At 50.7% G+C, this 115,343-nt stretch carries 113 protein-coding genes (1 of these 113 cut by a window edge); 33 read left to right on the plus strand and 80 right to left on the minus strand.

Annotated elements, in window-relative coordinates; genetic code table 11:
• On the minus strand, nt 1-164 hold the start of the coding sequence (locus MKX63_RS31590) for a hypothetical protein (protein WP_341022803.1). The gene continues 475 nt to the left of window position 1, outside the view; only the first 164 of its 639 coding nucleotides appear in the window; the start codon lies at nt 162-164; its stop codon lies off the left edge, out of view.
• A 26-nt stretch (nt 165-190) separates the two neighbouring features.
• On the minus strand, nt 191-1,477 hold the full coding sequence (locus MKX63_RS31595) for an alpha/beta hydrolase family protein (protein ID WP_341022804.1): 1,287 nt from the start codon (nt 1,475-1,477) through the stop codon (nt 191-193).
• A 146-nt stretch (nt 1,478-1,623) separates the two neighbouring features.
• Between MKX63_RS31595 and MKX63_RS31600 the strand changes: the two genes are divergently transcribed.
• Nucleotides 1,624-2,223 (plus strand): TetR/AcrR family transcriptional regulator, encoded by a 600-nt coding sequence (locus tag MKX63_RS31600; protein ID WP_341022807.1) that lies wholly within the window; start codon nt 1,624-1,626, stop codon nt 2,221-2,223.
• Between the two features lie 140 nt (nt 2,224-2,363).
• Here MKX63_RS31600 and MKX63_RS32635 read toward each other — a convergent pair whose 3' ends face one another.
• Nucleotides 2,364-2,633 (minus strand): DUF4275 family protein, encoded by a 270-nt coding sequence (locus MKX63_RS32635; RefSeq protein ID WP_445321780.1) that lies wholly within the window; start codon nt 2,631-2,633, stop codon nt 2,364-2,366.
• A gap of 49 nt (nt 2,634-2,682) precedes the next feature.
• Here MKX63_RS32635 and MKX63_RS31605 point away from each other — a divergent pair, with 49 nt between their 5' ends.
• A complete protein-coding gene (locus MKX63_RS31605; RefSeq protein WP_341022808.1) occupies nt 2,683-3,243 on the plus strand; it encodes a helix-turn-helix domain-containing protein in 561 nt (186 codons plus the stop codon).
• Nucleotides 3,244-3,285: 42 nt separating this feature from the next.
• On the opposite strand, the gene MKX63_RS31610 is transcribed toward MKX63_RS31605, so the two are convergent.
• Genes MKX63_RS31610 through MKX63_RS31620 form a run of 3 tightly spaced genes read right to left on the minus strand, consistent with a single transcriptional unit; the run spans nt 3,286 to nt 6,022 of the window.
• On the minus strand, nt 3,286-3,978 hold the full coding sequence (locus MKX63_RS31610) for a metallophosphoesterase family protein (protein ID WP_341022810.1): 693 nt from the start codon (nt 3,976-3,978) through the stop codon (nt 3,286-3,288).
• A 14-nt stretch (nt 3,979-3,992) separates the two neighbouring features.
• Entirely contained in the window at nt 3,993-4,526 is a 534-nt protein-coding gene (locus tag MKX63_RS31615) for a hypothetical protein (RefSeq protein WP_341022812.1), read from the minus strand.
• A gap of 14 nt (nt 4,527-4,540) precedes the next feature.
• The gene (locus tag MKX63_RS31620) at nt 4,541-6,022 is read right to left on the minus strand and encodes a serine hydrolase domain-containing protein (protein ID WP_341022815.1); all 1,482 of its coding nucleotides are present in this window, start codon (nt 6,020-6,022) and stop codon (nt 4,541-4,543) included.
• A 336-nt stretch (nt 6,023-6,358) separates the two neighbouring features.
• On the opposite strand from MKX63_RS31620, the gene MKX63_RS31625 reads away from it, so the two are divergent.
• The 3 genes from MKX63_RS31625 to MKX63_RS31635 all read left to right on the plus strand — a co-directional run bounded on the left by MKX63_RS31625 (nt 6,359) and on the right by MKX63_RS31635 (nt 9,019).
• A complete protein-coding gene (locus MKX63_RS31625; protein WP_341022819.1) occupies nt 6,359-8,209 on the plus strand; it encodes a M28 family metallopeptidase in 1,851 nt (616 codons plus the stop codon).
• Nucleotides 8,210-8,315: 106 nt separating this feature from the next.
• Complete coding sequence (locus MKX63_RS31630) at nt 8,316-8,636, plus strand: MazG-like family protein (protein ID WP_341022821.1); 321 nt, start codon at nt 8,316-8,318, stop codon at nt 8,634-8,636.
• Nucleotides 8,637-8,668: 32 nt separating this feature from the next.
• Entirely contained in the window at nt 8,669-9,019 is a 351-nt protein-coding gene (locus tag MKX63_RS31635; RefSeq protein ID WP_341022824.1) for a VOC family protein, read from the plus strand.
• Here MKX63_RS31635 and MKX63_RS31640 read toward each other — a convergent pair.
• The 3 genes from MKX63_RS31640 to MKX63_RS31650 form a co-directional block, all read right to left on the minus strand.
• On the minus strand, nt 8,994-9,401 hold the full coding sequence (locus tag MKX63_RS31640; RefSeq protein ID WP_341022826.1) for a VOC family protein: 408 nt from the start codon (nt 9,399-9,401) through the stop codon (nt 8,994-8,996). The genes MKX63_RS31635 and MKX63_RS31640 overlap by 26 nt on opposite strands.
• Nucleotides 9,402-9,487: 86 nt before the next feature.
• Nucleotides 9,488-14,047 (minus strand): hypothetical protein, encoded by a 4,560-nt coding sequence (locus MKX63_RS31645; protein ID WP_341022828.1) that lies wholly within the window; start codon nt 14,045-14,047, stop codon nt 9,488-9,490.
• Between the two features lie 201 nt (nt 14,048-14,248).
• Nucleotides 14,249-14,530, minus strand: a complete 282-nt coding sequence (locus MKX63_RS31650) for a DUF6809 family protein (RefSeq protein WP_341022830.1) — start codon at nt 14,528-14,530, stop codon at nt 14,249-14,251.
• 112 nt (nt 14,531-14,642) lie between these two features.
• On the opposite strand from MKX63_RS31650, the gene MKX63_RS31655 reads away from it, so the two are divergent.
• Nucleotides 14,643-14,867: a helix-turn-helix domain-containing protein gene (locus MKX63_RS31655; RefSeq protein WP_076083328.1), complete on the plus strand. Its 225-nt coding sequence runs from the start codon at nt 14,643-14,645 to the stop codon at nt 14,865-14,867.
• 150 nt (nt 14,868-15,017) lie between these two features.
• Entirely contained in the window at nt 15,018-15,242 is a 225-nt protein-coding gene (locus tag MKX63_RS31660) for a helix-turn-helix domain-containing protein (protein ID WP_341022832.1), read from the plus strand.
• Between the two features lie 265 nt (nt 15,243-15,507).
• Here the strand turns inward: MKX63_RS31660 and MKX63_RS31665 are convergent, their stop codons facing one another.
• Nucleotides 15,508-16,794 (minus strand): amidohydrolase, encoded by a 1,287-nt coding sequence (locus tag MKX63_RS31665; protein WP_341022834.1) that lies wholly within the window; start codon nt 16,792-16,794, stop codon nt 15,508-15,510.
• Nucleotides 16,795-16,872: 78 nt separating this feature from the next.
• On the opposite strand from MKX63_RS31665, the gene MKX63_RS31670 reads away from it, so the two are divergent.
• From MKX63_RS31670 to MKX63_RS31685, 4 genes are all read left to right on the plus strand, one after another.
• Complete coding sequence (locus tag MKX63_RS31670) at nt 16,873-17,868, plus strand: MerR family transcriptional regulator (RefSeq protein WP_341022836.1); 996 nt, start codon at nt 16,873-16,875, stop codon at nt 17,866-17,868.
• 197 nt (nt 17,869-18,065) lie between these two features.
• The gene (locus tag MKX63_RS31675; RefSeq protein ID WP_341022838.1) at nt 18,066-18,923 is read left to right on the plus strand and encodes an inositol monophosphatase family protein; all 858 of its coding nucleotides are present in this window, start codon (nt 18,066-18,068) and stop codon (nt 18,921-18,923) included.
• A 305-nt stretch (nt 18,924-19,228) separates the two neighbouring features.
• A complete protein-coding gene (locus MKX63_RS31680) occupies nt 19,229-19,582 on the plus strand; it encodes a hypothetical protein (protein WP_341022841.1) in 354 nt (117 codons plus the stop codon).
• A gap of 26 nt (nt 19,583-19,608) precedes the next feature.
• Nucleotides 19,609-20,208 carry an SMI1/KNR4 family protein gene (locus MKX63_RS31685; protein WP_341023385.1) on the plus strand — a complete coding sequence of 200 codons (600 nt, stop codon included), beginning with the start codon at nt 19,609-19,611 and terminating at the stop codon, nt 20,206-20,208.
• A gap of 11 nt (nt 20,209-20,219) precedes the next feature.
• On the opposite strand, the gene MKX63_RS31690 is transcribed toward MKX63_RS31685, so the two are convergent.
• Together MKX63_RS31690 and MKX63_RS31695 are read right to left on the minus strand one after the other, a co-directional pair.
• Nucleotides 20,220-21,542 carry a sensor histidine kinase gene (locus MKX63_RS31690; protein WP_341022843.1) on the minus strand — a complete coding sequence of 441 codons (1,323 nt, stop codon included), beginning with the start codon at nt 21,540-21,542 and terminating at the stop codon, nt 20,220-20,222.
• 2 nt (nt 21,543-21,544) lie between these two features.
• Nucleotides 21,545-22,258 (minus strand): response regulator transcription factor, encoded by a 714-nt coding sequence (locus tag MKX63_RS31695; RefSeq protein WP_341022845.1) that lies wholly within the window; start codon nt 22,256-22,258, stop codon nt 21,545-21,547.
• A gap of 292 nt (nt 22,259-22,550) precedes the next feature.
• Here MKX63_RS31695 and MKX63_RS31700 point away from each other — a divergent pair, with 292 nt between their 5' ends.
• Nucleotides 22,551-23,360, plus strand: a complete 810-nt coding sequence (locus MKX63_RS31700; RefSeq protein ID WP_341022848.1) for a serine protease — start codon at nt 22,551-22,553, stop codon at nt 23,358-23,360.
• A gap of 187 nt (nt 23,361-23,547) precedes the next feature.
• Here MKX63_RS31700 and MKX63_RS31705 read toward each other — a convergent pair whose 3' ends face one another.
• From MKX63_RS31705 to MKX63_RS31715, 3 genes are all read right to left on the minus strand, one after another.
• Nucleotides 23,548-23,955: a hypothetical protein gene (locus MKX63_RS31705; RefSeq protein ID WP_341022849.1), complete on the minus strand. Its 408-nt coding sequence runs from the start codon at nt 23,953-23,955 to the stop codon at nt 23,548-23,550.
• Nucleotides 23,956-24,048: 93 nt separating this feature from the next.
• Complete coding sequence (locus tag MKX63_RS31710) at nt 24,049-24,345, minus strand: hypothetical protein (protein ID WP_341022851.1); 297 nt, start codon at nt 24,343-24,345, stop codon at nt 24,049-24,051.
• Nucleotides 24,342-24,920, minus strand: a complete 579-nt coding sequence (locus tag MKX63_RS31715; protein WP_341022853.1) for a TetR/AcrR family transcriptional regulator — start codon at nt 24,918-24,920, stop codon at nt 24,342-24,344. The genes MKX63_RS31710 and MKX63_RS31715 overlap by 4 nt, the downstream gene beginning before the upstream one ends.
• 169 nt (nt 24,921-25,089) lie before the next feature.
• Here MKX63_RS31715 and MKX63_RS31720 point away from each other — a divergent pair, with 169 nt between their 5' ends.
• Nucleotides 25,090-26,076 (plus strand): NADP-dependent oxidoreductase, encoded by a 987-nt coding sequence (locus tag MKX63_RS31720; RefSeq protein WP_341022854.1) that lies wholly within the window; start codon nt 25,090-25,092, stop codon nt 26,074-26,076.
• A gap of 522 nt (nt 26,077-26,598) precedes the next feature.
• Here MKX63_RS31720 and MKX63_RS31725 read toward each other — a convergent pair.
• The 10 genes from MKX63_RS31725 to MKX63_RS31770 all read right to left on the minus strand — a co-directional run bounded on the left by MKX63_RS31725 (nt 26,599) and on the right by MKX63_RS31770 (nt 36,416).
• Complete coding sequence (locus MKX63_RS31725) at nt 26,599-27,078, minus strand: DUF6756 family protein (RefSeq protein WP_341022855.1); 480 nt, start codon at nt 27,076-27,078, stop codon at nt 26,599-26,601.
• Nucleotide 27,079: 1 nt separating this feature from the next.
• Nucleotides 27,080-27,301: a hypothetical protein gene (locus tag MKX63_RS31730; protein WP_341022857.1), complete on the minus strand. Its 222-nt coding sequence runs from the start codon at nt 27,299-27,301 to the stop codon at nt 27,080-27,082.
• Nucleotides 27,302-27,425: 124 nt separating this feature from the next.
• Nucleotides 27,426-28,043: a CPBP family intramembrane glutamic endopeptidase gene (locus tag MKX63_RS31735; protein WP_341022859.1), complete on the minus strand. Its 618-nt coding sequence runs from the start codon at nt 28,041-28,043 to the stop codon at nt 27,426-27,428.
• Between the two features lie 320 nt (nt 28,044-28,363).
• Nucleotides 28,364-29,590 carry a glycoside hydrolase family 5 protein gene (locus tag MKX63_RS31740; protein ID WP_341022862.1) on the minus strand — a complete coding sequence of 409 codons (1,227 nt, stop codon included), beginning with the start codon at nt 29,588-29,590 and terminating at the stop codon, nt 28,364-28,366.
• 163 nt (nt 29,591-29,753) lie between these two features.
• Entirely contained in the window at nt 29,754-32,333 is a 2,580-nt protein-coding gene (locus tag MKX63_RS31745) for a glycosyl hydrolase (protein WP_341022864.1), read from the minus strand.
• A 268-nt stretch (nt 32,334-32,601) separates the two neighbouring features.
• Nucleotides 32,602-34,008 carry a transposase gene (locus MKX63_RS31750; RefSeq protein ID WP_341014692.1) on the minus strand — a complete coding sequence of 469 codons (1,407 nt, stop codon included), beginning with the start codon at nt 34,006-34,008 and terminating at the stop codon, nt 32,602-32,604.
• A gap of 385 nt (nt 34,009-34,393) precedes the next feature.
• Nucleotides 34,394-34,948 carry a hypothetical protein gene (locus MKX63_RS31755; protein WP_341022866.1) on the minus strand — a complete coding sequence of 185 codons (555 nt, stop codon included), beginning with the start codon at nt 34,946-34,948 and terminating at the stop codon, nt 34,394-34,396.
• Nucleotides 34,949-35,065: 117 nt separating this feature from the next.
• Entirely contained in the window at nt 35,066-35,824 is a 759-nt protein-coding gene (locus tag MKX63_RS31760) for a M56 family metallopeptidase (protein ID WP_341023386.1), read from the minus strand.
• Nucleotides 35,730-36,089 (minus strand): radical SAM protein, encoded by a 360-nt coding sequence (locus tag MKX63_RS31765; RefSeq protein ID WP_341022868.1) that lies wholly within the window; start codon nt 36,087-36,089, stop codon nt 35,730-35,732. The genes MKX63_RS31760 and MKX63_RS31765 overlap by 95 nt, the downstream gene beginning before the upstream one ends.
• Before the next feature lie 186 nt (nt 36,090-36,275).
• On the minus strand, nt 36,276-36,416 hold the full coding sequence (locus tag MKX63_RS31770) for a hypothetical protein (protein WP_341022870.1): 141 nt from the start codon (nt 36,414-36,416) through the stop codon (nt 36,276-36,278).
• 243 nt (nt 36,417-36,659) lie between these two features.
• On the opposite strand from MKX63_RS31770, the gene MKX63_RS31775 reads away from it, so the two are divergent.
• Genes MKX63_RS31775 through MKX63_RS31785 form a run of 3 tightly spaced genes read left to right on the plus strand, consistent with a single transcriptional unit; the run spans nt 36,660 to nt 38,115 of the window.
• Complete coding sequence (locus tag MKX63_RS31775; RefSeq protein ID WP_341022872.1) at nt 36,660-37,166, plus strand: LytR/AlgR family response regulator transcription factor; 507 nt, start codon at nt 36,660-36,662, stop codon at nt 37,164-37,166.
• Between the two features lie 41 nt (nt 37,167-37,207).
• The gene (locus MKX63_RS31780; RefSeq protein WP_341022874.1) at nt 37,208-37,414 is read left to right on the plus strand and encodes a LytTR family DNA-binding domain-containing protein; all 207 of its coding nucleotides are present in this window, start codon (nt 37,208-37,210) and stop codon (nt 37,412-37,414) included.
• Nucleotides 37,414-38,115, plus strand: a complete 702-nt coding sequence (locus MKX63_RS31785) for a sensor histidine kinase (RefSeq protein ID WP_341022877.1) — start codon at nt 37,414-37,416, stop codon at nt 38,113-38,115. The genes MKX63_RS31780 and MKX63_RS31785 overlap by 1 nt, the downstream gene beginning before the upstream one ends.
• Before the next feature lie 46 nt (nt 38,116-38,161).
• Here the strand turns inward: MKX63_RS31785 and MKX63_RS31790 are convergent, their stop codons facing one another.
• Entirely contained in the window at nt 38,162-39,346 is a 1,185-nt protein-coding gene (locus MKX63_RS31790) for an MFS transporter (RefSeq protein ID WP_341022880.1), read from the minus strand.
• Nucleotides 39,347-39,454: 108 nt separating this feature from the next.
• Here MKX63_RS31790 and MKX63_RS31795 point away from each other — a divergent pair, with 108 nt between their 5' ends.
• Nucleotides 39,455-40,378 (plus strand): LysR family transcriptional regulator, encoded by a 924-nt coding sequence (locus MKX63_RS31795; protein WP_341022882.1) that lies wholly within the window; start codon nt 39,455-39,457, stop codon nt 40,376-40,378.
• Here MKX63_RS31795 and MKX63_RS31800 read toward each other — a convergent pair.
• Nucleotides 40,348-40,842, minus strand: a complete 495-nt coding sequence (locus tag MKX63_RS31800; RefSeq protein ID WP_341022884.1) for a copper amine oxidase N-terminal domain-containing protein — start codon at nt 40,840-40,842, stop codon at nt 40,348-40,350. The genes MKX63_RS31795 and MKX63_RS31800 overlap by 31 nt on opposite strands.
• Before the next feature lie 200 nt (nt 40,843-41,042).
• On the opposite strand from MKX63_RS31800, the gene MKX63_RS31805 reads away from it, so the two are divergent.
• A complete protein-coding gene (locus MKX63_RS31805) occupies nt 41,043-42,026 on the plus strand; it encodes a helix-turn-helix transcriptional regulator (RefSeq protein WP_341022886.1) in 984 nt (327 codons plus the stop codon).
• An 89-nt stretch (nt 42,027-42,115) separates the two neighbouring features.
• Here the strand turns inward: MKX63_RS31805 and MKX63_RS31810 are convergent, their stop codons facing one another.
• The 26 genes from MKX63_RS31810 to MKX63_RS31935 form a co-directional block, all read right to left on the minus strand.
• Nucleotides 42,116-47,902: a tail fiber domain-containing protein gene (locus MKX63_RS31810; RefSeq protein WP_341022889.1), complete on the minus strand. Its 5,787-nt coding sequence runs from the start codon at nt 47,900-47,902 to the stop codon at nt 42,116-42,118.
• Nucleotides 47,903-47,940: 38 nt separating this feature from the next.
• Nucleotides 47,941-48,123: a hypothetical protein gene (locus MKX63_RS31815; RefSeq protein ID WP_036701070.1), complete on the minus strand. Its 183-nt coding sequence runs from the start codon at nt 48,121-48,123 to the stop codon at nt 47,941-47,943.
• Between the two features lie 19 nt (nt 48,124-48,142).
• Nucleotides 48,143-50,983 (minus strand): tail fiber domain-containing protein, encoded by a 2,841-nt coding sequence (locus MKX63_RS31820; RefSeq protein WP_341022893.1) that lies wholly within the window; start codon nt 50,981-50,983, stop codon nt 48,143-48,145.
• A gap of 28 nt (nt 50,984-51,011) precedes the next feature.
• Complete coding sequence (locus MKX63_RS31825; RefSeq protein ID WP_341022895.1) at nt 51,012-51,761, minus strand: phage tail protein; 750 nt, start codon at nt 51,759-51,761, stop codon at nt 51,012-51,014.
• Nucleotides 51,758-52,630 (minus strand): hypothetical protein, encoded by an 873-nt coding sequence (locus MKX63_RS31830; RefSeq protein WP_341022897.1) that lies wholly within the window; start codon nt 52,628-52,630, stop codon nt 51,758-51,760. Before MKX63_RS31830 ends, MKX63_RS31825 begins: the two co-directional genes overlap by 4 nt.
• A 22-nt stretch (nt 52,631-52,652) precedes the next feature.
• Nucleotides 52,653-56,294: a putative baseplate assembly protein gene (locus tag MKX63_RS31835; protein WP_341022899.1), complete on the minus strand. Its 3,642-nt coding sequence runs from the start codon at nt 56,292-56,294 to the stop codon at nt 52,653-52,655.
• A gap of 11 nt (nt 56,295-56,305) precedes the next feature.
• Nucleotides 56,306-56,701 (minus strand): GPW/gp25 family protein, encoded by a 396-nt coding sequence (locus MKX63_RS31840; RefSeq protein ID WP_341022900.1) that lies wholly within the window; start codon nt 56,699-56,701, stop codon nt 56,306-56,308.
• Between the two features lie 3 nt (nt 56,702-56,704).
• Nucleotides 56,705-57,100, minus strand: coding sequence for a PAAR domain-containing protein (locus MKX63_RS31845; protein ID WP_341022901.1), 396 nt, complete (start codon nt 57,098-57,100; stop codon nt 56,705-56,707).
• A gap of 15 nt (nt 57,101-57,115) precedes the next feature.
• Nucleotides 57,116-57,835 carry a phage baseplate assembly protein V gene (locus MKX63_RS31850; RefSeq protein WP_341022902.1) on the minus strand — a complete coding sequence of 240 codons (720 nt, stop codon included), beginning with the start codon at nt 57,833-57,835 and terminating at the stop codon, nt 57,116-57,118.
• Nucleotides 57,832-58,875: a phage late control D family protein gene (locus MKX63_RS31855; protein WP_341022904.1), complete on the minus strand. Its 1,044-nt coding sequence runs from the start codon at nt 58,873-58,875 to the stop codon at nt 57,832-57,834. Before MKX63_RS31855 ends, MKX63_RS31850 begins: the two co-directional genes overlap by 4 nt.
• A 12-nt stretch (nt 58,876-58,887) precedes the next feature.
• Nucleotides 58,888-59,499, minus strand: coding sequence for a CIS tube protein (locus MKX63_RS31860; protein WP_341022905.1), 612 nt, complete (start codon nt 59,497-59,499; stop codon nt 58,888-58,890).
• The gene (locus MKX63_RS31865) at nt 59,499-61,049 is read right to left on the minus strand and encodes a hypothetical protein (RefSeq protein ID WP_341022908.1); all 1,551 of its coding nucleotides are present in this window, start codon (nt 61,047-61,049) and stop codon (nt 59,499-59,501) included. Before MKX63_RS31865 ends, MKX63_RS31860 begins: the two co-directional genes overlap by 1 nt.
• Entirely contained in the window at nt 61,049-61,525 is a 477-nt protein-coding gene (locus MKX63_RS31870) for a phage tail protein (protein WP_036701048.1), read from the minus strand. The genes MKX63_RS31865 and MKX63_RS31870 overlap by 1 nt, the downstream gene beginning before the upstream one ends.
• Nucleotides 61,526-61,536: 11 nt before the next feature.
• Nucleotides 61,537-61,722, minus strand: coding sequence for a DUF6760 family protein (locus MKX63_RS31875; protein WP_076083189.1), 186 nt, complete (start codon nt 61,720-61,722; stop codon nt 61,537-61,539).
• Nucleotides 61,719-62,087: a hypothetical protein gene (locus MKX63_RS31880; RefSeq protein WP_036701224.1), complete on the minus strand. Its 369-nt coding sequence runs from the start codon at nt 62,085-62,087 to the stop codon at nt 61,719-61,721. Before MKX63_RS31880 ends, MKX63_RS31875 begins: the two co-directional genes overlap by 4 nt.
• A 146-nt stretch (nt 62,088-62,233) precedes the next feature.
• Nucleotides 62,234-62,677 (minus strand): phage tail protein, encoded by a 444-nt coding sequence (locus MKX63_RS31885; RefSeq protein WP_019910188.1) that lies wholly within the window; start codon nt 62,675-62,677, stop codon nt 62,234-62,236.
• A gap of 23 nt (nt 62,678-62,700) precedes the next feature.
• Entirely contained in the window at nt 62,701-64,239 is a 1,539-nt protein-coding gene (locus MKX63_RS31890; RefSeq protein ID WP_341022909.1) for a phage tail sheath family protein, read from the minus strand.
• Nucleotides 64,240-64,455: 216 nt separating this feature from the next.
• Nucleotides 64,456-65,028 (minus strand): DUF4255 domain-containing protein, encoded by a 573-nt coding sequence (locus tag MKX63_RS31895; protein ID WP_341022911.1) that lies wholly within the window; start codon nt 65,026-65,028, stop codon nt 64,456-64,458.
• A 2-nt stretch (nt 65,029-65,030) separates the two neighbouring features.
• Nucleotides 65,031-67,370, minus strand: a complete 2,340-nt coding sequence (locus MKX63_RS31900) for an ATP-binding protein (RefSeq protein ID WP_341022913.1) — start codon at nt 67,368-67,370, stop codon at nt 65,031-65,033.
• 175 nt (nt 67,371-67,545) lie between these two features.
• Nucleotides 67,546-68,106 (minus strand): Imm47 family immunity protein, encoded by a 561-nt coding sequence (gene imm47 / locus MKX63_RS31905; RefSeq protein ID WP_341022915.1) that lies wholly within the window; start codon nt 68,104-68,106, stop codon nt 67,546-67,548.
• Between the two features lie 191 nt (nt 68,107-68,297).
• Nucleotides 68,298-68,753, minus strand: coding sequence for a DUF600 domain-containing protein (locus tag MKX63_RS31910; RefSeq protein WP_341022917.1), 456 nt, complete (start codon nt 68,751-68,753; stop codon nt 68,298-68,300).
• A gap of 11 nt (nt 68,754-68,764) precedes the next feature.
• The gene (locus MKX63_RS31915; RefSeq protein WP_341022920.1) at nt 68,765-72,805 is read right to left on the minus strand and encodes a DNA/RNA non-specific endonuclease; all 4,041 of its coding nucleotides are present in this window, start codon (nt 72,803-72,805) and stop codon (nt 68,765-68,767) included.
• Nucleotides 72,806-72,964: 159 nt separating this feature from the next.
• Nucleotides 72,965-73,762, minus strand: coding sequence for a DUF1906 domain-containing protein (locus MKX63_RS31920; protein WP_341022922.1), 798 nt, complete (start codon nt 73,760-73,762; stop codon nt 72,965-72,967).
• 25 nt (nt 73,763-73,787) lie between these two features.
• Nucleotides 73,788-74,054 carry a hypothetical protein gene (locus tag MKX63_RS31925; RefSeq protein WP_036700963.1) on the minus strand — a complete coding sequence of 89 codons (267 nt, stop codon included), beginning with the start codon at nt 74,052-74,054 and terminating at the stop codon, nt 73,788-73,790.
• A 110-nt stretch (nt 74,055-74,164) separates the two neighbouring features.
• A complete protein-coding gene (locus MKX63_RS31930; protein ID WP_341022926.1) occupies nt 74,165-81,205 on the minus strand; it encodes an HYR domain-containing protein in 7,041 nt (2,346 codons plus the stop codon).
• 91 nt (nt 81,206-81,296) lie between these two features.
• Complete coding sequence (locus MKX63_RS31935) at nt 81,297-81,701, minus strand: hypothetical protein (RefSeq protein ID WP_341022929.1); 405 nt, start codon at nt 81,699-81,701, stop codon at nt 81,297-81,299.
• 258 nt (nt 81,702-81,959) lie between these two features.
• Between MKX63_RS31935 and MKX63_RS31940 the strand changes: the two genes are divergently transcribed.
• The 4 genes from MKX63_RS31940 (at nt 81,960) to cysC (ending at nt 83,945) form a co-directional block, all read left to right on the plus strand.
• A complete protein-coding gene (locus tag MKX63_RS31940; RefSeq protein WP_341022931.1) occupies nt 81,960-82,319 on the plus strand; it encodes an RNA polymerase sigma factor in 360 nt (119 codons plus the stop codon).
• Nucleotides 82,320-82,348: 29 nt separating this feature from the next.
• A complete protein-coding gene (locus MKX63_RS31945) occupies nt 82,349-82,477 on the plus strand; it encodes a hypothetical protein (protein WP_235192101.1) in 129 nt (42 codons plus the stop codon).
• A gap of 141 nt (nt 82,478-82,618) precedes the next feature.
• On the plus strand, nt 82,619-83,383 hold the full coding sequence (locus tag MKX63_RS31950) for a sulfotransferase domain-containing protein (RefSeq protein ID WP_341022933.1): 765 nt from the start codon (nt 82,619-82,621) through the stop codon (nt 83,381-83,383).
• A 34-nt stretch (nt 83,384-83,417) separates the two neighbouring features.
• Entirely contained in the window at nt 83,418-83,945 is a 528-nt protein-coding gene (gene cysC, locus MKX63_RS31955; protein WP_341022935.1) for an adenylyl-sulfate kinase, read from the plus strand.
• Nucleotides 83,946-84,016: 71 nt separating this feature from the next.
• On the opposite strand, the gene MKX63_RS31960 is transcribed toward cysC, so the two are convergent.
• Both MKX63_RS31960 and MKX63_RS31965 read right to left on the minus strand, forming a co-directional pair.
• Entirely contained in the window at nt 84,017-84,337 is a 321-nt protein-coding gene (locus tag MKX63_RS31960; protein WP_341022936.1) for a hypothetical protein, read from the minus strand.
• A 760-nt stretch (nt 84,338-85,097) separates the two neighbouring features.
• Nucleotides 85,098-86,012 (minus strand): hypothetical protein, encoded by a 915-nt coding sequence (locus MKX63_RS31965; RefSeq protein WP_341022937.1) that lies wholly within the window; start codon nt 86,010-86,012, stop codon nt 85,098-85,100.
• Nucleotides 86,013-86,150: 138 nt separating this feature from the next.
• Between MKX63_RS31965 and MKX63_RS31970 the strand changes: the two genes are divergently transcribed.
• Nucleotides 86,151-86,684, plus strand: a complete 534-nt coding sequence (locus MKX63_RS31970; RefSeq protein ID WP_341022940.1) for a GNAT family N-acetyltransferase — start codon at nt 86,151-86,153, stop codon at nt 86,682-86,684.
• Nucleotide 86,685: 1 nt separating this feature from the next.
• Here the strand turns inward: MKX63_RS31970 and MKX63_RS31975 are convergent, their stop codons facing one another.
• On the minus strand, nt 86,686-88,275 hold the full coding sequence (locus MKX63_RS31975; RefSeq protein ID WP_341022942.1) for a PucR family transcriptional regulator: 1,590 nt from the start codon (nt 88,273-88,275) through the stop codon (nt 86,686-86,688).
• A 132-nt stretch (nt 88,276-88,407) separates the two neighbouring features.
• On the opposite strand from MKX63_RS31975, the gene MKX63_RS31980 reads away from it, so the two are divergent.
• Together MKX63_RS31980 and MKX63_RS31985 are read left to right on the plus strand one after the other, a co-directional pair.
• Nucleotides 88,408-89,193 carry an acetoacetate decarboxylase family protein gene (locus MKX63_RS31980; protein ID WP_341022944.1) on the plus strand — a complete coding sequence of 262 codons (786 nt, stop codon included), beginning with the start codon at nt 88,408-88,410 and terminating at the stop codon, nt 89,191-89,193.
• A 13-nt stretch (nt 89,194-89,206) separates the two neighbouring features.
• Nucleotides 89,207-89,971 (plus strand): SDR family NAD(P)-dependent oxidoreductase, encoded by a 765-nt coding sequence (locus tag MKX63_RS31985; protein ID WP_341022946.1) that lies wholly within the window; start codon nt 89,207-89,209, stop codon nt 89,969-89,971.
• 466 nt (nt 89,972-90,437) lie between these two features.
• Here the strand turns inward: MKX63_RS31985 and MKX63_RS31990 are convergent, their stop codons facing one another.
• The 6 genes from MKX63_RS31990 to MKX63_RS32015 all read right to left on the minus strand — a co-directional run bounded on the left by MKX63_RS31990 (nt 90,438) and on the right by MKX63_RS32015 (nt 93,650).
• Nucleotides 90,438-90,854 carry a type II toxin-antitoxin system HicA family toxin gene (locus tag MKX63_RS31990; RefSeq protein ID WP_341022949.1) on the minus strand — a complete coding sequence of 139 codons (417 nt, stop codon included), beginning with the start codon at nt 90,852-90,854 and terminating at the stop codon, nt 90,438-90,440.
• Between the two features lie 28 nt (nt 90,855-90,882).
• Nucleotides 90,883-91,497 (minus strand): class I SAM-dependent methyltransferase, encoded by a 615-nt coding sequence (locus MKX63_RS31995; RefSeq protein WP_341022951.1) that lies wholly within the window; start codon nt 91,495-91,497, stop codon nt 90,883-90,885.
• 21 nt (nt 91,498-91,518) lie between these two features.
• On the minus strand, nt 91,519-92,130 hold the full coding sequence (locus MKX63_RS32000; RefSeq protein WP_445321779.1) for a pyridoxamine 5'-phosphate oxidase family protein: 612 nt from the start codon (nt 92,128-92,130) through the stop codon (nt 91,519-91,521).
• Nucleotides 92,131-92,193: 63 nt separating this feature from the next.
• Nucleotides 92,194-92,586, minus strand: a complete 393-nt coding sequence (locus MKX63_RS32005) for a VOC family protein (protein ID WP_341022956.1) — start codon at nt 92,584-92,586, stop codon at nt 92,194-92,196.
• A gap of 37 nt (nt 92,587-92,623) precedes the next feature.
• The gene (locus tag MKX63_RS32010; RefSeq protein ID WP_341022960.1) at nt 92,624-93,088 is read right to left on the minus strand and encodes a hypothetical protein; all 465 of its coding nucleotides are present in this window, start codon (nt 93,086-93,088) and stop codon (nt 92,624-92,626) included.
• Between the two features lie 382 nt (nt 93,089-93,470).
• On the minus strand, nt 93,471-93,650 hold the full coding sequence (locus MKX63_RS32015) for a hypothetical protein (RefSeq protein ID WP_341022961.1): 180 nt from the start codon (nt 93,648-93,650) through the stop codon (nt 93,471-93,473).
• A gap of 113 nt (nt 93,651-93,763) precedes the next feature.
• Here MKX63_RS32015 and MKX63_RS32020 point away from each other — a divergent pair, with 113 nt between their 5' ends.
• Nucleotides 93,764-94,135, plus strand: coding sequence for an iron chaperone (locus MKX63_RS32020; protein ID WP_341022962.1), 372 nt, complete (start codon nt 93,764-93,766; stop codon nt 94,133-94,135).
• A gap of 89 nt (nt 94,136-94,224) precedes the next feature.
• Here MKX63_RS32020 and MKX63_RS32025 read toward each other — a convergent pair whose 3' ends face one another.
• From MKX63_RS32025 to MKX63_RS32045, 5 genes are all read right to left on the minus strand, one after another.
• Nucleotides 94,225-94,722 (minus strand): YcxB family protein, encoded by a 498-nt coding sequence (locus tag MKX63_RS32025; protein ID WP_341022964.1) that lies wholly within the window; start codon nt 94,720-94,722, stop codon nt 94,225-94,227.
• 32 nt (nt 94,723-94,754) lie between these two features.
• The gene (locus tag MKX63_RS32030) at nt 94,755-95,678 is read right to left on the minus strand and encodes a DUF7638 domain-containing protein (protein WP_341022967.1); all 924 of its coding nucleotides are present in this window, start codon (nt 95,676-95,678) and stop codon (nt 94,755-94,757) included.
• An 18-nt stretch (nt 95,679-95,696) separates the two neighbouring features.
• Complete coding sequence (locus MKX63_RS32035; RefSeq protein WP_341023387.1) at nt 95,697-96,875, minus strand: PTS transporter subunit EIIC; 1,179 nt, start codon at nt 96,873-96,875, stop codon at nt 95,697-95,699.
• Nucleotides 96,876-96,938: 63 nt separating this feature from the next.
• On the minus strand, nt 96,939-98,495 hold the full coding sequence (locus MKX63_RS32040) for an ABC-F family ATP-binding cassette domain-containing protein (protein WP_341022968.1): 1,557 nt from the start codon (nt 98,493-98,495) through the stop codon (nt 96,939-96,941).
• 195 nt (nt 98,496-98,690) lie between these two features.
• A complete protein-coding gene (locus tag MKX63_RS32045; RefSeq protein ID WP_341022969.1) occupies nt 98,691-98,879 on the minus strand; it encodes a hypothetical protein in 189 nt (62 codons plus the stop codon).
• Nucleotides 98,880-99,081: 202 nt separating this feature from the next.
• Here MKX63_RS32045 and MKX63_RS32050 point away from each other — a divergent pair, with 202 nt between their 5' ends.
• The 3 genes from MKX63_RS32050 (at nt 99,082) to MKX63_RS32060 (ending at nt 101,590) form a co-directional block, all read left to right on the plus strand.
• Nucleotides 99,082-100,275 (plus strand): transposase, encoded by a 1,194-nt coding sequence (locus MKX63_RS32050; RefSeq protein ID WP_341014490.1) that lies wholly within the window; start codon nt 99,082-99,084, stop codon nt 100,273-100,275.
• Between the two features lie 185 nt (nt 100,276-100,460).
• On the plus strand, nt 100,461-100,979 hold the full coding sequence (locus MKX63_RS32055) for a hypothetical protein (RefSeq protein WP_341022971.1): 519 nt from the start codon (nt 100,461-100,463) through the stop codon (nt 100,977-100,979).
• 80 nt (nt 100,980-101,059) lie between these two features.
• On the plus strand, nt 101,060-101,590 hold the full coding sequence (locus MKX63_RS32060; protein WP_341022972.1) for a GNAT family N-acetyltransferase: 531 nt from the start codon (nt 101,060-101,062) through the stop codon (nt 101,588-101,590).
• 597 nt (nt 101,591-102,187) lie between these two features.
• On the opposite strand, the gene MKX63_RS32065 is transcribed toward MKX63_RS32060, so the two are convergent.
• From MKX63_RS32065 to MKX63_RS32085, 5 genes are all read right to left on the minus strand, one after another.
• A complete protein-coding gene (locus MKX63_RS32065) occupies nt 102,188-103,000 on the minus strand; it encodes an ABC transporter permease (RefSeq protein ID WP_341022974.1) in 813 nt (270 codons plus the stop codon).
• Complete coding sequence (locus MKX63_RS32070) at nt 102,997-104,019, minus strand: ATP-binding cassette domain-containing protein (RefSeq protein ID WP_341022977.1); 1,023 nt, start codon at nt 104,017-104,019, stop codon at nt 102,997-102,999. The genes MKX63_RS32065 and MKX63_RS32070 overlap by 4 nt, the downstream gene beginning before the upstream one ends.
• A 181-nt stretch (nt 104,020-104,200) precedes the next feature.
• Nucleotides 104,201-104,752 (minus strand): hypothetical protein, encoded by a 552-nt coding sequence (locus tag MKX63_RS32075; RefSeq protein ID WP_341022979.1) that lies wholly within the window; start codon nt 104,750-104,752, stop codon nt 104,201-104,203.
• Between the two features lies 1 nt (nt 104,753).
• Entirely contained in the window at nt 104,754-105,668 is a 915-nt protein-coding gene (locus MKX63_RS32080) for a phosphotransferase (protein ID WP_341022982.1), read from the minus strand.
• Between the two features lie 259 nt (nt 105,669-105,927).
• Nucleotides 105,928-106,809 (minus strand): AraC family transcriptional regulator, encoded by an 882-nt coding sequence (locus MKX63_RS32085; RefSeq protein WP_341022984.1) that lies wholly within the window; start codon nt 106,807-106,809, stop codon nt 105,928-105,930.
• Between the two features lie 191 nt (nt 106,810-107,000).
• On the opposite strand from MKX63_RS32085, the gene MKX63_RS32090 reads away from it, so the two are divergent.
• Nucleotides 107,001-107,534 (plus strand): CDP-alcohol phosphatidyltransferase family protein, encoded by a 534-nt coding sequence (locus MKX63_RS32090; RefSeq protein ID WP_341022986.1) that lies wholly within the window; start codon nt 107,001-107,003, stop codon nt 107,532-107,534.
• Nucleotides 107,535-107,539: 5 nt separating this feature from the next.
• Here MKX63_RS32090 and MKX63_RS32095 read toward each other — a convergent pair whose 3' ends face one another.
• Genes MKX63_RS32095 through MKX63_RS32115 form a run of 5 tightly spaced genes read right to left on the minus strand, consistent with a single transcriptional unit; the run spans nt 107,540 to nt 110,381 of the window.
• Entirely contained in the window at nt 107,540-108,286 is a 747-nt protein-coding gene (locus MKX63_RS32095) for an N-acetylmuramoyl-L-alanine amidase family protein (RefSeq protein WP_341022987.1), read from the minus strand.
• Nucleotides 108,283-108,651 (minus strand): DMT family transporter, encoded by a 369-nt coding sequence (locus MKX63_RS32100; RefSeq protein ID WP_341022988.1) that lies wholly within the window; start codon nt 108,649-108,651, stop codon nt 108,283-108,285. The genes MKX63_RS32095 and MKX63_RS32100 overlap by 4 nt, the downstream gene beginning before the upstream one ends.
• Before the next feature lie 2 nt (nt 108,652-108,653).
• On the minus strand, nt 108,654-108,977 hold the full coding sequence (locus MKX63_RS32105) for a DMT family transporter (RefSeq protein ID WP_341022990.1): 324 nt from the start codon (nt 108,975-108,977) through the stop codon (nt 108,654-108,656).
• Nucleotides 108,978-108,993: 16 nt separating this feature from the next.
• Entirely contained in the window at nt 108,994-110,130 is a 1,137-nt protein-coding gene (locus MKX63_RS32110; RefSeq protein ID WP_341022991.1) for an SGNH/GDSL hydrolase family protein, read from the minus strand.
• Complete coding sequence (locus tag MKX63_RS32115) at nt 110,127-110,381, minus strand: hypothetical protein (protein WP_341022993.1); 255 nt, start codon at nt 110,379-110,381, stop codon at nt 110,127-110,129. Before MKX63_RS32115 ends, MKX63_RS32110 begins: the two co-directional genes overlap by 4 nt.
• 179 nt (nt 110,382-110,560) lie before the next feature.
• On the opposite strand from MKX63_RS32115, the gene MKX63_RS32120 reads away from it, so the two are divergent.
• Entirely contained in the window at nt 110,561-112,441 is a 1,881-nt protein-coding gene (locus tag MKX63_RS32120) for an LTA synthase family protein (RefSeq protein WP_341022994.1), read from the plus strand.
• Between the two features lie 61 nt (nt 112,442-112,502).
• Here the strand turns inward: MKX63_RS32120 and MKX63_RS32125 are convergent, their stop codons facing one another.
• Nucleotides 112,503-112,748 (minus strand): hypothetical protein, encoded by a 246-nt coding sequence (locus tag MKX63_RS32125; RefSeq protein ID WP_341022995.1) that lies wholly within the window; start codon nt 112,746-112,748, stop codon nt 112,503-112,505.
• Nucleotides 112,720-113,112, minus strand: coding sequence for an alpha/beta fold hydrolase (locus MKX63_RS32130; protein WP_341022996.1), 393 nt, complete (start codon nt 113,110-113,112; stop codon nt 112,720-112,722). Before MKX63_RS32130 ends, MKX63_RS32125 begins: the two co-directional genes overlap by 29 nt.
• 55 nt (nt 113,113-113,167) lie before the next feature.
• Here MKX63_RS32130 and MKX63_RS32135 point away from each other — a divergent pair, with 55 nt between their 5' ends.
• Nucleotides 113,168-113,809 carry an SDR family NAD(P)-dependent oxidoreductase gene (locus tag MKX63_RS32135; protein WP_341022997.1) on the plus strand — a complete coding sequence of 214 codons (642 nt, stop codon included), beginning with the start codon at nt 113,168-113,170 and terminating at the stop codon, nt 113,807-113,809.
• Nucleotides 113,810-113,978: 169 nt separating this feature from the next.
• Nucleotides 113,979-114,776: a lipase family protein gene (locus MKX63_RS32140; RefSeq protein WP_341022998.1), complete on the plus strand. Its 798-nt coding sequence runs from the start codon at nt 113,979-113,981 to the stop codon at nt 114,774-114,776.
• Nucleotides 114,777-114,901: 125 nt separating this feature from the next.
• On the opposite strand, the gene MKX63_RS32145 is transcribed toward MKX63_RS32140, so the two are convergent.
• A complete protein-coding gene (locus tag MKX63_RS32145; protein WP_341022999.1) occupies nt 114,902-115,177 on the minus strand; it encodes an extracellular solute-binding protein in 276 nt (91 codons plus the stop codon).
• Nucleotides 115,178-115,343 lie beyond the last annotated feature (166 nt).

Here is a 115,343-nt window from a genome sequence, read left to right on the forward strand (position 1 = left end):
ATGATCGTAGGCCCGGTAAAAATCCCGGCGTAGATTCCCCAGAACTCCATAGTAAGCATAGTGAAAATAAAGGTTAAAGCAGGTCCGGGATTCCCGAGCTGATCTTTTTTATCTGCAATCCTGATTTCTTTAATTGGATGATCCTGAATGTCTATTTGCTGCATATTCGCCCCTCTTCTCAAGCTGGAATTTACTGTCCTGCATATCCTAAGACTTCATCAAGCCAGTCCATTTCAAGCTGGTTCTTGAGCAGCAGATTATTCTCCGTGCAATGCTGTTCCCCGCCTTCATAAGCCATGGTCAGATTGAATCTGTTCTTAGGGTTCTTCAGCATGGCAAAATGCTTCCGTTCCTCCTCAAGCTGTTCAGGACCAAATTCCCCTTCGCCGATCATGTTCAATACAGGGCAGGTGATTTGCTCTTCCAGGCCCAACAAGGAGCCTTGCCCCAAGTAATCCATCCACTCCGCAATCGTCGTATTCTTATGCCCGCATCTTGCCCGGAAATCGCCTTCCAGGACGAATTGCGCCGTCGTATTGGCCGGATCAATCTGGGATTCCATGTCACGGGGGTAGGGTTTACTCGCATCGAACCCTAGAATCTGCAGGATTTCAGGCTGCATGGACCAAATTACAGGACTGGCAATACAAGCAGCAATCCGCCTCTCGAAGCATGCTGCTCTCATGACGTAGTACCCGCCAAAGCTATGTCCAATTAGGGCAATCCGGTCTGGGTCCACTTCCGGACGGGTTAACGCATAGTCAACCACATAACCAACCGGGACTTCTGCGTCCATGCGGATGAAGAGGTCTGGATTTTCCCATATCGCCGCTTTCTGGCCCGGAACCTCAAAGATCAGAAGATTGTAACCGCGGCGGACCGCTCCAGCACACTGGAAATAGATCTCTTCCAAATAGTTCTCACCGCCGCCCATCCCCAGCAGCGTTGGTCTCTTCTCACCGGAGGCGCCTCCAGCGATGAAATAGCCTTTCATCACCCTGCCGTTCTCATAGGGGATATCCACCGGCTCCATAATCGGATCGGACAGCTTGCCAGCTTCTTTCCACAGGGCACGTGTCCGCATACACGATTCTCTAGTAAGAGGGTCTGAATCACTTGTGTACATTCCCACGCAACCCCAATATACGGCCGCACGCATGAAGGCTTCACGCGCACTCACTTTGTGCCCCTTCTTGAGGCAGTCCCAGCCTTTGGCCTCCATCCGCTCAGCTACCGGCTGCCACGCTGGTGCATAGGTTGAGAAATCGCCGTCCACGATGTGTGAAGCAGCTTCGAAGCATTCCCCGGTAGATACACCGCCATAAGCTTCCTTCGCCAAAGTACGGGTGAAATGAAAATCCATATGCGACACGAACTTGTTGACCATGCCGACGGAGTGGCGAAAAATCGACTCGTTTTCGGCCACTGCCTGGCCTGCGAGCTTTCCTTCCGATTGTTTTCTTTCTTGATTAGTCATGTCTTTCTCTCCTTTTCATTCATCTTTATATTTAAGGTACTTTAGTACCTTATTTGTTTATAGTATACTTGATTCGGACAAAATGCAAATAAGTTTGTGGTAAGATAAGATGGTGTAATGATGTGCATCTAAAGGGAGGTTGTAAGATGACTGAAAGCGGGAGCGGAAGCCGGCGCCGGGGTGCTGCCCTTGAACATGCAATTTTAGATGAGGCCTGGCGGTTGCTGAATCAAATGGGATATAGCAAGCTGACCATGGACGACGTAGCCCAGGCCGCAAAAACCAATAAAAATGCAATTTATCGCCGCTGGCCCCAAAAATGCTACCTGATTCAGGCTGTTATAGGACGACAGGCACCAGCATTAGAAGGGAGTATTAGCGATCAGGGTTCATTAAAGGAGGATTTAAGGGCACTATTTAGGGTTCTAGATCCCATCTTTGAAATCATCAAACCTGATGATCTGCGGGGTGTGATTTCGGATATGTTTTCGTATACGACCTATTTTAATTTATTCAACTTCGTGAATCAGGACAATGATATCCGTACATCCTTGGAAGCTATTATTACGAGGGCTAATCAGCGCGGGGAAATATCACTTACCGTAGATAGGATTTCTGAAAAGGCTCTAAATTTACCGTTTCTGCTTATGATCAATGAAATTATACTGTATGGAAGGCTTAATGAAGCTGGCAGCGAGGATATTATTGATAATATTTTGCTGCCTATCTATGAGGTAGATAAATAGTCTTTCTATGTTGTTCCTTGTATTGTAGAATATAAAAATCAACCCATAGGGAACTGAACTTGATGGAATACAATATGACAAGATAATTATTAAAGTCTTCAGCCACAATGTTCTTTGCATTCTCTATAGTTAATGCATAATCAGAATGTTGGTAAAATACAAATACACCGATTCTTCGATTCGTTGTTAAGTGCATTATTGGCATGGTCCTTCTCGAATGCCTCCACTATTTTGTAGCTGAACAGATGCCATAAAAAGTCATGCAAATATATTTTCCTTTTCGCTTCGCTGCTTATTCTCTCAGCAAACTCCTTCTCCCACACGCCTCTAAGGTACGTCCCCCATTTACCAACCTCAGTATATTGAATGTTTCGTTTATGTAGTATTTCTGTAAGCTTTGTCTTTGTCATAGAGTATCATCATCTCTTTCATAATTTTCTGGAAAGGAGCAGTGTATGTATGAACGAACTCAATCTTAACGATGAAACCATCCTGACATTATCCGAAGCGGCACAGAAGTGGGATTTAAGCGCTTCAAGCGTACGACGCAAAATCAAGGACTTCCCGGAGGGCACCGCCCGAAAGTTTGGAACGCAGTGGGTCGTCCTTGAGGCTGGGATGTTAGAGGTATTTGGCCCCATTATGATTGAAGAGGAAACAGATAAGAATAAATTAAGATATGTTTACAGGGCTGTTAAGCGTATGGCTGATGAAGCAGGGCTTTCAGTGGAACGCACCTTCTCTTCCCATGCAGTCTTGGTGGGCGGGCTATTGCTTGTCTGGCTGGATAATATGCACTGGAAAGAGCTTAAGGTAGGCGCTTCTGATTACCAAAGCCGCGACTACGGCGGCAAAGAATCATTACGAGCTAAAATGTTAGATTTAAAAAGAGAGATTGATCAGCACCACGAAAACGTTAAACACGGGCGGCCTGTATTGGATAAATTCAATGTGAGCGATAAAGTTATTAATTATATGATCGATCATAGCATCAAAGTCAGAAAGTCACGGGCCACATAGAAACGTGTTATAAGAATTCATCTCTATCGTTATCTTCTTCCTCTACACAATCCTTACCCTCTCCTCATATAGTAGCATCTGCTCATCCGGCAGCTCTGCATTATGATGATAATGCCCAAAGTACCATTTTCCATAATCCAGTCTGAGCTTAATTTCGTTGAAATACGTATGCATGGGATCTGCTTCCACATTCGTACGATAACGCTCTTTGATCCACTGAAGCGCATCATAGGAGCAGGTGTGGGTCAATACATAGTCAACCTTCCACTGGTTCTTGTCCAGATTGCGGATGCCTTCCTGGTACTCCTCCGGGCTTGGCATTTCGCGTTCCCACCAGGACACGCCAGCCTTCCTATACTCCTTGTCATGTGAAGCCGCTCCGCCAAAGGCAAAAAAGCTCTTCCCTTCGATCTCAAAAACTTGCCCGCGCATTAGATGAATGATACTGGGAGTAATGTGATGTACTTGACCCCCATTCCATTCGGAGACCGGATAGGCTTCGAGCAGATCAAAGTTCTCATGATTCCCGTCAATGAACAGGGTGGTCCATGGTTTCTCAGTCAGCCATTTTAGCCAAAAGCGATCCTCCGCATCATCTGCCCACAACAAGCCAAAGTCCCCAACGATAATAACGTAATCCTGCTTCGTCAGCGCCCTGCCCTCAGGGAAGTTCTTAGAGTTGAACCGGCTGGCCACACTGATGGAGCCGTGAATGTCGCCAGTGATGTAGATCATGGGATCTCCTCCGTTCAGAGAGCGTTTGATTGGACCGCAAAAGCATATTTCTTCTCCTGCTTCTCCCATGTTGCATTGATGATAAACCCTCTAAATTCCTTTTTATCTTGTTCATAGTGAGAGCTTAAGTAAGAAGCGATGTGCGTATCTAAATTGAAGCTATACACACCTTTCTTAGTTACATAGGGAACATCGGTGATTTCTTTGGATGTATATAAATAATCTCCATTCGCATCAAGTAATCCATCGCTTATAGAAAGTGTGTCTGGCGGATTCGCTCCAAAATCAATTGAAATCTCTTTGCCATTTTTCAAATATGGAATGTCTGAAGGATTCTCTTTCTCGAATGCAAAGGAAAACGGTGACGCTGCCTGATCGGATAAAGATGCTTTTTGATCACTGTTTAGAGTCGCATATTTAATATTCTCTTTTCCGCCAAGAATGGTAACGCTATTCTTAGGACTACTATCACAGCCGGTAAATGCTACAAGTAAGGAACCTAAAAGCATACTCGATATTATTTTTTTACAGCGATTAATAAGGATCATCCCCTTTGTTATAGTCACCGCCAACGTCTGCCTGCCAGAATCATGGACAATACGCAGCTAAGCGAAGCCAGCCCCATCCACAGCAATACGGAATAGGACATCCATACACTAATCATAGTATAATTATAATTTACCAAAAAAGGCCAGCCCAGTACAAATAGTAGCAACAGTGCTCTGATAAGCAGCGTAATACATACCTTCATTTTTTGACGGCGAATTCCCTTCTCCTCCAGGGGGTATGTGCTTCTCCCTCCCGCCAGCCGGATGAGCTTAAACGCAATCCCGATCACAGTGAACACAACTAACAACGAAGCTACTCCGTCCATTAGGATATAGGTGTCGTCATACTTGAAGGTCTTCATCGGCTGCCCTTGCATCTGGTCAAAGATATTCTGGGCAATGAGCGTGGGTGCGGTAGAGTTCAGATTTGCCAGTACGAATACCCCCTCCTTCCGCTGCAGATCGATGATTACCTGGGAGGAATAATTCGGGTTGCTTCCGCTATGACGGATTACCCGCGTCTCCCGGTCGTGGCTCCAGCCGAAGGCATAGAATAGATTCTCACTTTCATGCCCCGCTGTACGGAGGTCAGGCTCATGCGATTGCTTAATGGCCTTCTGCAGATCATCCGGGATCTTGCTGTTTCCCAGTTGGGCATTGACCCAGTGCTGCAAATCGTTCAGACTCGTCACCAGATACCCTGCGGCTATATTTCCGTAGTATCTGGGAGCATCGTAAGCCCTGCTTTTGCCAAAAAACACCCGATACCCCTGTGTAAGCTGCTCCGGCTTCCGTTCCCGCCCTGTAGAGAAATAGCTGTCGTTCATCCCCAGCGGCTTCAGGATGTACTCCGTCACATAATTCTGATAGCTCATCCCTGTAACTTGTTCAATAACCGCTGCCAGAATATCGTAATTCACTGTTGCGTACTGATAGGCACTTCCCGGCTGGGTATCCAGCGTTAGGCTGGACATCTTATGTATGGTCGCTGTAAGCTGCTCCTTCCCTGAACCTTCAGGGATCAGGCGAATGCTCCACGATGGTATTCCGCTAGTATGTGCAAGTAGCTGGTTAATTGAGATCTTGGCCTTCTCCCCTTTATAGGTTGGAGCAAACTCTGGCAGATAATGCGAGACATCATCGGTAAAAGCCAAGTCCCCTTGATCCTGTAGCATAATCACAGCCAGCGCTGTAAATGCCTTGGTCGTTGAGCCTAGTTCAAAAAGCGACTCCGCTGTAACTGGCCTTCGCTTCTCCTTATCGGCATAGCCGTAGGTTTGGAAATCGGTCTTACCACCTCTGGCGGACAAGATCGCTACACCTGGGGTCGCTGTCTTGTCCATGATGCTCTGCACCATGCCGGACTCACTGTCAATCTTCCCTGCGGCCAAAAGAGTTCCAAGCTCATGCCAGCATGCAGCCGCAGCAATGACTACAATCAGCAGCATCGCAATGCCTTTTAGCAGTATTTCTGTTCTCCGCGTTGTTCTCTTCATGGTTATGCTCCTTCAAGTTGGGTCATCTGGTTCATTATGTGCTTATCTAGTAAGACGCCTTGCAGCAGCCGTTCCCTGCGCAATGGGTGATTCCAACGAGACCGTTATTCTCCCCGACTTTGGTCCAGGCAAATTTGTTCAACTTGACCTTGCAGTATAGTTCAACCCTTATAGTGAAATATAGTTAATGGTACACCAAGTGGAAACGGCTTCGCCGTCCTTTTAAGGACGGCATCGTTTCAGCGAGAAATATAAGGATAAGTTATTGTGTGGAACATATAGATTCTTATATTTTTAAAAAACGGGCAAATATGCTTCGAACGAAAGAGGTAAATGATGAGAAATAAATTATATGGAGAACTGTCGGGGATTCTATTCCTGATTCTGGCGCTTGGTGCTTCTGTATTCTTCGGGAAAGAAATGTTATTCGCTGTACTGGCAATAATCGTGCTATTGGCACAATTAGGTATCCATACTTTTCTCCTCAAGAAAAGAACTAAACTGTTTTGGGTCTATGCAGCTGCACTGGCAGCGGAGATTTTACTATTAGTAACTAATGAGTTTTGGATATTTGCACTTGGTATTTTAATGCTACTAGTAGCAGGGGTATGGAATGTGTTTTTTGCTGGTGAAGTGCGTAAGAGCGGGAAGGTCTTTCTAGTGGTTCGGAGAGTGTTCTACGGTATTGTCGCTTTAATTACCAGTGTGATTTGGATCGTTAACCTATATGTTCAGCCTATTACGGGGTCCGTTACTCTGCCTGCTGAATTGACTGCTGAAATTAACCGTGACCAGCTTGATCCTCCAACCACCATGCTCGAAAATATCAGAAAAATGAATTCTTTTGGCAGCCGTACAACGGGTTCTGATGGTCACAATCAGTTCATTACATGGCTACAGCAGCAGGTGACGGATATGGGGCTTACTGTGTACCGTGATAAGTATACGTTTGACCGTTGGGAAGAGAAGCGCAGCTCTGTGACCATCGATAACGAGGATATTCATGTATCCTCTGCGTTTCCTTACTCTGGCGAGACAGATAGCAATGGAGTTACCGGAGAGTTCGTCTACACCAAACCTGGTGAGTATGAGGAAGCCAAGGATAAAATAGCCGTCGTTGAAATCAAGAACTTTAAGAAATTCCCTATGGCACTTGTGATGAATATCCGCGAAAAACTTGGGGCGCCGGGCGGTATTCCTTCGGATGAAGGCGATCTGGTCCTTACCACAGCTTTGAAGCATGCTAAATTGGATGAAGCTAAGGAACAGGGCGCCAAAGCAGTCATTATCGTCTGGGATGGCGTTTCAGATGACAAGGCTGAAAAGCAATACCTCCCCTTCACTGAGCATTACTTCGGAATTCCGGCAGTCTGGGTCAATAAAACTGAAGGACCCAAGGTGATCAATGCAGCTAAGGCCCATAAGGCGGGCACAGTGATTTTAGAGGCAGAAAAACAGGAACATGCGCCAACCGAATCTTTTTATGTAACAATTGAAGGAAAGAATAAAAAGGAATCGGTCATTGTAAATACGCATACCGACGGTGTGAATGTGGTAGAGGAAAACGGTGCGATTGGCATGCTCTCTATGATTCGTTACCTGCAGCAGCAGGAGCAACCCGAACGGACTCTGATCTTCCCCTTTGTAACAGGCCACTTCAGATTGCCCGAATTCAAAGGTACCTCGCAGGCAACCTCAACCTGGCTGCAGGCTCATCCTGAGCTGTGGGATGGTAAAGATGGACACCTGAAGGCTGTGGCTGGACTCACTGTGGAGCATCTGGGCGGCTTGGAATGGAAAGACAATGCTTCCAGACAATATGGACCGACTGGAGCAATAAGCACAGAATTCACCTACGCAGGAAATGAGATCATGGAAGCCATTTGGATGAAAGCTGTTGAAGATAGAAAGAACACCCGGACCGTTATGCTGCGCGGACATAATAACTTCCAATTCGGTGAGAGTCAGCCCCTGTTCAATGCCGGGATTCCAATGATTGGACTGATCCCCATCCCAGACTATCTCCTGGTAGATAGCGCAGACAGAGAAATGGATAAATTCGATGTGAACCTGATGCACGAACAAGTCGGGTCTTTATTAAGAGCATTACAGCTTATGGATGGTATAGAGACTACAGAGCTGGGGATGGCGGACCGGTATTCGTTTTTCTTGGGGCGGACGAAGTAGTTGAAGGATAACAGCTAACACCGATGCCAAAGAACAATGAGCGTAATTATGGTATTATTATATTCGAGTTTTTGAGTCGATCAATCTTCTTATACCGGAGGGAAACATGGATATCACTGAATTTCAACAATGGGTTAAGGAATATTACAAGAATCGGAACTGGTCGGACTTAGATATTTTTGTTCGTATTGGATTTCTTGCTGAAGAAACTGGGGAAGTCGCCCGCGCAATTCGTGCATTAGAGATTGGCAGGGATCGTCCAGACGAGGTTGCAGGCACATTTCAAGAGAATAAAGCTGAATTAACAGAAGAACTTGGAGATGTTCTAGGAAATCTCATTGTCATCGCGAATAAATATGATATATCGCTTGAAAATATCCTGATAGCGCATAAACACAAGCTTCAGGCACGCTATTCAGAAAATTAAAACAAACGCAAAAAAAGGAAGAAGGTATAGGTATGAAGCTTTGTGGAGTCTGCATCCTCACTGACAATGCGCCGCGCCTGGCTGAATTTTATGAAATTGTGCTCAAGGAGTCTCCGGTTGTGGAAGGAACGCATTACGGATTCGACAGCGCCCAGCTTGCGGTCTACAATCCGGGCCAAGTGAACGTGGTCAATGACAAAAATATGTCTCTAATGTTCTACGTCCATGATATCTTGGTTGAATATGACCGCTTAAAGCAAGCCATCCCCGGGATCGACATTACTTCTCCACCTGAGCGCAGACCGTGGGGTGCCTATTCTTTCTGGTTCCTTGATCCTGACGGGAATACGGTGAGCTTCATTGAGAAGAAGGATCTACAGTGATATACCAGTACACACCAAACTTATCGACAACTTCAGCACAGCAGGAGCTCCAGGGAAGGGCGCCTAACGGAACTAACACCGTGCCGCCCTTCGCTAGCATTTCGTATGCCTCCTTCACTTCTTCTTCACGCTCAAAGTTAATCCCATAACTCATAGTTGGGCGTGATCTCTCTAGTGATGATGAGAGCATCATATTAACCAAGCTATCATTGCGCGATTCGCTGACAGCAAATATTTCTTCCCCATCTCTAAGTAAAGACGCATGCATAAATGTGCCATCCGGGAACTTCTCATGGTAACCCAAGGTAAGTCCGAAGGCTTCTGAATAAAACGCTACAGCCTGAGTGGTATTCTTGATGTATAAGGTTGCTCCTAGTTTCATCGTATGGACCTCCTTTCAAATTAAGCTTTCCTTATCTCAAAGATTTGGCCGCAAATTAAGTGTAAGATAATAAGGTCCGACTTCCTCTATCTTTCCATCATCTCTCTACTCAACTGTCGAATCGGCCCTATCTGCTTCTCAAACATCATATCCCAAATATCCAGGCATTCACGCGAGATCATTTTTAAATTTGGATTGTTAGATCCAGATGTTTCATCATATAATCCAATAATTAGTTTGGATAATTCATCTTGCACACCCCATAAACCTTGAAGATTATCGGTTTGATTATTTATTAAATGTCGACTCATTGATAGGACAACGTCCTTATACTCGATAACTGATTTTGATTCCTCCTCCAAATATTGTACAAAAGCATACATTAAATTTCTGTTAAAATTTGAGTTCGTTATCTCAATTAAGAATTCCCTATCTCTACTTAAATCTATCAAATTATCATAAAACAACCTTGAGATAGGGATTTCCAGGTCTAAATCGCTTTTTTTAAATCTACGAATAATATCTTTAGCTAGTTGATTATAGCTTTCCTTATTAAAATAGATAGTAACCATATCTAATACATTTTCAGCTTGCACCTTGCTCATAACTTCAACATTTGTCATTTCATTTTCAAATTCATTCTTAAGGATAAACATTTCAGCCAAGCAGTGCGCACCCATCTCTATTAATTCTTGATCATCAGAGGTATAGCACTGGTTTATAAGTTGTAATACTTCTTGACGATATTTGGGATATAGTAAAAATAACATATCTTTTGTACCACGAAAGCCTGCAAAGCGATAATCTTGTTTGTATAAACTAATAATTCTTTCAGATGCCCAATTTTTATCTACATTAAAAGAAGGCCATAATGCAAAGAAGCTTGCAAGCCTTACTGCTGGATTTTGATCCGATACCATTTGATCAAGCGTGACTTTTAATTCTTCAAAAAAACCATAATTCCTCCAAATTAATCGAGCAATTGATTGAGCTGCTCTCCCTCTTACACAATTTAATGCGTTACTTTGTAACATGTTGAACGTATGCATTCCCTTGTCTTCATTATTAGTCACATCAGGTTTTCCCATTATTGGATTATTATGATTAATTGCAATATCTTTGATAATATCAAGGATTTCATGGGACCATGCAATATTATCTCTCTTCTCAATAATCGTGCATAAGGAGCTTGCCCTACTATAATTGTCATTATCATATAGATACTTCAATATCATTTCTTCTAATAATTCTTGAGGAATATTATTCAAGTAACTGCTATGTGCAACACCATTATAAAGTGAGTCAATATATGCGTCAGAAACCTCTTCACGAATAGATAACAATAACTTGATCATCCTTGTAGGGTTTTCAGTTACAGCATCATTAAAACTACTTGAAAATGTTGAAAGAGAGTTTTCGATAAAACCTCCTGGAACCTCTGTCCAACGTTTTCTCTGTTTGTCATTTAGCTTTTTATTTGTTAATAAAGTTCTCCACGTTCTATTATTTAAATTCTTACCTTCTATAGGGGAATTTACCGAACCAACATGTCCATTTGAATATTTGTAAATTGAGGATTCATTAAGGGATTTTCGTTTCAAAATCAAGAGTAATTCCTTGGCTTTATTACTTAAACGATTACTTGGGAGAGCTTCTAAAATATCTCTCTGAAAATCCCCCCAAAAACTCCAGTAAGCTTTATAATCTTTATTTCCTTTATTGTATTCAATTCTTCTACGATACATATCTTTTGCTCGTGGAGAAATGTAGCTTATTACCTTATTTTCTAGCATCCCAAAAACCTCTTGTTTGCATGTTTCAGAATGTCTGATTAATATCCTTTTGGCTAATAATAACTCATCACCATTACCACTTGTTTTTTCAAAAACGTTATTATCAAAATCAATACTTAAGTATTCAATAATAAAATCACTATACGTATGTGGGAAATTACAAATTCCATCTAATATCAATTCATTAAAGATTGCTTTGCCTTTCCCCATATATTCATCATAGCGATTTAAAAATAAGTCCGGATCATTAGCAATTATTGCTGAATTAGCTTTTTTAATAATTCCAATACTTGCTCTCTCTAAGCTTCTTCTATAATTACTTCTAGCAGACCAATCACTATAATTTAGCATCCCATCGTCTGACGTAGGAATATACGGCAATAATATGTTGATTACATCCATTCCATTTTTTATAAATATTTCAGAATCTTCTTCTAGGAATTCATCCACATATCTATATATACTTTGACTCTGTCGCTTGAGTTGATTATTCAATAAAAATGCTAAAACTCTTATTGTTCTCATTTCACATTTTTTCAGCATTGCCTTAATGTCCATATGCGTATCAGCCAGTTGAGGATATTTGTTATAAAACTCCATACGAAGTTCAAACATCTCATCTGAATCATAATTTATATTGTGTGAAAAGCATCGAAAAAACTCCATATCATCTTCTTCTGATTTAAATAAATGTTCTACTATAAATTCAACATCTTTGACTTCATAATTTGGAGAGAGATTGATTACAAGCTTTAATGCAATATTCTTTTTTTCAGGATCACTAAACCATTTATCTAAATACCCATGATCTCTAAGTAGTCTAATATATTGTGGTTTAGTGTAAACGACATTATTTATTATATGCTTACTGTATAAGTCACTTTCACAATTTTCTAATATATAAGTTTGAATATTTTCGTCTATAGTGTCTAACTGATTTAATATTTCAAAAAAGACAAATTTAAGACTATATCTAACCTGATCAGAAGATAACATTGTTTGACCTGCTTTAAGAAAATCTTCACTACACTGTTCGTTAAGATTCTGCAGTAGCATCTGCACCTGATATCTTTTTCCAGGGGTCTGCTGTTCTTTACCTCCAATAGCCCCTAATATATCTTCAGTTTCATAATACTCAGTTAACATCTTTTCAACCAAGAAATAGTCTAATATGGACTGGTGAGCAAATGAAATCTTATTGTCTTGTATTACCAGAAAACCGTTAGAAGATAAATGATCCAAAACTGATATATTATCATGTAGAAGCATTCGAGGAATTGAAATTCGTCCGATTTTATTAAAATGACTTACTAACCTTTCTTTTGTTATGTTTACCTCTGTTTCACTAATACCTAGTTGATTGCAATTTCTTTTTAGTTGTAGCCACCAAGCAGTTATTAAATGATTCGCTGTTGAAAACTCATTGTAAATATTCCCTTTGTCTAATTTACTCCAAATAAAAATATTGCTTGGTATTTTAAGTATTTGTTTCAATTTGTTTGTTAACCCACTGTACTCTGTGCCAATAATATTTTGAACTGTTTCCTCATTTAATTCATTAATTCTAATCTTTTTCCACTGAATTTTATTCTTATTATCGCTGTTCAAAAACAATGATTTGATATTATTATCGTTTTCCAAGTCGTATGTTCTGCAAACAAAAACAATAGATATTTTATTACTTCTTTCAAGGTTTAATTGCTCTACTTGATTAATTATCTGATTACATACCAACAGGGCATCTCTTGAATGCGCTTGAGTCCAACGTAGAGCATCCAATTGGTCTAGAATGACCACTGACCTTTCTGTTTTGGAAACACTATGAATACAATGAGCAATAGAGGCCGGTAACCCTAAATTTTCTCCCCATTTTTCGGCATTGTTACTTGGAATGCGTTTGTCTAACTTTATAGCTAGATATGGTATTGTATTCTCTAAGCAGTAATTAATGATATCTTCAGTGCAACCACTTTTTCCATAACCGGCTTTTCCATGTATTAATATTGAATTTCCAAAATCTATTTGTTCTCTACATTTTTCGAATTCCTGTCTATTTATTAACTCTCCTTTAAATGGAGTAAAAGATGACCTATACTCCCTATTTAGTTCTTTAATTCTAGGAATAATTCGAGTATCCTTTGCAAGTTCTTTTAGTATTATTCCTCTTTCTTCAAAAAATTTATGTAATACAGATGAATTGATCTCTTTACCATACATAGTCCCTTCAACCATCCAAGACACTAAAGTATCGTATATCTCTTCTTCATTTCCAATGAACAACAAACTTATTTTTGATATCATTATTTCCTTTAATTGAGTGTCTGGAAATTGTCGATAATGTATTCTCCGTAAATATGCTATACATTTCTTAAGATCGGAATCAAGATTAGGATTTATCCCCATTGCTTTACAGAAATTTTCGAAAAAATTATTAACCTCTTTACTCGCATCAGGAATACGACTGTGATAAAAGTCTTTTGGTGAACTACTAGTACTCTTTGCCCTAGTTATTAAGTCCTCTAATAAAGTAAAAGCTAAGGGAGAGACTAGGGATACCGAAATTGTTGCATCTCTTTCTAATTGAAGTTTCCAATTTGCAAAGATTCCTTTGGCATTTGCAGTGCCAAACTCCCAATATTCTTTACTTCCACTTCTTCCTTTACACTGTTGGCCTTCTCTACTCCCATTCTTGTAACCAACCCATATATCAATGCCTTGCTCATCGTCACCGAGGGCTTCTAGAATTAAATAATCAATCTTTTCATCTAACACCTGAAGTATTTGGTACACTGCATATCTATATTCATACCTGTTACCAAGTTTATCTCCCCTGCCCCCGGTTGGATACGGCATACATTAGCCCCCAATCAATTAATTCAATAAATTACCATAAAGCTATTCTATCATTTGATGTATATATTTTAAAGAACGTTTGTTTGTACTTAAAAGATTAATTTAATGTGCTTATCTCAAATAACCCCGTTGGGTTTCTGCACAAAAAAACCGAAGCTTAACTTCGCTCCGGTTTACTTACTTATCATTACATGACTAGTATTATTCAACTCCCTTCTCCCCACCAAACACCTCAATCATCATTAACGCACCTATTTTATAACCTTGGATAAAAGATAAAGCTGACTGTAAAGAATTTGAGTCACTTTGTAAATCATATAGTTGCTCCACTTGTTTAAATTCTTCTTCGGGTAGTCTTTCTTTGAGCACCTGCAATAAATCAATAATGTTCTGATCAATCTTCTGTACCTCAGGATTACATGTATTGTTCAATTCATTCGGGCGCAATTTGCCGTAATAAAAATCCTCCAAAATAATGATCATCAGACCTCCTTCTGTGGACTTTCCCCCTAACATGAATTAATTTTATGCGAAAACCGCATAAAATATAATATGCAATTTTCGCATAAAGTACACTTAGCTTGGGTGATGAGCATTGTATTTAAAGATCCGTGACTTACGCGAAGATAAAGATCTAACACAGCAACAAATGGCTGAGTTATTACATATTACACAAACCACCTATTCTCGCTATGAGAATGGGAATTTGGACCTTCCTAGCGCTGTTCTGATTAAGCTAGCTAATTTCCATAATGTTAGTGTTGACTATATTCTAGGACAGACCACCACCCCTACGCGTTATCCTCCTGCATATGATTAAACTGGAACAGAAGCGAACTCATATGAATAGCCTCTCCCTACCAACACGTTCATACTCTAAAACTCAGTCATGCATAATTTTTATGCGAAAATCGCATAAATAACAATATGCAACTTACGCATAACGTAAACTTGGCTTGGGTGATGAGCAATGTACGAAAGAATCCGCGGCTTACGCGAAGACAAAGATCTGACACAACAACAAATGGCTGAACTTTTAAAAATTACACAAGCCACTTATTCCCGATACGAGAATGGGAATTTGGATGTTCCTAGCGCCGTATTGATTACGCTGGCTACTTTCCATAATGTTAGCATCGATTATATCTTGGGGCAGACTGATAGCCCTAAGCGTTATCCTACAAAAAAAGAATAATCTGCAATCTAAACAAGTTCATGCTAAGAAGCACATGAACTTGTTTTTATTTTTAGGGAATAGACCTTCATGAAAAGAAGCTATTACCTATACAAATTGAACTTTTTCAAATAAAAAGACAGTGAGAAGTGATGGAGTGAAATTTTGAAACTGTCGGAGCGGTTAACAGAGAAATCTGGGGACAACAGCGGCCTGAAGCCCAAATATTCTCTGTAGTTACAGTCTATCCAGAAACATAAAAATCATTATTCATTCTGTATAGTAATTAAATGCCTTCAACGATACGCTTAGAGCGCAGCGACACTTGCTCCAATAACTCGTCTTCATCAATAGTGAGCAGTTGACGGCCTTGCATCAACACTTTTCCGTTAACGATGGTGGTGTCCACGTCCGCTCCGTTAGCGCTGTATGCGAGCAGTGAATGGATGTTGTGTATAGGCTGCAAGTGCGGTTTTCTCATATCAAGCAAGATGATATCTGCCTTCTTCCCGATTTCAAGCGTGCCCACCTCATGGGCGATGCGCAGCAACTCTGCACTTCCGGCCGTCGCCATGCGAAGAGCATCCAGAGCAGGAAGCTTCGTAGGGTCGCCGTAATCCAACTTTTGCAGCCATGTTGCCGCCCGGATCTCCTCGAACATATCTAACGTGGTGGCGCTACCCGCCCCATCTGTGCCTAAGCCTATCGTAATCCCTTGGTCAGCCATATCCTTGATCGGCGCTATGCCGCAGCCAAGCTTGAGATTGCTCACTGGATTATGGGACACTCCGCCCCGCATACTCTTCAGATAACCGATATCACGGCGATTTAGATGCACGCTATGTGCGAGGAGCACATGCGCTTTTTCAAATAGACCGAGGTGATATAAATATTCGGTTGGGGTCTGATTATACTTTTCCCGAATCTGAAAGACTTCTTCTTTCGTTTCGGCCAAATGAGTATGTAACGGTATGTCCTCCTGCTCCGCCCAATCGATAATCTCTCTAAAGGGCTGCGGAGGAACAGTGTAAGGGGAATGCGGACCTAGCATGGTCGTAATTCTGCCTTCCGCTGCACCGCTCCAGTGACGAACGAGATCAAGCGCCTCCGACATTCGCCGCCCTCCGTCATTTTCGAGAAAGGTGAGCCCCCGTGTTAAAGAAGCCCTCATACCGACCTCTTCTACCGCTGCCGCGATTTCATTCATGTGGATGTACATGTCGGCGAAGGTAGTCGTACCCGATTTAATCATCTCCGCCATCGCGAGCTTCGCTCCCCAATAGATATCCTCTGGCGTCATTCGCGCTTCAGCAGGGAGCATTTTCTGGTTCAACCAATCCATAAGCTTCAAATCGTCGGAAAATCCCCGCAACAAGCTCATAGGTGTGTGTTGGTGAGCGTTGATTAGCCCAGGCATTGCTGCCATCCCCCCGCCATGAATGACCACATCTGCCCCGGTGGATATGATGGACTGAATGTCCGCTATGCGGTCCCCGTCGATGAGAATATCTCCGATATAGGGCTCCTCGTTCCCCATGCTTAAGATGGTCGCGCCTTTGATTAACGTCTTCATCGTGACAGCCTCCTTTTCTAGGGTTTATACTAAACCTTGACGTTGAGTGAGGGTCAAGAACATAAAGGGGTCTGTCTCATGAAAATAAAAGAAGTCGCTGATATGCTGAAAATATCGCAGCGCGCGATTCGGTTTTACGAAGAAAAAGGGCTCATAGCTCCTTCCAAACAAGCTGACAATCAGTACCGGAGGTTTGACGAAGAAGACATTTGGCGCTTGCAGACGATCATTGCACTCCGGGAATTAGGAATGCCAGTTAGTGATATTAGGACTGCACTATTGGATATTGAAGCCAAAGGAAACAGCCAATTACGATATTTGTTGGAACTCCAGCGATCCGTCATGTTCACCAAATGGGTCGAAATGCAGCAGATTATCGAGACAACAGACCAAATGATTGAAACCCTCAAGCAGGACCATACCCTTCCGCTTGACGACATTTACATACTGGCGGAGGGTTCGAGAAGACTGAGAGAACAACGGACATGGAAGGATAAGTGGGGGTATGACCGTTTGGCCGGCGTTCACGATCAGTTGGTTCAAGAGGACACACGGAAATATGGGGACTATGATGAGGCGCTGCGGATCGTCGTGAAGTGGGTCTCGCCCATCCTTGGGGAAAGGGGTTTGGATATTGGAACAGGTACGGGAAATTTAGCCGGCCGACTGATCCATGAAGGCGTGGTGATGGCTGGGGTGGATCAGTCCAACGAAATGCTAAAGGAGTGCCAGCGTAAATTTCCTGAGATGGAGACCAAGCTTGGCAATTTCCTGGCATTGCCGTACCTTGACGGGAAGTTTGATTTTATTGTTTCGAGCTTTGCCCTGCACCATCTGACGAGCGACCAAATGCTGCTCTCTATTCAGGAGATGCGCAGGGTATTAAAACCTCACGGAAGGATCTGCGTCGCGGATTTGATGATTGACGGGGAAGGAAGCACACCACATGAAGGTGATGAGGATTCTATTCTACTCCCCAAGCTCATTGATTTATTAGAGGAAAGCGGATGCATCACGAAACACGTTAAAGTAAATCGATTGTTGCATGTTGTTTTAGCAGTACCTATTCGGTAAAAAACCTCCCCCCTGCGGCAAGGTTCACCGTATTGTATGTGTACCAAACGAAGCCAGCGTTCAACTAGCCGGAAACGGGTGATTATCTCCCCCCTCCTCCTGCGTGACCATCTGATCCCGAAATGCTAGTTCCAAACAGTAAAAAACGAAATTAAAACCTTAAGATGGGATGTAATATCGAGTCACGAATATGATCTATGTCTGAAAAAAAATTACGCACTGCAAGGAGGAATGGGAACGAAATGAAGTTCGACCTTCGAGAATTAGCGTTGTTTGCAGAACAGACCGTAACCAAAGCAGGTGACAGAATTTCCGATTTGCGTAACCGTGAAAAAATTGAAGTGAATTACAAGGATGCAGGTGAGCTCGTAACATCGGCTGATTTGCTATCGGAAAGAATTATTCAAGAAGCCATACAGGTTACATTTCAAGGTCATCGAATCCTTTCGGAGGAAGATGGAGTACATAGCTGGGATAAGTTCAATTTTGATGGTCCGGTTTGGGTGATTGACCCTTTAGATGGAACCGTTAATTTTGCCCGGAACCTGCCGCATTACGGAATTTCGTTAGCTTTTGCCCTTGATGGCGTAGTACTGGCAGGAGCCGTGTATGCCCCAGATTTGAATAGTACCTATATAGGAATTAAAGGAGAAGGCTCCTATTGCAATGGTGAGCTTTTAAGAATTCGTGAATGCACTTCACTACTAGATGCTGTCATTGGTACAGGTTTCCCGCATGATCCAGCCCAAGTACAGCCAGCAATCGAAAGAGTAAACCGGCTCAGAAGCAACTGTCGTGACATTAGGCGTTTTGCCGCTCCAACAATAGACATATGTTATGTGGCTTCCGGAAGGTTAGATGCTCATACAGAAAGTCTCTCACCGTGGGACGTAGCCGCTGCTGGTTTGATTGCACGGGAGGCGGGAGCATTGACTTGCCATGTACAAGCGGTGCCAGATAACATCCCTGTAGAACTTTATGGTGAAGAGGTTGTATTCACGACACCTGGAATCTGCGAGGATCTCTTGACGTTATTGCGGATGGAATCGGAATAACAGAATTGTGTGTTCTTCAGGGGCGTTTGGCTTAGCGTAACGGACTGAGGTACTCTTATTTGGGAAGAAAGTCGCCAATTGGGCGAGTAACGGACTCTACAGGCCTTATCCTTTGCACTTCAGCTCCGAAACGTCTCGCAGAAAGACGATAAGGTCGCCTGAGTCCGTTAAGCTGCAAAAAGTGGTGTTTTCGCGGAGATAAGGTCTCTCCGGTCCGTTAGGTATTGGGTTGATAGGGTAATATGGCATAATAAAGAGGACATAAGTTCTTGAGTGATTATTTTTTTATAATGGAGGAATGTAGCATGGGAATTTCTGTTTATTACACTTGTACGAGAAATCATAACCTTACGGGCAGTGAGAAGCAAGAGATTACGGCCATTATTGATAAATACAATGTGGATTTTGAGATGAAGGATATTGGAGAAACATTTCATGTGTATGACTATGACCAGGATGAACCAACAGTAATCTTTGCAGGTGCAACAAAACTGCCCCTATCAGACAATTTTGAAGATACATTCCATGCGCTGTTTTATTGGTTGACCTGTTTGACGGATATTAGAAGAAGGATTTCTAATGGAGATTGGCATGTGCATCTAGATGATACGGATGTTATTTGGAATGAGGGCACGGGTTGGCACATGCCCGGCGATTAGTATTCTAAGGTGTAATCTATTTGGAGGTGAGTAAGATTTCTCAAATCGATGAATTACATACAAAACTAGAGGATTTATTAGCTGAAAAAGTTGTGGATGAAGACATTGAGTACTTTGAAGATTACAAGAAGATAACTGGAGTAACGGATAAACAGATTGACGACTTCGAAAGAGATTTTAGCATTTTATTACCAACAGATTTTAAGGCGTTGTATGCACTTAAGGATGGCAGCGGTTATCCGCTTAATCTTTTGTATACTTCATATGGAGATAGTGTTATTCCATTCACCTTGCTTTCCTTTGATGATATTAGAGACACTAAGAAATTTTTCTGCGATCGTGATAATTTAATGAGCGAATATTACAGCGATGAGGAAATTAGTAAGCTCGATTCACGTATTAAGCCCTATTTATTTAACAAGCGTTGGTTTCCTTTTGCACAGGTTGTAGGTGGGGCAATGTATTTAATGTTAGACTTGGACCCAACAGAACATGGTACTGTTGGGCAAGTTATCTTTTATGTGCATGACCCTGATTTTGTATATTTTATAGCTCCAACATTTTCAGATCTTTTACAGGATACTATTCAAAATCTTGAAGATGATTGGTATGAAGAGTGCCGATGAAAATAATGCTGTTACCCAACCTTCTTCCTAAAACTAAACCGCGCCCCGCCCAGCTCTGAGCGGGAATAGGTCAGCTCCCCGTTCAGCCGAGCCGCAATCTGGCGGCAGATGGCCAGGCCAAGGCCTGTTACTCCGTTCGCTCCAGTGTAGAAACGTTCGAAGACCGCTTCCCGCTCCTCCTCCGCCAGCCCCGGGCCGTTATCTTCAATATGGATAGCCCACGCTGCTCCAGGAGCTTCCGGGTCCACCCGGATAACCACCTGATCTATGGTATGCCTAACCGCATTCTGCAATAGATTGACCAGGACACGGAATAGCTGCTCGCCGGGAATCGTAACTTGCAGGCTCTCCCCTTCCACGGTGAGCTTCAGTTCCCTCCGGTTGGCCTCCGGCATGAGCAGCATAGCGGCTTCTTCAGCCATGGTCCGCAGGTCAACGGTGGCGGCGGGCCAATGCTCGTCAACGGCTTCCAGCCGGGAGAGCTGGAGCAGCTTGTCTACCATGTCAATCAAACGTTGCGATTGGTTGGTAATGACCTCAAGCCCCTCCTCCTGCGTGACCACCTGATCCTGAATAGCGAACACGAAGCCGTGGATGGACATCAGGGGGGTTTTGAGCTCATGGGAGATATTCTGCAGGAATTCAATCTGGCTCTGCTGATGCCGTTGGATGCGCCCCGACATGGACTGGAAGGTGGTCATCAGCTCCCCAATCTCGGTCCGGTCCCCCTGCGGAAAAGGATTGCCCAGCGCATAGGAAGGCTCATATCGTCCAACGGCTTCCTTCAGCCGGTTCAGCGGCCGTACCACCCGCGAGACAGCGAATAACCCAATGGCAAGAATCACTATAAAGCTGGCTCCGATGGACAGCAAGGTGGTTCGCATGAGTGAGCCGTACAGGGCTCTAAGCGAGGACAGCGGCGAATAGATGAAGATTTCATCGGACAGCCCTCTCAGCTTTTCTTGCGCATATAATACCTTCCTGCCGTGCAGGAGGGCAATTCCATTTTTCCCCGTAGGCGTATAGTGGAGTTGCTTCCCTTCCTCCTTCTCATCGCTGGCATCAACGATCCTCTGATTATCATCCAGAATCATATAATCTGCATTCATCATCAGTCCCTTGACGACATACTTGAACTGCGTGCTGCTCAGATTGTTGAGGTCGCCATCGCTGAGCAGCTTCTGTGCCTTCCCTACCTGTCCATGTAGCTCAGCCTTCACCTGGTTCATCAGGATGTCGTCGATCAGACGCACGAACAGCATCACCGTAATTGCTACAGTGATGAGCATGGCAATGCAGAGCGAGAGCAGCATTTTACCGCGAATGGTCCGCATAACTACACCTTCCGCAAGGATGCCCGGTATCCGAAGCCCCACACCGTATCAATTAGCAGCGTGGATTGGTGCTCGGCGAGCTTTTTGCGGATTCTTTTGACCACATCATCTACGACCCGGACATCCCCGAAAAAGTCATATTCCCACACCTGCTGAATCAGATGCTCACGCCCGAAGGGCCGTTCCAGATGGGAGGCCAGAAAGAGTAACAGGTCGAACTCCCGTGAGGTTAGGCTTACTTCCTCTGTATTCACCATCACTTTCCGGTAATCCGCATCAATCTCCACATTCCCGGTCTTGCAGACTTGCTTCGCTGCCACCACTGACGGGGTCTCCTCCGCAGCAGCATTGCCCGCTCTGGCCAGACGCAGCATAGACTTCACCCGGCCCACCAGCTCACGCGGATTGAACGGCTTGCTCAGGAAGTCACTACAGCCCAGCTCCAGCCCTTGAATCCGGTCACTCTCCTCGCCCCGCGCAGAGATCATAATAATAGGAAGCTCGGTGAAGGTGCGCAGTTCGGTGAGCAGTGCCAGTCCGTCAATCCCGGGCATCATAATATCGAGAATCAGGCAATCCGGGTGCTCTGTGCGGACATGCTCGACCAGCGTGCGGCCATTCGAGAATGAAGTTACGTCATACCCCTCCTTGCGCAAATATTCAGAGAGCAGCTGTAAAATGAAAAGATCGTCGTCTACGACTACTATTTTGGCCATCATGTATACCCCTTTACCGTCCTAATCTAGCTCTATCATACAGGGTTATATAGGCAGATAAAAGAAAGGACCCGTCTTAAGCCCCGCCTTCCCCTTCTTCGAAAAGAGATGTGAAACTCTGTTCTTACATATCCGCAGACTGACCGTCACAACATGTCTCACTCCTCAATAGTATAAAACTAAAGGGGGAGTGATTATGACTCGCAGGGTTAGCAGATTCCTCTCATGCCTACTGGCTGTTGCGGTTCTAACATTGGGCATCCCTATCGCCACAGCTTCTGCCATCAGCAAAGTGTCTATTACATCTGTGACGGCCACCAAATCCGGTATCTCGGTCCGGCCTTACACCAGCAACCCCGCATTATCCAAAGCAGAGCAAGCCAAAGCCTATCGTGATTATAAGAATCTGACACGTGTCGTTATGATAGACAAGTATGTACTGTCCGGTCAAGGGACCAAGACAAAGATTGGCATTGGTGCTGGCTTCATGCTACCAGGAGGATACATTGTCACTAACAATCACGTGGCCCCCGCCAGCTATAATGGGAAGAAATTACGATTCCAAATTACCTTTTATGCGCAAAAATCGGACGGGTATCTGCTTGGCACATTAGTGGCAACAGATCTTATGGAAGACCTCTCGCTGCTGAAGATTGACGCTAACAAAATCCCGAATGCCTATCAGGACAGCTATTTCAAGGAGTTCAATCTTGTGCCAACGGCCAACGAAAAAGTGACGGTCATCGGGCATCCTACCAAGCCAACAGGAAATTCAGACACTGTGACTACCAAGAGATACCCCTGGACACCGCTCTACGGAACATTCACCGCCGATGATGTGGCCGTTATCCGCAAATCGAAAAATGCATCAACACCCGATGTGTACACGCACTCCATGGAATTCAAAGTACAGACCTGGCCTGGAAATAGCGGCAGTGCTGTCATAGATTCGAGCGATAAAATAGTCGGCGTAATCTCCTCAACGATCCTTGGTGAACCCCGATCCTTTGCCACCAGTTCGAAGCTTATCTTACAGTTCATAGAGAACAACCATTTGTCAGAAGCTATTTTTGGACACGCCGAGGACGGAGATCAGAGTTAGTTAGGTGAATCAAGTGGAAACGGCTTTGCCGTCCTTTTAAGGACGGTATCGTTTCAGCGAGAAATAGAAGGATACTTTATCGTGTGCAACATATAAAGTCTTATATTTAGATCAAAAGCGGGACTCTTCACGAGCCCCGCCTTCTGTGGTTATAAGTATGCTGCTGCGGAAGACTGCAATGACTGCATTATTTCTTCTTTGGTGTCACAGGTTTGGCTGCCGTTTTTTGTTTGGCATGTGGGGCTGCTGACTTTACTGTTGCTTTGTGTTTGGCGGCTCTGACTGTTTTTGCAGCAGCTTTGTGTTTAATGGTTACAGCTGTCTTAACTGCTGCTTTGTGCTTGGCTGGAGTTATAGCCTTGACCGGACTCTTAGTAGCTGCTGTACTCTTCACAGAGGTTACTGCTTTGGCAGGAGTAGATGCTTTTACAGGAGTTACCTTGGCTGGGGTAGCAGCTTTCACCGCTGGTGCAGTCACCTTCACTTCTTTCACTGGCTTTACTACAGGCGCCGTTGCTGCGAATGCGCTCGTGGAGCCGCCCACTACACTTACTACTGCTAATACTGCGATTACTCTTCTTGTCCATTTGATCAAATCAATCACCTCTTCTTTGAAAGTATCTTCATCTTAGCAGGCGATTGCGGGAATTCTGTGGCACAAGTATGAGTAAAGTATATGAAAATAGTGTTATAAAATGTGAACGGTGGCAACGTCCTTGCCTGCCCACAAGTTGAAGCTGTAACCCGGTACCCACAAATGCCACGGTGCAGCGTCCACAATAAAAGCCACATCCGCATACGTATCCCAGGTATCCTCCAATTGACTTGTAATCCTGACCAATACGGTCCAGGTATCCCCATGCATGAACCCGTCTATGATCTCCCCATAGTTAACAACGATATCGCGTATCCATTCATTTCTTGAAAATTTGCCGGGGTCTCGATGCCAGGTTATTAGAGCTTGTGCGTGTCTAATAGCGTTCATGGGGTTACCAGCCCCAGACCATTCATTACATAGGGACTAGCAATATCTACAAGCACTCCGGTCCGATTCTTATCATCGGCATTTAACCAATAATGCGCAGCGCCATAGATGGCTGAACCGGTCATGGCCGCCATGATTTTGATATGATGAATGTCCACTCCAGGGTAGGTATTGCCTTTCAAAAAAATGCTTTCTATGGTTTGCTGCAGCAGTTTCTTGATTTTGTCATCGACCAGCTTAGCCATTGGATTGGAATCTATTCTGCAGATCCGATAAAAATCCGTGATATATTGGTGTGTCATGATGATTAACTGGTCACAAATATCGTTCGTAAATTCCTCTGCATCCGCCACTTGCTCAGGAATCCTCTCATGAAAAGCCTGTTCTGTGACTTCGTCCAGCAAAGCATATTTATCTTCGAAATGGGCATAAAAGGTGGCCCGGTTAATGGTTGCTTCCTGAGCAATATCTTTGATGGTGATTGCATCAAAGCCTTTTCTTTGCAGCAAATCTCTGAACGCTGTTCGAATTAACTGTCGTGTGCGCAATACCCTCGGATCTTCCTGATTTACCATCCCTATATCTCCTTATTAAACATCAATATTCATAATGTGTTGCCTATGCAACTTTCCTCTAACTCTGCCGATTGAACTCTCAAGCACGCAATATTATTATTTTATCAAACAGGTGTTGCTTAAACAATCTGTGAATCATACTTATGTTCAATTTATGAGGAGGATCATTATGAAAGCTATTGCTTTGACAAGCTTTGGAATTCCCGAAACGCTGGAAGAACTGGAAGTACCCGTCCCCGCAATCACCGGCACACAGGTTCTCGTCGAAATGCGCGCCTCATCCATCAATCCCGCAGATGCTCTGTTTCGCAGCGGTGCAATTCTTGAGGGTCCGGTGGCCGATAAATTTGCGGATCAATTTCAATTGCCGCTTATTCTTGGTAATGAAGTAGCTGGTATTGTTAAAGAGGTTGGCGTGAAAGTCCGGCATTTCAAGCCGGGGGATCGTGTCATGGGAATGATTCCGCGAGGTTCCTACATGGACTATGTTGCCGTGGAGGAAGATCTCCTGGCCGTTATTCCTGAGAGTGTCTCCTTCGAAGAGGCAGGCGCCGCGCCTGCCGTCGCCCTGCCAGCCTGGCAAGCGCTGTTTGAGCATGGCCAGCTTCAACCGGGACAACGTATTCTTATTCAAGCTGGCGCTGGAGGAGTCGGACATGCAGCAGTCCAGTTGGCCAAGCAACATGGAGCATATGTTATCGCAACTGCCAGGGACTATAATCACGATTTCGTCAAAGGACTCGGTGCTGACGAGGTAATCGATTATACGAAAACCGACTTCACCACCCAAATCACAGAGCCTGTTGATTTCGTGTTGGATTCCGCTATGGACCCCGCCACTTTCGGTACCGGGTTACCGGGAGACATCGGAACGAAGAACTACTCGGTCATCAAGGATGGCGGAACCTATATTTCAGTGGTGGCATTCGCGCTCAATGAATACCCGAAGGTTCGCGGAATTAACGCCTATTTCTTCCAGGCAAGAGCTAACCGTACTGATTTTGAATCCATTCTCCGCCAGATGCAAGAGAGAAAATTGAATATTCATATCCATGAGGCTTATCCCTTCACTGCCCAAGGCCTGCTCCAGGCGTATCGCAAAAGTGAAGAGCCAACCAAACGGGGGAAAATCATCATAACGAAAAATCTTGGATAAATGCCATGCCTGGCGGGATGGGAATTTGTAATCTGCATGAAGAAGGGGCTGTCCCAGAAGCCATGAAGCGGCTGCTTGGGATAGCTCTTTATGCTGGAGTAGATTCGGTGTGAGCACTTGGGGGAAGGGGGACGCTCGATTCAGGCATCAGGCCTGCGTGTGTGCAAATGTATGCTGTTTTCCGTATACATTTGGCCCCACGCGCCTTCAGCGAGCCCATTCTATGCTGTTTTCCGTATACATTTGGCCCCACTCACCTTCAGCGAGCCCATTGTATGCTGTTTTCCACATACATTTAGCCCGCGCGCCTTCAGCGAGTCCATTGTATGCTGTTTTCCACATACATTTAGCCCGCGCGCCTTCAGCGAGCCCATTGTATGCTGTTTTCCACATACATTTAGCCCACGCGCCTTCAGCGAGCCCATTGTATGCTGTTTTCCACATACATTTAGCCCACGCGCCTTCAGCGAGCCCATTGTATGCTATTTTTGGCATACATAATTCCCGCAATAAAAGGGGCTATCACTTTTGGGACAGCCCTTCATATCTCCTCCATCGGTCAATAATCGGCTGGCCGCTCAAGTGGAGTATGTCATGGTGGTCTTCGCAGAGGAGCCATTGAAGTTTTTTGGAGATTAAGTAGTATTCATTGAGGTGGCATAACTCAGGGATCACTTGAAGAATTGCCGCCGTCTTCCCCTCATACAGCCACAGCTTATCATAACAGTCCTCCGCAATGAACCAGATGGATTCATCTTGGATGATGTCTCTTAGTTTGGCATATTCTTTGTCTGTGAAGCTCGCACTATGCCGGGGTTCCTGGAACCGGTTCCAGCCCCAGTGTAATCCCTGTGTATAGTGGGTCTTCACCAAAAACCGTTCCTCGATTTCACGCAGTATACGCATCCACTGATCTTTGCGAACTTCATGTAGCCCGCTCCGGTCCAGCTTCAGCGACTTGATTAATTCTTCGATCTCTGCGCGAACAGATAGGGAATCCATTCTACTCCCCCACCTTGTTCTCTACGAATTTCAACCGTTGTGAATAGTAGTCCTCTGCAACCTTATTCTCCAGCAGCCCAAACGTCGTATGATCCATACATACAGGCATAGAAAATCGTAAGACCGGCATAGTTTGGCGGGATGGAGTATCCTCATGAGCAATCACAAATTCTACTCCTTCCAGATTCAGATCAGAAGGTTCGGGAGCCTCATAATTACTCAAGACCTGCTCCCCCCGAAGGTGTAACTTGTTGCCTTCCGCCGTCCAATGAAAGGTCTCAATCGACATCGAGTCCCAGGCCCATACATACAGTCCAACGACCAAACTCCTATCAGTTTATTATCCATTACCCCTTCTCCCCTCTCATAGAAATCACCTTATATTTGAACAACAGCGTAATCCCCAGATTCATCAGAAAATGCACAAGCAGCGGGACCAGCAGATTATGCGTCTGCACATACACCCACCCGAAGACCAGACTCGGGATGGTGATGTTCAACAGCATTAGCGGCTTAGTATAATACTGGACATGCGTTCCCACAAACAGCACGGTGGTGAATGCAATAGCGGTCCAGGGGCCGGGAAGGTAGAGGTTCAGTACATTTTGAATAATTCCCCGGAACAGCAGTTCTTCAAATAATGCCGCAGCTAACGTGAAGGCAAGGATTGCCGCAAGCGAATACTTTTGATAGCTCTTGTTCGTCTCGTCAATATAGCTGGCAGGCGTAAGCAGGGTCAGGATGATCCCGAACAACAGCAGACTGATTGTAGGAAGGACAGAGTACATTGCCAGCTGCAGCGGATTCTCAAAGGATAAGAGGTCCTCCAGCGTCAAGACATCGTAGATAACAAGGGCAAAAAGAACGGCTGCACTGATCAGGGCGAAAGCGAAAAAGACTAGTATAGCGTCTTTGGGATTGAATGGTTTTGGGCCAGGTGGAGGCGTTTGGGCTGAATGGTTCATAACTTTCCTCTCTTCCCCTCTTCTTGAATAACTATGTAAGTTACAATCTTCAAAGGCTAAAATAACATAACAGACATTATTACCACAAGAATGAGCCTGTTACGCGCCGCGCAGAGGGTAAGATCCTCAAGACTTATCTGCTTTAGCACAAAATCATCCTAATGGATGATGAGATTACCTTCGAGTGAACACAATGTATGCTGTCTTTCATATACATTCAGGCCGTGTGCCTGCCAAGCACAAGCAAGCTCCCGTGAACACCACAGGAGCTTGCTTCATTTTACAGACAGATTGTGATCCGCCGCTTCACGCTAAATTGCTTATTGCATCCCCTGCATAATGGCATTGATAATGCCTTGCTGGGTGACGGTGTTGTTGTAGCGGTTGAACAGGGCGAAGCCATGCTGGCCGGTATAGCCATTGTCCCAATAGACAGGTACGGCCTTGTACTTCTTGGCGGTTGCGGTTACGGCTTTGGCATAGGCGGCGCGGTAGTTGTTATTGCTTGAGTCATAGGACGTTTTGTCAATCGAACCGAATTCTCCGATCACCACCGGATAGCCTTGGGTTGTGAATTTATTGTACATAGATTGGAGCTGCGAGTTCAGATAGTCCTCCTGTCCCCAGGTAGATTTCATGGCAGGGTTCGTCGCTGACGCACCCCACTGCGTAATATTCCCCGATTCCTCGCCGGCAAAATCCCAAGGGGAGTAGTAGTGGGCGGAGATCATGATTCTTTTTTCCGCGCTGGGTATGGCAGATGATCTGTAATTGTCAGTTGGAAGTACGAACCCGTAATTGCCGGCTGTATAGTCGATATTCGTATTCCAACCCGGAATCAGCAGCCATCTGGCGCTATTGTTGCCATCTGTCTGTCTGACCGTATCTACGAAGATCTGATTGTAGGCATTCAGGTTAGCGTAATACGCCGGATTCGGATTGCTGTAGCTGCCGTCAAACACCTCGTTCATCGACTCCAAAATCAGCCGCTCGCCATAATTCGCGAACTTATTCGCGATCTGCTGCCATACCTTCTGGTACTTCTGCTTAATGGCCGTCTGGTTGCCGCTGTTCACGAGGAGCCAGCTGCCCTGAACGGAATTGAAGCCGTCCCCGTGAATATTAATGACGACATACAGGCCTTCATTGTAGGCGTAATCCACGACTGCTTTCACACGGTCCAGCCATGCCGAGTTAATTGTATAATTAGGAGCGCTGCCGATATAATTCAGATAAGAGACTGGGATGCGGATCGTTTTGAAGCCTGCTGCTTTGACCTTTTGGATCAGCTGCGGCGTAATGGTTGGGTTATTCCAGGCCGTCTCACTGGGTATTCCGTTCACCGAAGCTTCGAGCGAGTTGCCCAGATTCCATCCGGCCCCCATCTCGCTGACGATCTGTGAAGCCTGAAGTGATCTGAAGTCCGAGGTCAGCGCAGCTGACGCCTCTGCCGCAGAGGCACGGGAACCCGTGCTGCCGAGCAAGGTGGATGCTAGTAGTACTAGTGCTACGCTGTAGGCTCCGTACTTTTTGATTTTGGCTAACATATTTGAACCTCCGTTCTTATAGTAATTGCGTCACACGAAAACGGTTACAAGCTTATTTATGAACGGCGAAATTGCTTGGATTGCATTCTTATTATCAGGCAAGACAGAAGCATCGCTATAGAAATTCCGAACATCAAAATGTATCCATTATAAAACAGAGTGCCTAAGGCTCAATCCCCCACACCAGCTGCCCGTTCACATATCCGGTAACCTGCTCATGATCCGCGAACTGGGTGCCGGCGGCATTAAAGGAATAGTCGTTGGCCTGATTGTAATTGGACCAGTTGACCTTAGCGAATCGGGTCTGGATCTCGGCGCTCTGGCCGGGGTTCAGGGTGCCCGCAGCACTGGTGAAGCCAATCTCCAGCGCATAATCGGCACCGGCCGCCGGGGTGTCCAGCTTCACGAAGGTCCCGGTGACATTCGCATTTCCGATGCTGGCCCAGTCGGTCCAGAAGCTCTGCTGCTGCTCGCCGTCAATCGTGTAGTAATACCGGAGCTTCACATCGCTGAGCTGGACAGGTGCATTCCCGGTGTTGATCACTTTGAATTTAGGTGCGATTCCATTGGTCGAAGCACCGGTGCTGCCATTGTAGGATTGAATGGTCAAGTCACCTGAAGGCAGCGGAACACTGCTATCCTCTACATTCACATTAAGTACAACCTCAGATCCGCCGCTGAAATGAAAGGTAATCGTATTCTGTCCCAGCGGCAGTGTGGAGAGGTATGCTTTTCTCAAGACCACTGCAGTGTCTGTTGCCGTAAAATCCTGGCCGGATACAAGTGTGTAGCTTCCGCTCTTCAGGCTTGTCAGCTGATGCCCCTGTAAGGTAAGCGCTACGGAAATATCCTGCGCAAGATTCGCCGCCCGGTCAAATACCGCATGGTCTGGTGAGATGGCAGCGCCTGGCGTTGTATCGGTGACTTTTACTTTTAACACGGGGTCTTGGCCCTGATTGAAATCCAGGATGATCGAATGCTCACCAACCGGCAAAGTTGCCAAGAACGCCTTAGTGAGCAGCAGTGTGTTCCCGTTTATGGTATAGTCCTGGTTCTCGGTCAACACGTTGGTACCCGAACGAAGGGCCGTTAACGTGTTGCCGTTCAGATTCATAGTCACGGTCTGATCGGTCTGATGCGCCGGAGCTTTGTCGAATTCGACCATGGATGGTGTAATGGTTGCGCCCGGATGAGGGTTATTCCCCTTCAGATCAGGCAGCTCGTCCAGCGTAATGACATAATCACTCTGATACAGAGTGGTCAGTGTAGCCGGATAATTGAACGCCGTGCTCATCAGATGCTCTCCGTACCATGGCAGAGAGTAGAGCCAGCCCGCTTTTTCATCGGTCAGATTCTGCACACTGGGAACGGTGTCGTTCTCGGTCATGGCTACCATCTTCTTACCGCCAGTCAGATCCACCAGCTGATAAAAGGTCGAGCTAATCGCGTCCTCATTCGGCACGCCGGACAAGCCGTCATAACGGTTGTAGATGGTGTTGTATTTATCGTAGCCGACAATATCCACCTGATCATCCCCTGGATACCAGGCCGGAGAAGTGCTGTACACATAGCTGTTATAGGTCCAGATCAGGTTATGCAGGCCGTAGGTCTCTGTAAGCTCTGTATAGAGCTGGTCCCAGAGCTGCTTGTACACCTCTGCCCCTGCTGAAGCCCACCAGAACCACGCCCCTTCTCCATTCAGCCCGCCGTTGCCTTCTGCCTCATGGTAAGGACGGAAGATCACGGGCACATTGTTGTCCTGCAGAATCTGTAATTGTTCCGCCAGATCCTGGATAGCGAGCTGCAGATACTGGTACTCTTTGGTCCCTGGAATCACAGCATTAGCGGTATTGAAATTGGTCTCGGTTGGTTTATAGGTCGCCTGCTTCCAATCCACAAATTCCCCTAGCTGATAGGCGGTGAAGTCACGGGGAACGGTAAGGTGCCAGCTATTAGTCGCAATCCCGCCCTTATTATTCACCCAGTCGATCATGCGGGCCGTAGTGCCGTCCTCCCAGCCATACAGCGGATTGTAATTCATGAGGTCAAACCCGCGGACTGCCGGATATTTCCCGGTCAGATTGTGAATCCAGTCGAATTCCAGCTCGGAGTTGCCGTCATTCCCTCCACCGTAAATCTCCTGCTGGCCCGAGAGCATATGCTTACCGTACACCTCCGTCAAATAATTCATCAGGAGCTGGGTTTCGGGCGTAGCCTGAGCGTCAGAGAGAACGGGCTGTACAATCAGGGGGTCCAGGTTCGCATGATCCACCGTGAAGGTGTCGAAATAAGCGAAGCCCCAGCCTGCTTTTACCTGAATGGTATTGCTGCCTTGAGTCAGCTTGTGATAGCCGAAGTTGAAATCCTTCCATGTAGTGGTGTAGGGCAGCATATACGAACCCTTCGCAGCACCGTTAACGATTAGCGCCTGCTGTCTGCCATCCGGGCTCAGCTCCTGCATATAACGGGTCGAGATCGTATACATGCCGGTTGCCGGGACAGTTACAGTGTAGGTTAGCGTACCGGAGTTCTGCATCCAGACAAAACCGCTTCCCGAATAGCCGGGCTTCGGCGTTCCGTAAATCTGGGTCGTCACTTGCAAGTCCGGGGTGAGCTGGGCATCCTCGCTTTCGATGGTAATCAGTGCGGGGTTAGCGCGGGCGACAGGCGGCGCAGTAAGTCCTCCAAGAAGCAGCGTACACGCCAGCAGCATTGTTCCTGTTCTTTTGAGCCATTTCTTCATTTTCCTCTTTCCTCCCCATGAACAAAATGGTAAAACCTTGGTTAACCTATCAGATCATGGTTGCGCTTTCATAGCAAAGATAGCATGTATTCCATAATTTGTAAATACAAATTAGCAAGTATGCCCAGTGGTATGAAATGCAGGAGGGAGAGAATGTGCAGTTCATCACGCGCGAAGGGAATCTAGTGGAAAAAGGAGTCAATTTCATAATTCAGTTTACTGAAAAGCAAGATTGGTCCAAAATCTAAGGTCATATTTTTTAAAAAAATCAGGCCACTTGCTGGGAGTCTCTCAACTGCTGATTCAATTTGTCTAATGCAAACTTACTCAAATTGTACGCGAGCGTACTGAGCTGGAAATCGACACTTGCCCGGACACCCCGGTGACGTGTGCGTTTCATCCCGAAATACTCTTTGAGATAGGCAAACACACGCTCCACGGCCGTCCGCTTGTTGTACAGGGTGGTAAAACTTTCGCTACCTCTGGCGGGATAAGTGTGCAACCGCAAATCCGTTTGCATGCGAATTTTAAACACTTTTTGGCAATCGGAACCGGAAAGCTCACAGCCTTTGCATTCGCTAGGCCGGGTGTACTTCAGGGTCTCATACTTGGCATCAAAACTGTCGTAACGGTACGTATGTCCTTGAGCGCACACCGGCGTGTAATCCAGATTCATTCCTGCAGGCGGGTCTTTATGGTGAATCAGGGAAATCGCAGGATAGGCGCCGAGCGTATGAATCAACTGGTAGATTGCCGCGCAGTCGTAGCCTTTGTCGCCCAAGATATGCTTGACCTTTAGCATCGGAAACTTTAGGAGCAGGCCTTTGAGAAGGACGACCGCCATACGCTGGTCATTCGGATTGGCCGAACTAAAGAGCCCACTGAGGATATACTGGCTGTCCGTGTCGACTAGCAGATTCGCCTTGAACCCGTAATAGCTGGTCATTCGGCCCTTCGTATTTTTCTTATCACAACGCGCAGCATGCCGGGGCAACTCGGTCAGCAGTTCATCGTACGTGTACGGCAACATCGCTTCAATGGTTTTCTGGAACGGTCCGAGACTTTGTTCATAGGCTTCCATTTCCTCGCGCCGACGTTCCTTTTCGGCCTGGGATGGACGACCTGGCTTGCTGTACCTGGGTTTCTTCAGCGGCGCGTTCACCGCCTTCGGCTCAGGCTCTTGATGTTCGAGCTGAAGTTGTTCGGCCCCCGGAGCTTCGCCTTTCTTTTGCTCCCGGCGAGCCGCACGACGCTTGGAGGCTGATTCGCTAAATTGGCAATCCCATGCCTCAACCATCGAGGAATCCACAGCCAGATGGGTGCCGCTCACAAAACCTTCTTCTAGGGCAGAGGTGACTAGGCGATCCTGAAGTTGTTCCAGCATTCCCGTTTGCGCTAGGGCATGAATCAAACGAGAATAGGAGGCCTGACTGGGAATATTGTCCGAGCCCGTAAACCGGCACTGGACTCGAAATTCGTGGCTATGATTCAATCGCCGGACCAAGGCAGAGACAAACTCGATGTTCTCCATTTTGGCAATCAGCAGCGAGTAGATCATGGCAGGTACGTTTAGTTTTTCAGGCCGTCCACGGTGGCTCTTTTTCCGCAGTGCGAACAGAACTGGAGCTAAATGTAAGTGTTCAAAGATTTGGCTATATTTATCTTCCGGAGCCATCTGGAGCAATTCCTCAAAGGAAAACAGTTCTTCTTGTCGAATAGAATAGATAGGGATTACCTCTTTTCTTCTCGGGTGTTGGTTTCGTCACCTATAACTTCGAGAATTTGGGGAGGTACTCCTTTTTCTATGCTCAAAAAAACCAGGTATAGCAAGGGTTTTGAATTATGAAATTGTCTCAAAAGTACAATTAATTCGAGCGCTAACGGGGGAGTTGCGGGTAGCAGTTGGATAAACAACACTTCTTCATTTGTGCAAATCCAGCCGATTTCATAGAATCGGCTGAAAGAAGTGACTTTTTTCTAAATATTGCTTGAAAGGAGTATGATTCGGCGGGAATAAGTGCCTTTTATCCAAGCTTAGTTTCCTTGTTGATTGGCAATGCTCAAGGTGCAAAAACCTCCGGGTTGTCGCTCGTCCAAGCACCGATGCAGCCGATCAGGCAGGCTGTGCAGCTTCTCAGCACCCGCCCGCTCAGGCTGTCCTCATACTCTAAGACGATATTGATGCCCTGCCCCCGCCAAGCGAGAATCCGGCCGGAGAAGCCGGGCCACTCACATTCCTCATCCATCGCGGGCTGGCCGTATGCCGCCATCGCCTGTACCGGAGAGGAGCTCATTGCAAGGCTCCCGGGAAGCAGCCCGGGATAAGGAGTCTTGACCCGGTCATCCGCTCCGGGTGCGAGGAATTGAACAGCACCGATAATCCATTCTTGCGGGTCTGGATGCCGGAGTCCGGTCAGATTCTCCAGCTTGGGTCCGCGGTACAGATCAATGCGTAGTGATGATTTCGCTGTCCAGACGATTTCGTCGTTGAAATAGCTTTTTGGCGTGGGCAGTCTCCGGACACCGTAAGGTTTCAGCAGGGCCTGGATACGCTTGGGATCATATGGCTGGCCCAGCATTTCCACCAGTTGCTCGGAGGGTTCATTCGTGGTCATGCCTTTCCTCTCCCCTTCACTTGTTCTTCTGTAATCCGCTCTTATTATAGCAAAAGCGCACTCCCAGATGAAGCTTAAGGAAGCGCGCTCACTTGCAGGTGCCATCCTAACGAAAGCTTAGTTGGCGTTGCTGAATTTCAGGCCCTCCTTGCCCAGTTCAAAGCCATACGCCTTGGCCAAAGCCTGAAGCTCACTGTCTTCCAGCAGCTTAATCTCCTTAACAGCGTTGTCCTTGTCTCTGATGACCCGGAAATCAGCTGAGCCGTTCCCGTCATAGTAGAATTTGTTGAACTTGCCTTCATGCTGAAGGTCAGGGTCCATGAACAGGCGGATATGCTTGCCGTTGTACAGGAAGCGATCCTGGGCCTTGTCATACGTCAGTCCATAGGTCATGTAATCCTTCAGCGCATCATAGTGAAAATCGGTTACTGCCGCTCCATCCTCCGAGGAAGCTGCCGCTGCGGCAGAATCAAGCCCGCTGTTGTCGTCGCTCTCCTGTGCATTCATTTCCGCAGAATTCACTGTATTGCCACTGCTTACCGCATCGCTGGACTGCTCCGCGAACGCGGACACCGCTCCTGCGATCAGAATGAGTGAAATGGCCGCCGTCAACACCGTCAATTTTTGCAATTTCATGATCGACACGATCCTTTCCTTTGTCGCATTTTTACTGAAGCCTGTATACAGGGGTGTGAACCCCCTCTGTTGCTCCGCCACCTCCAAGAGACATAACGCATAATCCGCCTTGTGCTCTGCACCCAGCTTACGGATGACTCTGGCATCACAGACCATCTCCAGCTCCCGGTTCAGATAGAAGACCATCAGCCAGACCAGCGGATTGAACCAGTGCAGGCATAGAGCTACGGACGCAGCCAGCTTCCATACTGTATCGAAATACCGGATATGCAATTACCAGCACCATGCCGAACTGCTTCTTCTGCAGCGCCTCCATGAAATCCCAGAATTCAGGATGCGATGTCGGCTCTCCCCCGGAGATGGTAATGCTTGTATCAGGATGATCCGGCAGATCATTAATGATGCTCATGAAGGTAGGCATATCAATCTGTCCCTGCAGAACGCCGGATTCGTTATAGCAATGCAGGCAGCGCAGGTTGCAGCTCAGGTGATTTCCAGATAACAACCGCCTAATCTAAAGCTCTTGGGGGGATAACAATTCCACACTAGCACCTCATTTCCTTATTTTCACAAAACCTCTCTGCTCCAGCTCTTCAAAAGCGCCAATACAGTCCGCAATAATATCATTTAACTCAATCTGGTCCTTCTCCAGACACTGGTCATGGAGCATACCGGCAACCTCGGATATCGTTCATCCATTACCGTGCTCCCACAAATACTTGGCGGTCTGATTCAAGAAGAACATCTCATGATTACGGTCCATCACCAGTGATTCCTCACCTAAATCCTCATGGATAACATCGACTTTGGACAATAATGTACTTGCGTCCATTCACTCACATCCTTACGGGAAATAAAAGATTGTTGTTGCTGGATAGCCACGGCATAACGTGATTTGTTTCACATATGAATCTATCAATGATCTCTTGCATCTCTCGAATTCAATATAACGCATCCTTTCACTTTATGGAATATTATGTATGATAATGGTATAATAAGGAATTCAATCGCATTCCACGGTTCATTTTACTGTCCATCTATGAGGAATGAGGCCACATTAAAAGGAGAGATAGACTTGTTTCATATAGGCGTGTGCGATGATGATGCCAACGTTCTGAGCAAGGTGAAGCAGTATTTCAAGCTGCTGTCACTGTCGACTAACTATTCATTTGATGTCCACTGCTTCTCTTCCGGCGAACAGCTGCTGCAGGATTACAAAGCCATGCAGGGAGAATACACCTATCACCTGTTGATTCTGGATGTCGAAATGACCGGAATCAGCGGAATTGAGACCGCTCAGGCTATCCGGTCTTTGCCTGACCGCGATGTGCAGATTATCTTTTTGAGCAGCTACCCTGAATATATTATGGACAGCTTTGACGTTCAGACCTTCCAATACCTGCTCAAGCCGGTTCCTTATGAATTATTCCAAGAAAAAATACTCAAGCTGTGCAGCTATATTCATTCCAGCCCGAACCGCTTCTTCACCATTAAGGTAGAGGACGACGATCAGGTGGTGCTGCGATGGTCCGATATTATTGCCATTATCAAAATCAAGCATCCCTCGCACAAAACAAGCTGAAGCTCATCACTGTCTCCCCGGAATACCTCATTAATGGCACCTTGCAGAGCTATTCGGACAAGCTGGGCAATCCGTTCCTGCTGATTCACCGTTCCATTATTGTGAACTTGGAGCATGTCCGCAGGTTCAACGCGAACTCCGTGGTCATGTCCAATAATGAAGAATATCCTATTGGTCGCTCCCAGTCGAAGTCCTTCAAGGATGTCTATGCCGGATATGTACTGGAAGAAATTCAAGGGAGAGGATAATGATGGTCTTATGGTTCAGGAGGAGGAACGAGGCTGCGAGGCTGGCTGAGGTGAATGGCCGTCTGCATAGACAGCTTGAAGCCCAGGAGCTCAGCTATCAGGATACCTTACATTCCTTCATGGACATCAAGCGAATTATTCATGATATGAATAAGCAATTGGTATACATACGCACCTGTATTGAAGCAGGCCATGCGGCAGAGGGCGCTAATCATATTAATGGGATTCTGCACCAGATCGAGGCTTCCTGTAACACTATCACTACCGGCAACCTGGCGGTGGATGCCTTGGTCAGCCATGCGCTTAACCTCGCTTCTGACCTGAATATTGTCATGCAGCATAAGGTACAGCTCACCGGTGCACCTGTTAACATTGAACGCTATGATCTGTGCATAGTACTTGGCAACCTTCTGGATAATGCCATAGATGCAGCGAGACAAGTCCGGCCGGCTGAGAACAGGTCTATTCAGCTTCATATCCATTCGAACAACAATGCCCTCTTTATCTATATCGGCAACTCCATGGCCGCTCCCGCCAGCACAGCAGCGCCATGCCGCCGGGACCATCCGGAATTGCACGGAATCGGCTTAAGTACTATTCAGCAGGTTACGGGCAAATACGGCGGGCATCTGAGAACGACGGTCAAGCCCGGAAAGTACGAAACGGTTGTTGTTCTGCCTTATACAAAGACCGGCAGCTAAATACAGGTTGCCGTGCCAGCACATATGGATCAGGAAATCCACACCGTTAATTTAACTGTTCCTTATTGCGTTGCCCTTCGCCGGAGCTTCTGCCTATCATCAGCTGCACCGCGATCATGAGCACAGTGACTACAGCTAGGCCGGTTAAGGCAAGCTGGAATGAGCCCGAGGCATCCAGGATGCGGCCCACTGCGAGGGGACCCAAGGCTCCGAGAATATAGCCGCCGCCCTGGCTCAGTGAGGACCAGGCGCTGGCCTCTTCCGCCCGCTGCGTCATGAGCAGCGGCAGCATGAGCGCCAGCGGGAACAAGCCTCCGGCACCGATCCCGAGCAGGACTGCGCTCAGGATTGGAGAGCCTGATCCGAGGAGCAGCAGCAGTCCGCTTAGCTCGAACAGACTGCACAGCACCAGCCATAAGGTGCGCCGCCGGAATCTGGCCGTAAGGATTGGCACCAGAATACTTACCGGAATCTGAATCAGGGTGAAGAGTGTGAGCAGGTTACCCGCATCATGACGGCTGTAGCCCATAGACATAGCTATCGGGGCCAGCCAGGCCGTCAGGGAATAAAAGACACTGGCCATCAGGCCGAAGAACACAGTCAGCAGCCAGGCCCGCTTGCTGTTCAAAGGCAGCTTGGCGTGCACACTCTTAGCCTCCGGCTGCAGCGGCCTCGCTGCAATTCTCCACCAGGCCGGGAGAGCTGCCAGAGAGAGTACCGCCCATACAGCCAGAGACAGCTGCCAGGAACCGTCCAACCAGGTGAACAAGGGGACAGACAGCCCTGCTGCCAGGGATGCTCCCACCACTAATGCGGCAGAATATACACTAACCATCGCCGAGCGTCCGGGAAAATAACGCTTGATGAAGCCTGACAGCAGCGGACCGGCGATTCCGATTCCCACACCTGCTGCAAGCGCGGTCAGAATGAGGCCAAAGGCCGAGGATAAAACGCCCCGCGCGGCAGTTGCCGCCCCGATGAGCACCATCGATGCAAAGATTGTACGCTCCATCCCGAAGCGGCGGCTGATGCTCACTGCAACCGGGGCGAACAGGCCCATACACAGAACAGGCAGCGTAGTCAGCAGACTCGCTTGGAGGCTGCTCATTGCCAGGTCCCCCTGAATATTGCTGAGCAGCGGTGAGACCGACGTAATGACGGGACGCATATTTAATGAGGCAGCCAGTAGGGCGATGAATAATAACAGGAAAGGCAACGATATCAACTCCAAGTAGTATAATTTGTGTCATTCTTGTACAACCCGAGTATAAATGCGCATCTATTATTGTTCAATACTATTATTTCTATTATTATAATAGTATGTAACTATGATCTTCCTATGAACGGAGTGATTCATTTGGAAACCCGCCATTTACATTATTTTCTGGCTGTGTGTCAAGAACTGCATTTCACACGGGCCGCCGAGAAGCTGGGAATCAGCCAGCCCACGTTAAGCCAGCAGATCAAGGTGCTGGAAGGTGAGCTGGGGCTCCCCCTCTTTGACCGGATCGGCAAAAGAATTGCCCTTACCGAGGCCGGTGCACTCCTGAAGGACTACGCAGTCCAGATGGTGCAGAATGAACAAAGTGCCAAGGCGGCCATGGATGAGCTGCGTCTGGACAACCGCGGCACCATCCGGCTCGGGCTGCTGCCTTCCGACCTTGATTACCAGTTAACACCGCTGCTGGTTAAGTTCCACGAGGATTATCCCAATATACGGCTTCAGGTCTTCGCCTCGACGGTCATTCAGCAAGAGGTGCTGGATAACAAGCTGGACATCGGGATCTGTCTCCAGGGGCCTCGCGATGAACTGTTAACCAGAATTGATCTCGGCTGGGAGCCGTATCATCTGATTGTCCGCGGGGATCATCCTTACGCTGCCAAGAATCATATCGAGCTATCTGAGCTTCAGCACATCCAGCTTGTAATGTACCCGCGGAATTTTATTGGCAGAGAGCTGGTCGAGAACACCTGCCGGGAAGCCGGCTTCGCGCTGGAACCGATCATGGAGACCGGATCAGCCACCTCGCTGATCCAGCTGGTCCAGGCCGGAATCGGCGGCACCGTCCAGCCGGGAAGTCTCATGGACGCCATGAAGAACAGCGGACTGTGCTCCATTCCCATCCTGGATTCGCCGCCCGTCCGCAAGCTCAGCTTAATCTACCGGGCAGACCGTTATATCAGCAAGGCAACCCATACTTTTATCGGCTATCTGAAGGAGTTCTGGATGGATCATTTGGACAACCCGGCAAGTTCAGGATAGCTGATGTATGCTTCACGGTGGACGGCATCCCACTCCAGTGACCCGCCAATCGCATCATTCACGAAGCGCAGAGGAATATAGAGCTGCATATTCACCTGCTGGAAGGCAGCGGAATAGGTGATCGGCTTCCCGTTCACAGAGGCGTTAGTGCTGCCGATCTTCATACTGCCCTGCGTGAGCGGATTCTGAATGGTGAGCATTCTGGAATGCTCGTCATATGTAATGGCCGCCCCTCGCACATACAGCTTATCCAGCGAGAGCATGACTGTATTGTTGATGAGCGTAGCGCCCCCTGCGGATGAAGTAATCTGCTCATTGTTCAGATAGACCTGAATCGCGGGTGCCCCGGCTGTGGCGGACCGGGTTGTAGCGGAGGCAGCAACAGCCGGGGCAGGAGAATGAGTCACGCTCGTGACAAGAACACTAAGTCCGATGATCTGCATGAGCTTTTTGAATGTAATCATAACGTACTCCCTTCATTTCTCAGAAAATACCATATTTCCTATAATAGCATATTACAGATGGAACAGCTGAATACTAAATGGTAGACTAAGCAGAAACGGCTTTGCTGTCCTTGTAGGGACGGCACCGATTTAGCGGTAAATATAAGGGAAATACGCGACTCAACCGTTAACGAATTGAGAACTTAGGAGAGAATAACCCGATGGCCAAATGGGATAATATGCTCGCAATGCTGTGGATGCTGAGGTCCGGCAAGAAGCTTACTGCCGCTCAGATCGCAGACCAGCTGGAGATCAGCGTCCGCACGGTGTACCGGTATATCGATGCCTTATGTGTCAGCGGGGTGCCGGTGGTTGCCGAATCAGGACATGACGGCGGGGTACATATTCTGGAGAGCTTCAGTGAGACGCCCCTGTTCTTCAGCTCTTTGGAGCTGAGAGCGCTGCTCGATGCCTATAAATTCGCGCAAAGCGCTGGCTATCCCTTCGCCCTGGAGCTGGAAAACGCACTCAAAAAGGTAGAGAATGGACTGCACGATGAACAGCGCCAAGACCTGTCGCTGCATACAGGCAGTCTCGATGTGATCGCTCCGTCCCGCCCCCCGTCTGTCGTCCCATTGCTGCGGGAGCTGGAGCAGGCTGTGAAGGCGGGCCAGACGGTCCGCCTCACCTACCGGAAAGTGAATGCTGCACAGAACGAGGAGCGCACAGTCGATCCGTATGGTCTGGCATACGACCGTTCGGAATGGTATATGGTTGGGTTCTGTCACCGTTCAGAGGCTATGCGGACCTATCGTGTGGACCGCATTGTCAAGCTTGCGTTAACGGAAGCCAGCTTCCCTAAGCCGGAGCCCTTCTCGGTATCTGATTATTTCCGCAGCCAGCTGGAGCCGGAGCCCGAAGAAAATGTCCCTCTGCTCGTGATCCGTATCGAAGGAGAGCCGGATGCGCTGAACAAGCTATGCGGCAACTGGCATCTGCGGCACTACCTGACGGAGCGGACGGACCGGGAGGCGAGGTTCCTGCTGGATGCTCCCTCTATGAATAAATACCTTCCCCAATATCTGCTCAGCTTCGGCACTTCCATACGTATTCATGAGCCTCTGGAGCTGAAGGAGCAGATTCAGGAATTGGCCTGTGCGATTAGCAGACATTACAGAAACGATGGGGAATGCAGCAAGAAATGACTAGGGTATTCTGCCAAACGAAGCAGCTCCTGCGGCATATTTGCTGCAGGAGCTGCTTTTTCACCTTATGTGCTGAGAAGTTGTTGCCATTAAGCGCCGGCCAAGGCTGTGACCTGAACCTTGAGCTCATTTACCTGCTTGCGCATGTCTTGAGCTTCCTTCTGCTGCTTCTGAACTACTGTGGTCAGAACGCCGATAATGTCCATCAGTACTACAGACTTGTGATCCGCGGTAGAGAAAATCTGCGGCACATCCTCGGCGATGAAGCCGATATTCTGCTGCTTGCCGTTCTCCGTCTTGTAGTTAAAGGTCACCGGCTTCAGCTTGTTCAGCAGCTCCAGTGCCTTCTTCACCGGCAGGCTGGCAATGTTCTCCTTGTAGGTCCGGGAGGAGGTCTGTGCGAAGTTCGTTGCCCGCAGGTTGCCGTTCACATCCAGCTTGTAGTTATCTGCGGGCGCTTTGCCAATCCCGATATTACTGCTGGAATCCAGCGTTAATGCGCCCGCCACCTGGACCAGTTCATCATAGACGGAATCCTGGCAGACCAGCTTCTGCATACTTCCCTCAATGCCCGCCTGCCAGGCATTTGCCGTAGTATCCCAGAGAATCTGTGCCTTCTTATCCTTGCCCCGGTCCAGCTCGATCCCCCGGGTAACCGTCAGGCTGCCGCTGATCTTGGCATCCTTCACACTCAGCGTATCACTGAGCTTCAGCTCCTTCGCTGACAATGTGCCTGTGAAGGCGGCGTCCCTCGCGGTGAACGTTCCTGTAATTTCGGTATCCGCTGCCTGTAGTAATGTATCGATCACTGTGTTCTTCGCGGTTAAGGACCCGTTCACAACAGCGTCAGTAACGGTTAATTTCCCGGATACAGCCGCATTACCGTTCACATCCAGCTTGGCGGCTGGCGCGGCGGTGCCGATGCCGATGTTGCCGGAAGCCACCTTCAGCACAGCGTTCAGATCTGTAAGCTCCTTATGCGTATGACCGCTGTACGAGAGCTGCTTCAGACTTCCTGCAAGCCCCAGCTGCCATTCAGCCATCGCTTCGTTCCATACAATCTGTGCCTTGGCACCTGTACCCCTACCCACATCAATCCCCCGGCTGAGCGTAAGGCTGCCCGTAACTTCAGCATCCTTCGTGCGGAGCATTCCGCTACATTCGGCATCCGCAGACGTTAATTTGCCGCTGACTGCCGCGTCTGTAACGGTCATACGGCCGGATACCGCCGCATTGCCGTTCACCTCAAGCTTGGCTGTTGGCGCGGCGGTGCCGATGCCGACATTCCCGGAGGCGATCTTCAGCACCCCGGTCAGCTCCGACAGCTCCTGGTGTGTATGACCGCTGTAGGATAGCTGCTTCATGCTTCCTTCAATACCCGCCGTCCAGACCTTCTGGGCATCATCCCAGAGCAGCTGTGCCTTCTGATCCGTTCCTCTGTCCACTGCAATTCCCTTACTGACCGTAAGATCGCCGGTGATGGCGGCATCCTGAGCTGTGAAACCTCCGTTGACAGTGACCTCCTTAAGTGCAGCCAAGCCGCTGATTGTTGCACTTGCTGCCGCCAAGCCGCCGCTTAATGAAGCCTCTGTAACCGTCAATGATCCGCTGACTACGGCATTCCCTTTGACCTCCAGCTTAGCGGCCCGGGCATCCGTACCAATCCCGACATTGCCTTCGTCAACAGTGATCGCCTCCGCCAGAGCAGCATACTCGGGGTGGATATGTCCCTTGAACTCTATGGTCTTCAGGGTATCTGAGACTCCGGCCAGCCATTCATCGGCAGTCTCATCCCACAGCAGCTGGGCTGGAAGAGCGGCGCCGCCGCGGAATACCTCCAGACCGGCATTTTGGACAATGTGATCACTCTTAGGATCATACTTGTTCACTCTTATAATATTGTCCTCAACCTCAAGCTGAGCCGCATTGATCGTCACGACGTCCCCATTCACCGTCAGATTGCCGTTCACAGTCAGATCCTTGGCAATGGAGACGCTATCTGCACTAAGCTCTCCACGGATGACTGTGTTGCCTTGAACATCAAGCTTGGAGGTAGGGTCCGGGCTTAAGGTTCCAATGCCGACCTCTCCGTTCTTGGTAACACTGAACAAGCTGTCTCCGCCAGTTCCTCTAACATCCAGCAGGGCCAGCGGAGCTGTGGTTCCGATGCCGATATACCCCTTTGCATCCGAACATAAGGTAACCGCATTGCCTAGCGGATTGAACAGCTGATGCTGGCCGCCCTTCCCGGTACCGAACTCCGCGAACTTCTCCCCATCGCCATAGAACCAGGAATTCAGCTCATTATTCCAGTAGATCCGGGCATTCGGCAGAAGAATTCCGTCTTTATTCAGTCCGCGCGGAGCTTCGAACCCTCCGGCAGTCACATTCCCGGATATCACCGCATGATTGCTAATCACGGCACCCGCTGCATTAATCCCTTTGTTAAAAGAAGCTGCGCCTTCGAATACAGCATCACTATGAGCGGTCAGCTTACCTGAGAAGGATGCCGCGCCAGAGACCTCTGTCTCCGTCCGGAAAACCGCCTTGCCTGCCACATCCAGGACTTCGGTAGGATTATCCGTGCCCACTCCCATCTTGCCGCTGCGCGTCAGGCTGAGAACCGTTCTGCCGGCAGTACCCAGCTTCCAGCGGTCCTTAGCCCACTTGATCTGCGCATTGGTCTCGGTGCCTTGCAGCACCTCAATGCCGTCTCCGACCGTCACTGTTCCTGCAATTGCCGCGCTGGCGGCAGTAACGGGTCCTGTAATCGCAGCGCCCGCAGCCTTCACTGCACCGGACGCCTGGATATTGCCGGATGAATCGACTACGACCGCTGCACTATCCGCAGGTGTTGCCAGCTGCCACTGGTCCTTGACCTCATCCCAGGCGAGCTTGACCGGCTTCTGATCCGGGCCGCGATAGATCTCAAGCCCGCCGCCTGCAAGCGACTTGACTGTTCCACCGTCCTTGTTCAGGGTAATCCAGGGACTGCCGATATCCAGCTCATCTGTGGCAATTGTTGCCGATGTCCCCCGGATCTCCAGCTCTCCGGCTACCGTCAGATTGCTGCCCACCGTCAAGTCATGGTGAATATCCACATTCCCTTCGGCGCTGGCGCTGAGAGCCAGGATGTCACTCTTCGGATTGTACAGCTGGCTATGAAGATGCAGAGCATCCGCACTCGCCATCTGTGTCAGCTTGTCCCAGGAGCTGCCGCTGGCGACATTCTCCAGGGAATTTCCGATACCCACCTTCCACTTCCGCTCGCTTTCGTTCCAGAACATCCGGGCAGGCGGCTGCGATTCTCCCCGGTACACCTCGATGCCGCTCTCGGCGGCTGGCGGGGTATCCCCTGCGAATTTATTGATCTCAATGACGTTATTGGTAACGACCAGATCTTCACGGTTAAGCGTGGTCGTGGTGCCTTTGACGATCAGGTTGCCGTCTACCTTAACCAGTCCTTGAACCGCCAGACCTCCGCTGACCTCCGCCCCGTTATTGACGGTCAGGGAGCCCTGTACCTCAGCATCATTGATCATTTCAAAATCACCGTCTGCAGTAACCTGCACAGCCGTGTTGCCTGTGCTATCGCTGAGGGAGTTGTGCCGGTGCAAGCCGTCGGCATCCGAGCTGACCCCTCCGGTCAATGCGTCCCAATTACTTCCGTAGGCAATATTGGACAGTTCATCGCCAAGTCCCAGCTTCCATCTGCCATCCGTTTCGTCCCAGAGCAGCTTGGCGCTCGGGTTCAGCTTGCCCCGGTAGACCTCAATGCTGCTCTGCTTCAGGGAGGAACTGTTCCCCTCGAATTTATTGAGCTCAATCCGGTTGCTGACCACCACCAGATCTTCCTTTTTGACGAAGGTAGTGGTGCCCTTGACCGTCAGATTGCCTTCGATCGTGGCAGATCCTCCGACACTCAGGTCGGACTTCAGCGTTGTACTGCCCTTGGCCAGCAGCGTACCGCCGAGCTCCACATTCCCGGATGCGGACAGCCGCCCCTGGGCGTCTGCCGACAGAACCGTTCCGCCGGACGGTGTACTCAGTGTGCTGTGCTTGTGGGAAGCATCCGCCACAGCTCCGCTGGTCAGCGTGTCCCATTTGTTCCCGTAGGGAATGTCGGACATGCTGCCTTCAAGCCCGATTCTCCACTTGCGGTCCGCTTCATTCCACTCCATGCGTGCTGCCGGAAGCTGGCTGCCCCGGTAGACATCCAGCCCTCCCTTGTTGTCCAGAGCTGTGTGGTCTTCCGCCTTATTGACCGTAAGGAAGCTGTCTGCCACCTCCTGCTCAACCTTCCGGATGACCACCTCTTCTTCCCGGACGATCAGCTTATTCACGGTCAGAGTCTCGCCGACCATCAGCTCATGGGGGATATTCACATTGCCGTCCGCACCGATCTCCAGCGCAAGCAGGCTCTTGTCTTCATTATGGAACTGCCTGTGGGTATGCAGAGCATCTGCATTCCGGTTGCCGCCGGTTAGCTCCTCCCACTGCTTCCCGTCAGGAATATTGGTCATATCCCCGTTCACGGTGCCAGTCTGCCAGGATTTCGCAGCTTCATTCCAGGCTATCTTGGCATTGGGCAGCGTAGCTCCCCGGAAGACCTCCAGGCCGCCCTTCTGGGATACCAGTGTCCCGGATACGCTCATTCCCCGGTCAACCAGGACCGTCCCCTCGTTGTCCGTGCGAAGTGACGGCTTGCCATCCGCAGCCATCAGCTGGCTATGGCTATGCAGACTATCCGCATTCGCACCGTGGTGCAGCTGCTCCCAGTCTGCTCCATAAGCCACCTTGAACAATCCGCTGGCATCGTCACCCGCCTGCACTTCGGTTCCAATCATCCAGCTCTTATTCTTCTCATCCCATTGCAGCTTGGCGCTGGAATGATCCTTGCGCAGGATCTCGATCCCCATCCGGTCATCTTCAGCCGCATTCTGATTCAAGGTGACCTTGCTTCCGCCGATGATAACCTGGGGAACATCCAGCATCGCCATCCCCCCGCTGACTTCAATCCCTTGCTTCGCGGAGAAAGGCCCCTCCATGGTTGACGCGCCGGAGACCTCCAGATCGCCGGACTCATTCACCTTGAACACTGCTGCGCTGCCCGAGGTTACAGATAATGCGCCGTCTATATCCACTGATCCATAAGTGCTGATGGCCCCGGCCTTAATGTCGCCAGTGAACTCTGTCAGCACAGCGTGAACATTAAGCCGGCTCCCCTCCTCGCCGTCCAGGTCCTTCGAGTTGCTGAGGAAGGGCGTTTCGGGCTTCTTCTCTTTGCCGATAATGATCTGATCTGCCTTAAGCACCGTCCCGCCAGCGGCCCTGGTCACTAGCTGAGACCCGTCCACATCTGTCTCATAGATCCCGCCGATCGTTAAAGTGCCGTCCTGGGAATGCTTCAGAGTCACACGGGCCAGCAGGATATTCTGGTGTACATCTGCGGGCTTCCGGGAGCTTACTTCTATTTTGGCCTGCTCCAGCACATGGATGGGATTGTCTCCTCCCTTGAGCACTTCGGTGTCAGTTAGCTGCTCCTCATAGCTGATGGAAATATAGATCTGATCCGAAGTGCTGTACCCCGAGAGGTTAATCACCCGACGCGGGTGAGCGTCGCTGACCATAATTTCCTGGCTGATCTCCTCATTGTGCTCCGGTTCGGTGACACGGTTGAGAGCAAAGCCCGGAGCAACCTCAACGGTTATTCCGTCCCGCATGGTGACCTTAAGCCCATCCACGACTCCCCAATCATGGAAATGACGGTTATGCAGCTGCCGCACACGCTTATGATAATTCTGATCCAGTGTCAGATCCTCTTCCTTCAGCAGCAGCCCGTTGAAATAATTCATGCGTTTCATATCCTTTGGCACAATCCCACTCCTCCCGGCTCTTCATAGTTACAGCTTACTTAGGCCTGAACGGACTCCTCTTCTGCGGCAGCCAGCTCCTCCAGCACCTGAATGGCCCCGCTGATGCGTGTCAGGGTATATCCCAGATTGGTACGCTTCTCGTCCAGCTCCTGGATCATCTGCCGCCCGGATTCCAGCTCTGCCTTCAGTTCATTCATACGTGCTTCCAATTGTTCTTTCATAAGTTTATCCTCCTAAGGTTTAGGCACCCTGCAGGGTGTCGATTTGTTTTTGCATTCTTGTGATTGCTTTCTGCTGATCCTTCATGACGCTGGTCAGAACCGCAATGATATCCATCCCGCTGATTGCCCGCTGCTCCGGATCGGCCAGAACAGCCGGTACTTCCTCCGCAATGAAGCCGAGGGTCTTTGGCTTGGTACCTCCTTTGTATTTAAAAGAGACCGGATTTAGCCCGTCCAGCAGCTGCTTCGCTTCCTTGACCGGAATATCCGCAATATTGTCCTTCAGCTCGCGCGAGGACCACCAGTACATGCTGCCGTTGGCATAGACCCCGCCGCTGGCATGAAGATAGATGCGGTCGCCGGCATCATTAGAGACTCCGATGTCCAGCACGCAGTTCTCTCCGCTGGTCGGATAGTACTTGATCCAGGCCGAGTCGCCGCTGCCGCCGCCGGGATCGGACGGGAAGATAATCCCGTTGTTGCCGCTGCCCGCGCTCGGGATCAGGGCATTTCTCACTTCCAGGCTGCTGTGGACAGAAGCATAGGACCAGTCGTTGCCGTAATTGAGCACCAAATGGCTGCCATTGTCGACAAGTGCCCGGCCAGGAGCCCCCCGGCGTCCGGGATAACCGATGCAGAAATCAGCGCAGCGTACTGTGGCTGCGAAATCCTCAGCCACATCCAGCTTTTTGAATTTGCCGGTGAAGTTGAATACCTCAGTCTTGATGCTGCCTTTGATCTCAAGGTCACCGCCAATATAGGCGCCCCCCTTCAACTGCAGAGAGCCATTCACATCCAGATTGTCCCAGATGGAGACTCTGCGGACTCCCGATATCCCGTTACCCGCGATCATCAATGAATTGTAGTTCGTGGTATCGTTACTGATCTCGGCATTCTTCTTCGATTGGCCCGTGAAGCCTGTCCATCCTGAGGTGAAGCGGACCGGATTCTGCCCGCTCAGGATACGCATTTCGCCTGCCACATCCAGCTTGTCCGCAGGCTCCAGTGTGCCGACGCCCACATTGCCGGATGCTATCAGAGAAATATGGTCACTCCTGTCATTGGAGGTACCGATCTCCAGTGTGCAATCCTCGCCTGCACGGGGATAGTACTTGATCCAAGCCTGATCATACCCGCCTCCGCCCGGATTGGCCGGGAATATAATGCCGCTGTGCTCCCCGTTCCCCGCACTTGGTATAATCTCCTGGGAGGCCTGCATTGTCCCGTTCACATACAGAAATCCGTTCACATCCAGCCGGTCCCAGATGGCGACCTTTCGCTTCTGCCCGGCAGAGTTATTGCCGACAATCATCAGTGCCTTGTAGTCTGTAGTATCATTGCTGATCTCCGCACCGTTCGTCTGTTTGTCGGGAAAGCCCGTCCAGGCGGAGGTGAAGCGGAGCGGGTTCCGGCCGCTGAGCAGGCGTACGCTGCCCTCGACATCCAGCGAATCCTCCAGCAGCTTCTGCGGGCCGATGCCGACATAGCCATTCTTGCTCCAGGAGAGCGCCTGCTTATCTGTATGGGAGCCGTCAGCGTTAACCGTCCGGGTACCGAGTGCCCCGCCGCTGCCGCCGAATAATACCGGACCCTCTATCTCTGCCGCAGCAAAGGGCTTACCGGCTCCGAACCAGCCGAGGCCATGCGAATGGTCAACCGTGTCCGGGTTCGTGCCTTTCAGCAGCAGGATTCTCTCATCCTGAAGGGCAAGATCGGCATCACTGTACAGCTTGCCCGCCCCGGTGAAGCCGAAGCTTAGGCCTGATGGCGAAGACAGCTTGCTGTGCCGGTGCAGCAGATCAGCGAATTCAGACTTGATCAGGCTGTCCCACTCATTGCCGTAGGCGATTGCCTTAAGATCTTCACCGATCCCCGCCTTAAAGCGTTTCTCCTTCTCCACCCAGACAATCCGGGCGTCTTGCTTGCCCCCGTCACCCCGGTATACCTCCAGACCGCCATCTCGTGCACCTGGGAATACATACTTCGGATCGTCTGTGTTGGGGCTGTTCACCTCTACGAAGCTGTTCATAATCCGCATCTCGCTCTGGGCCTTGTCCTTGCTTTTCAGAATCAGCTCGCCCTCAATTGTCAGTGCTCCGGCAACACTCATCCCCCCGGTGAAGCGGGTCTCGGGAGCTTTGATCTCCAGCACTTTACCGGCCTGCAGTGCAGACATGGACGGCATCGCTGCCAGAACGGCTTCACTCAGCCCCGCGCTGTCCATACTGTCTTCACTCTGAACCGGGATCACCAGCTTCTCCGTGACCAGCTTCTTGCCGGCGGCACCGGCATAGGTTCTTAAGGGCGTCCGGGCCGCATCGCTGTCGTAATCGTATATACATGTACTGTCGATAGTAATACCCGCCCCATCGGTACGGGGAACCACCCGGGCCAGAAGGATTGTATCCGTCCCCTCAGGCTTGGTGGTCCCATGACTGATTTTTCCCCGCTCCCACATATGGATCTGATTCCCTTGACCACGCTCAATGCTGTAGTCGGCCTTCACCTCCTCATAGCTCACCCAGATGTAGATATTCTCATTGGCGTTATACTCGGAGAGATTGACCGGATTATCCGGATGCCCCTCATAGATCAGGATTTCCTGGCTGATGCTCTCATACTTGTCACCGTTCTTGACCAGCACCAGATTCAGGGCCAGCCCCTCCGCAATGTTCACCTTCATGGATTCGCCCGGCTTCGCAGAGGGCAGTACCTTGAGCCCGCAGACAATTCCCCAGGTATGCAGATAGCGGTTATGCAGCCGCTGCAGGCGCAGGTGAAACTCCTGATCGAGCATGTAATCCTCAGCATTCAGGAAGAGCCCGTCAAAGTAGCGCATTCTTCTTAATTCTTTTCCCATGATTCGCTTGCCTCCCGGTCTATAATCTCTATTGCTCTGTCATACCCCCGACTAAGGTCTCCATCCCCACATGCCCATAGACCCCCAGACGCATAGAAGGGACTTCAATATTCAAGCTGGAGTTGGTGTAAAAGGGCCGCTCCTTCCGGATTACCTCCTGCAGATTCCGCACCTTCTGCTGCAGCAGGCTCCGGCTGTACGCCGGGAGGATGATATGGACGGTGAAGTAGCTCGGCTCGGCCGCCCCGACCATCGTATTGACGCCTATACGCCGGGCATTACCGAGACAGACAGGCTCCTCGTAGCTATAGATACGGATGGCCGCCTCTTCACCGGCGTGAACCTGCAAATATTCAGCCAGACCGCCCAGGGTTCCGCGTTTCTTATAGAGCTGGACGATGCTGCTGATCAGCTTGCGGTTAACGGTGCTGCGGGTGTCCGCAAGCGGAAGAATCTGCGCAGGTGCAAGCGTGCGCTCCAGATTATCCTGCTCGCCGTCATACTCTACGCCTTCGGCCAACTGGAGACCCACCCAGCCTGCAAGCCAGGGCAGAAACTGTGAGGGAGCCGTCTGCGGATCGAAATATTGATGCAATCCGTCCAGCAAAGCCTCCATGCCCACAGATTCCGCGCCTGCCGTCCCCGTATTGCCGGAGAGCATGGCTTCGAAGGCCTTCAGGAACCGTCCCAGAAAAAACTGTTCATCCGGCTCCCCCGATTTCTGCTGGAACACCCGGGGGAGATACTCGACATAACTGTACCCGTCTGTCTTGCTCATGCTTCCACCTCAATCTTCAGGTCCTTCAGCTTAAATAACTGGAACGGCAGCAGGTCAGGCGAGTCCAGAGTCACGCTGGTGACATGATCAATGCCGGCGATTCCCTCTACCAGATGATACAGATCCGAGGCGTACAGCTTCCTCCCCGGAAGCCAGCCCTGTCCGTGCTCTCCCCCGTTAACCGGGTCCAGGAACCGTACAATGCTGTCATGCACGATGCTCCCGATGCTCTGATTCCCGGCGGCAACCGTCATCTCAATCACAACATCCCGGTAATCCGGCTCAACGACATGGACCCGGGTCGTCAGCAGCTTGCTCTTCTCCAGAACGGCTTTAACCTGTTGCTTGATCTCCGCCATGTCTCTGCGCAGATCCTGCTGATTCGCGGTCTGGAGCACCAGTACTACGGACACATGCCCGAAGGCTTCTTTATCCCGCCCGGTGCCGTTCTCCATATCCGTATTAATCAGACAGAGTGTACGGACCGCAAGGTCGGGATACGTGGTCCGAATCTCCGGGATATCCAGCAGGCTCTGCCTCGCCAGCAGCTGGTAATCTTCTGCGGTCACAGCCCTGTAGCATTCGGAGAACTGCTTCGCCCCGCGGGCTATTCCGCTGGCCAGCTCCTCCCCGTCCTCCAGGGTGATACCCAGCAGCTTGAGGAACTGCTGCCTGCTCTCATCAGTCACCTGGTCAAGTCTGTAGAGAACCATTTCCGTGAAATAGGCGAACAGCTCCACCAGGGTAATGCCGGGATCGGAGGGATTATAGTTCGTCCATTCCGGATCATAGAGCGGAATCAGCGCAGTGGCATCGGCCACAAGCTGGTCAAAGCCAAGATCATCCAGCTTCAATACTGGAAGCGGCATAGGTTCTTCCTCCTTTCTGTAGTTACGGCTCCAAGGCATTACAATGCGGACACCGCACCACTGTGTCCGGTATACCGGGCAGCCCCGTCAGATATCTCCGTTCTTCCCTGCGGATAGTCTCCAGCCTGCACGCAGCCGTGGTTGCGGTCAAATCATGCAGCAGGCCCGCCCGCTTATCCATAAGATAAGGAAAGGGATGCTCCTCCGGCTTGTTCACCAGATGCAGCCCGCCGCAGATCAGCTCATCCTCTTCCAGATGAATATTGCCGCTGCCTATGGTGCGGATCTTGAGCGGTGTGGTGTTGATGTATTCATCCGTCCGGCTCAGGAAGACAATATCCTTCTCCTCGAATACGGCGGTCTTCACTACAAAGGTCACCGCCCCCGATTCCAGCCTGTTGAGGATATACGTCCGGACCGTCAGATCATCCGTAAGTCCAAATTCCAGATCACTGCCCTCGGGATAGCTCTCCGCAAGCGGTTCTTCGTCAAGGGTCTGGCATTCGAGCATATCACCGTCGATGGAGAGGACAATCAGCTCTACCGGCTTTCGGGATCTGTAGCGGAGCCTGATGATCCCCTTCTCCTTGAACCCTCTGAGCACCAGCGACTTCACTTCATCCCCGGCATCCACCGGCTCGGCAAGGGCAAATTGAAGCGCGTTGTCCTCAGAGCGGACCAGGCTGTATTTCGGATAGGCGGCCTGAGGCTTATACGGCCCGTTCTCAAGCGGCTCCAGCTTCAGCGTGAAGCATTGCACTGAAGCCTTGACGACTACATCCGATACATAGTCAACACCCGGCGTATTCTTAATCACGGCATAGACCTCGGAGACATAAAGGTTCTGTCCCAGCTCCCAGCCCGTATTCCCGTCTGCGCCCTTAAGCGGATGAAAGAACTGCTTCAGGTTGTCGATGATCCGGCCCTCAGCTACCTTCCGCTGGTCCGGAGAGATAAAGACTACGGTTGCCTCTACAGCCGTGCGGACATAATCCGGGCCAATAACTTCAATCCCCGGCTCGGCGGTGTTCAAAGGGGCCGAGATGCGTTCACACAGATAGGCTTCAATCTCACTGCGCAATTCCTGGCTCGGGAACGGCCTCGGCTCATCCGTCTCCGGCACCACGATCAGGGTAGCTCTACCCGGGGTGAACTCCAGCTCCCGGTTCATAGCGCTTAGACATTTCACCTTGGCGATCTGAGGCATCGCCTCACGCACCAGCCATTCCATATCCTCAGCGGTTACGCCCCTGTTCCGGCTCTTCAGCGTATGCGGCCCGCGAAGCTCAGCCTGCTCTGCTTCCTCCTGATCGAAGCCGCCGTCCGCCGCCACCGGATTGGTTACGGAATCCAGCCAGCTGTAGCTGTCCCATATCCGTGATACCGAGCCTGCGGCAACATTCCCGGACGCCCCGCCGCCATGCTTGTAGTCACACAGGATGTTGTCTGTACCCATTGGCGGAATCATGCCGCTCCGTCCATCCCCGAACATGATCATGCCGGTGCTTCTGTCCAGCATATAGTGCCTTGAATCTGAACCGGATACGGAGAATGTGTCGACTTCCTCCCAAGGTATCCATACTCCTTGCCCGGTGGCTTCCCGGACCTTGAGCAGCTGGCCGGGCAGCACGGGTATTTTGGACAACTGTACGATCTGATTCTCCTCACCGTTGCTGGAGCCCAGAAGCTCTGCCGAAACGGTATTGGAATTGCGGGCCCAGACCGCGTTAGCAAGAATGGCATTCACCTGCGGGACAATCTCGAACCGGCCTTCATCCAGCCGGGCACGTATCCAGAACTGCTCCGTACCGAACAGCGGCCGCTTCGCGATATCTCCCGGCACGGCAAACTGCAGAATCTCCCTGCGGGTGAAGCCTCTGATCTCATCATTCACGCTGAGCGTCAGCCATCTTCTGCCGTCCCAATACTCCCACGCCACTACCGGACGTCCCAGCTGTTCACCGGTTAGCGGAAAGAAGAGCGACACAGGCAGATCGCTGATATCACGGTCAAAGCCCAGATAGAAGGTCGGCTCCGTCTCGGTGCAAGGATAGAAAGGCTTGAAATATTCGCCTTCGTTGCGGCAGGCCGCCGACTTGTCGGCAAAGCTGAAGTTATTCTCTGTAAGCACGGTCTGCGGGTGCGCCTCCAGCGTGTAGCTGTAGGCAATGCTGAGCTTACGGATGGAAGGCGGCGCGTAAGTCGCCTGGGTCACCTTGAGTTTGGCTACATTAATGCTCCCCTCCCCCAGCTTGACCTCTTCATCCTGATATTCGTATTTCGCATCCTCACCGTAATTCCCGCCGGTGATGCGGGCCCGGACCCAGTACTGCTCTTCACCGCCCAGCGTCAGCTTCCGGATACCCGGACAGACGAAGCTCAGCGTTCCGCTGGCAGTAAGGCTGCTCACCGCACGGAGGGCTGCACCGCCATTAGCTGCACCGCTTTCGTCCGTGCTCTCCTCAAGACCGGTAATCGCAAGCCATTCCTGCCCGTTCCAATATTCCCAGCCGAGTCTCACATACGGTGTGTCCGGCAGCTTGCTGATCTCCGGCTCTGACAGCTCCACCCTCAGCGTAATCCGGGCACCCGGCTTCGAGAAGGCTTCCCCGCAGGCGATATAGAACGTATCGTTGATTCTGGGCTTGTCCCCCAGCGGATAATAATCCTTGCCCATATCCAGCAGGTTCCCGTTATTGACCGTCACATCCGGCGGGAGCGGCTGCGGACTCACCATGTTAAGCTCCAGGCGGATATCTTCGATATCCGGCATTCGCGTACCGGCGGTTATAGGCTTCTTCAACTCGGCGAAAATCCACTTGCCAGGCCATTCCCGCAGCGCCCCGGACGGCTCGTACCCGGCCAGCGTCTTCGTATGCACGCCAGTCAGCCGGTCGAACCGGACCACCGCCCTCCACAGAGCATCCTCTTCCTCTTCCGCTTCGGCGATTGAGGAAGGATACAGCTGCACCGCATTCCCTTCTTCATCGAAACAGAACCAGTCGATATGGTTCAGCAGCTCCCCGGTGCTGTCCTGCCCCGGCGCGGCCTTGCTCAGCGCGGCTGCATCCGGCTTGTTGAAATAGACCGATAAGCTGCTGCCCGCTTCCTGGAATCCGAGCAGCTCTGTATGTCCCAGATACAATCTGTGGACAACTGTCGAATCCCCTCTGAACAGCCTGGCAGATCTGCCGGCAGCTCCCCCGGCTAGCAGATGATCCTGATTGCTCCACTGGTCCTCCTGCGGATCGAGACTCACCGCCCGGACCGGCTGCGCCATAATGACGGTCAAATCCTTGTCCGTCTCAAAAACCACCTCCGCCCCCTGCTCCGGCTGGGCGGATACCCGGGTTCCGGCCGGAACCGTGTTATAGCTGCCCGAATCCGGCTTCAGCCGGAAGAGCAGCGGAACTTTGGCAGCACGGGGCGGAGTAGGATGAATGCCGATCAGATTCAGGAAGGAGGTGAAGTTCTTCGCAGGCGCCTGATTCAGCCGGCTGATCACTTTGCCCATCATCCCGGTGAAGATATGGACCAGGGCATCTGCCTTCTTGTCTGCCTCAAGCTCCGTCACATCCGTCCATTCCCGGCTGCAGTATTGGTAGATTAAGCGTCGTAGCTCGGGAACCAGCTGTTCCTGGCCCCGTTTATCAATAATAGGCATTTGGTTTGGCATTATTTCCCCACGCTTTCAAGGAAGAATGGATAGACCAGATTATATTTGCTGTTGCTGGCCCTGATTGAATAGTCAATGGACACCTCAAGCTCAGAGCGGTCTGAGCGCGGGGTGACCGTAATGTCGTCCACTTCAATGCGCGGCTCCCAGTTCTGCAAGGCTTCTTCAATGAAGCTTCGCAGCAAGGTCGCAGTGCTCATGGTATTGGGCGAGAACACCAGCTCGTTCAGTCTGCAGCCGAAATCCGGCCGCATGACCCGCTCGCCGCGGGCCGTTGACAGAATCAGAATGATTGATTCCCGGATGGAGTCTTCTCCACCGGAGGAGCGGACGCTGCCCCGCTGGACAGCGGGCGGATACGTCCAGCCCCGTCCCAAAAAATCTACAACTTCCATCTCTCAGCCTCCTAATAAGACCGTCCCCGCAGCAGACACTTTCCCTGCCGGAAGGTCGGCCGGATCATTGCATGTAAGCGCCGGATCACCGTTTCTGGCAGCCTTTTTCCCGTTGATGAATACCGTTGCGCTTCCCGCGCTGATGGTCCCCTTATTGGTCGGCGGCTTCTGAAACGGGCCTCCCTGCGGAACATGGGCCGGCATATTCGTAGCCGTCGAATCCATAGTGGCTGCCGGCTGCCCCATAATCTTGACGTTCGTGCTCAGCGCACCGTCCAGAATCCCCGTGAAGGGATGCGGCAACGGGGTGGGTACCAGCCCTCCTCCGGCCGGAAGCATCACGGTATGCGTATCGGTCGCCAGAATCCGGTCTCCTTGCTTCGCTGCTGGCTGTCCCATAGAGGGCACCCCTCTCTAATTAATGTTGACCACAGATCCTTTGATCGTCATACTGGCGGCGGCTTTGACCTCCATCCCCGCCGAAGCTTCGATGGCGGTGCCCGCCGATGATTTCATGTCAATGGATTTGGCGGACAGGGACAGCTTGCCTCCCGCCGAGATTTCAATATCCGCACCTGCGGATACCGACACCTTGTTGGCCTTGGCATCCAGGATGATCCGGTTCTTGCCTGATTTGTCGCTAATCCGGATCTGCTCCGCGCCGCCCTTGTCATCCAGCCTGATTACGTGACCCTTGGCGGAGGTAAGCGTGATGCTCTCTTCCCCCTTGGTATCGGCGAACCGCAGAACATGCCCGCTGCGGGATTTGAACAGGCGGATATTATTCTTGCCGTCCTTGTTGGTCTCAGGCGGCAAGTCTTGTCCATTCCACAATGAGCCTATGATATAAGGGCGGTTGACATCCCCGTTCTCAAAAGCTACCAGCACCTCATCCTCCACCTCCGGCAGGCAAAAGGCCCCCCGTTCCTTCCCGGCCATCCAGGATGCCATACGCGCCCAGTTGGATTCCGGCATCCCCATCAGCGGGATCTTCACCTTCACCCGTCCGGGGCCCGGCTTGTCCGCATGGTTCGCAGAGTCATTATTGATGACAATCCCCACCATTACACCGAAGATCCGTCCCTCGTTCATGATGCTATCCATTAAAATGCTAATTCCGGGTCCTTCACTCATAGGCCAGTCCTCTTCACCTTGAACGTCGTGGTATAGCCCTTGCTGTCGATCTTGTGAACGGTAGCTACAATATAATAAATTCCGCTGAAGCGCTCGCCCAGACCCATCAGCTTCACCGTCTGCCCTGCCCGGAGCTTAGGGTTCCCCCAGCACATGCCTTCCCCGGCAATGAACTCGCGCAGGCGGCTGTTGTAAGCGGCGGCGGCCAGCACCTTGGCTTCGTTCATATCCAGCAGATTCTCGGCCATAATGACAATCGGTGATTCCCCGACCGCTGCGGTGCTGATGGTGAAGCCGCCTTCCTTCCCGCCCATTTTGGTCGTCTCTTCTCCGCTCTTAGCGATAGCCTCAAGCTCCTTTTTCTCCTTCACATCCCAGCCCTTAAGCGTCACCTTACTCCCCCGGGTAAGGGCCCTCAGCTCCAGGTTCAGCCGTTCGAAATCCTTCTTGAAGCTCATCTCAGGCAGCACCGGGGCCTTCACGGACCGCGACTTGACGAAATGCAGCTGCTTATCTGCCGCGAACAGCTCATAATCGAGCAGGGCTGCCCGCTCCAGCAGAAATTCGTAGTTGCTCTGATTATTCTGGAAGAGGTAGGGATACACCGTTCCGGTATCCTCCACCACAGGGGTCAATCCATGCTCCTTGGCAATTTCTCCCGCAATATCACTATCCTTCTTCTTCAGAAAAGCTTTGCTCCTCGTCCCCGTACGCAGCCTGTGCAGCAGATCATATCCGCGGATATCCAGCACCGAGTGCTCCGCAAAGTTCAGATCCAGCGAGGTAATCTCTCCGCTGATCATCGGCTCCGGCTGGTCGAGTCCAAGGGAGAGCTTCAGCTGGTCGCCCGGCTTCAGGCTCGTCAGATCCGTTCCCCGCCACATGCCGCTTCCGGCATTCACCATATTCATCTGGATGGAAAATACCGCCGGCAGATTAAGCTCATCCTCCAGCGTGACGCCTTCCACCGCCGCTGTCAGTTCAGCGGACAGCTTGCTTCCGTTCAGCTCAATTTTGTAATTTGCTACACTGGTGCCCATGCAATCCCCGCCTTAATCCGGGATAACCAGAGTTCTCCCGATATCATTTTTGCCAGGAAAGCCAACCGGATTGGCGATCCTGTTCAGCTCGGCAATTCTGCGCCAGGCCAGCGGCTCCTTCAGCGCCGCATTTGCAATAAGGTCAAGCCGGTCCCCGCTTTTGACCACCCACAGCTTCCGGCAGGCATTCAGCCCCTGGCTGTCCTCCACCGACTTATCCGGCTCATCTGTAATGAAGGTCACATCCAGCAACGAGCGGACAGGCGTGCCGTTATCCATGAACATCGTGAATTTCTGCTCGATCTTGCTCAGCAGGCCGCGGTAGGTGAAGCCGCCCCAGACGAACATGCACACCGGCGGTTTTTTCGTGCTTTTGCCGCTGACCTTGGGATCAAGCAGCGAGGTCAGCTGCCGGGTCTTCTTGCGGACATCCTTGCGCTGCTCATAGGTATCGTAGAACAAGGAGACCTTGAACTCCGGTGTCTCTGTAATCTGGAATTGCTTGTTGTTCTTCTCCCCCGTATATTTGCCTTCAAAAGAAACGGTGTACTCATTGGGATTGAACATCACCTCAATAGCTCCGACGGGCATATCCAGAGGAATGATCTTCGCTTTCTCCGCCATTATCTTAGCCCCCTCCGATCCTTGCGTATGGCCATTCTCTTCTCCAGCACCTGATAGACCCGCTCAGCCAGCTGATTCAGCTCTGCTGCATTCATGCCCGGCGGCGGAGCGGCCTTGGTGAAGGTCTGCGCCGGAGGCAGGGCCGCTTGTTCCTGCAGCACCCGCTCCAGCTGCTGCTGCATCGGCTCCGGCAGAGCTGCGCGCGGCGTTTCAGGCTTCCGCAGCACCAGGCGGCTATGACTGGCGGAAGGCTGAAGATCCGGTTCATAAGCCGGGTTATCCGCCCTAAGCGGACTGCCCGGCCTTCTATGCTGCGACGTGGACGGAAGCTCTGTCCGGTCTACAGCATAGATCAGGCTGGCCTCCACCGGCGCCGCTGGCCCCGGCCCTCTTGGAGCAGCCCGTCCTGCGGCTGCGGCCATTCGAGCGGTAGCCGCCTGCCCGGCCGCTTCTGGTGCACCTGACGCAACCCCAAGCGGCTGAAGGATATGCGGCAGCGTAAGCTGTAATGATTTCATTGGCTGCCTCTGATGAACCGTACCAACGGCAGCGGGCAGCGGGCTCAGAAGCTCCTGCCTGCTCTCCAGCTGCTCAAGCGTTGCCGTAAGCTGCTGACCTAAGCCGAGCTGAAGACTGGAACTTACGCTTGAATGCGGAATCAGCAGACTACCGGGCTTGAAGCTTCGGCTGGGAGTCTTAAGCTGTGCTCCCACAGCGGTCCCGGCTGAGCCTGGGACGGTCTCCCGTTCATTCTTCAATGCCTGCGCGCGTACCGGATGCCCTAGCTGCTGCCTCAAGCGCTGCTCTTCCGCTCCGGTATCCCATTCTTGCTTAACGCCATAGGTCCGCAGCAGCTGCATCACCTGCACCAGCTGCTGGTGATGGACTGCATATGACGGTCTGCCAGTCATCCTGTCTTGCTGCCCTGGAAGGACAGAAGCAGCCGGCAGATCGCCTCTGTCCTGCCTGTCTCCCTGGCTTCTTTCACCTGTAGCGCCTGAAGGCAGCGGCTTCGGAACAGACAACCCGGACGGTGCAGAGACTTGCGCCGGTCTTGATCCGGCAGGCTGAACAGCTACAGGTTCAGCCGGATGAAATGCTGCATTTTGTATGCGATACTCCGTTGTTACCTGATGAAGATTGCTTCTATGCTGCCAGACTCTCTCTTCCAACACCTGTACCGAATTAAGCCGTCCGGCTGCTGAATGAAGCCCGCTCCGCAGATCCTCAGCTTGACCAGGAGAAGCAGATGGAGCGCTTAGTCCAGGCCTGATGCCGCTTTGAGTCACCAACAGGATGCGGCTTGCCGGTCCCGGCTGTTCCTTCTCTGATACTACCGGATAATAGAATGTCTGATGGATATGGTTGGTTACCAGGTCCGTACGCTGCAATGTCTCCGGCTGCGCAGCAACTAGCGGATTGTGCCGCAGGATCAGGCTCTTCAGCTTGCTCCGCCAGCGGGTCAAGCCGTATTTTGCCAGAATCGACTGAATGAATCCGGTCTGCTTCTGATTCGCAGGAGCCGCCGCGCTCCGAATGCTCCGGCTCATTACCGGTACCTGTACAGCCCGTTGTGCGTCAGAACCAGGCTCTCGACGGCTACCGCGCTGCTGCTGGCGTTGAACGCCGGCCCTTCCCATTTGATGGGACAGGCTTCGATGAAGTTCCACCACACCTTGGGCGTGCCGGAATGATCCAAGAGACAGATGGACCCGCTGCGCCGCCGGATGACTCCGTTCACCACATTCTGATACCAATTCCACAGATACTCATCATTCGTGACCCCGTTTTTCAGCGTCAGATCCGAGTACTTGGTCGGTCCCAGGAACACAAATTCCTTATGATTCTCGCCGCCGAAGGTTTTGCGCTCCACCTGTGTCTCCACGCTAAGGCCTGAGACCTCAGAGAATCCGGCCACGGAGATCCCGTCAATTTCCACGATGAAGTTATAAGCAAGAAAGGGATCTTCCCGGTACCCGGGCACCCAGCTTCTTTTGGCGCCGATATTTAGCATATTTGCCTTCATGTTATCCTCTCCTAAGCCTCAAAGAAGTTCTTCTTCTCTTCCCCGCCACTCAGCTTCTGGTTGATCCGGCTGACTTCACTGCACCAGCGGTCCCGTTCAGCATGCTCCAGGTTCAGCACCGCCGTATAGTCCCAGTGCAGATAGTAGGTCAGAAAGGCTACCTCCTCGTAGAGGCGGTCAAGGGGGTAGCCGACTATTCCCCCGGCGGTTCCAGTTCAAGCTCGAAGCGCTGCTCGCACTTGGGACACTGTGCATGAACCGCATTGCTGCCGTTCTGGTTAATCCGGTTGTACAGATCCTGCAGATAGGCAAAATCCGAGGTATACAATTCTTCGATCACTCTCGGCGTAATCATGCCCAGTCCACCCAGCCCGGTGACCACTCTGGAGAGCAGAATGACTGTCAGATACGCGGGATTCTGCTGAACCCGGGAATCCCGGAGCGGTGTAATCTCATCCGCTGCGGTAGCCAGACGCATGGTGCCCTGCTTATGCAGCGTGCCTGCTTCATCCACGTACCCTTTGGGCAGAGTGAAGCTGAATTCGGTTTGTAATAGTTCCATGTTCTCCCTCACTTCCTCATCAAGAGCATCCTCATGCCTTCCCTTCCTTCCGGCATCCCCGGCCGTGAATATGATGTCCATACCGTCCAGCTTATGTTTTGGCGTATTGCATCACATCCACAGTGACGATGACGATAAGCGGGAAGCTATTTCACTCTGCGAACCCCTTCATGCACCAGCTCCATCGACTCGACAGAGACCTCGTTGCCTTTGGCGCTAAGTGCGCTGACATCATATTTGATCGGCCAGGCTTCGAGGATATCCCACTGCGCCTTGTCATTGCCTTCTTCATCCACCAGGATGATGGACAAGCTCTTGCGGTTCTTCAGCGCGCCTTTGTCCTCAATAGACTTGCGCCAGTTGTAGAGCTCCAGGGAGTCGGTCAGCCCTTTTTTCAAGGTAATGTTCCCGAATTTGGTCAAGCCGGACAGCTTGCGCGCATGCGGGGCATCAATCCCCTCCCGGTAATCTACAGCCTCAGTGGATGTATCCGGAATCGTTGCGTCCGCAAAGGCTGCGGTCTGAATGCCGTCAATTACAACGCGGAAGCGGTAATTGCGGTAGGGGTCCAATCTTTTGCCGGTTGCCATAGCTTAAATCTCCTCTCAATCTCTTATTTGGATAAGGTCTTCTGGCTGACCCGGATGACTACGAATTCAGCAGGTTTGACCGGGGCTACGCCCACTTCGATAATCAGCTGTCCGGCATCCCGCACGGCAGGCGGATTGTTCTCCTCGTCCACTTTGACGAAAAAGGCCTCTTCCTGCGTGGTTCCGTAGAGCGCACCGTCTCTCCATACGCGGGTCAGGAAGGCGGTGAGATTGCGCTTGACCTTGCCCCACAGGCTCGGATCATTCGGTTCAAACACGACCCACTGGCTGCCCTCATCCAGCGACTCTTCAATGTACATCATCAGCCGCCGGACGTTGACGTAACTCCATTCCGAATCGGCGGACAGCGTTCTGGCTCCCCAGACACAGATGCCCTCCGGCAAGGAACGGATTACGTTGATGCCGCCGGGATTCAGCAGCTCCTGCTCCGCCTTCGTGATGATCTTCTCAATCCCGACTACGGAATCCAGATAGCCGTCGGTGGTGCCTGCCGGTGCTTTGTGGACACCGCGAACGGCATCGACATACGCATACGTACCGGCAATTGCCCCGGACGGCGGCACAAGCTTCTGCTTCCCGGTCAGCGGATCATTAATGTAGACCCAAGGATAATACAAGGCGCCGTAGGACGTATTGAATGAATTGCCCGAATAATCGCCCGCCCCCTCCTTGAAATCCTTGACCTCCATCGGACTTAAGCCATGCGGAGGATCTACGATGAAGATGCAGTCTTTTCTCAGCTTGCAGTAATTCAGCATGTCCAGGATGGTGCCCCGGCTGTACGGCATATCTGCAAGGTCTGGAGCCGCTACAATGTTAATGCCGTCAATCGTATCGAACGCGTGGATACCGGCCCGCTTGACCGCATCACCCAGGAAGTCAATCGGGGACATCCCGTTCACACCGCCGCTGAGGGACAGGGCTGCTTCATTGAACGCCGGCGTTTTCTCCATATTCTCCAGAATGGTCAGGTCCACCAGCGGCTTCACACTGACAAAGGCGGATACCTGATTCACCTTTTCTTCAAAATTGATCAGCAGCATGTTGTCGAAGATTTCGACGATTTTGCCCTCTTCGTCTTCTCCGCTGTATTCATTATTGAAATCACTGTCCAGCAAATACTGCACAATCATCTTAAAGCCGAATTGCTGCTTGTTGGAGGACGGGCCGATCTTGACCGAAATGCGGTTGCCCCACTCCCCTTCCGAACGTGCAACTACCTTGAACAAATCCAGATTATCGGTATCGCGAACCGCAAGCGAAGCCGGCCGGATGTCGGTGGATGCGGCTCTCACTACATAGCAGGAGGTGCCTCCTTCCGCAAAAAAGTTATACACGGCATAAGCCAGATAGCCATTGGGGATAAACTGGCCGAACTCATTGACGAACTGGCTCCAGTTGGTGACCAGGACCGCTTTGCCGATGACCCCTTTTTCTGCGATTCCGACGAAGGCCCCGACTGAGGTGCCCACACCGGCAATCGGCTTAACCCCGCTTGAGACTTCCTCCACATACACACCTGGCGATAAATAATTTGCCATCTCTTACCCTCCTAAAAAAGTTAAATTAGCATCTGCTTCTGAGCGAAACCTTCGGCAAATCTGGCTAAGGAAGCATAAACTTAAAGTTAGATCAGCTTACACAATCCAGTTAGTCGCAGCTGCCTTTGTCTGCGGATTATCCGCTGGTACGGGTGCCTTGCATGTCATTCCTCCATGAATCACTCCCTTCACAGAAGCAGTCATTGCCAGCTGTGTCTACAGAGGATGAACGCCCAGCTCTTTCACCTCAACCCGCGGAATCAGGATCGTCTTATCCGCAGGCAGCCGCACCGGCGACACCAGATAGGACAGGCTCACCTTAGCCGGCTTCCCGGGGAACACCTCCCACAGCTGCTTGATATCCTGAATCGTCAGGTTGTTATAGGAGATCCGGATCTTCTCATTGCCGCATTCGGCCAGGTTGCCCCGCAGATCGCTGCCGCTAAGCACCGGATGCTCATGGAACAGCTGAAAAATCCGGCCCAGGATCAGCTGCTCGGTCTCCCTATCCTTGGCATACGGCGTGAGCAGATAGTACAAATCCAGATAAGCCGGCGGATACATGAACTCATTCTTGCCGCTGGTTGCTTCCTTCTCACTGTTGCGCATACTCGGGCTATGGCTCAAATAGTACAAACACATGGACAGCTTCATCGTTGAGCTGTCAATGTCACTCGGAGAGCCGAAGCTGATGAAGCTGTCATCGTTCAGTTCAGGCACATGTGCTTTCAATAATGCCTTCAGGCTGGTGCTGACATCTCTTATTACCGTACCTGTATCCACAGCCATCCTTATTTCACCTCGATCAGTGTGTGATAGGGCGCATAATCCGATTGCAAAAAGGTTCTGCCCAGCTTCAGATACTCCCGCTTGGCTGCCAGCATGATCTGCTTCATCCCGATGGAACAGCCCTCATGCGCCGCATAAAAGGCTGCATTCAAGGCAATGTTCTTGATGTTGCCTCCGGCCAGAATGAACTTCTCCGCCATGAAGCCGTAATCCAGGCCAGGATCAAGCGGTGCTCCCGCCGGGAACATTCCCCGCCAGATCCGGCTGCGCTGCTGCTGCTCCGGGAACGGGAATTCCAGCTTGAAGTGCAGCCTGCGGGCAAAAGCATCGTCCAGATTCTGATTCAGGTTAGTCGCCAGAATCACAATTCCCGTATACTCCTCCATCTTCTGCAGCAGGTAGCTGATCTCCACATTCGCGTACCGGTCATGCGCATCCTTGACCTCAGAGCGCTTGCCGAACAAGGCATCCGCTTCGTCGAAGAAGAGAATGGCATTCGAAGTCTCCGCCTCATCAAAAATCCGCGACAGATTCTTCTCGGTCTCCCCGATGTACTTGCTCACAATCTGCGAGACATCGATCTTGTAGAGCTCAAGGCTCAGCTCAGTCGCAATCACCTCAGCGGCCATCGTCTTCCCGGAGCCCGGCGGCCCCGAGAACAGGATGTTTAGCCCTCTGCCGAGCGACAGCCGTCCTGCAAAGCCCCACTCTCCATAGACGAGTGCGCGGTATTTCACCTGACGGCAGATTTCCTTCAGCTGATTCAGCTGCTCTTCGGGAAGCACCAGCATGTCCCAGGTATACATGGCCTGGACCTTCGAGGCCAGTGCCTGGATTCTGCGGCTGGACTGGAAGTAACAGGCTTCGTAGAGATCCTTCGCGCTGATCCCGTTCTCCCTGAAGCCGTTCCAGACGGCGATATTTTCACCGCCGTTCAGAGCGGCCCGGATCTGACTTGCCGTGAAGCGGAAGCTGCCGCTGACTTCATCCAGTTCCATCTGCGGAGACAGCTTATACTCCTGACCCATGGAAGTCCATGCAGCCTTGCGGGCCGCCGCATCCGGAAAGGGCAAGTCGATCTGCATGAAGTTCATAGGAATTCCGGTGAAGCTGAATCCCCACTGCGCTTCTCCAAGGATGAACGACAGCGGTGCATAGTCTGCCAGCATCTCCATGAGGAGCCGAATCTGCAGACTATAGCGGTCATCCTCTGTCACCAGGCTGTCTAAGCCGGTGAAGCAGAGGGCCGTCTTCATCAACAGCGCATGCCGTCCAAGCAGTCTCAGCATTTCGCTGAAGTCAGCCTCAGGGCGCAGCAGCTTCTCCAGATCGGCAACCAGGACAGAGAGTCCCAGGGTGCCGCAGACCTCGCGGATACCGCCCAGCTTGAGAGCCTCATCCGGGCCGCTTACGTATAGCAGGCTGCCAGAGCTACCGGGGCTGCCGGCTCCGCAGCAGCTGTAATGCTTCACGAACCGCAGCAGCTTCTGCTCCAGCTCAGCCGAAAAATGGATCTGCTGCGGAAGAGGCACCGTGCTAAGCTTCGCCGCCTTCGTCAGACGCTCATCCAGCACCTCATAGCCGAGCAGCAGATTCACCGCCCAATCCTCCAGCTTCAGCGGCCGGGCGATTAAGGGAATGCGGCTGTCGCCGTACTCCCCTCTTCGCTCCAGCAGCAGCTTCATCAGCGGCGCACGGACATCGAACAGCAGGCGGGCCGCCTGCCGCTCCTCCTCTGCCCCGGCGAATACCCTCAGGACCCAACCCACCGTAGGGCGCTTGTCCGACATATCATTCTGCAGGTAGGCATAGATTCGCCCGTACTTGCCATCCAGCTCAGGCGCCAGACAAGCGACCAGGATGCTTACCTCCAGCCCTGACAGGTTTAGTGCAGAAGCCACCTCCGGGAGAATGAGCCTGGGAGCGGGACTGGGTGCCTGCCCTGCTGACGGGTGGAAGCTAGTCTTCAGTCTGGCAGCGATCTTCCGTTCCAGATGAGCAATTTCCGCTGTTAAGAGATTGATGTAATGCTCATCTTCAGACTGGACATCCAGCAGACTGCGGATCTCCCCGTCCACAAGCTCCAGCTCTGCATGCGGCTGCGGTCCTTCAAGATACCTGAGCTTAAGCCGGAGCTCCAGCAGTTGCAGCTCTTCTGCAAGATGCTCTTGGTTCGAGCTGTAGGGCGGAGCGGGTTCGCCGTTCTCCTCTCGGGGAGCTGCTGGTTCGTGAGCGGAAGCAAGTGCAGCAACATAAGCAGCGGCTGCGCCAAGCTCGGCAGCTTCGACCCGTTCCACATCATCAGCAGACTCTGCTGTTTCCTTTCGATAGCTTCTAGCCAATTTTTTGAATTTCATCGGCAGTTCTGTCCTCACTCTATATTTTCTTGTTCATATATAAAGTAAGTTTTAGGAGGGGGATTACAACTGGGGGAGGGGGGAATACAGAAAAAAAAAAAAAGCACTCCTATGATTTAATAAGAGTGCTCTGTTTTTTACTTTGTAGTGCTTATTAGACTTAACGAACTCTATTTCCGTAAAAGTACTTCGCTCCGACTTCCCAATCCATCTTAGATATTTCGTCGACATACCCATATACATCTTTAAGCAGTTCAGCATCTACGATAGTACCATATTGAACCGGGCATCTGACACCACTCCAAACGGAAAGTAAGGATGGATAGACATTCGTTAGTACAGGAGTAGATTGGTTTAGAGATATCACTGACTTCTCTATAATTTTTTTAGCTATAACTCCTGGAAGAACAGGTTCACCGAAGTAATAATAGTTTTCAGGGTCTACACTCTTTATGAAATCCATATAAAAGTGTCCAATCTCATCTACAGTTGCATCTTCACTTAATTCTTCAGAATAGTCTAAAAAAATATCTAATGAATTCCTTATCGTTCCTTCAACGCTCGTATCCTCCCATTCTTCCAGCATTGCTAACAGATAAGGAATTGCATCATAGGATAAAGTACTAACAGCGCTTGCTGCAAAAGTATTTGCATTTAATTCAGATAAGTTGCTTAGGAACAATAAGTCCTCACTGTTCAACAAATCTTTATGTGCTGCCACCCCATCTTATCATTTGAAACCTGAATCACGTCTAGCAAATATATATACTTTTTTTCTGATATAGGTTTTAAAAAGAGGCCTGGGAAGAAAATCACAAACAGTCAGAGAGGTTTCAGGAAACTCATTAATAATAAATATAAAAAAAGCCGATTGTTCAGTCAATGGCTGAATTCGGCTTAGTGTAGTATCAATTACGATAATTTCCCCATCTCTTCGAACCACTCTTTAAATACGTGATCTGATGTCTTTTCGGGATCATTCGAGTAAATTAAATTGTAGTTGTAGGTTGCATTCAGTTTATTATTTGCTACATCATAAACAAGCTTCATCTCTGTCGGCATTTCTCTTTTGTATTCTTTACAAATATTATATAACTTTAGAAGGTCTTCATTACCCGCATCGAGAAGTGCAATCTGGCGATTTCTCGAAACATCATATAAAATTTCTGAATGCTCTAACGCATCATTTATCTTATTTTTCTGCACAATCTTATTATTAATCTTGTAGAAGACATCAAATCCGTAATCTCCAACTTCATAAGTTGCGTAGATAAAAATCATATCCGCTCTATTATTAACATACTCTATACAAGTCGAAACCATATCTGCTTGTAGTTCCGAAAAATAATCTTCAAATACTTTTGCCATACATCTTCCTCCTAATTTGATAAATTCTTAATTGTAATATTTCCATCTATTTCGTAGATTACTTTAAAACCTGAAGGTCTGAGAGAATCAATGTCATATAATAATTTCACTTCAACTGATACATGCTTTGGTGGTATTTCTTTTAACGCTTTCGCCCATAAATTCTCTAATTTTTTGTATTTACTTAAATTAACTGCACTTGCTTGAGAAACAATGTTATCAATTTGTGCTGATCCTCCAAACCTATCCCCTGCAAGATGGCCTGCATGGTCACCTTTCGCTTTCCCTGGGGTATTCGAATCATGCGGTAATCTTTGCTCTCTTGCAGTTAATTTCAAATCATCTGCTTTAAAAGTTTCAATTCTTCCAAAATGATCTGTTTCATAGTCATATTGAAATTCACCAGTTTTGTATTTCACATTAGCTTTTAGTTTACCTGATGCATCGTATGGTGTTGAGACGAATGTTTTCTTCAATGCTGATTTTTCAGAAACCTTAATACTATCAAAATCAATCTTCCCGTCTTTTCTTGCAACTGCAGCATTATAGAAATCATTTCTTTGGGACTCAGAAAGGCTCTTAATCTTATCGAGCTCTGCCTGAGTATTAATCCCTGCTTTTCTTCCATCCAGACTATCAACTTCTTGAATCGTCCCATCAGCCAGCAACACCCAAGGATTAACCTCGCCGTAAAGACGAATATGCTTGCCCTTGCGCACCAGCTTAAACTTCTTGAACTTGAACTTCTGCAGAATCCGGTCCAGCAGGCCCCGGAGATTTTTGGCCCCCTTCACGAGCCCCTTTTGCAGGCTCTTGATCACGATTTTACCATTACGTATAATCATGCTGCCGCTCTTGGAGGCCAGCTTGGCTCCGGATTTCAGCAGGCTCTTGATGCCTTTGGCTCCTGCGCCTACAACGTTCTTCACCCCGCTGGCTGCCGCTCCGACGCCCTTCTTGACAGCTTGTCCGGCTTTCTTGAGGTCAACTCCGACAGCTTTGAAGCCGCCCGCCATCGCCAGCTCAACCAGCCCCATCGCCAGTGCAGTAGCGAGCGCAATTGCGGCAGGTTCGATCATCTTCTGCCAGCCCTGGCTCAGGTAGGTGCCGATGTAACCGGCGGCTTGCGCTATGGTTTGCGCAATAGACACAATTGCCTGAGCCTGCATCACAACCGTGATAATATTAATAATAGGGGGAATAAGAACAGTAATGGCACCGCCACTGATGACAAAAGCTGCGCCAACAGCAACCAATACTCCCGCTATGCCCGCAAGCAGCTGTAATCCATGGGCCTTCATCCATTTTATTACAAATGATTTAATTTGGTCAAACAACATTTTCGCATTATTCGCACGTAGCTTGACACCATCGGCTATTTTGCCGCCAAGGCTCTGATTGGCTGCTCCGGTGTCGAATTCCGCCATTATACTGTCCATTGTAGCCGGGTCGCGGCTGCCGGACATCTCTTTGGTTTCTCCGTCCTTCAGGTTCGCCTCCTGCACCAGTGCAGGGTCCATCTCGCCCTGCTCCACCGACTCCATCTCGATATCCTCGGCGCTCAGCTTCTCGCCCGCTGCCGCACCAGTGCCAGCTCCCTCAGCCTGCTCTACAGCTCCGCCTTCTGCTGCTCCAGCGCCCATTGGCTTGGAGATGTCTACCCCAAGAAGATACTCCCACATCTTCCCTTCCAGATGGCTGAACGAACGCTTCGCCGCCTTCCCGAGCGCTCCTATACGGACGAGCACATCCAGGAACGTCGCAATCAGCAGATTGCCGAGCGTTGAGATCAGCTTGGAATAGAAGTTCTGTACTGCTGCCAGCGCCTGATCCACCTTCGAGGCCAGGAAGTCCATAACTTGAGTAACCTTGGTCTTGAGCTTCTGGGCCAGCTGGTTGACCGCTTTAATGGCCTTATTGACAACTCCGTCAATCTTGCTGCATATCTTGGCTGCAATGCCGGGGAACTTGGCAAATACAACGGTTACCAGCTTTTTCAGCAGCACACCCAGTCCCTTGATCAGGGTTGTAATCAGCTTGCGGCCCAGTTCAATGATGCCCAGCACAGCCTGCTTCGCTTTGTCAAAAATAAACTTAACCGCTTTGCGGAGACTCTCAAAAATGAAGTTGACTGCTTTCTTAACGACTTCGACGACAGCTTCCAGCTTATCCTTCACCCAGCCGAGGAAGCCGCCCTTCTTCTCTTCCTTGGCCTTCTCCTGTTCATGCTTGCCGTCTGCTTCCTTCTTAGCTTTACTGTAGGCCTGCGTCGCTTCCCGCTCCGCTTCAGACTGCTTCTTCTGAGCTTCCCGCTCTTTGTCTGTGCGGACGCTGTTGATCTCCTGCTTCTTCTGCTGGGCGGCTGACCCGGCCTGTTTGGTATAGTCCGTCTCGGCAGCATCCAGCTCCTTTTTCCACTCGCCCTGCAATTGGGTGACTTCTGCTTTGGCTCCAGTCTGCTGGCTGATCTGCTTGTTCTTCGCCTCGGTCTCGGCCTGCCGGATTTGTGCCTGGCTGTCGGCTTTGGAGCTAAGCACTTTACTGTCGAATTTTGCTTGTTCCTTCTTATATTCTGCCTGCTTGGTACCAAGCTGCTTCTTCATCTCTGGAGCCAGACTACGGTTCAGTCCGGCAGTCATATCTGCAGGCAGTGCCAGCGCAGGCAGCTTTTTGGCCCCGGGTGCCTGCCCGCCTTTCAGCCCTGCAGCAGCCTTCACCACGGTGCCATCCGGCTCGGGATAGATCTCATTCTCCCCGAACGGCTGCTTGATCTGGCCCATCTCCGCCTGCTTGGCTGTGCTCACCTGCTGGGAGGCCTCCTGATGAAAACCCTCCAGTTGGGAGGGATCTGCCTCCCCGGTCATGCTGATTCCCGGCGGCTGGGCGGCTGCGGAACGGATCTCGCTTAACATCGCCTCCGGATTGCCCCCGGAACCGGATGAACTAATATTCATTTTGTCCAGCTTCCCTGCACTAACAGCCCCGCCGGTACGCTCGCTTTTGAAGCCTTCCTTCACAGCGTGCTTCAGTGCTGACGGTTTCTTCCGGGCCTGCAGGACCTTCCCTTTCAAGCCGGTCGGTACAGGAACAGCAGGCAGCCCTTGTTTGGTCTTCTGCGCCTGCTTCGTGAAGGCACCGGAGGATACATTCACCGCCTGGGCATAGGCCTCCCCCAGCTCTGTAGGCTGAACCTGTGTCAGCTGATCCAGAATCTGCCCCGGATCTTCACCGCTGATCTTCACCGTCTTACCCTTCGCCGGCTTCTCCTTCCCATCTCCTGCTAAGGCACCGAGTGCTGCTCCAAGCGATGGCTCCTTGGCTGCTTTCTTCGGTGCATCTGCTCCTTTGGAGGCGGCGGACTTCTTGGCTGGCTCCGGCGCATCCTCTCCCTGAGCTGCTGCGGACTCCTCCGCCTTTCCGGGATTCAAAGGTTCCGCAGACAGCTCTTCCCTGGCTTCTTCTGCAGACGGAGCGTCTTCCTCTCGTTCTGCCGTTTCAGCTTGCCCCTCTACAGTGGCCTCTGCTCTCCCCTTCGTCCGGGCAGGTGCTGGCGTCTTTTTGACGGCTACGGGACCTGAAGAACTGCCGCCACTAGCAGGCTTAGTTTGTGTGACAGACGCATTAGCGCCTCCTGCCTGCCCCAACGGCTCCTGCTTACTCTGCATCTTGGCTTCAGCCGGAGCGCTGGCTTGCTCTGCTTCTGCTTGCACCGGTTCCGGTGAATCCTTATGCTCTTCCACTTGAGCTTCTGCGGCCACGCTGTTACTTGGTCCAGCCGCCTGTGTTCCATTGTCTGCCTGCTCTTTCTTCTTCCCATCCTCCTTCAGACTCGATAACAACTGAACTACAGCCCGGTTGCCGAGTGTGCGCTGGAGTGCCAGCTTGTCTTCACGGCTTAAGGAAGCCGGATTCTGGCGGACACGCCGGATAATCTCTACCGGGTCTGGTTGTTTCGCGGCTGCCGGGCGAATGAATACCTGCGGATTGCTGTATGGTTTATGGCCGCCGGATGCTTTATCTTTCTCCTTACTTACGGTTGCTTGGGTCTGCAATGGAGTCCCCCCTCTGTAAAAAATCGATCCTATAGATAAAGTAAAATCCATAGCGCTTTTTACAGCTGAAGTTATAAATAAATCCATTCATTCTAATATTTATGTATAATTACATGTCAAAAAGGCCGCCCAAAGGCAGCCTGTAACCCTTCCTCCTGATTAACGATTATTCGGGTCTGCCGCTTGGCCCGAGGCTTTGCGCAGCTCATTCGCCAGACGGTGAAATTCTTTTCCAGACTCTGCATTACCTGCTGCCATATAAGCTGCTTGAAGAAAAGCAATGATTTTGCCCGCATCCTCTTTCTTCATCATATAGTCTTTCCCCTCTCCGTTTGCATTGCCTGGTACAGGAACCGCGGCAGACTGTGTGCTCCACCAGCCGGCTTCTCCGCTGGACTGGTTGAGGTCTACATTCACTCCGTGAACCGGTTGACCTAGTCCCTTGGGACCGTTGTCATATTGATACAAGTGGATACCCTCTGCTTTCCGGCCTTTACTCCAGGCATACGTCTGCCAAAAGCCGGTGCAGGCCTTAGCGGCCATTGCAGCTTCAATAACCGTAACGCTCCCGTAGACACCCGACTGGTAATTCCGGGCGGCTTCTCCCGCTGCCGTAATATACTGGATCACCGTGTCCATCTGCTTCGCTGAAGCGTCGAAATCAACGGCAAAGTAGATCCGGCTCCCGGCAGGTTGTCCAACCGCAAGAGCCGTCTGTGCGGCAATCGCCCCGTCTGTCAGACCGGCTGCACGGCCTCCCAGCGCACGGCTGGCGGTCGTTTCATACACAGAGACAATTTGCAGCCCCGCAGCGCTGATAGCAACCGCCTCTGCCTGGGTTAACCTTTTCCAGCCGGAGGGCACGAGGTAACGGCATACGAATTCGTAGCCATCCTCCTTGAATTTCTTTGCCAGTGTGCGTGTTAGCGGTGCTGCGCAATCAAAGCCTTTGGCCATTCCCCCATCTCCTTCTTCCTGTCTGCTACCCGATTAATATTTTCATCAAAAGTCCCGCTGCGGCAATGCACATCCCCACGCTGCTAATGATCGTGCCCACCAGCCAGCGCTGATTCTCCCCTTGCCTGAGCTTCAATCTGGACAGCTCATCCCGCATCTCATCCATCCGCAAATGCGCTGACTTGCTGCTCTGCATGGCCTCAAGCGCAATATCCCTTGCACTGTTCATGATGTCGAGCTTGGTTTCCACCCGGGTCAACCGTTGAAGGATTTCATTCATGTCGTCTGGCATATCGTACCCCCGCTAATGGAGCTGGTTGATCTCCCGTTAATGAATAGCTCCAAGCTGCAACCACTGATCCGGCAGCAGCCTGGAAGCTGTGCAATGCTGTACTTAGCCGCTTACGGTTCCATTCCTGCAATCAGATTGCCGTAGGAGTAGGCCGTAATTTTGCTGGTATCAGTGAAGCCCGTTGCCAGTCCATTGAAGGAATAATCATTAGTCTGATAGTAATTAGAGAAATCCGATTTCCAGAATCTGCACTGAATTTCTACACTTTCTCCAGGCTTAAGACTTCCGGCACCGCTGGTGAAGCCGACTTCCAGGTAATAGTCACTGCCGGTTTTGCCTGTTGTCTTCTGGAAGCTTCCTGTGACGTAAGGTTGGATCACCCTCGTATTCGAGCCTGCTACTCTGGCATAATCCGTATAGAAGCTCTGGAATCTCTCGCCATCGATAGTGTAGTAATATCTAAGCTTGATGCTGGAGAGCTGCAAGGTCGACTTGCTGGTATTCTCAAAGGATATTCTCGGGAAAATCGTATTCGTCAGGCTGCTTCGGCTCGCATTAAACGATTGAACCTTGAACGTCTGTGTAACAGTTACATTCTGCACCGCCGTCGATACATTACCGTTCACATCCGTAGCCGTCCAGGTGACCACTGTTTTCCCTAACGGGAAGCCGTCAGCCGGAGCATCATTCTTCAGCACAACTCCGAAGATGTCGCTCGCTGTAGCTTGGCCCAGGTTCACAAGCGTTTTGGTTCCGGTTGCCGGAACAGCAACATCTGCTGGAGCTTTCAACACTGGCTTCGTGGTATCCACCACCGTGATCTTCTGCACGCCCGTGCTGACATTGCCGTTCGCATCCGTAGCCGTCCAGACCACTTCGGTCACTCCCAATCCATAGCTCTCAGGCGCATTACTGGTTACTGTTACCTTGAAAATGTCAGTCCCCGTTGCCACGCCGATCTCCACCGGAGTTTTCAGCGCCGTTGCCTCGACCGTCTTGTCAGCCGGTAGCTTCAACACTGGCTTCGTGGTATCCACCACCGTAATCTTCTGCACACCCGTGCTAACATTGCCGTTCGCATCCGTAGCGGTCCAAGTAACCTCAGTGGTTCCTAGCGCATAGCTTTCAGGGGCATTACTGGTTACTGTTACCTTGAAAATGTCCGTCCCCGTTGCCACGCCGATCTCCACCGGAGTTTTCAGCGCCGTTGCCTCGACCGTCTTGTCAGCCGGAAGCTTCAACACTGGCTTCGTGGTGTCCACTACCGTAATCTTCTGCACACCCGTGCTAACATTGCCATTCGCATCCGTAGCGGTCCAAGTAACCTCAGTGGTTCCTAGCTCATAGCTTTCAGGGGCATTACTGGTTACTGTTACCTTGAAAATGTCCGTCCCCGTTGCCACGCCGATCTCCACCGGAGTTTTCAGCGCCGTTGCCTCCACCGTCTTGTCAGCCGGTAGCTTCAACACTGGCTTCGTTGTATCTACCACCGTGATCTTCTGCACGCCCGTGCTGACATTGCCGTTCGCATCCGTAGCGGTCCAAGTAACCTCAGTGGTTCCTAGCTCATAGCTTTCAGGGGCATTACTGGTTACTGTTACCTTGAAAATGTCCGTCCCCGTTGCCACGCCGATCTCCACCGGAGTTTTCAGCGCCGTTGCCTCCACCGTCTTGTCAGCCGGTAGCTTCAACACTGGCTTCGTTGTATCTACCACCGTGATCTTCTGCACGCCCGTGCTGACATTGCCGTTCGCATCCGTAGCGGTCCAAGTAACCTCAGTGGTTCCTAGCTCATAGCTTTCAGGGGCATTACTGGTTACTGTTACCTTGAAAATGTCCGTCCCCGTTGCCACGCCGATCTCCACCGGAGTTTTCAGCGCTGATGCTTCTAGAGTAATGTCAGCTGGAAGCTTAAGCGCAGGCTTGACCGTATCAACAATAGTCACCTTCACGATGCCTACTGCGGAATTTCCGCTGCTATCTATAGCAGTCCATTTCACAATCGTAGTACCGATAGGGAAATTTGCAGTTAAGGTCTCCTCTGAAGTGATCGGGCTATGCTCTCCCGGAGCATCTGTCGTTAGAGTAACCGGGAAGAAATCCAGCGCCGCTGGCACTTCCAGTTCTACCGGGGTTTCCAGAGCCGTTGCTTCCTTGGTCAGCTGCAGGGGTCCTTCGAATTTCAGCAAAGGCTGTGTCGTATCCACTACGGTAATCCGCTGTACCCCGGTTACCTCGTTACCATTGATATCTTTGGCCTTCCAGGTAACGGTCGTTGTTCCCAGCGGATAAGCAGCTGGAGCATCCGATGTCACCGTCACCTTGAAAATATCCGTAGCAGACGCTTGCCCGATCTCCACCGGAGTCTTCACTGCCGTTGCTTCTACGGACAGATCCTCCGGTACAGTAAGCGTTGGCTTCGTTGTGTCCACGACCTTAATCTTCTGCACCTTCGTAGTCACATTGCCGTTCGCATCCGTTGCCGTCCACACTACTTCTGTTACGCCCAGCGGATACGCTTCAGGGGCATTATTCTTCACTGTCACCTTGAAAATATCCTTGGCCGCTGCCACGCCGATCTCTACCGGAGTCTCTACCGCCGCCGCTTCTACAGTAATATCTTCCGGTACAGCAAGCACAGGCTTCGTTGTGTCCACGACCTTAATCTTCTGCACCTTCGTAGTCACATTCCCGTTCGCATCCGTTGCCGTCCACACTACTTCTGTTACGCCCAGCGGATACGCTTCAGGGGCATTATTCTTCACTGTCACCTTGAAAATATCCGTAGCCGCTGCCACGCCGATCTCTACCGGAGTCTCTACCGCCGCCGCTTCTACAGTAATATCTTCCGGTACAGCAAGCACAGGCTTCGTCGTGTCCACGACCTTAATCTTCTGCACCTTCGTAGTCACATTGCCGTTCGCATCCGTTGCTGTCCACACTACTTCTGTTACGCCCAGCGGATACGCTTCAGGGGCATTATTCTTCACTGTCACCTTGAAAATATCCGTAGCCGCTGCCACGCCGATCTCTACCGGAGTCTCTACCGCCGCCGCTTCTACAGTAATATCTTCCGGTACAGCAAGCACAGGCTTCGTCGTGTCCACGACCTTAATCTTCTGCACCTTCGTAGTCACATTCCCGTTCGCATCCGTTGCCGTCCACACTACTTCTGTTACGCCCAGCGGATACGCTTCAGGGGCATTATTCTTCACCGTCACCTTGAAAATATCCGTAGCCGTGGCCTCGCCGATCTCCACCGGAGTCTCAACCGCCGCCGCTTCTACAGTAATATCCTCCGGTACAGCAAGCACAGGCTTCGTGGTATCCAAGATAGTCACCTTTTGCTTGCGCGTGGATACGTTGCCGTTCATATCCTTCGCTGTCCAGGTGACTTCAGTCACGCCCAGCGGATAGGAAACCGGAGCATTGCTGCTCACTGCGGCAATTCCGAAGATATCGGTGACCGCAGGCACCGGCAGCTTAATCTGCATTGTCTGCCCGGTAGCTTCTGCAATGTAGTCCGGAATATCAGCGATTACCGGGGCCGTTGTATCTTTTACCGTAATCGTCTGGGTGCCGGTGCTGAAGTTGCCGTTCGCATCTGTCGCCTTCCAGGTAACAATCGTCTTGCCGAGCGGGTAGCTGGCCGGAGCATTGCTGACCACCGTGACCGGGAACAGATCCGTAGCAGTAGCCTTGCCGATTTGCACCGGAGTATTTACTGCGGTAGCCTCCACACTGATATCCTGCGGAACCGTCAGGATTGGCAAGGTGGTATCCACTACAGTCACCTTTTGCTTGCCGGTAGTTACCAGACCGTTAGCATCCTTCGCCGTCCAGATGACCTCGGTAACGCCCACGGCATAATTCTCGGGAGCATTGCTCGTTACAGTAACCGGAAAAATATCCGTAGCTGTGGCCTTGCCAATCACAACTGGAGTTCTGATAGCTGTAGCCTCTGCCTTGACGTCTGCCGGGATAGACAGCTTAGGCGCAGTCGTATCTACAACAGTCACCTTCTGCTTCGCGATTGCCACATTGCCGCTTGGATCACTGGCCATCCAGGTAACCAGCGTGGTGCCGACCGGGAAATCAGCCGGAGCATCGTTAATGATCTCAGTCTCGAACAGATCGAAGACCACCGGCTCGCCCAGAGCGACCTTGGATCTGACCGCCGTTGCCTCTACCGTTAGATCCTCCGGTGCTGTAATGACCGGTTTGGTCGTATCTACGATCTTGACCTCTTGCGTACCTTTAGTTGCATTGCCATGCTCGTCCGTAATCGTCCATGTTACCTTGGTGAGTCCGAGCGGGAATTCCGCCGGAGCATCATTCTTAACTGTCACGGCAAAAATTTCCGTAACCACCGGCTGGCCGATGTCTACCTTTGTTTTTGCTCCAGTGGCTTCTGCCGTTATACCGCCTGGCAGCGTAACCAACGGCTTCGTCGTGTCTACGATCTTCACGGTCTGCGTTGTCTTGGTGGTGTTGCCATTCTCATCTGTAGCCGTCCAGGTAACGACTGTTGTCCCGAAGATGAAGCGTTCCGGGGCGTTATTGGTTACAGTAACACTGAAAATATCCTTGGCAGACGCTTCTCCCAGCTCCACTGGAGTCTGAATGCCGGTTGCCTCGGCGGTGATGTCTCCAGGCACAGTTAACTGTGGAGGCGTTGTATCTGTAACTGTAATCTTCTGCACTTTCTCGGTGACGTTGCCATGTTCATCTGTGGCAGTCCAGGTAACCTTGGTTACACCCACCGGATAATCCGCCGGGGCATCCTTGGTTAGCAGCACATCGAACAGATCGCTGGCTTCGGCTTGTCCAATATTCACCTTCGTCCGTCTAGCCGTAGCTTCTACGGTAATATCCTGCGGTATTGTCAGTACAGGCTTGGTGGTATCGGTAATTCGGATCAGCTGATCTGCTGTAGAGATATTTCCATTCTCATCCTTAGCCGTCCAGCTTACCTTGGTTACGCCCACCGGATAATCCTCAGGCGCATTATTCGTAATATTTACCTTGAAAATATCTGCGGCGGCGGCCTTCCCCGGATCTACCACAGTTCTCCGGCCTGCAGCTTCCTTTGTAATATCGGCTGGAACCGTCAGTAACGGCTTAGTTCTGTCTACTACGGTGACCTTCTGGGTTGCTGTAGTCACATTGCTGTTGGCATCGGTCGCCGTCCAGGTGACGGTAGTCGGGCCAATAGGGAATTCCTTCGGTGCGTCATTCACCACAATAACCGGGAAAATATCCGTAGCCGACGCTCCGGTGACCACAAGCGGCGTCTTAACCGCTGTAGCTTCCACAACCATATCTCCCTGCACGGTTAGTACCGGCTTTGTCGTGTCTTTTACAGTAATTTTCTGCACCTGTGAGGAGGTCAGTCCTACCGGGTCCACCGCTGTCCATTTTACGGTAGTTGTCCCGATTGGATAGTCTGCAGGGGCATCATTTGTCAGGAGAACATCCGGGATGGAGATATCCTGAACGGAGGCTTTACCAATATCGGCTGGGGTACGAACGGCCTTCGCTTCCATTGTAATATTCGCCGGAACCGTAATGACCGGGACCGTCTTGTCAATCTTCACTTCGGTCTTCTGTACAGCGGTCAGGTTGCCTGCATGGTCAACGGCCCAGAACTCCAGAGGGATAATGCCCTCCACCGGGACGTCAAAAGCAGCCGTGCTGCCTGCCAGAGTCTGTTCTTCGCCATCCGCTCCGAGTCTATAATGGATCTCCTTCACTCCGGAGTGGGCATCTGATGCGGTAAGAGAGACCGTAACATCCGTGCTGTTCCAGCCCTTCTCATTTGCTTCAGGGCTGAGAATACTGGCGATCAGCGGACCGCTCTTGTCAATTTGCACCACTACCGTGCGGGGAGCTTCTGCATTCCCGGTTCTGTCCACTGCCCAGTAGCTGACGGTAGTCGCTCCTTCCTGTTCCAGCTCCACGGCCGCGCTGGAGCCGGAAGTTCTCACTGCTGCATTCTCACCCAGCTTGTAATACACAGCGTCCACACCGGAATATGGATCTTCAGCGGTAAAATGCAGCGCAACCTTCCCCCGGCTCCAGCTGCCGGATTCAGCGCCTGTTACAGCTGCTTCTGTAACCGGAGCGCTTTTATCAATATGAATGGGACCGAAGGTTGCGATGGAATAGTGGTTCTTATCCTCATCACTGGTAGCCGCACTGTCAACAGCCTTGCCCGTTGCCGTCTGGCCTGCTCCTTCAGCGGTAAATTTCTGATCCGGGGTCAATGATTTGATCGCTGACAACGTGTCCTCTGCCGTATAATGTACAGTCACGGACTGACTCGTCCACGTTCCGGCAATGTAAGGCGCACCGTTATCCGTCACCGCCGTGGCTTTAATGGAAGGCGGCGTTGTATCGATCAGGTTAGAGCCTACGGCTCCGACCTCTACCTTGAAGGTAACCGGCTGAAGACCGGGAACGGTAGCTTTTACCTCCATGGTCTTAATGACCCCGGTTCCCTTCGAATAGACCTGATAGCCTTCACCTATATAACCTGTATAGTTGTTAGCCGCAGATGCATATCCGTTTGCATCCGACACCACTGTAATTCCGGTACTGTTGAGCCCGCGCATGACCGCAGTAATTGTACTGTCCTCCGAGACGGTGAAGGTGACGGGAATACCCGGCAGCGGATTACCCGCCAGATCCTTGACCGCCACCACCTGCGGAAGCATGAAGCCGCGCCCTCCTGGAATCACACCCGAGGCCTGCGACAACCGGATCTGCTGCAGCAGCGGCGATACCGGGCTCATCGAGCCCTCGACATTGCTGAGTGCCATCAGACTCATCTGATAGGCTCCATGATTCAGGATGACTCCCAAGGTAGGATCTATCTCATACACCGATTGATACACGGAGCTATAGACCGAATCCTTAACCGTTGCCCCTTGATGAAGCTGCGGCTCCGGTATTGGCGGCTCTGCCTCATACACTGCTGCAGATGCGGTGTCCGCTTCGGGCCCTGGAAGAATGTTGCGGGCTATTTTCCCCGACCCGAACACCGCTCCTGGCGCCAGCATCAGAATCAGTAGCGAGAGACACAGCCATCTGCTGATGATGCCTAACCGTCCTTGCTGCACAAGCTTGCATTTCCTTTTTGAATGTTTCATCATACATCCCCTAACTTTTTAGTAATGAGCACAGTAATCATGGTGAAGCCTGGACCTCCTTTACTAATCAAAGGGAAACCCGGACAGGTTTTTACAACTGTTTATTGCGGTTCACACAAACTTCGATTTTTGTTTCGAGCCATGCCTCGAGGTCGCCGATCACAACACTCAGCTCCTTCCGGGCGGATTCCCCCAGGATCGCCATCGCTTTCTCTTTGGCCAGCAGAAAAGATTTCTTCATCGCCTCCGTGTCGAACTCGCCTTGTTGCTTGAGCGTCTCCACGAACGTCTGATTGACGGCAATCACGGCGGATTCAACAGCATCCCCTGCCCGCTGAAGCAGGCTGTTCAATGCCTCACTCTCGATTCTCTGCTCAAGCCCGGCAATTTCCCGCTTCATATAAGCAATTACGGACCTCGCCAGCAGCCCCAGCAGTGGAATAATCAGCACGGTCATTAGGGTGCTCATCATCTGTGGTGTTACATAGTCACTCATCGCCATCGCCTCCTAAATGGATAATTCGACAATCTATTGTTCTTTATTCTCGTAATACTAGGTAATCCCGAAATAATTTTTACAACTTTCGCTAGAAATATAGTAATCATGTAAATTTTTGTTTTTGTCAGTTGTGGAATCTATGGAATATTTTACTTGTTATATGAGGGGACTTGCGATGGGTTAGACCCGGCCTGGGGGAACAGGCTCCGCTGGACCCGAGAATGAAGGTACTACTGAACATGGGGAGGAAAATTCATGGTTACCTGTGATGACGAACTAGTTGAAACCTGCAGGAAATTATTAAAACGCTCAGCATGGAGAATCCAGTACAAGACTCGCATTCAGCTTATACGGGAAAGTAATCCGCTCTACGATAATGAAATCTACGATAACAGCTTTGAAAGTATGGTCGTATCTGAGTTGTTCGTCGATGAGCTTCTGGATATGCTGCCTTGGGAAAAATGCAGATATATCATCAAAAAAACAGTCATCGAAGGAATGCCCGAACAAGAAGTAGCAGCCGAGCTGCAAATGACTCAACAGGGGGTTAGCAAATGGAAGCGCAAGGGACTGGAAGTCCTGAAGGAAAACCTTACCCATTCATCGAGACCGTAAAAAGGGCGCAAAGCGGCGATAAAGCGTCCATGGAGGATATCCTTAGCCTGTTCTCGGTGGACATCGAATATTTATCACGGTTCATTATGCTGCCGCGGGAGGAAGCGATTCAGACCTTAAAGATTGAACTCATAAATATTGTTTATCAGGACTTGTAAATTCAGCAGGAGCACCGCTTGGACATACATATTTCCCCTTGCTTTTTATGTATACTGTCTAGTCAGCAATAGCCGGAGCTTCATATGATAAACAGAGGAGTATGACTAGCAGCTATTTCAGAGAGAGGAACGCAGGAGAGTATGAATACATTCGATCCTTCGGTTGAATATCCTATAGTATTTCTGAACTCGGTCCCCAAGAGCGGTACCCATCTGATGAAACAGATCTTAGAAGGCATTCCGGGAATGTCGCAGAATCCTCATGAATTCTATGAAGGCTATCCGGAAGACTCCGGCCTCCACTACCAGCGGCTGCAGCTCGTCCGCAGCGGACATTTCACAGCAGGACATGTGTACTATTCACCCCGGTGGTCAGGTATGCTTCGGGAGCTGAAGATTAAGCCGTTATTTCTTAACCGTGACCTAAGAGATGTTGTAATCTCGTATACGTATTTCATAACAGACAAATATCCTAATCATCCACTGCGCCCCTATCTGCTCTCTCTACCGGACCGGAATCAGCAATTTCTGGCCTTAATCCAGGGAATACCAGAGCTCCAATACCCGAGTATCGCCGCGTGGTATCGGCAGTTCGCCGGATGGAGCGGGGAAGCGGACTGTTTACAGATCGCCTTTGAACATTTGGTAGACAGCCACAGCTCACGCCGCCGGACGATGGAGCAGCTGATTCATTATCTCTGGGCTGACAAGCCGCTGCCATTACCGCTAGACACAATCCTGAACGCTATGGAGCAGAATATTAATCCTAAGGCCTCCTATACCTTCCGCACCGGCACAACCGGGAACTGGCGGACCGAGTTCAATGAAGAGGTGAAGACTTGCTTCAAAGAGGTGGCAGGCCATCTGCTCTTCCCGATGGGCTATGAGACAGATTACAACTGGTAACCTAATCATTTGACAAGGAAGGTGGGGCTGCACATTGCATACCGGAGTAACACTATGGTTCACCGGCCTGTCCGGCTCTGGAAAAACCACGCTCTGCCGCTGCCTGAATCAGAGATTGCAACAAATGAACGTGAGGACAGAACTGCTCGACGGTGATGTCTTGAGGAATCAACTGTTCCGGGGGTTAGGCTTCTCCAAAGAAGACCGGTCGCTGAATGTAAGAACCGCAGCCTATCTGGCGCAGCTCCTGACCCGTAACGATATCATCGTCCTGGCCTCCTTCATCTCCCCTTACCGGGACATGAGGGAGCAAATCCGGCAGAGCATCCAGCCTTTCGTGGAAATCTACGTCAAATGCTCCTTCGAGGAATGTGCAAGACGGGATGTCAAAGGCTTATACCGCAAAGCGCTTTCCGGAGAGATTCCGCATTTTACCGGCCTGACTGCCCCCTATGAGGAGCCGCTCCGGCCCGAGCTTATTGTGGATACCGAGCAGTATAATGAGGATCAATCCACCGGGCTGATTCTCGCCTACTTGAAGAACCATGGTTATATCTATTAATTCCATCCGTTGTTACATGAAGAAGCCCCTATCCTTCATCCAGGAAAGGGGCTTCTTCATGTACAGCTGGCTTATACCTTGAACAGAATAACAATCTCCGTAAGCAGAATCAGTCCAGCCGCCGACACGCCCAATGAATTAATAATAGTCAGCGCATCCGGGTAGTTCTCCTTACGGAACTGGGAGCAGAGTGACACTGTCCATAACACGCTGAAAAACAGTCCGGTGCCTCCACAGCCCCTCTCGCTCAGAGCCCGCCTTCTGCGCCGAAAGAATCTGCCGAGCCCGGCAAAGGTAAGCAGCATATAAATGATAAGCTCAGCGGATGAGATCACAATCACCTCACCTGCAGACAAGAGATGCATCAATGCATACTGAAGGCTAAAACCCATAAAGACTAGCATGTTAAAGGAAACCTTCGGGACGCTCAAGCCGTCTTCCTCCTTTTACATCTAAATGTACACCGTTAATAGATAACGCTTACATTATATTCTTAAATACTTACATGATCTGTGACATATGATGCTTCAGACCTATAGGATCATATGTACTCAGGGTCTAATCAGCCAGACCACACACATAAATCACCCTTGGGTGATAGGTTACTTGTCCTTTGATCATCTTAAGTTTTACCTCACTTATATTTGCTCATTTGCTAGCTGGCTGGAGGAGTAGCCATGAGGAGCATTAAATTGTAATCGGTTTTTCGATTACATTTGGCCCACACAGCTTGCGGGTGCTGATTGTAATCGGTTTTTCGATTACATTTAGCCCTGCACAGCTTGCGGGTGCTGATTGTAATCGGTTTTTCGATTACATTTGGCCCACACAGCTTGCGGGTGCTGATTGTAATCGGTTTTTCGATTACATTGGCCCGCACAGCTTGCGTGTGCTGATTGTAATCGGTTTTTCGATTACATACCTGTCCCCTCCTCCGTAAAGAGCACTTATCCACTGGCAGACGTAAATCACAAATTCCTAAACAAGTGGAAACGGCTTTGCCGTCCTTTAAAGGACGGTACCGTTTCAGCGAGAAATAGAAGGATAAGTTATCGTGTGAAGCATATAAATTCTTATTTTTTAAGCAAAAAACCGGAGCTGCATGGGTAAGCAGCCCGGTTCCTCTAATACAATTATAATGGCTCCTTACATTTACAAGGCTTTCAGATAATCAATAACAGCCTGTGTACGCTTATCGCCATTCTTCATTACAAGCAGCAGGAAATCATCCAGCTCCGTCAGCAGCCTGCTGCCCTCAATTCTCTCCGGGCCAGCCTCCGACAGTGTATTTTCATAAGCGATGGCTGCCTTTTCAAGCATGACCTGTGTCTTCTTGTCGAACAGCGGAGTCTTGGGCGTGCCGTTGAGCACAATTCTCTTGGCGCGTTCCAGCGCTTCCGTCATCGCCGCAACGCGGTTAGAGTTCTTATATGTCTGCACAAAATCCTCGTATTGCACGGCCCGGTCAATGACCTGGTACCAGTCCACCATCAACTTTTCGGCAGCTACCATCGGCTGTTCCGACTCTATCGCCATAAGGTCAATATAGACCTGCAGATCCTTACTGACATAAGGCTTGAAGACTTTGAAGCTCTTATAAGGAATGGCTGGTACGAATCCCCCATCCTCCACCAGCTTGTAGCCCATGCCCTCCAGATCCTGGAGGACCATTCGGACCTCAGCCTGTTTCACCTTAGAGCGTGCGAGCACCATAGGCATGCCAGGCTTATATATGTTCTTGATATTGAGTTGAACGACAGGCGCATTCATAAGTGTGGTTGCCGTGGGCAGGTAAGCCTTCAGTGCGTTCTCCAGATGCAGCACAGCGAGGTTCGCCTCTGTCTGTGTCATTTGGCCGATCCGGTTAACCAGTGTAGCCTGGGCCAGGCCAAGGGAAGACGGCTTTTGCAATCTCTGTTCGAATAAAGTAAAGGCTGTTGTAGGCTTCACCGCCGCTGCCTCGATCTTCTGCGGGAATGCGCCAAGAACGGTAATCCCGGTACATGTCAATAACAGTGAGGAGGCAAGCACAATTGCCAAGCTTCTTGTCCATCTGGTTGGCCTCATAGACACCCCCCTTTCAATGGTTACAGCATTCTATGTATTTTACCATACATTAACATCAGGTTCATGATCATAGACAGCCCGATGATATGATCGCATAATGACAATATGAAATATTGCCCATGAATAGGAGAATCAACAATGAATCTAATCGAACCCTTTAACACTACACGATTACACTTTCGCCTACTCAATCAGTCTGACATCGATGCAGTCTACCGGCAATTCTCGGACCCGGACATGTGCCGATACTTCAGTGAGCCGCCCTGCGATTACAACGAAGCTGTGGAGATCATTGAGCATTACGCCCAGCCTGAGGGCAAAGGCCATCACCGCTATGGGATGTTTGACCGGGAGACCCATGCCTTCATTGGCACCTGCGGCTATCATTACTGGGACGCAGAGCGGAAGCAGGTGGAGATCGGGTATGACATCTGGAAGGATTATTGGGGGCAAGGTTATATGTCGGAGGCTCTGCCCATACTTCTCGACACGTGCTTCACACAGCTTGATGCGGACTCTATCTATATCCTGACCCATCCGCAGAACGCTGCTTCGATGGCAACGGTGCGTAAGTTCGGGTTCGAGGGGTGCGAGCCTTGCAGAGAAGTGGAGGATGAGCCTCAGACGTGTATGAAGCTGATGCGGGAGCACTGGTCCCCTGCCCTAAAGTGAATCAGGAGCAACAAGGGCTCTCTCCCCCACCCAGCTTTTCCAGATAGTCCGTCATTTGATAGGACATATACAGCCTCAGCACATGATCGATCTTGCTCAAATCAAGCTGGATCAGTTCGTCGATCTGGCGTAAGCGGTACCGCAAAGTGTTGCGGTGTACGAATAGCTCGTCTGCGGTCTTTTGCAGCTGCTGATTGTTCTTCAAATAGGAATAGAGGGTATGGTACAAGTCCGCATGATGCTTCTCATCGAATTCACGCAGGACCGTAAGCGCCGGATGGCTGACATCCCGGGAATCACGCTGCGCATGCGGGGATAACAGGTCATACAGCTGCACATCAGCGTATAGCACACGCGGCTCCGCCGGCCAGACGATCCGCCCGATCTCCAGCGCTTTGAGCGCCTGTAAGTAATATTTGCGGCAGTCCGTGAGGTCGGTGAATTCCCGGCTGATTCCCAGGCGGATCTGATGGCTGACGAGAAATTCCCGCAAGCTTGGATCAACCTCTCTTGACCTGGACGATGCAGACTCACCTTCACTTACCCCCACCATATACTCATGGTAAAAGATCAGCCGCTCCTCACCGAAATGCAGATGCAGCTGATCTCTTAAATAACCGGTGTGTTTACCGGAAACAGAAACATCATACCCCGCAAGCTCCAGCACCAGAACGGACAATCTGCCCTTGGGCAGATGCATACCGCTCCGCAGACTCTCCTGAATAAGTAGCGGTCCGTTCTCTTCATTCTCCAGTAATCCATAGATTAGCTCTTCATATTCCGCCTGACTGGAGTTCCGGTAAAAGCTATTCTTCGCCAGCTCCGCCGCTACCAGCCCGGCCGTAAAACCCGCCAGCTCATGATCACTCTGTTCAATCGGGCGTGTGTCGCCCAGCACAATTACATTGCCGACTGGCTTGCTGCCAATTCTGATCTTGGCGACCAGCTTGGTCACCTGGCTTCCGCTGCATTCCACTTCGTAAGCCTCCAGCGACTCTATGCCGGTCTGTACGCTCTTCAGTTGATGGACGGCAGCTATGAAATCATAGGAGCAGTATCCTTTGTGCAGATTATCGTTCCAGATGGGATCGGTAACCCCGCTACAGTCCGAAGCAGCCAGAATCTTATAGCTTACATCGATGATAATCACCGGATTGCCCATCAGCTCCGCTGCCGCACAGACGATTGCTTCCAATCCTTTGCCGGCGACACAGGCCTCAAGCATCCTGCCCTTAGTCTGCTCCCGTTCAGCTTCTTCCAGGAACAGCACCCGGATCTGATTATAGAGCTCGAATACATCCTCCTCCGCCCCGAATTCCATACGGTTCTGTCCGCTGTACATCTGCTGCTGCCGGCCCGAAGCTGGCTCCACCATGTCGTTAATTAGCATCAGGCTGGCTTGCTCCACCCCTTCTGCGTGATCCGGCAATCCGGACTGGTAGCCCACATAGATATATTCAGGTGCAAAATGCTTCAGGCTCTTCGTAATCAGCATCGTATCTGAATAGGCTGTCGTTAATGCTTTGTTCCACTGGATATGTACGGCATGCTTACTAAAATGTCTGCTTATCTGTTCAAAGGTAACACTCATCGCTCTCACCCCCTGCTTATTATAGTGCGCCGCGCACAAGATTCCCATTTATTTTTATATTTTCCATATATATAATCACTGGAATAGTCATGTTACATTATTCGTGACCCTATAACACAGGAGGAGATTCAGATGACCAGCTTCGTAAAAGATGTGAATGAAATTACCAAAAGAGTCAATACCCCTACGACCTTCTATAATGCCGAGACTCTAACCGTCTATTGGGAGACTTCGCCCGAAGTCATCCGCAGCATTCTGCCCGCCCCGCTTACGCCGGGACCAAGGCCGCTTGTGCACGCTTTTGTAGCTAACTATCCCCGCACCAGCTTCTGTGAGCCTTACCGGGAAGCCGCGGTCTTCGTCCTGGCAGCCTACAACGGGCAACCGGGCGCCTACTGCCTGTCCATGCCGATCAGCGATGATATCGCGATGGGCCTGGGGCGTGAGATTTACGGCTTCCCCAAGAAGATGGCCGACATCAGTCTCCAGAAGGAGGATCAGCATGTGGCAGGCAGCGTCTCCCGGCGGGGCACTGAATTCTTCCATGTAGAGGCTGCGCTTAGCGGTAAAATGAATGCCGCAGACGGACAGCGTATCATCTCAGAGCATTACGGTGAGGGGCTGCCTGTCTTCAACATGAAGTATTCCAAGTCCCCGGATGGCCGCGGCTTCGATCTTGGACCGCTGCTGATCCGGCAGACAGCCTCTATGGATGTCAGCGTGCGTACAGCGGCAGAAGCAGAGATTCACCTGCATGACTCTCCGCATGACCCCTGGGCCGAGCTGGAAGTCGTCCGTATGCTGGGCGGCATCTACACGGTCAGCAATACCGTCCTTGAACGAGGTGAGGTGCTGACTGCTGTAGATCCTGTAGAGTTCCTTCCTTACTCCAACTTACGCTGGGACTGGTGGAATTAATGGAGGTGTACCGGTGAGAAAGCCATTTGATTTGAGCAGAAAAGTGGCGGTGGTGACAGGAGCAGCCGGGGGGATAGGCACAGAATTAGTCCAAGCTCTGTCCGGGCAAGGGGCGGATGTTGCCCTGCTGGATGTAAGAGTGGACGGGCTGGAACCGGCGCGGCGACAGATTGAAGCCCAGGGCCGCCGGGTGCTTCCGCTCCAATGTGACGTAACCTGCGGAGCAGAGATTGAATCGGCGGTAGCGAGCATTCTGGAGCATTTCGGGCAGCTAGACATCCTGGTGAATAATGCCGGAGTCGCCTCCGCAGGCTCTGTCGAGGAACTGGACGAAGCGGAATGGGACCGGGTGATGGATACCAATGTGAAAAGTATTTTTCTCATGTCCAAAGCGGTGATCCCGGCCATGAAAGAACGTGGGCAAGGCCGCATTATCAACCTTGCTTCCATCTGTGGTGTGAAGGGCAGCAAGCTCGCTGCCCTGCATGCCTATAATGCCTCCAAAGGTGCTGTCGTGAATCTGACCCGCGGCATGGGCGCGACACTCGCTCCTTACGGAATCACAGTGAATGCAATCGGACCCAGCCTGTTCCCCAGCGGGATGACACGCGCGCTCTATCAGGACCGCTTCCTGGAGCAGTATAATACGCTATGCCCCATGGGCCGTCCCGGCAATCTCGATGAATTGAACGGCGCTGTCCTCTACTTCGCCTCGGATGCCTCCAGCTACACGACAGGCCAGACGCTGTATGTGGACGGGGGCTGGACAGCCGTCTGATTCTGGAATAAAGAGCTGTCTTCCAAGCCATGGAACGGCTGGAGGACAGCTCTAGTACTGCATCAGATTTAAACAAGTGGAGCAGACGCACTCCCCCTTAAGATCACATCTTTTTCCAAGCGAGCCTTGTTCTTCAGGGGCGTTTGGCTTCGCGTAACGGATTGAGGTGCTCTTCTTTGGGAAGAAAACCGCCAATTGGGCGAGTAACGGACTCCACAGGCCTTATCCTTTGCACGTTAGCTCCGAAAGGTCTCATAGCGAGACTATAAGGTCGCCTGAGTCCGTTACGCTGCAAAAAGTGGCGTTTTCGCGGGCATAAGATCTCTCCGGTCCGTTAGATTTTGGGTGGATAGGGTTTAACAAGCTTATCCATCCTTTCTAATCTGATGCTCTGCTAGTAACACTGGTAACTAAGCACAACGTAAAACAACGCACCCTTTACAAAGTAGGGGCGTTGTTTTCTCATCTAGTCCTCAAGGTTCACGATTCCAGCATTCAAACTATATATAATATAAAAATGATTCCATTGCTGCGTAGTGACTATTTCTTCCCTACCGTCTTTCTTAAAAAAATAACCCGATCCCTCCTGTTGGGTATATTCCCACCCTTCTCGTTCCATGCGTGACTTCAACAGTTCCTGTGGATCACCCTCTTCTTTCGTGAGGTAGCGCTCTTGGTCAGGCATATCGCTATCTATCCGAATAACAGATTTACCGGTTGATTCTAAACGATACATGTGTTTCACATTATTATATCCAACATTATTGACGTATAATGCTCCTAACACGACTAAAAGAACCATCGCCCCAATAAAGCTAAATAAAATGATCTTCCATTTCTTCTTCATCCGTTCTCCGTCCACGTTCTCATACAACTCCGTCAAATAGTACGTGACCTCCTTTCCCTTCAGATCATAGTTGTTGTTCCTCAGGCCCCGCCCAGATCAAATGCACCATATTCAGCGAATAGCTCTCCACTCTAGTGATCTGCATCCCCGACTCCCGGACCAGTCCGAGAATATCCCGGGTCTGATGGCAGCCGTATATACGATAGAGCAACGGATTCAGCGCCCGTTGCAGCGTAGTGACCAAGAGGTTAGAACCAATTCCATGCTCCAGAAGCAGGATGGTGCCGTCCGGCTTACACCAGCGGTTAAGCTTCTCCAGCAGGTTAAGCGGGTTCTTATAGCTGCATAAGGACAGCGTGGAGACAATGGTATCGAACGAATGCGCAGCAAAGCTCATGTCTTCGATATCCGCACATATACAATCCGCGTCCAGCCGGTACTGTCCGGCGGCCCGTCTGGCCTTCTCAACCATGGCTCCGCTGAAGTCCGCAGCCGTGATCTTGACGCCTTGAGGATAGAATGGGAAGTTCGCCCCGGCTCCGACGGCAAGCTCCAGTACCTCACCCTTCGCAGAACCGATCAGCTTCTGGCGCCAGCGCCGCTGCTTTGGATCTTCTCTTTTACGGTCATAGTCCTTGGCCTGCCTGTCAAAAATCCGTATCAGCCGCTCTGTATCCATCCCCGCCATTCCCTCCCCTTCTTAATACAGCCGCTTCTCGTAGCTCTCCTCTATACCGCGCCGCACCACTTCCTCCGTGAACTCCGCTGTATTCACATGCGCCGCAATGATGGCCGGAGCAGACGGGAGCAAGTCTTCAGCAGGCCAAGTCCCGGGGTTCCAGACCTGCGATCTTTTGAAGGCCTTGGCACAGTGCATATAGCATTCCTCCACCTTCACTCCAATTCCCAGCGCAGGCCGCTTGCCTCTGGCCCGCATCCGGTCCAGAATAGGCTCATCTTTAATGATATAGGCTTGCCCGTTAACCCGCAGGGTCTCTTCAAGTCCCGGGATAATAAAAATCAGACCGATCTGCGGATTAGCCAGGATATTCAGCAAAGAGTCCAATCTGCGGTTCCCCGGCCGCTCCGGAATGACCAGATGCCCTTCATCCAGCACAAGCACTGAGCCGGGTGCATCCCCGCGCGGAGAGACATCGCAAGAGCCGTGTTCATCTGCTGTGGACAAGAATAACAGAGGGGACATCGCTATATAATCACGACAGTGATGATCCAGCTGATGAATCGATTTGCGTTTCACCACTTCACTCGGATAACCCAGAAGCTCTCTTAGCTCATTTTCCGATGTCAGCATTTCATGAAAAGGTTTATTCATCCCGCATCCCCGTTTCTCATTATTATGGTAACTGTACTCCGCTTAACGCCAGACCTGCATCCGTTCATCCAGAGTGGAAGTATGCAGCTCCAGCTGAATCCTATCCGGGTCCAGGAAATTCACCGACCAGCCGGTTCCCCGCTGCACAGGTCCTCTGACGATCTCAACTTGATGCTTCTGCAAGATGCCGACAGCTTCCTTGAAATCATCCTCTGCGATATAAAAAGCTACATGATCCATCCCGGCGAATCCGCCCGGCTGCTCTTCGGCTTCCGTCCGTTCCACGAGACAGACCCAAGCGCTGCCCCACTCCAAATAGGCATCTATTCGGCCGTGATGTCTAACCTTCATCCCCAGGATACCGTGATAGAATTCCAGGGACATTTTAAGATCGCTTACCAGAAGTGTAATATGACTGAATCCGGTGACTTTCATATGAGCAGCTCCTCCTGTCTCGTATTACCATGGTTACTTACAGCCATCTAACAAACTTCTTATGTACCACTTCGATCTGGTGATGCTCCGCCCATTCTGTTAGCGCCCGTATCCCCTGATCTTCCTGCTCGGCGTAGCGAAAACAATATTTATAAGTAACCAGCAGATATGCTCTGGGCTTAACTGCGATCACGGGCATGAAGTAGCCTTTGATGAAAATACGCTTAATAGCAGAGGCTTCAATCTCTATATCCTTGATCTGCAGAACTTCCGGCCTTATTTCTATGTTGAACGCCCGGTTAAAGGTCAGAAGACGATAGATCATAATTCCTATATTAACGATAGCGATCCCGCTGACGAGATAGACCAAAAAATGCTCCAGTGGAGTAGTTCGGTCAAACCGAAGGATATACCCTATCCAGAATAACATCAGGGCAATCACGCTTATAGTGGCCAGTAATTCAGCAGGACGCTTGCCCTTGAACACGATCATCTTCTCCATCCCAAAACCCCCTTATCATTTATTTTGAAGAACAACAAGCTTCTTCTATCATACAGGGAAATGTTGGAATGAGGAAGGGAATGGACTTTTCCTATTTCTGACCAATTCTAAGGGTTTATTCTCCCATCGACCGCTTGTATTGAGTAACATTGTTGCACTTCTTACAAGATTTATATGGAAATGTCACTGGCTTCGGTACATTGTTGCATCATTTGCAGGAATTTCGGTATTTAGAGCAAGTTAGAGCTGGCTTTGTTGCATTTTGTGCAGGATTTCAGTATGGGCACCTTATATTAGGCAGCAATGTTGCAATTCTTGCAGCAATTTTCTAAGCAACAATGAAAGAGAGCTATCCCCCACAGGATGCTCCCTCATGCATTCATTATTTTTGCAAGTCATTGATCTCCTGCTTCGTTAACCCCGTGGCTTTTACAATTGTCACTATATCGATACCCATACCAAGCATATTTTTAGCCACTTTTTTTATTCCAGCCAACTTCGCACTTTCCAGCATCGAGGCTTGATCATGTAAGTACTTCTGTCTGTCCAGCTCCTTCATCATTCAACACCCCCATTGTAATATAATCATTTTTATTCATTAAAATTTTTGACTATCCTCCATCTACAAGATATTATGAATGGCATAAGCGCGGCTACTGATCTGGAGGGATAACTATGGATGTGTTTGCAGAGTATCTGGCGAAGATCGATAATCCGGTTCACCGGGATACGGTAGAGGAAGTACTCGCCTGGGTGTTGCAGGAGTTCCCGCAGCTCGAACCGAGAATTGGCTGGAACCAGCCGATGTTCACCGATCACGGAACGTATATTATCGGCTTCAGTGTAGCCAAAGGGCATATGGCTGTCGCCCCGGAAAAGGCAGGCATGGATCATTTCGAGGAGGTCCTCAAGCAAGGCGGAGTAGATCACACCAAGCTGCTGATCCGCATGAAATGGACGAATCCGGTGGATTACGGCCTGCTGAGACAGTTAATCGAGTACAATATTGCCGACAAGGCAGATTGCACAAGCTTTTGGCGGGTGTAGCTACGGCTAAGTACCTGCTACGACGATCCCAGATGCAGAAAAGGACATGCGCGGGATAGCATGTCCTTCTTTCATATCCGTCTTACTTGTCACCAAATCACACCACTGACAATCTTGCGGTGATCTGACACATACGCTCTGAATTTATGCTCCTGTGCGGCATCCTCGAACGATTGCTTCGCAACGAACCAATACTCCTGTGGCCCATTGAACAGCAGATAATAGCTCTGGTTCTCCCATACCCGGGTGAAGGAGCCCCATGTCATGACAGACGCGTCCTTCTCCGGACTGAAATTGATCCCCTCTGCATCGAAAAGATATTCAAATTCCTTATTATACCTTGTATCTGCCGACAAGATCTTCGGTAAAAGCAGGGTACGCATCACGATTGACATTCCCATGGTCAGAACCAGCGTAATCGATATGCCGAGCAGAATGACCGACGGGTTCTGAGTATACAGAATCATGCACACCGCTATAAATACCGCTTGAACTCCAATGGACAGTATAGATTTCCACGAGTGGAAATATAATGCCCGTGCCACCTTGGAAATATGCCGTCCATAATGAAAGCTGATTGTCTCCATCCTGCCACCTCTATCTCTTCACTTTAATAAGTTCACACTTCCCGTGTCTCTTCAGGATGATACAGAATCCGCTGGTAATCCCAATCCTTCGTATCCATATCGCCCAGATACATCCGTTCATGCTCCGGCACAAGCTCATATTTGATTCTAAGCTGCTCCCGGTAGTACTCACTCGGATTCTCCAGATAAGCATAATAGGCAGCCCGGCACGCTTCATGCGCCGTTTGCTCGCCGTTTAGCTGCTTGTGGAGGTTGTGCAGCTCTTTGAGTTTCTCTTCCGCTTCCGCAGAATACAGCGAAGCGCCAAGCGTCACCTCGCCCAATTGCAGTATATGAACCAGAGTGGAAGCATCCAGGGTGGTAAAGAACGTCCCGTCCGCAAAAAGCCCGTCCAGCTCCTCCAGCGTATATTCAGCTTCTGCAGGCAGGTTATAGACCGATACCTTTCCGTCCTTATAGATCACAACATCGACCAAATATACTGCACCGCTATTCTTCATGAACAGATGGACACTTTTGCCCTCCGTCGTCTGGTAGAACATTTCGCTGTTAACATAGAATTCCGTAGCTGTTGGCGAAAGGGCGATCCGGCGCGCTTCATTGCGCTCCTGCTCCCGCTCTGAAATCTCATAAATATTCGTAAGCTCAGGATTCAGGCGGGTAACCGTATCCTTCACATGCTGATAATAGCATTCAGCGTTGTAAGTCCACTTCGCCGACTCCACAGTATACGCCCCCAGACCGTGAATGGACAGCTGCTCTCCTGCCGGGGCTGCTGGCGTCAGCCAGCCCGATTGTATTTTGCCGGATAAGCCCGCAAGGTCGGTCAGCTCCCAGCAGTTCACCATGCCGTCTTCATAGACGTCTACATTAATATAGAAGTAACTTCCTCCATTTTGGATGATGCCGGGAATGGAAGTCCCTTCAACGGTCTTCGTTCTTCTAATGGCTCTCATGCGAAATCCCCTCCTATACTATGACTTGGCAGGTTCCCCCACCACCGGCTCCGGTCCCAGCTTCACCGACAGTGTGGCAATCAGGGCAATCAGGAACCCGGTGGCACATGCGATCAGGAAGCCGCCAAATCCGTCCCCGAGATAAGCAGGCAGCGTAGCCAGTCCCGGAAAAGCAAACGAGATCGCAGAGGAGCCAAACGCTCCAACCATTCCCCCGCCGATTGAGCCGGCAATACAGACGATAACCATCGGCTTACGCAAAGGCAGATTCACTCCGAACATCGCAGGCTCCGTCACACCGAATAAGGCCGAGATAGATGCCGACAGGCTTAAGGTACGGAACTGTTTGTTTTTGGCTTTGATGAATACCGCAAGTGCAGCCCCGGCCTGGGCAAAGGCAGCAGGTCCCATCAGCGCGAGGATCGTGTCTGAACCGCCCGTGCTGATATTGTTGATCGCCAGCGGCACCAGACTCCAGTGCAGCCCGAAAATCACCATTGGCTGAATGACTGCCCCCAGCACCATACCGGCGCCGACTGAACTGAAATTGTACACAGTGCGGTACCCGTCTGCCAGGGCATCCCCGGCCAGCGCCCCCATCGGTCCGAATACCAGCAGCGTCACCGACGAGACGACGACCACAGAGATCAGCGGAGTGAAGAAGCCGCGGATGACCTCCGGCAATATTTTAACACAGAACCGCTCGACATAGACCAGCAGGCCCACCGCCAGAATGATGGGAATAGCGCTTGCAGGATAATTAACCGGCCTGATGCTCATGCCCATAAACTCAATGATTTCGTTGTTCGCAAATAGTGTAGTCAGACTGGGATATAGCATAACCCCGCCTATCACAACCGCCGTAAAAGGATTGGCCCCGAATTTACGGGCTGCCGTAAACGCCAGCAGCAGCGGAAGGTAATGGAACAGGCTGTCCGCCATGGCATTCAGCACCGTATAGGTGCCTTCCGTCTTGCTAACGAGCTCCAGCGCAACCGCACCAGCGAGCAGCCCCTTCATGATTCCTGCCGCGCTCAATATATTCACTATGGGAAGAAAAATACCAGAAATGCCGTCAATAATGATATTGACCAGACTGCGTTTGGATGGCTTCACGACTGTCTCCTCATTCACTGCGTTCATATGATCCCCCTGCATTCTTACTCCACTGTAATACGAATGACCCGCAAGAGTCACTTTTTGCAAAGTGCCCCTCCTACGGGTCAAGCTCAACACCGGCGTTATTGCCGGTTCAGTTCTCTAGAAGACTTTGGTCGTCCATGATTCGCAGTTCCAGGTATCGGTCACGATATCACGGTAGAATTCAGGCTCATGGGAGATCAGCAGAATGCTGCCTTTATAGGCTTTGAGCGCACGCTGCAGCTCTTCCTTCGCATCCACATCGAGATGGTTGGTAGGCTCATCCAGTACCAGCAGATTGCTCTCCCGGTTAATCAGCTTGCACAGACGTACCTTGGCCTTCTCACCGCCGCTCAGGACAGCAATTTTACTCTCAATATGCTTGGTGGTCAGGCCGCACTTCGCCAGCGCTGCACGAATCTCGAATTGGGAGTAGGACGGGAATTCGTTCCAGATCTCCTCAATACAGGTGTTGTAATTCGATTCCTTCATTTCCTGTTCGAAATACCCGATCTCCAGCAGATCGCCAAGACGGGCTGTGCCTGAGATGGGCTGAATCTGGCCGAGAATGCTGCGCAGCAGCGTGGTTTTACCGATACCGTTCGCACCGACGAGAGCGATCTTCTGTCCCCGCTCCATGCTGAGGTCCAGCGGACGCGACAATGGGGAATCATACCCGATCACCAGATCCTTGGTCTCAAAAATCACTTTACCGGAGGTCCGCCCCTGCTTGAAGTTGAACTGCGGCTTCGGCTTCTCCTTGGCAATCTCGATGACCTCCATCTTATCCAGCTTCTTCTGCCGGGACATGGCCATATTGCGGGTAGCTACACTGGCCTTGTTGCGGGCCACGAAATCCTTCAGATCGGCAATCTCCTGCTGCTGGCGCTTGAAGGCGGATTCCAGCTGTGACTTCTTCGCTTCGTACACCTGCTGGAAATACTCATAATCGCCCACATAACGCGACAGCGACTGGTTCTCCATATGGTAGATCAGGTTGATCACACTATTCAGGAACGGAATGTCATGGGAGATCAGAATGAAGGCATTCTCATAATCCAGCAGGTAGCGCTTCAGCCAGTTGATATGCTGTTCATCCAGATAGTTCGTAGGCTCATCGAGCAGCAGAATGTCCGGTTTCTCCAGCAGCAGCTTCGCCAGCAGCACCTTGGTCCGCTGACCGCCGCTGAGGTCGTTGACATCCTTGTCCAGACCGATATCGGTCAGACCGAGCCCGCGCGCGGTTTCATCGATTTTGGCATCGATCATATAGAAGTCCTGGCTGGTCAGCATGTCCTGAATTGTTCCGACATCCTCCAGCAGCTGCTCCAGCTCCTCAGGGGTCACATCCCCCATCTTGCCGTACATGTCGTTCATCTCTTGTTCCATATCGAACAGATATTGGAAGGCCCCGCGCAGCACATCCCGGATGGATTGCCCCTGCTGAAGCACCGCATGCTGATCCAGATACCCGGCGCGCATCCGCTTCGCCCATTCCACCTTGCCTTCGTCCGGCTGCAGCTTACCGGTAATGATGTTCATGAAGGTGGATTTCCCTTCACCGTTTGCACCGATCAGGCCGATATGCTCACCCTTCAGCAGACGGAAGGAGACATCGGTGAAGATGGCCCGGTCGCCGAAGCCGTGACTAAGCTTTTCTACATTTAATATACTCATGAAGTTACACCTTTTCCTTTATTCTATATTCTCGTCATATTATAAAGGCTAACGCGTCACAACTCCAGAAGGTTTCTGAAAAAAGTGTCTTCATTTACTCTTTCTCCACATGTCCAGGTAATTTGGAGGGAAATTATGCTGCTCGTGTCCGTTTAAATGTTTGTATCCTACAAGCTTAACTTGTGATGATGAGATTCACTCTCCTTCCATATAGGGCAGCAGTTGCAGCACAAGCATGTCTTGCAGCTGCAGCTCCCTTGAATCCGCCTGAGGATTCTGTAACTGTGATGGCGGTTCTGCTGCGGTGCATGGAGCCAGTGCAAGCCCGTTGATGATTAGAGCGATCATTAGCAGCGTGGTCATGACTTGAAGTTTTCTTTTCACCAGATTCTCTCCTTGGTCAATAGGTATAGTATTAATTTGCCTAAAGGGGGAGGAAGTATGTGAGTTCATGTATTATGAGCATTTTGCATTAATCTAAGCCCTTATTACACAAAGGTTTTTCGAGCATGAAAAAGGACTTCACCCCAACTTGGAGAAGTTTTTTGGTAACGACACCAAAACACTCAAGAGGAGGAAGCCCCCTTTGTATATTCTCCAAGAAAGTCTATTTTCCTTTGAGGAGCTTCAAAAAATTGAATCGAAAGAACGACTGCCCCTCTTTTTCAGTGCACTGGATCTACGGCCGTATGCGAGACAATTAAGAAATCCTTCACCCCGAGGAGCGGACGGGCACTGCCGTCAAGGCATTCTTCGCGCATTACTCGCGGCTCCCTTAGAAAACATCGATACGTTCACCGGCCTAGCACGCAGACTGGAATTTGACCTTCGTTTCCGTTACCAATGTGGACTTCGGCTGGACATTCCCGCCCCTTCGATTTCTACGTTAAGTCGGGTTTTTGCCGAACTGACATGCAAAAACCTTGCCCAGCAGTTGTTTGAGGATCTTGTTGCTCAGTGTCAGGAAGCCGGAATCCTAGGCGGCACGCATGTCGCCATCGACAGCGCAGCCATTCACGCCTACGAGAAAAAAGAACCCAAGCGAAAAAGCGAACTCACCGGCAATGCCAATTGGGGAGTTAAACTCGATACGTTTGGCAACAAAGTCAAGTGGTTTGGCTATAAGCTGCACCTGGCCGTCGATACGGAGAGTGAACTTCCGATTGCCCTAAAGGTTACACCTGCTCATGTAAATGATGGCGATGAGGGACCTACACTCATGAAGCGAACCGCCGAACGATTCAAGCCTCGTTTTTTCATGCTGGATGCAGGATATGACCAAATGAAAAACTACGAAATGGCTCGCAGCGTCAAGGCCCAGGCCATTATTCCAATGAACCCGCGAAACGAAAAGGAACCTCCTGCAGGGATGACAAGCAAAGGGACGCCATGCTGTTCGATGGGGTTTCCAATGACGTATTGGGGACAGGAAAAGGAACGTTTGAAGTTTCGTTGTCCACACGCTACGGGGAAAGTGGATTGTCCTTTAGGTATGACGGCCTGTTCGTCTTCCAATTACGGAATGGTCGTTAAGGTCAGTAGCAGAGACGATTTACGTCGCTATGCGTTACCACACCGAGAAAGCCGAAATTGGAAAGAACTCTACAACAAGCGAACAAGTGTAGAACGATGCAATTCTCGAATGAAGACCTACCTAACCGCAGACCAATTACATGTTTGGGGCATTCAGAAAGTCACGACTCACCAATATTTGAATGCCATTATTTTGCTTGCTTCTGCGCTAGCTATCTCGAGACAACGAGGCACAAACGCCGCTTAAAATTTCAATCCTCTGAAAATTCTGCCCGTCTGTCCATTTTCATCTTTTTCACTCAAAATCTCAATTCAGCTTGAGATATAACCTTCTTTTTTTTCTTGAAAATGAATTATGCAAAATGCTCGTATTATAGTAATTAAAAGTGACAATGAACAACGGGAGAATAATTTAAGTACGCGGAGGTAAGGATGGACGAATTCAAGGGAATAGGAATCAGTGCCGTTAAATACGCACTCCTGAATTTCGTTCTGGTACTAACAAACTTATTATTATATGCTTCAGGACCAGATGGCGGAGGGACCGGGGACCGGGAAGAAGGGCTGATGTTCTATCAGATGTACCTAGTCTGCCTGCTTACGGGATTTGTCATCTATGGAGTATGGTCCGTTACAGCAGGCAGATATGAGAAAAAGACGAGAGGCCTAACTGCTATCCCTGTTTTATTATCCTCAGTTTGGATCATCTGTGTATTCATTTATGCTAACCGTAGGTATATGACTCTGTATGATGGCGAGTTTGTGAATGAGGCAGGGTCCAAGGTTTTGGCACTCTACGCCGACACTTCCCTGTACCTGGTATACTTCCTTCTGCTGACCGCTATTTGCATTAGTGTGCTTGGAATTGTTAAGCGGAACAAATTATCTATATTGGGGCTGTTGCTGAATCTGTCGCTGCTGGTGCTCTTAACCCTTGTACAATTTGAATAAAACAATGCTCTCCATTCTCGTGGAAATTATGGCATGTTACGGTGAAGCCAGGCTAATCTGGAGTCATGGAGGTATACAAAATGTATATGAAGCAAGGAAATTTGGTTATCCGAGATGCAACTGTAGCCGATGCAGAACTGCTATGCAAATGGTGGAACGATGGAGAAGTCATGGAGCACGCCGGATTTCCTGAGGGGTTAGGAATCACTGAACAAGAGGTGTTAACCCAATTGCAGACCGGGACAGATTCTGAACGTAAAGGACGTCTGATTCTGGAAATCGATGGTATTCCTGCTGGAGAAATGAGCTTCAATGCGGTTTCTGGACATGTGACGGAGATTGGCATCAAAATCTGTGATTCTAGCCAACAAAACAAAGGGGTAGGCACACAGTGTTTAGAAATGCTGATCCGTTATCTATTTGAAGCACAGGGGTTTCACAAAATTATACTGGATACGAACCTTAAGAACACCAGAGCACAGCATGTGTATGAGAAACTCGGCTTCCGGAAAATAGCAGTGCGAAAGAATGCCTGGGCAGATCAGCATGGGGAATTACAGACTTTTATAGACTATGAGCTATCCTTAGCAGAATGGACTCAAACTCCTTGACCATGACTGGTCACACTATATTCAGTTTTTCGTAACAAGTGGAAACGGCTTTGCCGTCCTTTTAAAGGACGGTACCGTTTCGGCGAGAAATAGAAGGATAATGTATAGCGTGAAACCTATACATTCTTATATTTGAACAAAATCATCCTAACTGATGAATAAGATTACCTTCGCACGATCACAATGTATGCTGTTTTTCACATATATTCAGGCCGTGTGCCTGCTTGCGATCAAAATGCATACTGTTTTCCACATACATTCAGGCCATATGCTTGCTTGCGATCACAATGTATACTGTTTTTCACATACATTCAGGCCATGTGCCTACTTGTGAGCACAATGTATGCTGTTTTCCACATACATTGGGCCCATATTCCGCTGTAACAGCCCATTATATTCGGTTTCAAGCATTCCCTCAGCCTTCAGTCATATTCAGCATCTTAGCATCTTAGTTATTCTACGAATCATTCAAAGGAACTCTTATCTACAATTCACACTAACCTTTTCCACAGCAGCAGGAAACTATAGTTTCCTATACATACAAAAAAACGTCAACCCATGCATCCCTGCATTCATTGACGTCTTACTGAACCAGACTTACGTCCGGCGCATATACGCACGCACGGTAATTGGAGCGAAGACCGCCACAATCACAGCGGCTCCGATCAGGGAATAGACCAGATCACTGCCTACCGTTCCATGGTTGACCAGTTCACGGACAGCGGTAACCAGATGCGAAATCGGATTGTTATTCACGAACCACTGAAGCCATTTCGGCATCGTCTCAACCGGCACGAAGGCATTCGAGAGGAACGTTAGCGGGAATAACACGATCATTGAAATCCCCTGTACACTGGAAGCCGTGCGGGCAATCACACCGAAAAAGGCAAAGATCCAGCTGATAGCCCAGGAGCATCCTATGACCAGAACCGCCGCCAGGGCAACCCCGCCGATGCCGCCTTCCGGCCGCAAGCCCATGATGTAGCCCATTACGAAGGTGAGTACTGTAGCAATCGTGTAGCGTATAGTATCTGCAAGCAGTGCTCCTGCGAGAGGGGCAATCCGGGCAATCGGCAGCGATTTGAAGCGGTCGAACACCCCTTTCTCCATGTCCTCCCGCAGCTGGACACCGGTGACGACAGAGGTCGTGATTACGGTCTGCACCAAGATTCCCGGAATGATTACCGGCAGATAACTTGCCACATCACCGGCAATTGCCCCGCCGAAAATATACGTGAACATCAAGGTGAATATAATCGGCTGAAACGTGACGTCAAACAATTGCTCCGGTGTACGCCGGATCTTGAGCAGTCCTCTGTAGGCCATCGTAAAGGAATTTCGTACCGTCTGGCCGAAGCTGGTACGGTTTTTTAAATTACGGTCTACACCCGGCTTGATTAATGTACTCATGCTAATACTCCCTCCTTCTTCTGCGCGCTATCCGGGACAAGCCCCGCAGCTTCCTTGACGCCATGACCGGTCAAGGTCAGGAATACTTCATCCAGCGTCGGCTTCTGCACACTCATCTCAAGCAGCGGTATGCCTGCCTCACGAAGGGCGATCAGCAGGTCGGTTACCCGGTCCACGTTCCCCATCGGTGCGATAATTTTGGCTGCTTCTGCCGACAGGTTAGAGCGTCCCTGAAGCACCTGCTCCACAATCTGCCGCGCCTTCAGCAACTGCTGCGGATGGACCACCTTCAAGTGAAGCGAGGAGTTGCCCACCGAGCTCTTGAGTTCATCAACGGTTCCCTCTGCGACCACCTTACCGGTATCAATTACGGCAATCCGGTCCGCCAGTTGATCTGCTTCCTCCAGATATTGGGTCGTCAGCAGGACCGTCGATCCCGTATTCACCAGCCTGCGGATCGTCTCCCACATCTGATTGCGCGTCCGGGGATCAAGCCCCGTTGTCGGCTCATCCAGGAAGATAAGCGGCGGCTGCGCAATTAGACTGGCCGCCAGATCCAGCCGCCGGCGCATCCCTCCGGAGAAATTCTTCAGCGGGCGCTTCGCTGCTTCCGTCAAGCCGAATTCCTCCAGCAGCTCAGAAGCCTTGCTGCGTGACTCCGCACGGCCCAGGCCATGCAGCCTGGAGAAGATCACCAGGTTCTCCGTCGCGCTAAGCGATTCATCCACCGATGCATATTGACCCGTCACTCCAATTAACTGACGCACGATCTGCGGTTCTTTTGCCACATCATGTCCGAAGATACGCGCCGAGCCTGCGTCAGGCCGGAGGAGGGTAGCCAGCATGCGAATTACGGTTGTCTTCCCGGCACCATTGGGACCCAGCACCCCATAGATCATTCCTGTGCCTACCTTGAGATCCACACCATCCACGGCCCGGTTGCTCCCGTAGATTTTGACCAATCCCTGCGCTTCAATGGCGTAGCTGCCGCCCTGCCCTGCTGCTTGTGTCTGCTTCATGTTTTATTCCTCCTTGATTGCTGAATCTATAAGGATAGTAACCGGCATATGTAAACTGAATTTAAACCTCCTTCTACTCTGCCCGGTTACTGTTTCCCTATCCCATTAAACCAAAAATCCGATCCCTTGGGATCGGACTTGCGGAGTACGCTTGCAGGCGTACCTCTATATACAGTTCTCCTTAGTCATAGCCGCCTTCAGCTTCGGGCAATGCCTGGTACTCTTCTTTACCGGCTACGATGTCTGCGATGAAGGTCCGCAGCTCCAGCAGTTGCTCTGCATCTGCCGTAAGCTCACAATTCTCGCCGGACCAGGACCAGTTCCGTGTGAATCCGTTGACGGTGATCCTCCAGCTGTCCTCCTGATAAGGGACCACCGCACAGCCCTGCTTGAGAGGCACAAGCTCCAGCTTCCCCATGATGTGAATGGCTCTCATCCGCTCATAGATGCTGCGCATTTCATCTTCGGTCAGCATAATATCCGCTGTGGCCGTTCCGTTCATGATCAGATCTTTTACCACAGTATCCTGATACGTGTTGATCTCATTCTTGTTGACCTCCCCATACCCGTACCGGACGAGAAAATCGAAATCAGCAGGCATCTCTTCAGGCATCTCTCCCAATACCTCCGGCTGCTCCGGAGCGGGTTGTGCATCCTTATTCGTGCTACAGCCAGCAATGACCAGTACAGCCAGCAGCAAGTAAAATATGTGCTTCAGGTTAGTCACCTCCACCCTAATCCGACAGTGCCCGCATGATATTGGATTTCGCCTCTGCCGCAATCGCTTCGTTCCCATCATCAACCGCTTGCATGAAGATCAGCATGGGGATGTATACCGCCATCAGCCGCGCCAGCAGCTTCGTGTCCTCGTCCGCTCCTCCGTACGTTTCGAAAAACACGCCGCGGGCGTACGGTGGTAAAAAGCTATAAGCAACGCTCAAATCGCAAGCCGGATGGCCTACGCTCAGATCACCCCAATCAATGATGCCGGAGACGATCCCGTTCTCATTCACAAGCATATTTTTGAAATGAAGATCGCCATGCAGCAGTACATTTACCTCCTCCACACGGTCCTGTTGCAGCCTGCTGATATACGCCTCGATCCTACCTGACTCCGCCGGCGATAAATGTTCAACCAACTTCGATAGAAAGCCCTCCATTTTCACTTTGCGCGATGCGATGTCCGTCAAGCTCCGATGATCTTGCTGAACTCCGTACTTCAGCGCCGTATCGACCGGAAACTCATGCAATCTCCGCAAAAATTCCGCCAGCGTCTCTGCCGATAAAGCCCTGTGTTCTTCCGTCAAACCGATTGGGAAATCTCCTGGCACGTGGGCATAGCCAAGAAAGGGTGCCGGATATTCGTCACTTGCTTCGCCATAAAACAACGGTTTCGGATAGGGGATGGTCAAATAGGCCGCCAGCTTCGGCAGCAGCTTCCCTTCCATACGAATCGCGCCAACTGCAAACGTCCTTCTTGGAAACCGGAACACGTACTCGTCACCGATGAGAAAAACCGTATTGTCCCAGCCCCAGCCTAGTCGCTTCACTTGCTTCGATGACAGCTCTGGGAATTGCCTGCCGATCAGCGTCCGCGCCTGCTCTTCGTTAACCTCCCACTCCGCATCCCATACATTCGTTCCTCCCATGAATTGTCTTCCTCCTCGTTCATTATGTACTATAGTAACGCCAACCCTTGATTCCGGTAATCCCGGTGCGTGATGATATCCGGTTCAATATAGCCTAATCCTTCCTCTCAGCTAATTACCTGTTATGTATATCTGCCTTCCACCCAGCAAAAAGGCCGGGGCCACAGTCACCTGTGTCCGCCAGCCCAGTATATCATGTCTAACGCCATCTCTTCACCTCTGCCTAAGCGGCGCCCGGTCCCGCTGGATACTTGCACCATTAAGGTCGCTTAACTTCCCGCACCGGAATCCATATTTCACTTTTAAAAGCTAATGAGTCGGTATCCTTGCTTTCATTCCATAGAAGCTCCGGCCCCTCGACCTGCTCAAAATTGGAAGAGGGGAACCATTCGGAATAGATCCGGCCCCAGATATTCTGAAGTGTGTCCGGAAACGGCCCCACTGCTTCGAATACAGCCCACGTAGACACAGGAACCTCAAGCTTGGCGTAGGATGGCGGAGCTTCCAGAGTGGTGGCAACACCAATATAATGATCCAGCTCCCCGCGTTCATCCATCCGTCCTTTCGAGAAATTCACCGATGCGCTGATCATCCCCGCCGGAATGATATTCGATAGCCCCTTCAGCTCATGGATCATCTCCATGCTCAGACTCTGCCACATGGCAGCGATCTCCGGGTTCACCCCGCTGAACTGGATGGCTACCCTTTTCTTGAGTCCAACGATCCGGAAGGCCTCTTTCTCCTCAATACGGTAATTCATTTCACTGCCTCCTCTAATGGTTAATTGAAAGGTCATTCGAGGAAAGGCCTTCAGGGGTGTCCCTGCCGTTCTTGCTTCTGAAGGCGTTACGCCGTGAAGCTGCTGAAAGGCTTTGGTGAATGCATCCGGTGAAGTGTACCCATACTCCAGAGCAACATCAATAATGCGGTGCTGGCTCCCCTGCAGCTTGAAGGCAGCCAACGTAAGACGTCTGCGGCGGATATATTCGGAGAGCGGAATACCGGCCAGGAAGGAGAACATCCGTGTAAAATGATACTCCGAGCATAACGCGTAGCCTGCAGCCACTTTTACATCGATCTCGTCGTCCAGGTGCTCTTCAATGTAGAAAAGTGCAGCATTCATATCTTCCAGCAGGTTCATCGTGTACCTCCCTTTCCTCCCCATCAGATTAACAGCTGCGCCGGGGCAGCATCCGACAGTTCCTGCACCATATTAACGGGTACTTTCTTATTCAAGACAATCCGCAAATTTAGAGGCATAATGAAACATAGAATGTATACGAATAAGCGAGACAGGAAGTCCCCATTACGCGGCTAAAAAAGGAGGTTGCCATGAAGCTTCTCCCCAACTGCATCACGCTCAGCCGGATCGGGCTGGCTCTTCTGCTGCTGTACCTGGCGCCGCTGGGCACAGGCTTCACTGTAGTCTACCTCCTGTGCGGAATTACCGATCTGCTGGATGGCCCGATTGCCCGAATGACCGGTACGGTTAGCAGCTTCGGTGCCAAGCTCGATTCCGTGGCCGATATGACGCTGGCTGGCACTGCACTCTATACCTTATATCCGTTCCTTGGTCTGCCCCCCGGCCTCATCCTGTGGATCGTGCTGATAGCCGTCATCCGGGGAACCTCCATCCTGACCGCGTTGTGTAAATTCAGCACCTACGGCAGCATTCATACCTACGGGAACAAGCTGGCCGGATTGCTGCTATTCCTTACACCATTGCTGCTTCCCCATGTGAATCAGGCGATCTGGACAATAGCTGTATGCTCAGTAGCCACTCTATCTGCAATCGAGGAACTGATCCTGCTTCTGATCGCAAGTGAGCTGCAGTTGGACCGCAAGGGACTGTATGTGCGGCGCTGATCATCTCACTCCAGCCCCAAATACTCCCTAATCCCATCTATAACAGCGGAGGCCACGCTCTCCTGGAACACGGAGGTCCACATCTTCGCCTCGTCGCCGGGATTGGTTAGATACCCCAGCTCCAGCAGCACCGACGGCATTACCGTATCGCGCAGAACGAAGAAATTCCCCTTCTTCACGCCGCGGTCTTTAAGGCCGGTAGCTTGAATGACATGCTTATGTATCGTCTCGGCCCAAGCCAAGGATTCTTCATGATAATAAAAGGTTTCTGTACCCGAGGCCGATGCATCCTCATAGGTATTACCATGAATGGAGATGAACAAGTCTGCGGGCAGGTTATTGGCGAACTGGGGCCGGAATAGCTCTTGTGAGGAAATAAAAGCATCCCCGGTCCGGGTAAGCAGGATCTCAAGCTGCGGGTCCTGCTCCACCCTGGCAGCGATTTGCTCTGACAGGTTCAGATTAAACTCCTTCTCCAGGCGTCCGCTTACAGAGACTGCCCCGGGATCTTCGCCGCCGTGCCCCGGATCTACTACAACCTTATAGACCTTGCCCTGGTAGGGCTGGCTGCTGCGCTGCGGCTGACCGCCTGATCTGGCAGATGGTGCATGGAGAGCAGTATCCTCAGCCGGGCCCGCACTGAGGCTGGTACTGGCAATGTTCCCGCCTGATCCGCTGTCTGCCCCATTACTGCATGCCGCCAGTAACAGCAGGGTGAGCCATGCGGCAGCTATCAGGTACCTTTTCCTCATTCGGATGACTCCTTCCTGCTCATTTCAGGGGTGCTCTCCCGGACGGCCTTATCCGGTGAATTCAGCAGCACCAGCCCTCCGATGATAATCAGCAGACTGATGCCGGTGAGCAGATTGAACGGATCATTCCAGATCAGGATGCCGATCAATGCCGTCAACGCCGTCCCCACTCCAGACCAGATGGCATAAGCCAGGCTTAGAGGTATGGTGCGAAGGCTGATCGATAAGCAGTAAAAAGCCAGGCCCATTCCAAGCACCACTCCGATCGACGGCAGCACACTGCTGAAACCATTGGAGAGCTTAAGCATAGTCGTACCGAAGATTTCCGACATAATAGCGATGCTTAGCGCGAAGTAACCTCTCATCTCTACACCCCCGTTGACAGCTTCAGCAGAATCACACCGCCGATGATGAGGATTAAGCCTGCTATTTTTCGCACATTCAGACGTTCCTTATAGACCAGTACACCAACCAGTGCGGTTAACGCCGTTCCTACGCCGGACCAGATGGCATAAGCTGTCCCTAGAGGGATCTCCTTCAGCGCCAGCGACAGATTGAAGAACGCCAGCCCCATGCCGGCGGCCACCGCTATGGAGGGAAGCAGCTTTTTGAACCCGTTCGATGCCTTCAGCATGGAGCTGCCGAAGACCTCGCTCACAATGGCTAACGCTAATAACATATAAGCATTCAATGGATTGCCTCCTAACTCATGACCCTGACAAAAGTCCCCGGATATAGCAGCTTAGCTCCCTGGCAGTCTGCTCGTGCGCCGGCAGGCCCGGATGGGTCCGTGCTCCCATCGTTTCATTCGTCACATTCGGCAGCTGGAACACCGACACGTTCTTGTCGCCCGTAGACTTCATGTATTCATCCACTGCACGGTAGATCGCCGACATCAGGGAGAGGCCCAGCATGCCATACACCCAGAGAAGATGCGCCCCGGGGTTATAGCTTCTCAGCTTCGCCAGGAACCTCGTAACCGCGGCCTCGAAGGCGGCCAGATCCTCCTCATGATAGCTTCCGTCTTCATTCAGCCGCTGCTTATAGATGCGCCCGGTGTCCTCATCCAGCCATTCCGGGGAGTTGAACGCGCCGTCATCATTGGTACCCAGGTTGATTACAACCACATCCGGCTGCCAAGCGGCAAAATCATTCACCTGATGCGCCCCAAGCGCTTCATTACGGGAACCGGTCAGCAGACCGCAGACCTGCTCGTAGATGTCAGGGATATTGCCCCTAGGATTATTATCCCAGCTGGAGAGCACTCCCCATCCGCTCTGCGAGATCACCCGGAATTCGGCCTGCACGGCCCCGGCAGTTATCGCTGTATAATTATGAACGCCGCTGAACCAGGCAGGAATCCAGTCCTCTTCACTTTTGGCGCCAATGACACCCTCACCTGATGTGATACTGTCACCGATGAACTCCAGCCGGAACGGCTTCGCTTCAACAGGCAGGAAGCTGCCGTCAGTGCGGACCGCATGGAACTGGAGATAGGCGCCGGGATCGCCGCTCATCGCCTGAACCTCTTTTACAATCCGGATATTCTTCACCCGCTCAGGGCTCATTCCTCTGAATATGCAGACCCAGTGCCTTCCGGCATTCACCATCTGTCTGCTGACGGGAACGGAGTTGATCAGCACACTGATCCAGGACTCGTGATGATCGTAACCGGACTCCACTTCAAGCCACAGCTCGGAGGCCTGGAGGTTCACTTCTATCGCACTGCCCGTCCAGAATAACGTCAGAGGGTTAAGCGCTCCGGTCGTTCTGCCATGAATCTTCAAGTGCTTGATCTCTGTCAAAGGCTGTACCTGTAACTGCAAATGCGAATTGTAGCTCATTCTATTCCCTCCAGTTTGCTGGCAATCGAGAAGCTGCGGACCTTCATCCACTTTCCGCCTACCCATTCGTCAACGGTGCCCTTCCGCGTTCTGACACAGAACTTATGCGAGGTACCGCGGTCAAAGCCCGTTGCTTCATATAACAGGTCCTCGCCCTGCTGTCCCTTGAAATACACCTGCTTCAGGCCGAGTCTGTTCAATAGCTCCTGCTTCACACTGTCTGTATATTGGCGTGAGAATTCTTTTGTCATCATTGTCCTCCTGCTTGGTTTATCAACGGTTCAACTTCCCGGATGCTTCTTAGAGAATAACGTATATGCGGCGAATTTTCACCTTTATTTTTCACCAAACTGCCCTTAAATCCGGTTGATTTTGAACTCGGCCCTGTAATAGAATTAATGGATTATATAGAAAAGGATGCGCATACGCAATGCCTTATAAGGAATCACGTTCTCTTCGAAAAAGGTCGATTCTGTTCTTCTCGCTGATCATGCTCGTGAAGAGTTATTTCGCCTGGTATTACCTGTTCGAGGACGGTCCGACCTGGACCACCTGGCTGAAGGAAATCCCGTTCGTGCTGCTGCTGTTCTGCCTCATTGAATGGTTCGCCACGAGGCATAAGGTCGCCATCTATCTGATCGTCAATCTGCTCATTACCGTCCTGTTCTTCTCTCTCATCGTCTATCATAATCATTTTGGAATGATTGCTACGTCCCAAGTCTTCGGTCAGGTCAAGCAGGTAGGCGCCGTCAAAAAAAGTATATTCGCCGTCGTGCATCCGCAATATATGCTTATCTTCGTCGATATCATTATCATCAGCCTGATTATGCTCAGACGCAAAAAAGCGCTGGCCTGGAAGCATTCCATGTCCCGTCCCAGCAACCGCAAGGCGGTAGCTATCCTGTTCTGCATCTCGCTTATGCTGTGCATGATGAATATCTTTCCCAACAAAGCCAGTATGAATGAGAACGTCAAGGCAGAGCAAATGGGCATTCTCAATTATGAAGCCTACGCCCTGCTGCGTGAACCTGCCGAGGAGCCTATGGACCCTGCGCAGATCTCCCAGGCCGGCATTGACGTGACGAAGGGTATCCAGCCTGTCGCCCAGCCGGTGATGTTCGGGGCCGCCAAGGGAAAGAACCTGATCATCCTGCAAATGGAATCGCTCCAGAACTTCCTGATCAATCTGTCGGTGGACGGAACCGAAATCACGCCGAATCTGAATAAGCTTGCCGGTGAGAGCTACTACTTCCCGCGCTTCTTTCAGCAGGTAGGCCAGGGCAATACTTCCGATGCCGAATTCATCGTCAACACTTCCTTTTATGTGCCGCCGGATGGTCCGGCCACAGATAAGTATGCTCCGAAGGAGCTGCCGAGTCTGCCGAAGCTGCTGGAGGCACAGGGCTACGACACTGCAACTTTTCATACCAACAATGTGGAGTTCTGGAACCGCGGGGAGCTGTATAAGGCACTGGGCTTCAATCAATATTACGACAAAACCTATTTCGGCGAAGAGGATGCAGTCTTCTACGGCTCCTCAGATGAAGTCCTGTACAGGAAGACCTCAGCAGAGCTTGCGCGGATGGATCAGCGTGAACAGCCCTTCTATGCTCATGTCATCTCAATGTCGTCACATAATCCGTTCTCGATTCCAGAGAGCAAATACAAGATGACCCTGCCGGAGCGTTACGAGGGAACGCTGGTCGGCGACTATATCCGGGCTGAGAACTATGCGGATTATGCGCTGGGCCAGTTCATAGAGGAGCTTAAGAGCAGTGGTGTGTGGGATAACAGCGTGGTGGTCCTCTACGGCGATCACCGGGGACTCCCGATCTTCTCACTGAAGGATGGGGATAAAGTCCTGCTGCAGGAAATCCTGGAGCATGATTATAATGAGCGTGATCTCATTAATGTCCCGCTCATTATCTCCGCCACCGGTGTTACGACACCGGCACTGAAGGAGCAATTAGGCGGCCAGGTGGACATTCTTCCTACTGTCTCTAATCTGCTCGGTGTCCCGCTGGACTATCATATCCACTTCGGACAGGATTTGCTTAATCAGACAACATACAACCTGCTGCCGCAGCGCTATTATCTGCCTACGGGTTCCTTCGTTAATAATGAAGAGCTGTTTCTGTCCGGCAGCGGGTTCGAGGACGGCCAGCATTACACCCTGTCCGGTGACGGAACGGATCTGACTCAATCGACGGAGGATGAATTCACCCGGGCGCTGGAGCTGCTCCGCATGTCCGACAGCTATGTGACGCAGCTTCGGGACCGCCCGGTGGAAGATGAGCCTATGAGCGAGTAACGGCAAGAAGCCCGGTTCGGGGATCTCCCTTAACCGGGCTTATTTTGTGTCTAGCTGAGGGTTAGCGCTGCTTGCCGATGAAATTCCGCACAGCCTGACCTGCCTGAAGCGGAAGCTGCATCCAGACATACGCATGTAGCGAATCCGGGATCAGCGCAATTTCATAGCTGTCCAGCAGCTCTGCGAAGGCATTCAGACTGTTGCGGACCCGTTCATCGTTCCATTCCGCTTCGCTGGGCAGGAACAAGACCGGGCATTGTATTGTCTGATAATAGTGTTCAAAAGACATGCGATTCAATGCTGTCATAGAACGGTTCCTCCCATTCCTCCAGGTCTGCCCGGAGCTGCACTTTCCTCTGCTCCACCTCTTCTGCCGTGCCGTGAAAAATACCGCATTCTCCAAATTCGTTATTCAGCGCACCTTCACACACCAGGGACGCTACAAGCTCCGGATGGGCTGCTGCCAGACTGACCGCTACCTGTGCCCCCATCGAGCTTCCTGCTACGTAGCACTTGTCCACCTGCAAATGCCTTAGTAACTGATACATAACCTCTGCCATCTCGTCAATGTGATAGCCAGTCTCCGGCTTGTCCGACCGGCCATGCCCCCGGAGATCCGGTGCAAGGATGCTGTAGTCCTGCTCAAGTTGCGGGAGAATTCCATCCCACATATGCAGGTTGCTGGATCTTGCCAGTCTGGCTTCAGTGCAGGCATTCGGCACAAGAATGCATACTCAGCGGCACAGTCTTGATCTTCTGATTAACAATGCGGGAGTCATGACTCCACCTGTACGCCAGGTCACCGCAGACGGGTTCGAGCTGCAATTCGGTACGAATTACCTTGGACACTTCGCACTCACTGCGTACCTGATGCCCTTGCTGCGCAAAGCAAAGGAGCCCCGGGTGGTCAGTCTAAGCAGTATCGCCCACCGGAATGGCTCCATTCATTTTGACGACCTGCAATTTGAACGCCGTTATCATGCGGGACAGTCCTACGCCCAATCCAAAATAGCAATGATTATGTTCGCTCTGGAGCTGCAGCGCCGCAGTGATCTGGCCGGATGGAACCTGCTGAGCCTACCGGTTCATCCGGGCATATCACGTACGGACCTGCTGCTGAATGGGGCGGGACGAAACAGTGCTCCCGGCATTCTCCGCAGGCTGCTTGGGCCCATCTTATTCCAGCCGGCTGCCCAAGGCGCACTCCCTGCACTGTTTGCCGCCACATCACCGGATGCCAAGGCCGGAGTCTATTACGGTCCCGGCAGACTCTCAGAAACCAGAGGCTTGCCGAAGCCGGCAAGATGGCTCCGCAAGCGCTGGACCGGACTGCCTCAGCCAGGCTGTGGGAGGTCTCCCGGCAGCTGACACAGGCGGATTTCAAAGCGATTGTGAGTGGCTGACATCTCTTATGCCGGGTCTGGTTGCCCGCTAGGCACCAATCCCGCATTCCCATCATACACAGATATTAAGTAGAAACAGCTATGCCGTCCTTTTTAAGGACGGTATCGTTTCACAAGAAAGGCGGGATGCGAAAATGAGTACCGTGACAGGTGAGGCGGAATGGGCGATTTTTCTGGCGGCGGTCTGTGGGCAGACCTACACTCAATTCGACAATGCAGAAGGGGCATTCGTGGTGCCGGAGGGTTTCTCAGCCGTGCACAGCTTCCAGGCGAAATCGATGGGGAATGTCTGGGAGCTGTTCGGCTTCATTCTGGAATCTCAGCAGGAGATCATTATTGCCTGGCGCGGAAGCATCTCCACCAATGACTGGCTCTCGAACATGAATGCCGCGCAAAAAAAATTCAAATACATTCAAGAGCCCTGCCTGACCCATCGGGGGTTCACCGATATCTATGCATCCGCCCGGGATGCCATTCTCTCTGTGCTTGGCACACTGTCACCGGAGAAGACGCTGTATGTAACAGGCCATAGCCTTGGCGGCGCACTGGCCACTCTATGTGCGCTGGATATTGCCGCCAATTCTGCCTTCACCGCCCCGAGGCTCTATACCTACGGGTCTCCGCGTGCCGGGGACCCGGATTTTGCCAAGGCCTTCGGCCGGTATGTACGCAGCAGCTACCGCTATGCCAATCTTTTTGACGTCACTACGTATGTTCCGCCAACCGTCTACAAGCTGCCTAAGCAGAAGACCAAATACTATTACACCCATGTCCAGACTCTTAAATCCCTATCCTTTCAGAATGGCAGCCCTGAGCTGAACCATGTTATCCGCAGTTATTTCGCTGTGCTTAGGAAGACCCGGCCGGACTTCACCACAGCTCTGTGCGCCGCGAACCCCGGGTTCTGTCCAGTCCCGGAGCTAATTACTTAGTTCGCCAGGATCTGATTCAGGCTCTCCTCCAGCTGCGGCGTTCCGGCGGGAGACAATACGCCAGCCTTCGCCAGGATCTCCTTGTTGTAATACAGCATATGGAAGTGGGTATCCAGCGGAACCGCTTAAGGCTTGCCGTCATAGGATACGCTTTTGATATTGGAATCCGAAATCTGCTTCAGGTCGAATCCTACCTTGGAGGCGAGTTCATCCACCGGCATAATCTGCTGGGCTTTCACGAACGGCGAGATCCGCTCCACGTGGGCGACCGCAACATCCGGTCCTTTGGAGGACGACAGCGCTGTACCGAGCTTCGCGTAATACTCATTGGATTCCAGCCGGAGCGGCTTAACGGTCACCTCTTGCTGCGAGTCGTTGAAGCCCTTGATAATCTGATCCACTAACTCTCCTTCCCCGCGAGCATCCCTGCAGCACCAGAGCCAGCGCCAGCCCGGCCGTTACTACACTTGATAAGCCTTGTTTTATCTTCATCTGTACAACCCTCTTCTCCGTAAAGTTTGTGCAAGGAAGGCCGCCATATGGTGATGTAAGGGCTTTCTCATCTCT

It is taken from the genome of Paenibacillus sp. FSL R7-0179, from assembly GCF_038002265.1.
GTDB lineage: Bacteria > Bacillota > Bacilli > Paenibacillales > Paenibacillaceae > Paenibacillus_AQ.

Bases quoted from the DNA above. Each gene is read 5' to 3' on its own strand.
- MKX63_RS31665 (WP_341022834.1), bottom strand. From the start codon at position 16,794: ATGAAGACGTTAATCAAAGGCGCGACCATCTTAAGCATGGGGAACGAG.
- MKX63_RS31945 (WP_235192101.1), top strand. From the start codon at position 82,349: ATGGAGGATATCCTTAGCCTGTTCTCGGTGGACATCGAATATTTATCA.
- MKX63_RS32120 (WP_341022994.1), top strand. From the start codon at position 110,561: ATGCCTTATAAGGAATCACGTTCTCTTCGAAAAAGGTCGATTCTGTTC.
- MKX63_RS32130 (WP_341022996.1), bottom strand. From the start codon at position 113,112: ATGTGGGATGGAATTCTCCCGCAACTTGAGCAGGACTACAGCATCCTT.
- MKX63_RS31950 (WP_341022933.1), top strand. From the start codon at position 82,619: ATGAATACATTCGATCCTTCGGTTGAATATCCTATAGTATTTCTGAAC.
- MKX63_RS31820 (WP_341022893.1), bottom strand. From the start codon at position 50,983: ATGGGAAAAGAATTAAGAAGAATGCGCTACTTTGACGGGCTCTTCCTG.
- MKX63_RS31690 (WP_341022843.1), bottom strand. From the start codon at position 21,542: ATGCGGACCATTCGCGGTAAAATGCTGCTCTCGCTCTGCATTGCCATG.
- MKX63_RS31890 (WP_341022909.1), bottom strand. From the start codon at position 64,239: ATGGCAAATTATTTATCGCCAGGTGTGTATGTGGAGGAAGTCTCAAGC.
- MKX63_RS31885 (WP_019910188.1), bottom strand. From the start codon at position 62,677: ATGGCAACCGGCAAAAGATTGGACCCCTACCGCAATTACCGCTTCCGC.
- MKX63_RS31785 (WP_341022877.1), top strand. From the start codon at position 37,414: ATGATGGTCTTATGGTTCAGGAGGAGGAACGAGGCTGCGAGGCTGGCT.
- MKX63_RS32085 (WP_341022984.1), bottom strand. From the start codon at position 106,809: ATGAACCTGCTGGAAGATATGAATGCTGCACTTTTCTACATTGAAGAG.
- MKX63_RS31860 (WP_341022905.1), bottom strand. From the start codon at position 59,499: ATGGCGGAGAAAGCGAAGATCATTCCTCTGGATATGCCCGTCGGAGCT.
- MKX63_RS31695 (WP_341022845.1), bottom strand. From the start codon at position 22,258: ATGGCCAAAATAGTAGTCGTAGACGACGATCTTTTCATTTTACAGCTG.
- MKX63_RS31975 (WP_341022942.1), bottom strand. From the start codon at position 88,275: ATGAGTGTTACCTTTGAACAGATAAGCAGACATTTTAGTAAGCATGCC.
- MKX63_RS31735 (WP_341022859.1), bottom strand. From the start codon at position 28,043: ATGAACCATTCAGCCCAAACGCCTCCACCTGGCCCAAAACCATTCAAT.
- MKX63_RS32110 (WP_341022991.1), bottom strand. From the start codon at position 110,130: ATGAGCTACAATTCGCATTTGCAGTTACAGGTACAGCCTTTGACAGAG.
- MKX63_RS31745 (WP_341022864.1), bottom strand. From the start codon at position 32,333: ATGAAGAAATGGCTCAAAAGAACAGGAACAATGCTGCTGGCGTGTACG.
- MKX63_RS31840 (WP_341022900.1), bottom strand. From the start codon at position 56,701: ATGGAAGTTGTAGATTTTTTGGGACGGGGCTGGACGTATCCGCCCGCT.
- MKX63_RS31640 (WP_341022826.1), bottom strand. From the start codon at position 9,401: ATGAAACTAGGAGCAACCTTATACATCAAGAATACCACTCAGGCTGTA.
- MKX63_RS31715 (WP_341022853.1), bottom strand. From the start codon at position 24,920: ATGGTAAATCAGGAAGATCCGAGGGTATTGCGCACACGACAGTTAATT.
- MKX63_RS31920 (WP_341022922.1), bottom strand. From the start codon at position 73,762: ATGGCCAAAGGCTTTGATTGCGCAGCACCGCTAACACGCACACTGGCA.
- MKX63_RS31750 (WP_341014692.1), bottom strand. From the start codon at position 34,008: ATGGCTCCGGAAGATAAATATAGCCAAATCTTTGAACACTTACATTTA.
- MKX63_RS31940 (WP_341022931.1), top strand. From the start codon at position 81,960: ATGGTTACCTGTGATGACGAACTAGTTGAAACCTGCAGGAAATTATTA.
- MKX63_RS31755 (WP_341022866.1), bottom strand. From the start codon at position 34,948: ATGACCACGAATGAACCCTCCGAGCAACTGGTGGAAATGCTGGGCCAG.
- MKX63_RS32030 (WP_341022967.1), bottom strand. From the start codon at position 95,678: ATGAGAGCCATTAGAAGAACGAAGACCGTTGAAGGGACTTCCATTCCC.
- MKX63_RS32000 (WP_445321779.1), bottom strand. From the start codon at position 92,130: ATGCTGACATCGGAAAATGAGCTAAGAGAGCTTCTGGGTTATCCGAGT.
- MKX63_RS32010 (WP_341022960.1), bottom strand. From the start codon at position 93,088: ATGGAGAAGATGATCGTGTTCAAGGGCAAGCGTCCTGCTGAATTACTG.
- MKX63_RS32135 (WP_341022997.1), top strand. From the start codon at position 113,168: ATGCATACTCAGCGGCACAGTCTTGATCTTCTGATTAACAATGCGGGA.
- MKX63_RS32125 (WP_341022995.1), bottom strand. From the start codon at position 112,748: ATGACAGCATTGAATCGCATGTCTTTTGAACACTATTATCAGACAATA.
- MKX63_RS31595 (WP_341022804.1), bottom strand. From the start codon at position 1,477: ATGACTAATCAAGAAAGAAAACAATCGGAAGGAAAGCTCGCAGGCCAG.
- MKX63_RS31610 (WP_341022810.1), bottom strand. From the start codon at position 3,978: ATGATCTACATCACTGGCGACATTCACGGCTCCATCAGTGTGGCCAGC.
- MKX63_RS31795 (WP_341022882.1), top strand. From the start codon at position 39,455: ATGAACGGAGTGATTCATTTGGAAACCCGCCATTTACATTATTTTCTG.
- MKX63_RS32020 (WP_341022962.1), top strand. From the start codon at position 93,764: ATGGATGTGTTTGCAGAGTATCTGGCGAAGATCGATAATCCGGTTCAC.
- MKX63_RS32070 (WP_341022977.1), bottom strand. From the start codon at position 104,019: ATGAAGCAGACACAAGCAGCAGGGCAGGGCGGCAGCTACGCCATTGAA.
- MKX63_RS31880 (WP_036701224.1), bottom strand. From the start codon at position 62,087: ATGGAACTATTACAAACCGAATTCAGCTTCACTCTGCCCAAAGGGTAC.
- MKX63_RS31680 (WP_341022841.1), top strand. From the start codon at position 19,229: ATGGGAATTTCTGTTTATTACACTTGTACGAGAAATCATAACCTTACG.
- MKX63_RS31855 (WP_341022904.1), bottom strand. From the start codon at position 58,875: ATGGGCACCAGTGTAGCAAATTACAAAATTGAGCTGAACGGAAGCAAG.
- MKX63_RS31645 (WP_341022828.1), bottom strand. From the start codon at position 14,047: ATGCCGTATCCAACCGGGGGCAGGGGAGATAAACTTGGTAACAGGTAT.
- MKX63_RS31800 (WP_341022884.1), bottom strand. From the start codon at position 40,842: ATGATTACATTCAAAAAGCTCATGCAGATCATCGGACTTAGTGTTCTT.
- MKX63_RS31740 (WP_341022862.1), bottom strand. From the start codon at position 29,590: ATGTTAGCCAAAATCAAAAAGTACGGAGCCTACAGCGTAGCACTAGTA.
- MKX63_RS31970 (WP_341022940.1), top strand. From the start codon at position 86,151: ATGAATCTAATCGAACCCTTTAACACTACACGATTACACTTTCGCCTA.
- MKX63_RS31725 (WP_341022855.1), bottom strand. From the start codon at position 27,078: ATGGATTCCCTATCTGTTCGCGCAGAGATCGAAGAATTAATCAAGTCG.
- MKX63_RS31995 (WP_341022951.1), bottom strand. From the start codon at position 91,497: ATGGATACAGAGCGGCTGATACGGATTTTTGACAGGCAGGCCAAGGAC.
- MKX63_RS32140 (WP_341022998.1), top strand. From the start codon at position 113,979: ATGAGTACCGTGACAGGTGAGGCGGAATGGGCGATTTTTCTGGCGGCG.
- MKX63_RS31770 (WP_341022870.1), bottom strand. From the start codon at position 36,416: ATGGACGCAAGTACATTATTGTCCAAAGTCGATGTTATCCATGAGGAT.
- MKX63_RS31935 (WP_341022929.1), bottom strand. From the start codon at position 81,701: ATGAGTGACTATGTAACACCACAGATGATGAGCACCCTAATGACCGTG.
- MKX63_RS32040 (WP_341022968.1), bottom strand. From the start codon at position 98,495: ATGAGTATATTAAATGTAGAAAAGCTTAGTCACGGCTTCGGCGACCGG.
- MKX63_RS32115 (WP_341022993.1), bottom strand. From the start codon at position 110,381: ATGACAAAAGAATTCTCACGCCAATATACAGACAGTGTGAAGCAGGAG.
- MKX63_RS31815 (WP_036701070.1), bottom strand. From the start codon at position 48,123: ATGAAAGAACAATTGGAAGCACGTATGAATGAACTGAAGGCAGAGCTG.
- MKX63_RS31845 (WP_341022901.1), bottom strand. From the start codon at position 57,100: ATGGGACAGCCAGCAGCGAAGCAAGGAGACCGGATTCTGGCGACCGAT.
- MKX63_RS31965 (WP_341022937.1), bottom strand. From the start codon at position 86,012: ATGAGGCCAACCAGATGGACAAGAAGCTTGGCAATTGTGCTTGCCTCC.
- MKX63_RS31805 (WP_341022886.1), top strand. From the start codon at position 41,043: ATGGCCAAATGGGATAATATGCTCGCAATGCTGTGGATGCTGAGGTCC.
- MKX63_RS31630 (WP_341022821.1), top strand. From the start codon at position 8,316: ATGGATATCACTGAATTTCAACAATGGGTTAAGGAATATTACAAGAAT.
- MKX63_RS32025 (WP_341022964.1), bottom strand. From the start codon at position 94,722: ATGGAGACAATCAGCTTTCATTATGGACGGCATATTTCCAAGGTGGCA.
- MKX63_RS31960 (WP_341022936.1), bottom strand. From the start codon at position 84,337: ATGGGTTTTAGCCTTCAGTATGCATTGATGCATCTCTTGTCTGCAGGT.
- MKX63_RS31835 (WP_341022899.1), bottom strand. From the start codon at position 56,294: ATGCCTATTATTGATAAACGGGGCCAGGAACAGCTGGTTCCCGAGCTA.
- MKX63_RS32095 (WP_341022987.1), bottom strand. From the start codon at position 108,286: ATGAGGAAAAGGTACCTGATAGCTGCCGCATGGCTCACCCTGCTGTTA.
- MKX63_RS32015 (WP_341022961.1), bottom strand. From the start codon at position 93,650: ATGATGAAGGAGCTGGACAGACAGAAGTACTTACATGATCAAGCCTCG.
- MKX63_RS32100 (WP_341022988.1), bottom strand. From the start codon at position 108,651: ATGAGAGGTTACTTCGCGCTAAGCATCGCTATTATGTCGGAAATCTTC.
- MKX63_RS31825 (WP_341022895.1), bottom strand. From the start codon at position 51,761: ATGAGCAAGACAGACGGGTACAGTTATGTCGAGTATCTCCCCCGGGTG.
- MKX63_RS31980 (WP_341022944.1), top strand. From the start codon at position 88,408: ATGACCAGCTTCGTAAAAGATGTGAATGAAATTACCAAAAGAGTCAAT.
- MKX63_RS31870 (WP_036701048.1), bottom strand. From the start codon at position 61,525: ATGAAGGCAAATATGCTAAATATCGGCGCCAAAAGAAGCTGGGTGCCC.
- MKX63_RS32635 (WP_445321780.1), bottom strand. From the start codon at position 2,633: ATGACAAAGACAAAGCTTACAGAAATACTACATAAACGAAACATTCAA.
- MKX63_RS31620 (WP_341022815.1), bottom strand. From the start codon at position 6,022: ATGAAGAGAACAACGCGGAGAACAGAAATACTGCTAAAAGGCATTGCG.
- MKX63_RS31625 (WP_341022819.1), top strand. From the start codon at position 6,359: ATGAGAAATAAATTATATGGAGAACTGTCGGGGATTCTATTCCTGATT.
- MKX63_RS32090 (WP_341022986.1), top strand. From the start codon at position 107,001: ATGAAGCTTCTCCCCAACTGCATCACGCTCAGCCGGATCGGGCTGGCT.
- MKX63_RS31865 (WP_341022908.1), bottom strand. From the start codon at position 61,049: ATGAGCCGGAGCATTCGGAGCGCGGCGGCTCCTGCGAATCAGAAGCAG.
- MKX63_RS31605 (WP_341022808.1), top strand. From the start codon at position 2,683: ATGAACGAACTCAATCTTAACGATGAAACCATCCTGACATTATCCGAA.
- MKX63_RS31710 (WP_341022851.1), bottom strand. From the start codon at position 24,345: ATGAACGCTATTAGACACGCACAAGCTCTAATAACCTGGCATCGAGAC.
- MKX63_RS31925 (WP_036700963.1), bottom strand. From the start codon at position 74,054: ATGCCAGACGACATGAATGAAATCCTTCAACGGTTGACCCGGGTGGAA.
- MKX63_RS31600 (WP_341022807.1), top strand. From the start codon at position 1,624: ATGACTGAAAGCGGGAGCGGAAGCCGGCGCCGGGGTGCTGCCCTTGAA.
- MKX63_RS31720 (WP_341022854.1), top strand. From the start codon at position 25,090: ATGAAAGCTATTGCTTTGACAAGCTTTGGAATTCCCGAAACGCTGGAA.
- MKX63_RS32080 (WP_341022982.1), bottom strand. From the start codon at position 105,668: ATGGGAGGAACGAATGTATGGGATGCGGAGTGGGAGGTTAACGAAGAG.
- MKX63_RS31830 (WP_341022897.1), bottom strand. From the start codon at position 52,630: ATGCCGCTTCCAGTATTGAAGCTGGATGATCTTGGCTTTGACCAGCTT.
- MKX63_RS31670 (WP_341022836.1), top strand. From the start codon at position 16,873: ATGAAAATAAAAGAAGTCGCTGATATGCTGAAAATATCGCAGCGCGCG.
- MKX63_RS31650 (WP_341022830.1), bottom strand. From the start codon at position 14,530: ATGATCATTATTTTGGAGGATTTTTATTACGGCAAATTGCGCCCGAAT.
- MKX63_RS31635 (WP_341022824.1), top strand. From the start codon at position 8,669: ATGAAGCTTTGTGGAGTCTGCATCCTCACTGACAATGCGCCGCGCCTG.
- MKX63_RS31660 (WP_341022832.1), top strand. From the start codon at position 15,018: ATGTACGAAAGAATCCGCGGCTTACGCGAAGACAAAGATCTGACACAA.
- MKX63_RS32005 (WP_341022956.1), bottom strand. From the start codon at position 92,586: ATGAAAGTCACCGGATTCAGTCATATTACACTTCTGGTAAGCGATCTT.
- MKX63_RS32065 (WP_341022974.1), bottom strand. From the start codon at position 103,000: ATGAGTACATTAATCAAGCCGGGTGTAGACCGTAATTTAAAAAACCGT.
- MKX63_RS31675 (WP_341022838.1), top strand. From the start codon at position 18,066: ATGTCTGAAAAAAAATTACGCACTGCAAGGAGGAATGGGAACGAAATG.
- MKX63_RS31895 (WP_341022911.1), bottom strand. From the start codon at position 65,028: ATGGCTGTGGATACAGGTACGGTAATAAGAGATGTCAGCACCAGCCTG.
- MKX63_RS31910 (WP_341022917.1), bottom strand. From the start codon at position 68,753: ATGGCAAAAGTATTTGAAGATTATTTTTCGGAACTACAAGCAGATATG.
- MKX63_RS31930 (WP_341022926.1), bottom strand. From the start codon at position 81,205: ATGAAACATTCAAAAAGGAAATGCAAGCTTGTGCAGCAAGGACGGTTA.
- MKX63_RS31850 (WP_341022902.1), bottom strand. From the start codon at position 57,835: ATGAGTGAAGGACCCGGAATTAGCATTTTAATGGATAGCATCATGAAC.
- MKX63_RS32060 (WP_341022972.1), top strand. From the start codon at position 101,060: ATGTATATGAAGCAAGGAAATTTGGTTATCCGAGATGCAACTGTAGCC.
- MKX63_RS32055 (WP_341022971.1), top strand. From the start codon at position 100,461: ATGGACGAATTCAAGGGAATAGGAATCAGTGCCGTTAAATACGCACTC.
- MKX63_RS31615 (WP_341022812.1), bottom strand. From the start codon at position 4,526: ATGATCCTTATTAATCGCTGTAAAAAAATAATATCGAGTATGCTTTTA.